This window comes from Dyella sp. 2RAB6 (assembly GCF_052115385.1).
Lineage (GTDB): Bacteria > Pseudomonadota > Gammaproteobacteria > Xanthomonadales > Rhodanobacteraceae > Dyella_D.
Genome location: NZ_JBFRGP010000008.1, coordinates 115344 through 197199 on the forward strand (window position 1 = coordinate 115344; position 81856 = coordinate 197199).

Sequence of the window (81856 nt, forward strand, 5' to 3'; positions counted from 1 at the left end):
GCACGAACAGGAAAACAGAGTGCAGAAGCTAAGCGCGCGCAGGCTCATGTCCGCCTCAGAACTTGAAGTGGGCATTGAGCATATAGCGCCGTCCGGTGGTGTAGGTGTTGAGCGGTTCGCGCTTGGTGTCCTGGTACTGGAAGTATTTCTCGTCCAGCAGGTTCATCGCGTCCAGTGTCACCGAGAAGTTGGGGTTGAAGGTCCAGCCGAAGCTGGCGTCCAGTTCGGTATAGGCGTCGACGGTGGCAGGCGCGGCGCCGGCGATAAAGCCGCCGGCCAGGTATTTGCTGCGCCAGCCGTAGATCAGGCGCGCCGACAGCGGGCCTTTCTCGTAGTACGGGCTGAGGTTCACCGCATTGTCCGAGCTGTACGGCAGCGATTCGCCCGCACTGTTGCGCGCATGGGTATAGGTGTAGTTGGCCGACAGGCCGAAACCGGAGCTGCCGAACGGCTGCTGGTAGTTCAGGGTGAAGCCACGGATCTTGCCGGCGCCGGCGTTGTAGGGGCGGATCACCGTGTAGTCGCAAAAGCCGGAAGTGTCGCAGTTGCCGAGCTGGCCGTTCACGTACTTCTGCACGAAGTTGTCGTGGTCGCTGTCGTTGAAGCTGTTGTACTGGCGCTCGATCTTGGCCACCTGGTCGATGTAGTTGAGCACGTGCTTGTAGAACACCGAGGCCGCGAGCACCGATTGGGTACTGAAATACCACTCCGCGGACGCGTTGAAGTTGTAGGACTTGTACGGCTGTAACCCGCTGTTGCCGCCCGTGCCGTTGAGGATGTCGTCGTTGAGAAAGGTATTGGGCACCAGCTGGTTGTACGGCGCCCACGAGATCACCTTGGCGGCGGAGAAGCGCAGCACCACGTCGTGCTGGGTGTCGTAGGCAAGGTTGAAGGCCGGCAGCCAGTCGTTATAGGTGGCCTTCGAACTGCGGTGCCAGTCGCCCGGCACCGGGTAGACCGGTGCGCCGATGGCCTGGATGTAGTTGCCGTCGATCTTGGTATGCACATAGCGCACGCCGAAGTTGCCGCGCAGCGAGTCGAAGGCGAAGTTGCCCTGGGCATACAGCGCCTCGGCTTCCTGGCGCACCTGCCAGGTGCCGTTGATGTAGTTGGCTGCGCTGACGTCCGAGTAGTCGACCGGGCTGTGATCGATCCAGGCCAGCTCAGCGCCATTGCTGGCCTGCACGTGGCGGCGCTGGTCGGCGGAGAAGCCGGAGAAGTTGCTGCTGTTGAGGAAGTCGGTGTAGCTGATGCTGCCGACGTCGGCCAGCGTGCCGTTGGTGATGCCCTGGGCATAGGAGCGATAGTCCGAGCCTTCGTTATGGCGCGTGTAGCGCGCACCGATCAGCAGCTGGTTCACCGCGCCGTCGAAGTCCTTGCTGAAATCGAGCTGCGCATACACGTCGCGCGAGGACAACGGATTGCGCAGCAGGCTGTCGCTGCCATTGGGCGAGATCCAGTTGGCCGGGTCGCGCGCCGCCGGCGGGTCGTCGAAATGGATGCCGCGCTTGATGTCCCAGGCGTAGGCGCCGCCGTACAGGAAGCCCAGGTAGTACTCCTGCAAGGTATTGCTGGCCTTGCTGGCGCCGGCCTGGCCGCTGAGGTTCCAGCCGTCGCCGCGGTAGCTTCCCTGCAGGTCCAGGCCCTTGGTGGTGACCACGGATTTGCGCGCGAACGAGTCGAGATAGATGGTCGGCGCACAGTTCACCGGGTCGTTGCCGCAGACGTGGCCGCCGCGGATCACGCCTTGCTGGGCTGGCGTCTGCAGGCCGTCGAGGTTCTGTTCGGGGCCCTGGAAGTACAGCGATTGCTCGAAGTTGCTGAAGTTCTCGCGCACGTACAGCGCGCTGGCGCGGAACTCCAGGCGATCGGTGGGCTTGTACTGCACGGTGGCGGTAACGGTGTCGCGCTTGCGGTGCTGCTGGAACCAGGCGGCGTTGAGCGAATCGGGCATCAGGTCGCTGCCCTGCACCTTGCCGTTGGCGAGCTGGCCGGCGACGTAGGGGCTGACCTGCGCGGCGTCGTTCATCGATTCGTAGTTGAAGATCTCGGTGCCCTGGCGGTCGGTCTGCTCCTCGTAGTGCGAGAGCGAGACCATCGCGCCGAAGGTCGACGAAGGGTTTTTCCAGCTATACAGCACCGAGGCATTCGGGCGGCCCTTGTCGGCCTGGTCGCCGTAGTTGTAGCCGACCGTGCCGGTGATGGTGTTGGCTTTGAGGTCCAGCGGTTCGCGCGTGTGCATGACCACCGTGCCGCCGATGCTGCCTTCGGGCAGGCGCGCTTCCGGCGACTTGTAGATCTCCAGGCGGCCGAGCACTTCCGGCGCCAGCAAGGTGTAGTCGAAGCCGCGGTTGGGCTGCTCGCCGACCAGCCATGGCGTCTGCGCCACCGGATGGCCGTCGAGGAAGGTGAGGTTGAGGCTGGGATCGGTGCCGTCGATGCTGACGCGCTCGCCCTGGCCGAAGCGGCGGTCGATGGTGACGCCAGGAATCTGCGCCATCGCCTCGGCCACGTTGGTGCTGGGGAACTTGCCGATGTCCTCGGCGGTGATCGCGTCGACGATGGCGTCGGCGTCGCGCTTGGTATCCAGCGACCTGGCCATGCTGGCGCGGATGCCGGTGACGGTGACGCCGGCCAGATCCTTGACGTTCTTCTGGTCGGTCGCGCTCTTGTCAGTAGCGTTCTTGCCGGTAGCGCTCTTGCCAGTAGCGTTCTGGCCGGTTTGCGCAGCGGGCGCCGGCGCAGACGCGGTGTCCTGCGCGCTGGCGCGCGGTGCGATGCAGAGCAGGCTGGCGGCGATGGCCGCCGTCAAGACAGATATCCGGTACGGCATGACAGGTTCTCCCCAACGTTCAAGCGTGTTCGGTTCCGGACGATCGCGGCGCGCACGGCTCCCCCCGCGCAACGCAGCCGTGCCGGGGCTAAGGCGGATGCGGCATAAGTCGTTGCAGCGTGCTGGCGGGCTCCGCCGCGCCCGTGGTGGTGTCTTCGAAAAGCGCGGCGGGCAGCGCTGGCAGGCCGGCGGCGCGGCGCGCCAGTTCCAGCGCGCCCCACAGCGGCGCGTCGTTGCCGAAGCGCGCGCGGGCGAGCATGGGCGGGAACGGCACCAGCCGATCCAGCAAGCCGGACAGCGTGGCCTCGAACAGTGCGAACTGCCGGTTGATGCCGCCGCCGATAGCGATGCGTTCCACATCCAGCGCGATGGCCAGGTTCACCAGTTGCGCGGCGAGCGCGTGGATGCGCCGCTGCAGTTCGTGGCGGATCTTCGGGTCGTCGCTGGCGAACAGGTCTTCCGCGCGGTGACCGTCGCCCAGTGCCTGGCGCGCCAGTGCGTCGAGCGACGCCCCGGAGAACGCGCTTTCCATCGGCGCGACGCCATCGCGCCAGCCGCGCCAATGTTCGGGCGGCAGCACGCTGGTGGCTGGTGTGAGCTGGTAACCGATCTCCAGCGCCGCGCCGTTGCGTCCGCGATAGACCTCGCCGCCGATCATCGCGGCGGCGGCGAGGCCGGTGCCGACATTGAGATATAGGCTCGGGTCGCTGCCGCGCAATGCGCCCCAGGCGTGTTCGGCCAGTGCGCCGGCTTTGACGTCGTTATCGAGCGTGATGCTTGTGCAGGCGAACGCCGCGGCCAGTTCCTCGAACAGGTTCATGCCTTCGAGGCCCGGCGTGTTCGGAGCCAGCAGCAGGTGCTGGCCGCGCATGACACCCGGGAACACGGCGGCGATGCCGAGCAAGGGTGTGCTTGCGTCGATGCCGAGTTCGCGCTGCACGCCATCGATCAGACGATGCAGCGCGGCAACGCCGCGCAGGTCCGGCGCATGCGTTTCCAGCCGGCAACGGCGTAGCGCACCGGTGGCGAGGTCGTAGCTCGCCGCCTGCGTCTTAGTGCCGCCGACATCGATCGCCAGCAAGGTGCGCGTGTGGTTCGCCGGCGCGATGGAGGACAGAGGGTTCATGCATGCTCCGTGCGCAGGCCGTGCGCGCGCGACCACAGCAGGTGCGCGACCGATCCCAGCAGCAGCCAGGCGAGCGACCACTGGATCGGATACGCACCCGGCGCATTGGCATTGGAGGAAACGTAGATGTAGCTCCAGCCCGCCAGCGCGATCAGCGCGGGCACCGGATACAGCCACATCCGATAGGGACGCTGCAGCGCAGGGCGCTGGCGGCGCAGCGCGAACAGCGCGGCGATCTGCGCGATCGACTGCACCAGGATCATCACGGTGGTCAGCAGCTGAATCAGCGTGGTCAGCGAGGTCGCGCGCCCGACGGCAAAGCCCAGCGACGTGAGTACGCCCATCGCCAGCAAGCCCCAGGTGGGGAAGCCCAGGCGCGGATGCAGACCCGCGAAGGCGCGGAAGAACACGCCGTCGCGCGCCGCTTCGTACGGCACGCGCGAACCGCCCAGCACGCCGGCGAATACCGAGGCCGCGCAGGCGATCAGGATCAGCACGGTGACGATGCGTGCAGCGGTGTTGCCCCAGGTTTCGGCCAGCACCACCGAGGCGATCGAGTTGTAGGCCGCGGAGCTGGTATCGAGCATGCGATGCCAGTCGACCACGCCGAGCATGCCGACCTGCATGGTGAAGTACACGACGAACATGCCGAGGATCGAGTAGATGATCGACGCAGGCAGCGTGCGGCCGGGATTCTTCAGCTCCGCGGCGATGTAAGCGGTGGTGTTGTAGCCGAGGTAGTCGTAGGTGCCGATGGTCAGGCTGCCGGCCAGGCCCAGCCAGAACGCCGCACCACCCAGATGGAACGCGCCGGGCGGCAGGGTGAATGCGCGCGCGGCATCGAAATGCGTAAGCGAGGCGACGATCAGGCAGCCGACGCTGGCCAGCATGATCGCCCACAGCACGATGCCCAGCCGGCCGATCGAACCCGTGTTGCGCCACAACGCCGCGACGGTGAGCCAGATCAACGCCAGCCCCAGCAGATGCCCCTGCATCGGCGTCATGCCCGGCCACAGCCAGTGGGTGTACTGCACGAAGCCGATTACGCCGGTGGCCATGGTCATCGGGATGAACAGCATCGCGGTCCACACGAACAGGAACGGCAGCAAGGTGCCGGTGCGCTTGCCGAAGGCCTCGCGCAGATAGACATAGGTGCCGCCCGAGCCGGGCAGGGCGGCGCCCAGTTCCGCCCAGACCAGGCCGTCGCACAGGGCGAGCAGGGCACCGAGCAGCCAGCCCAGGCAGGCCTGCGGGCCGCCCATCACCGCCACCATCGCCGGAATGGTGATGAACGGGCCGGCGCCGCACATCTGGCCCATGTTGAGCGCGATGGCGGCGGGCAGGCCCAGCAGGGGCTTGAGCCGGGGTGCGTCGGGCGTGGTGGAAGTCGGGTCTTGCATGTGCTCGGGAGGCTCCGGGTACAGCAAACGACGGCGATGGACGCCCGGTGGGCTGGGCGAGTCGGGGCCAAGCAGAGCACAGGATTTATATTAATTCAAGTTGAAGAAATTAATTGGCCCAGGTCTAGTCTCACTCCGGAATCGCGCCAGATCGGGCCTTCCCGGTCCGAAGCGCCCGTAAGATGTCCCGGCACCAGCCCTCCGTTCGGAAGAAGCCCCAGTCAGCGATGCATACCTCGTCACGGTCCAATCGGCCCACCACAGGCACCAACCTCGAGCACGCCCGCATGCACAACCGCCGGGTGGTGCTGGAGGCGATCCGGCAAGCGGGGCGGCTGACCCGGGCGGACCTCACGCGGCTCACCTCGCTCACCGCGCAGACCATCTCCAACATCGTGGCCGAGCTGATCGCCGAGTCGATGCTCACCAGCCATGCGCCGGAAAAAACCGCGCGCGGGCAGCCGCCGATTCCGCTGTCGATCAATCCGGACGGCGGCTTCTCGGTCGGCTTCCATGTGGAACAGCACCAGGTGCTGGCGGTCCTGCTGGACCTGAAGGGCCATACCCGCGGGCGCCGCGTACACGCAGTTAGCTATCCCAGCTTCGCCGAAGCGCTGCCGCTGCTGGCCGGCACCGTCGAGACCTTCCGCGCCAACCTGCCGCCGGACCGCCTGCTCGGCATCGGCATCGCCTTGCCCGGCCCGTTCGGCGTGGAAGGCATGAGCGCGGTCGGTCCCACCAGCATGCCGGGCTGGGACGACGCGGACAGCCTCGCCCGCCTGCGTGAACTCACGCGACTACCCGTGCTGCTGGAAAACGACGCCACCGCGGCGGCGATGGGCGAGCGCCTGTACGGCATCGCCGGCGCGCTGCGCGATTTCGCTTATCTGTTCTTCGGGCACGGCCTGGGCTCGGGTTTCTATCTCGACAACCGGCTGTACTCCGGTCATTGGCGCAATGCCGGCGAAATCGGCCACGTCATCGTCAGGCCCGACGGCAAGCCCTGCTATTGCGGCAAGCAGGGCTGCCTGGAGCGCTACGTTTCCGGCGCGTCGCTGCTCGAACACCTCGGCATCGGCGCGGACCAGAGCCTCAACGATGTCGATCTCGCCCATCCCGGGCATGCCGCCGGCATCGAACGCTGGCTCGCCGAAGCGGTGCCGGCGCTGCGCCACGCGGTGAACGTGCTCGAATCGATGCTCGATCCGGAAACGGTGCTGGTAGGCGGCACCTTGTCCGACGACATCCTGCGTCGGCTGATCGATGCCGCGTTCCCGCTGTATCCGTCGGTGAGCGCGCGCGCCGATCGCGGCCACGAACGCCTGCGGCTGGGCACCGCCGGCCCCGATTGCGTGGCGCTGGGCGCGGCGGCGCTGGTCGTGCTGGCGGAACTCAGTCCGGACTATCAGGCGCTGCTGAAGGCCTGACCCGGCGCGCCGGTGCGTGCTCGCTTTTCGATCGATCTGGGGGGAAATCTTCCGCCCAAGCGTTTGCGCGCTCGCCAAAACGGCGAGGAAATCGCAAGAACGTGCTGCAGCCGCCTCCCCGCGCCATTCGTGCAAATGCGCAAACAAGGGCACGCGAGCGCCGCTCCTTTCCCTCACCCTGCGACGTGCGCGCCATGCGCCATCACGCGTCTCATGGCCATTTTACCCCCGTGCCGTAAGTATCATTGACCGATAGGCTATTTCGGTTCAATAATGAGAATGATCGTTCACTCTTGTTCTGCCGCCCCTCCCCATCGGCAGGGACCGAGGTCTCTCATGTCTTCAAATCGTAGTTTCTTGCGCGGCTTGGCCCTCACGGCCCTGGCCGCTTCCGTCCTGACCCTCGCCGCCTGCAAGGGCGAGCAGGCTTCGCAGCAGCAGGGTGGCCCCGCTGAAGTCACGGTGGTGACGCTCAAGCCGCAGGCGGTCACCGTCACGCGCGAATTGCCAGGGCGCACCAGTGCGTTCCAGATCGCCGAAGTGCGGCCGCAGGTGAACGGCATCATCAAGCAGCGCCTGTTCGAGGAAGGCGCGCTGGTCAAGGCGGGCCAGCCGCTGTACCAGCTCGACGACGCGGTGTATCGCGCGGAAAACAACAACGCCAAGGCAGCGCTGGCGAAAGCGAAGGCCGCGCTGTATTCGGCCCAGCTCAACGCCAGGCGCACGACCGAGTTGGTGCGCATCGATGCAGTGAGCAAGCAGGACGACGAGACCGCCACCGCCGCATGGCGCCAGGCCGAAGCTGACGTGGCAGCGGGGCAGGCCCAGGTGGAAAGCACCGGCGTGACGCTAGCCTTCGCGCGCATCGTGTCGCCGATCACCGGGCGCATCGGCAAATCCGCGGTGACGCCGGGTGCGCTGGTCACTGCCAACCAGGCCGAGCCGATGGCTCGCGTGCAGCAGCTCGATCCGATCTTCATCGACGTCACCCAGTCCAGCGGCGAGCTGCTGGACCTGCGCAAGCGCATCGCTGCCGGTTCGCTGAAGGAAGCCGACGGCACGCCGGTGAAGATCGTGCTGGAGGACGGCAGCAGCTATGCGCACGCCGGCAAGCTGCAGTTCGCCGATGTCAGCGTCGATCCCACTACCGGCAGCTTCGCGCTGCGCGTGCTGGTGCCCAATCCGGAAGGCGTGCTGCTGCCCGGCATGTACGTGCGCGCGGTGCTCGACAAGGGCAGCAACCCGCGCGGGCTGCTGGTGCCGCAGGCGGGCATTTCGCGCGATCCCAAGGGCGGCGCCACCGCCATGGTCATCGGCAAGGACGGCAAGGCGGAACTGCGCGAAGTGCAGGTCGGCCGCACCGTCGGCGACCAATGGCTGGTCGAAGGCGGCCTGGCCGCCGGCGACAAGGTGATCGTCGAAGGCCTGCAGACGATCCAGCCCGGCATGCCGGTGCACGCCAGCGAAGCCGGCGCCACGGCCGCAGCCGCAGCCGCTGCCGGACACGCAGCCGCCGCGGCGCACTGAGGACTCATACCCATGGCACGCTTCTTTATCGATCGCCCCATCTTCGCCTGGGTGATCGCCATCATCGTGATGCTGGCCGGCGCGCTGTCCATGCTGCGCCTGCCGGTATCGCAGTATCCGGTGATCGCGCCGCCGCAGGTGACCATCAACGCCAACTACCCCGGCGCGTCGGCACAGGCCGCGGAAGACTCGGTGACGCAGATCATCGAGCAGAACATGAAGGGCCTGGACGGCCTGCTGTACATGTCCGCCACCAGCGATTCCGACGGTTCGGTGCAGGTGACGCTCACCTTCGAGAACGGCACCAACCCCGACATCGCCCAGGTGCAGGTGCAGAACAAACTGCAGCTCGCCACGCCGCTGTTGCCGCAGATCGTGCAGCAGCAGGGCATCAACGTGGTCAAGTCCAGCTCGGGCTTTCTGATGGTGGTGGGCTTCGTGTCGCAGGATGGCCGCCTGGACGGCGAAGACATCTCCGACTTCGTCAACGCCCATCTGGTGGACCCGCTCAGCCGCGTCGCCGGCGTCGGCAATATCGAGGTGTTCGGTTCGAAGTACGCCATGCGTATCTGGCTTGACCCGAACAAGCTCGACACCTACAAGCTGGCGCCGACCGAAGTGGTGGCTGCGCTGCGCGCGCAGAACCAGCAGGTGGCGGTCGGCCAGATCGGCGGCAACCCCGCGGTGAAGGGCCAGCAGATCAATGCCTCGGTGATCGCGCAGCAGCGCCTGCAGACGCCGGAGCAGTTCCGCCAGATCGTGATCCGCAGCAATACCGATGGCTCGGTGCTGACCCTGGGCGACGTGGCACGGGTGGAGCTGGGCCTGCAGGACTACGGCTCGGCCAGCAAGTACAACGGCAAGTCGGCTACCGGCATCGCCGTCTCGCTCACCTCCGGCGCCAATGCGCTGGCCACGGCCGAGCGCGTGAAAGCGGCACTCAAGCAGATGGAGCCGTCGTTTCCGCGCGGGGTGAAGTCGGTGATCGCGTTCGACACCACGCCGTTCGTGAAGGTGTCGATCGAGGGTGTGATCAAGACCCTGCTCGAAGCGATCGTGCTGGTGTTCCTGGTGATGTACCTGTTCCTGCAGAACTTCCGCGCCACGCTGATCCCGACCATCGCGGTGCCGGTGGTGCTGCTGGGCACGTTCGGCGTGCTCGGCGCGATGGGTTATTCGATCAACATGCTCACCATGTTCGCCATGGTGCTGGCGATCGGCCTGCTGGTGGACGACGCCATCGTGGTGGTGGAGAACGTCGAGCGCGTGATGAGCGAGGAGGGGCTTTCCCCGCTGGAAGCCACGCGCAAGTCGATGTCGCAGATCACCGGCGCGCTGGTCGGCATCGCCCTGGTGCTGTCGGCGGTGTTCGTGCCGATGGCGTTCCTCAGCGGTTCCACGGGTGTGATCTACCGGCAGTTCTCGGTGACCATCGTGTCCTCGATGGCCTTGTCGGTGATGGTGGCGATCGTGCTGACGCCGGCGCTGTGCGCGACCTTGCTCAAGCCGATCGCCAAGGGCCATCACGCGTCGGAGCGCGGCTTCTTCGGCTGGTTCAATCGCCGCTTCGACCAGGGCACGCGCAAGTACCAGGGCGTGGTGGGCGCGATCATCGCGCGTGGGCGCCGCTTCCTGCTGGTGTTCGTGGCGATGAGCGCGGCGATGGTGGTGGTGTTCCTGCGCCTGCCGACTTCATTCCTGCCGATGGAGGACCAGGGCTTCCTGTTCACCATGGTGCAGGCGCCGGTGGGTGCTACCACCGAGCGCACCGGCCGCGTGATGAGCCGCGTGGAGCAGCACTTCATGGCCGACCCGGCGGTGGATTCGGTGTTCTCCGTGCTCGGCTTCAGCTTCGCCGGCAACGGCCAGAACGCCGGCATGGCCTTCGTGCAGTTGAAGGACTGGAGCGAGCGTCATGGCCCCGGCGCGAGCTTGAACGACGTGGCCGGCAGTGCCATGGGCGCCTTCAGCCAGTACAAGGACGCGATGGTCTTCGCCTTCGCGCCTCCGGCGGTGCCGGAGCTGGGCAATTCGGCGGGTTTCGACTTCTATCTGAAGGACAACGCCGGCCTGGGCCATGAGGCCCTGGTGGCCGCGCGCAACCAGTTCCTGCAGGAAGCCGGGCAGAGCAAGCTGCTGGCGAACGTGCGGCCCAACGGCCAGGACGACACGCCGCAGTTCCGCATCGACGTGGACTACAAGAAAGCCGCCGCGCAGGGCCTGTCGATCGGCGACCTCAACGACACGCTGACCATGGCCTGGGGCGGCCAGTACATCGACGACTTCATGGACCGCGGCCGCGTCAAGCGCGTGTTCGTGCAGGCCGACGCGCCGTTCCGCATGGCGCCGGAGGATTTCGAGAAGTGGTCGGTGCGCAACGCCGCCGGTGCGATGGTGCCGTTCCGCGCCTTCGCCAGCACGCGCTGGGATTTCGGTTCGCCGCGCCTGGAACGCTACAACGGCGTCTCGGCCATGCAGATCAACGGCGAAGCCGCGCCGGGCGTGAGCTCGGGCGACGCCATGGCCGAAGTGGAAAAGCTGGTGGCCAAGCTGCCGGCCGGCGTCGGCCTGGAGTGGACCGGCCAGTCTTATCAGGAGCGCGAAGCCGGTGCGCAGGCGCCGATGCTGTACACGCTGTCGGTGCTGGTGGTGTTCCTGTGCCTGGCCGCGCTGTACGAGAGCTGGTCGATCCCGACCGCGGTGCTGCTGGTGGCGCCGCTGGGCATTCTCGGCACGGTACTGGCGGCGTACTTCCGTGGGCTGGATCGCGATGTGTACTTCCAGGTGGCGATGCTCACCACGGTTGGCTTGTCGAGCAAGAACGCGATCCTGATCGTGGAGTTCGCCAAGGAGAACGTGGAGAAGGGCATGGCCTTGCTCGACGCGACCTTGCTGGCGGTGCGCACGCGGCTGCGCCCGATCCTGATGACCTCGCTGGCGTTCGGCCTGGGCGTGCTGCCGCTGGCGCTGGCCGGTGGCGCGGGTTCCGGTGCGCAGCGCGCGATCGGTACCGGCGTGCTGGGCGGCATGGTCGCCGGCACGGCGCTGGGTCTGTTCTTCGTGCCGCTGTTCTTCGTGGTGGTGCAGCGCCTGTTCGCGCGGCGCAAGCGCGCCATAGGTGGCGCAGCTGTCGCTGGAGATACCTCGCATGACTAAGTCTTTCAATTTGATTTGCAGTGCGGCCCTCGTCTTGGCCTTGGGCGGCTGCGTGAGCCTGGCGCCGAAGGTGCCGGCCGCGCAGCCGGATGTCCCGGCGACGTGGCCGCTGCCCGAGAACACCGTCGCGCCGGACGCGGCGGCCTCGGGCGCCATGCAGGGCCGTGCAGCGGATATCGGCTGGCGCCAGTTCTATGTCGATCCGCGTCTCTCGACACTGATCGAACAGGCACTGCATAACAACCGCGACCTGCGCGTGGCCGTGCTTAATGTGGAGAAGGCGCGTGCGCAGTACCGCATCCAGCGCGCCGACCGCCTGCCGTCGATCGCCGCCACTGCTTCGCTGCAGCGCAGCCGCGACATCAATCAGCCGCAGCCGGTGACTCAACAGTACCGCGCTGAATTGGGCACCACCCAGTTCGAGCTGGATCTGTTCGGCCGCGTGAACTCGCTGAGCACCGGTGCGCTGGAGCGTTTCCAGGCCGAAGGCGAGGCCAGCCGCAGCGCCCAGCTGAGCCTGATCGCCGAAGTAGCCAACGCCTGGCTGACGCTGGCGGCGGATCGGGAGTCGCTGAAGGTGGCGCAGGCCACGCGCGATACGCAGGAGGCTTCATTCAAATTGACTGAACAACGCCATGCGCTCGGCGCGGCGTCGAGCCTGGACGTGAGCCAGGCGCAGACCACGGTGGAAACGGCGCGTGCGGACATGGCGCGTTACACCGGCCAGGTGGCGCAGGACATCAACGCGCTGCGCCTGCTGGCCGGCGGCGCGCTGGACGAATCGCTGCTGCCTGCCGGCCTGGGCGACGACGCCACCATGCTCGGCGCGCTGCCGGCGGAACTGCCCTCGGAGGTGCTGCTGCGCCGGCCGGACATCCTGCAGTCGGAGCATCTGCTGCGCGCGGCCAATGCCGATATCGGCGCGGCGCGGGCGGCGTTCTTCCCGACCATCCTGCTGACCGGCAGCGTGGGTACGGCGAGCGGGCAGCTCAACAACCTGTTCGACAGCGGCACGCGGGTGTGGAGCTTCGCGCCGCAGATCAGCCTGCCGATCTTCCAGGGCGGCCGCCTGCGCGCACAGCTCGCCGGCGCCAAGGCCGACCAGCAGATCGCCCTGGCGCAATATGAAAAGGCGATCCAGGCCGGCTTCCGCGAAGTGGCGGATGCGCTGGCCCTCACCACCACCCTGGCCGGACAGCGCCAGGCGCTGGAGTCCCTGGTAGGCGCGGCGGCGCGGGCCGACGAGCTGTCGCGGGCACGCTACAAGGCCGGCAAGGACAGCTACCTGGTGGCGCTGGATGCGCAGCGCGCGCTGTACGCCGCGCAGCAGCAGCTTATTGCGACGCGGCTGGCCGAGCAGACCAATCGGGTCACTTTGTATAAAGTGCTGGGCGGCGGTTGGAACGAACGCAGCCCTATCCCCGGTAGCCCATGACCCGCGACGAAAAAATCGACGAAGCATCCTTGAGCCCGCGCGCGCGCGAACAGCGCGAACGCATCCTGGTCGCCGCGCAGCACTGCTTCGTGAAGTACGGTTTCCACGCCGCGAGCATGGCCAATATCGCCGAAGCCGCGGCGATGAGCGCCGGCCTGATCTACCGCTACTTCCCGAACAAGAGCGCGATCGTGCTGGCCATCATCGAGCGCCAGAGTGAAATGGAGCTGGAAGACATCCGCGCGCTGAGTGCCTCGACCGATCCGGTCGAGGCACTGATGGAGTGTTTCGTCGAGTGGAGCCGGCCGCGCCCGGACATGCGCATCATGAATGCCGCGCTGTTCCTGGAAACCAGCGCCGAGGCCACCCGCGACAAGCAGGTGGCGAACGCGATCCACCACGCCGACGAACTGGCCTGCAGCGAATTCCGCCAATGGCTGGAGAAGCCCGTGGACGAGGGAGGCATCGGCATGTCGCCGGCGATCAGCGAGCGCCGCTCGCTGGCCATGATGTTGCTGATCGAGGGGCTGGCGGTGCGCGCGTCGAGGGATCCGAAGCTGGATACGCAATTGCTGCGCGAGGCCTTGGCCGAGGTGGTTCCGCGCTTGATGAGCAAGTGAGATGAAGAGCCCCTCTCCCATCGGCGACCCGAAGGTAGTCCCTGTGGGAGAGAGGGGTTGGGGTGAGGGTACGGGGCGGAGTCGGGCGCATCGCTCCGCCCGTACCCTCACCCGGCTGCCGCCACCCTCTCCTGGAGGGAGAAGGATTCGACCTTGAGGATTGAGGCGGTAATCGCCAAGCTTGGGCTTCCCCTTTGAGGAGCAACGCCGTGGACTGGGTCGACCTGCGCAGCGATACCGTGACCAAGCCCACCCGCGCCATGCGCGAGGCCATGCTGCTGGCCGAGGTGGGCGACGACGTCTACGGCGAAGATCCCACCGTCAACGCCTTGCAGGCGAAGCTGGCCGACGAACTGGGCTTCGAGGCGGCGTTGTTCGTGCCGACCGGTACGCAGTCGAACCTGCTGGCGCTGATGGCGCACTGCGAACGCGGCGACGAATACCTGGTCGGCGCCGACGCGCATACCTACAAGTTCGAAGGCGGTGGCGCGGCGGTGCTGGGTTCGATCCAGCCGCAGCCGATTGCGCACGATGCGGACGGTACGCTGCCGCTGGACAAGCTGGCCGCGGCGATCAAGCCGATCGACCCGCACTTCGCGCGCACCAGGCTGCTGGCCTTGGAAAACACCTGGCACGGACGCGCGTTGCCGCTCGACTACCTGTATGCCGCGCAGAAATTCGCACGCGAACACGGCCTGGGTTTCCATCTGGACGGCGCACGGCTGTTCAACGCGGCCGTGGCCAGCGGCGTGCATGCGCGCGACATCGCGAGCCTGTTCGATACGGTGTCGGTGTGCCTGTCCAAGGGCCTGGGCGCGCCGGTGGGTTCGGTACTGCTCGGCCCCGGTGCGCTGATCGAGAAAGCGCGGCGCTGGCGCAAGGTCGCCGGGGGCGGCTGGCGCCAGGCCGGCATGCTCGCGGCGGCGGCGATCCATGCGCTGGATCATCAGGTGGCGCGTCTGGCCGAGGATCATGCGCGCGCGGTGACCTTGGCGACGCGGCTGGGCCATCTGCCTGGCGTGAAGCTGCTGGGCCAGCACACCAACATGGTGTTCGTCGACGTGCCGGCCGCGCGTCTGCGCGAGCTGGATGCGCACCTGCGCGCGGCGCAGGTGCGCATCAGCATCGGCTATCTGCCGACCCTGCGGCTGGTGACGCACCTGGATGTGGACGACGACGGCATCGAGCGCACGGTGGACGCGTTCCAGGCGTTCTTCGCGCCTTGAGCTCAGCTGGGCGGCAGGTGTTCGCGAAACACCTGCAGCGCCGCCGGACGGCGCCCTGGTGGCAAGGGCTGTGCGGCCGCGTGGCCTAGCGATACCAGCAGCGCCACCGCGAGATCGTCGCGCTGCTCCGCGCCGATGGCGCGTTTCACCAGCGCCTCGTCCCAGCCGTTCATCGGCGAGGTGGCCAGGCCGCGGCTCTGCGCTGCGAGGATAAAGAAGCTGGCGGCGATCATCGCGTCCTTGATGGCGTACTCGCGCAGTGCGCCGCGCGCGGCCAGCGCTTCCTGGAAAGCCTGCGACTGGGCGGCGAAGAAGGCGATGAAGTCCTCGCTCCAGGCTTGGTTGGCGCGCGCCTGGGTCCAGATGTCGGAGCGGTCGCGCGTATGCGCCTGGCAGTCGGCCAGGAACACCACCATCACGGGTGCTTCCTGCGCTTGCGGCTGGCCGCCGGTGGCGTGCGTCAGCGCCTGGCGACCTTGCTCGCTGGTGACCACCACCAGCTGGCGATCCTGCAGGTTCCAGCTCGATGGCGCGGCGAGCGCGAGTTCGAGCAGTTCGTCCAGCACGGCGGGATCGACCGGATCGGGACGGTAGTGACGTACGGCGCGGCGCTGGCGGATGGCTTCGGGCACGCTCAGCGGCGCGGGCGGCAGCGTGGCGCGCTCTGCGTAACTGGCGAGCGACGGCGGCGCTTGCAGCAGTTGCGGGAAACGGTCGAGTGCTTCGCGCAGATAAGGCGCGGCCATGTGCTGCTCCCACGCGGCGCGGTCGCGGTAATGCTCGCTGACCTGGAAGCGCGCCGGTTCATCCAGATGCTGGCGCACGCTGTAGGCGAGCGCGCCGGGCTCGTCGGCGGTGGCGGCGGCGAGTGCGGCGAGCAGTTGGTGCAGCGCATCTTCCGCGCCTTCGCGGGCATGCAGATCGGCGACGAAAATCATGGACGGACTCCAACGGAAAGGAGTCCGCAGCGTGGTTCAGCGCGGCCAGGATGGATTGTAGAAATGCGCACTGGCCGGCCCGGCGCGACGCAGCTCGCCCGGTGTGAAGCCGGTGAGTTCGCGGAACTCGCGCACCTGTTGCGCCTGGTCGTGGTAGGCCGGGTCGAGCAGCGTGGTCAGCGTGGCCTCGGGCGGCGCGAGCAGCAGCATGCGGATCGAGCGGCGCAGGCGGGCCAGGCGGCGCAAGCGTGCGGGCGAAAGGCCGGTGGCGTGCTGGAAGCGATACTCCAGCTGCCGCGTGCCCAGGCCGGCTTCGTGCGCGGCATCGGCCACGCTGGTCTGGCCGTGCAGCAGGGCAGTGAGCGCAGGCGCCAGCTCGGCGCCATGCCGCTGCGCGTGCTGGTGCGCGAGGAAGAACTGATCGAGCAGGGCGGCGCGCTCATCCGCCGAAGCGGCTTCGGCCAGTCGTTCGAGCAGTTCGCCCGCGGCCGCACCCCAGATATCGCGGGCATCGACGAAGCGATCCGCCAGCTCGTCCACCGGCACGCCGGTCAGGTGCTCGCCCATGCCGGCGCGCACGCGCACGGCCACAAAACCGGTGTGTCCATGCTGGAACAACGCGACGGGGCGCGTACGCACGCAGACCAGGTGTGCACGCGGCAATGGCCGTGCCCCCGCGTCATCGAGCGCGAATGGCGCGCCATAGTGGAAGAACACTTCCAGCCCCCCGGGGCTGGGCATCAGCGGCAGCAGACGCAGCGGATCGGCGCCGTCCCAGCTCCAGTAGCGGTCGATCGCCGCGCGCAGCGGCGGAGCGGGAAGGCGGTGGACGGCGCGCATCGACGTCCGTGCCTGGCTCAGGCGATGGGCTGGTCGAAGCGCTTGATGAAATCCCGCACCTGCGGATACACCACGTCGCGCCAGCGACGGCCGCTGAAGATGCCGTAGTGGCCGGCGCCTTCGATCACCTTGTGCGCGCGCCGATCCGTCGGGATGCCGCTGCAAAGCGTGTGTGCCGCTTCGGTCTGGCCCAGGCCGGAGATATCGTCCAGCTCGCCTTCCACCGTGAGCAGCGCGCTCCTGGTGATGGCCGCTGGCGTGACGCGTTCGCCGCGCACGTCCCACAGCCCGCGCGGCAGCAGGAACTGCTGGAACACGGTGTGGATGGTGTCGAGGTAGTACTCGGCCGGCATGTCGAGCACGGCGTTGTACTCGTCGTAGAACTTGCGGTGCGCCTGGGCGTCGTCGAGGTCGCCGCGCAGCAGGTCGAGATAGAAATCCCAGTGCGAATTCAGATGCCGGCTGGGGTTCATCGCCACGAAGCCCGCATGCTGCAGGAAGCCGGGATACACCTCGCGGCCGTGGCCGGGGTAGTTCGGCGGCACGGTGTGGATCAGGTTGCCCTTGAACCAGCTCAGCGGCTGGGTGGTGGCGAGACTGTTGACCCCGGTCGGATTGCTGCGCGGCTCGATCGGGCCGCCCATCATGGTCAGGCTGAGCGGCGTGGCTTCGCCGCGCGCGGCCATCAGCGACACCGCGGCCAGCACCGGCACGGTCGGCTGGCATACCGAGATCACATGCAGGCGCTGCGCGCCGATATGGCGGATGAACTCCTGCACGTATTCGACGTAGTCATCCAGATGAAACGCGCCATCTTCCGTGGGCACCATGCGCGCGTCGACCCAGTCGGTGATGTACACCTTGTGGTCGCGCAGCAAGGTGCGCACGGTGTCGCGCAGCAGGGTGGCGTGATGGCCGGACAGCGGCGCTACCACCAGCACCGACGGCTCGTTCTTCAGCCGCTCGATGGTGTCCTGGTCGTCGCTGTAGCGCTTGAAGCGCTTGAGCTCGCAGAACGGCTTGGCCAGCACGGTACGTTCGACGATGGCGAGGTCCTGCCCATGCGACACCACCTGGTGGATGTCGAACGCAGGCTTCTCGTATTCCTTGCCCAACCTGTGCAGCAGCTCGTAGCCGGCGGCCATGCGCTGTGCACCGGGGACCTGAGCAAATGGGCTGGACGGATCGGTCAGCATCTTCGCGCTGGCATCGGCGTAGTGGCTGAGCGGGCCGAGGAAGGCGCGCTGCCATTCGTGGATCTGATAGAGCATGCGGGAAGCCGGGGGGCGGAAAAATCTCATTCTACCCGCTCGCGCGCCTGAGTGCTGCGATGCCGCAAGAATGTTATGTTAGCGTAATCAGTTAGTTGGATGGGGTGGCCTATCGCGGATGTCGGCGATGCACTAGCTCCGTATGACTTCACTGGTAAGAGAGGGTGAAGATGGCTTTTGCACTGACCGGACCTGGAGGAAATTTGGTTCCAGGGCTGTGTGCATAGGCGGCAAAGAAACGCAGCGCCGTGGTTCCATCGATGGTGCTTCCGATGTTTATCTGGCCATCTACGCCGGCGGCAGCCGATTCAGGACCTAAACTTACTGACTTCGGCCCGCCAGTCGGATCCAGATAGGTAAGGCCAATACCATAATCGGCAGAAGCTTCGGCCGCTTTGACTATGTTCGTCCGATTGCCGGGATTGTTTGCATCAGTGAAGGTCATCGAAAGCTTGCTGCCTCCGCTGCACTTCAGCGAAATGGTAAACGGCGTACTGCCCGCGCGCTGAGTAACGCCAGTCGCATCCAAAGAAGCGGTCGCGGAAGAAACCGTGGGAAGCGTTACCGTCTGCGTCGGATTGACCACTGAGCATGTATCGGCAGTGCTGCTTATGCTGTATTTGTAAGTGAACTTGCTGCTGGCTTCATTAATGTTGCCATAAGCTTGGCCCGCTACGCCGGTATAGAACCACAGGTTCCCTGTTCCCGTGGCGACGGTGGCATTGATTCTGACCAGTTCAATATAGCCATTCCATCGAAAGCTCGTTTGCTTCGCTGGTGCGTCGCCCATGACCACGTCGTTGGTGTAGACAGAGGTTGCATCGAACGATACGGGGGTGCCGGCGCTGTTGAGAAACCTGAAGCCTATTCCAGCAACCTCTGTCGCGCTGCCTTTGGTATCGAGTTGATAGACATTGATCAGGCCAGGTACGAGCTTTGCGGTCCAATTTTTATTATTCATGATGGACCAATGCCCGCCGCCGGTGATGCCACTTTCCTTGCATGAGAACGACCAGTTCAGTGCAACCCGGGTGCCTGGAATGGGCGAACCGACCGGCAGGTCGCTGGGAATTTTTATGGCGCCGACAGTTGCGGTCGATGGCGCCGCGGGATAACCGCTTTGCGTGCAATCGGTAGTTGCGGCGGTGGCAGCAGGTGCCTTCACCAGGGCGATGATAAATAAGACCGTCAGGCCCAAGCATTTATGCTTATTTGCAATCGACATGAGTTTTGGCCCCGGCTTTGGTGAGTCGCGAGATGGATCGACTGACCGCGATCTACAGAGCGGGAATTTAGCCAGCCATCAATGGTTGGGGCGACTGGACATTTCTTGAATTTGTACGAGACGGCCGCGTCGAGGTTCTCTGATTACGGCGTAATTCAGACTCAAGCGCTCCCGTCTCGGTGCTGCTCATGGCTCGCTGGAGTCCGCCAATCTCCCCTGTTGACCTTCGTCGCGGGATGCCTGGGCGCATTGTGTGGTGGAATAGTTCGGGAGCGGAAGCTGCTTATTAAGCACCCATGGATCGGATGATCCCGGCAAGCTTCGCGGCGACGGCACAGCTGCGAGACGCGGAGGGCTCGCCTGCGGCCTGGCCCCGAAGTTACGTCTTGCGGCAGACCAGCAGGATTTCGTCCACGCCCGCCGTGTCGTCGAGCCCCTCCCGCCACTGCAGCGGCTTCTGCATCCGCACCGCGATCGGCATGAACACGCGGTTGTACCACCACATCGCGCGCTCCCTTTTGTGGGTGAGGTACCACTGGCCGATTTCGAGCAGGCGCGAGGATTTCGGTTGCATGCCGTAGACCGCGCTCTGTTCGATGCGGAAGCCGTGCTGCGCCAGGCGCGTGCGGATGTCGTCCGGTTCGTAGCGGCGGCAATGCCCGACGAATTCGTCGAAGGGCGTCCACGCTGCGATGTGCAACGGCACGGACAGCAGCAGGGTGGCGCCGGGCGCGGCGACGCGGGCGAGTTCTTTCAACGCGCCGACGTCGTCCGCCACGTGTTCCAGGATGTCGAACGCGCAGACCAGGTCGAACTGTGCGTCGGTATAGGGCAGGGCGCCGATGGTGCCGTGCACGGCGTTGGCGCCGTGGCGGCGCAGCTTGCGCAAGGCTTCGGCGCTGAGGTCGACGAAGCAGGTGTCCTGCAGCGGCAGGCGCGGGCGCAGGCCGGGCGCGATCTCCAGGCGGCGGGTGGAGGCGGCAGCCAGTTCGCGCACCAGCGGCCAGGTGTTGAAGCGCTCCGGCGGCACCAGCCGGGCTTCGGCCCACAGCGGTTCGTAGAAGCGGCGATTGGCGGCGGCCAGGTCGGCGTCGCTGCGCGGCGTGGGCGCGAGGTGGGTAGGCATCGAATTAGTGTGGCGCTGGCCGGGCTGACAAGCGTGTGAATCCGGTCGCGAGTTCTTGCGTCAGGCGAGGCGGATGACTTCGGTGCCGGCGATCACGTCGTGCAACGCGCGGCGGCGGGGATTGGTCAACGCCCAGGCGAAGCAAATTGCCCAGGCAATAAGCACGGCCCACAGCGCCACCGCGGTGCTGAAGACGCGCCCCAGTTCCAGCAGCAGCAGCGGCGCCGCGCCGGCGAGCAGGCGGATCAGCGCCTGCACAAAACGCAGCTTGCCGCCGTCGACGCGCACCAGCCGCAGGCGCCACGGACGCATGCCCAGCGTCTGTCCGCCGCGCAGCCACGAGGCGATGAAGTAGGCCGACAGCACCAGCCCCTGCAGCGGCTGGTACCACCACACGGCTTCCACGTGGCCTGTGGTGGCGATCAGTTGCCCACCGGTGGCGCGCTGGCAGACATAGCCCACCGTGGCCACGATGGCGATCACCGCCCACAGGTCGTAGAACAGCGCCAGCAGGCGGCGCGGCAGCGTGGCGGGTACGAGAGCAGCGTTCGGGATGTTCGGGTTCATTCGTCGGCTTGCGTCCGGCGCGCGCTATGCCCAGCATCTCGCGCATGTCAGAGAAAGCCGCAAGTATCGCCGAAGCCGACCAGCGCAGCATCGCCGCCTTTCTGGAGCGGGTGTGGTCGGAGGACGGCCTGTCCGACCGCACGCTCGAAGCCTACCGCCGCGATCTCGAAGGACTGGCCCGCTGGCTGGCCGGGCGGGGCTTGAGCTTGAACCAGGCGCAGCGTCAGCATCTGTCCGAATACCACGGCGCGCAGCCGGTGGCGGTGCGCTCGATGGCGCGGCGGCAGTCCTCGTTCCGCCGCTACTACGGCTTCGTGGCGCGCAACGAACCGGGCTTCGAGGATCCCACCCTGCTGATTGAGCGCCCGCGCACGCCGCGCAGCCTGCCCAAGGCGCTGGCCGAGCGCGAGATCGAGGCGCTGCTGCAGGCGCCGGAGCTGGACACCACGCTGGGCCTGCGCGATCGCGCGATGCTGGAGCTGATGTACGCCTCGGGCCTGCGCGTGTCCGAACTGGTGGAACTGCCGCTGGCCGGGCTCAATCTGCGCCAGGGCGTGCTGCGCGTGACCGGCAAGGGCGGCAAGGACCGCCTGGTGCCGGTGGGCGAACTGGCGCTGGAGCGGATCGAGGCCTATCTCGCCGTGGCGCGCCCGGTGCTGGCCAAGGGGCGGCAGCCGGCTGCACTGTTCTTGAGCAAGCGCGGCGAGGGCATGACCCGGCAGATGTTCTGGACCCTGGTCAAGCGTTATGCGGTGCGCGTGGGCATCGTGGCCAAGCGCATCTCGCCGCACGTGCTGCGGCATTCCTTCGCCACCCACCTGCTCAACCACGGCGCCGACCTGCGCGCGCTGCAGATGCTGCTGGGCCACAGCGCGCTCAGTACTACGCAGATCTATACGCTGGTGGCGAAGGAAGGACTCAAGCGGCTGCATGCGCAGCACCATCCGCGCGGTTGAGACTCCGCTGACGAAGCCGTCAGCCGGCCTGTGCGAGAATCGGGCCATCCCCCCGATCATTCCGTGTACGAACGGAAGCCAGTGAGGTTTGCGATGTTCAAGAATGGATGGCTGGCCCTGTGCGCCAGCGTGGTTTGCGCGGTGGCGTTCGCCCAGCCGGCGCACGCCGCCGACGATGCGGCCAAGGCCGGCCCCGAGGACACCGTGCGCCAGGCCGTGCTCGGCCTCGCTTCCAAGGTGAAGATCGAGTCGATCACGCCCTCGCCGCTGCCGGGCTTCTATCAGGTGATCGCCTCCGGCCAGCTGGTCTACGTCAGCGCCGACGGCAAGTACATGCTGACCGGCAACCTGATCGACCTGGCCAGCAAGAAGGACATGAGCGACCTGGTCTGGTCCGGCTTCCGCAAGGCCGAGCTGGACAAGCTGCCGCAGTCCGACCGCATCGTGTTCGCCCCGGCCAAGCCGCGCTACAAGGTGACCGTGTTCACCGACGTCAACTGCGGCTACTGCCGCGCGCTGCACCAGCACGTGGACGACTTCAACAAGGCCGGCATCGCGCTGGAGTACGTCGCCTGGCCGCGCGAGGGCGTGACCAGCACGGCGGGCAACCCGACCCCGACCTATACCGAGATGGTCTCCGTATGGTGCGCGGCCGACCGCAAGACCGCCTTCAGCGCGGCCAAGGACGGCAAGCAGCCCAAGTCGGCCACCTGCGCCAACCCGGTGAAGGACGAGTTCGACCTGGGCGTGCGCTTAGGGGTCACCGGCACCCCGACCATCGTGGCCGAGGACGGCACCGTGATCGGCGGCTACATGACCCCGGACCAGCTGCTGCAGGCCCTGCAGAAGCGCGGTATCAAGCCGATCGGGGGTTGAAGTCTCCGTAGCGTAGAGCCCCTCTCCCCTCGGGAGAGGGGGTGGGGTGAGGGTTCGGGCGGAGTGGGGCGCTTGACTCCGCCCGTACCCTCATCTGCCTGCCGGCATCTTCTCCCGGTGGGAGAAGAAGGCGTTCTTGGAGACTGAGGGCCCCTCCCCCGATGTTGTCCTGCAGCATGGGGTAGAATGGACGGCTTCTCCGCATAGCTCCCGTTCCCGCCATGATCGCACTCGACGGGCAGGCCGCCCTTTCGCCGTTCCGCCTCGAACGCCTCAACACCCAGCTGGATGCCTTGCATCGAGGTGCCAGGGTGCAGGCTTCCTGGTTCGTCTACTTCATCGACGCCGATGCCGCCCCCGCGGGCGAGCAACGCCGGCGCCTGCTGGAAGTGCTGGAGGCCAAGGACAGCGCCGCCGAGACTGCTTCCCTGTGGGTGGTGCCCCGCCTGGGCACGATCTCGCCCTGGTCGAGCAAGGCCACCGACATCCTCCACGGCGCCGGTTTCGCGGTGCGCCGGGTGGAACGCGGCGTGGCCTACCAGATCGCCGGCCTGCCCGAGCCGGGCGCGCCGGAATACGAGCTGATGACGGCGCTGCTGTGCGATGCCATGACGCAGTCGGTGCTCCACCGCATCGACGAGGCCGCCGGCCTGTTCCTGGCCGGCAAGCCGGGCGACCTGGTGCATATCCCGCTGGGCGCCGACGCCCGCGCCGCGCTGGCCAAGGCCAATGCCGAGCTGGGCCTGGCGCTGGCCGAGGACGAGATCGACTACCTGGCCGAGCGCTACGCCGAGCTGGGCCGCGATCCGACCGACGCCGAACTCTTCATGTTCGCCCAGGCCAATTCCGAGCACTGCCGCCACAAGGTGTTCAACGCCAGTTGGACGCTGGACGGCCAGCCGCAGGACAACAGCCTGTTCGGCATGATCAAGAACACCCATCGGCACTCGCCCACGTACACGCTGTCGGCCTACAAGGACAACGCCGCGGTGATCGAGGGCAGCGACGGCAAGCGCTTCTTCACCGGCGCCGATGGCGTCTGGCGCCGCCGTGGCGAGCGCATCGACTACGCGATCAAGGTGGAGACGCACAACCATCCCACCGCCATCGCACCCTGGCCGGGCGCGGCCACCGGCGCCGGCGGCGAGATCCGCGACGAAGGCGCCACCGGCCGCGGCGCCAAGCCGAAGGCGGGGCTCACCGGCTTCTCCGTGTCGGACCTGCGCATCCCCGGCCATCCGCAGCCGTGGGAAGTGGAGCGGCCGCTGCCGCCGCGCATGGCCAGCGCGTTCGAGATCATGCGCGACGGCCCGCTCGGCGCCGCCGCGTTCAACAACGAATTCGGCCGCCCCTGCCTGGGCGGCTATTTCCGCACTTACGAGCACGAGACCGGCGAAGCCGGTGTGCGCCGCGGCTACGACAAGCCGATCATGATCGCCGGCGGCCTGGCCAATATCCGCTCCAGCGACGTGCAGAAGCAGGAGATCCAGCCCGGCCACAAGGTGATCGTGCTGGGCGGCCCGGCCATGCTGATCGGCCTGGGCGGCGGCGCTGCCTCGTCGGTTGCTTCCGGTACCTCCAGCGCGGAGCTGGATTTCGCCTCCGTGCAGCGCGACAACGCCGAGATGGAGCGCCGCTGCCAGCAGGTGATCGACAGCTGCTGGTCCATGGGCGACGACAACCCAATCGTCAGCGTCCACGACGTCGGCGCCGGTGGTCTTTCCAACGCCATTCCCGAGCTGCTCAACGACGCCGGTGTCGGCGGCACGATCGACCTCTCGAAGGTGCCGTGCGACGACCCGTCGCTGTCGCCGATGCAGGTGTGGAGCAACGAATCGCAGGAGCGCTACGTGCTCGGCATCGCGGCGGAGCGCCTGGCCGAGTTCGAGGCGTTCTGCGTGCGCGAGCGCTGCCCGTATGCGGTGGTCGGCGACGCCACCGCGGAGCGCCGCTTGCTGGTGACCGATCCGCGCCGCGAACTCACGGTGATCGATCTGCCGATGGACGTGCTGTTCGGCAAGGCGCCGCGCATGCACCGCGACGCCAGGCGCGTGAAGCCGCGCATCGACGTGGTGCCGGACCTGTCCGGCATCAGCATGGACGAGGCGCTGCGCCGCGTGCTGCGCCTGCCCACGGTGGGCAGCAAGAGCTTTCTGGTCACCATCGGCGACCGTACCGTCGGCGGCCTCAATCATCGCGACCCGATGGTCGGCCCGTGGCAGGTGCCGGTGGCCGACTGCGCCGTCACCATCGCCGATTTCGACGGCTACGCCGGCGAAGCGATGGCGATGGCCGAGCGCGCACCGGTGGCCCTGTTGAGCAGCGCCGACGCGGCGCGCCTGGCGGTGGGCGAGGCGATCACCAATCTCGCCGCCGCGCCGATCGCCTCGCTGGGCGAAGTGCGCCTGTCGGCCAACTGGATGGCTGCGGTCAATCATCCGGGCGAAGACGCTGCCTTGTTCGACGCGGTGAAGGCCGTCGGCATGGAGCTGTGCCCGGAGCTGGATATCTCGATCCCGGTGGGCAAGGACTCGCTGTCCATGCAGACCGTATGGACGGACGGCGACCAGCCGCAGCGCACGATTGCGCCGGTGTCGCTGGTGATCACCGGCTTCGCCCGCGTCAGCGACGTGCGCCGCACGCTCACCCCGCAGCTACGGCTGGACCGCGGCGATTCGGATCTGTGGCTGCTCGATCTGGGCGCCGGCCGCGACCGCCTCGGCGGTTCCGCGCTGACCCAGGTGTTCAACCGCGGCGGCGGCGTGCCGCCGGACCTGGACGACGCCAAGTATTTGAAGGGCCTGTTCGACCTGGTGCAGGAAGCCAATGCGGCCGGCCTGCTGCTGGCCTATCACGACCGCTCCGACGGCGGTGCCATCGTGACCCTGCTGGAAATGGCCTTCGCCGGCCACTGCGGCCTGGAGATCCAGCTCGAAGGCTGGGCCGAGGCGGCGCTGCGCGCGCTGTTCAACGAGGAACTGGGCGCGGTGGTGCAGGTGGCGCAGGCCAATCGCGAGGCGTTCGAAGCCTTGCTGGTCAAGCACGGCCTGGCCGGCATGAGCTATCGCATCGGCCATCCGAAGGAAAAGCTCGGCATCAAGCTGTTCCATGGCGGCGAGAAGCAGTTCGCCTGGAAGTGGACCGAGCTGTTCGCCGCCTGGAACGAAACCAGCCATCACATGCAGCGCCTGCGCGACAACCCGCTCGGCGCCGATGCCGAGCTGGAGTGGCGCCTGGACGATGCCGATCCGGGCATCAGCCCCAAGCTCGGCTTCGATCCGTCCGACGACGTGGCCGCGCCGCTGATCGCCAAGGGCGCGCGTCCGCGCGTGGCGATCCTGCGCGAGCAGGGCGTCAACGGCCAGGTGGAAATGGCCGCCGCGTTCGACCGCGCCGGCTTCGAGGCGGTGGACGTGCATATGTCCGACCTGGCCAGCGGCCGCATCAAGCTGGCGGATTTCCGCGGCATCGCGGCGTGCGGCGGTTTCTCGTACGGCGACGTGCTCGGTGCCGGCCGCGGCTGGGCCACCTCGATCATGTACAACGAGATGCTACGCGCGGAGTTCACCGCGTTCTTCGCCGATACGACGAAGTTCGCGCTCGGCGTGTGCAACGGCTGCCAGATGCTGTCGCAGCTGAAGGAGATCATCCCGGGCGCGCAGCATTGGCCGAAGTTCCTGCGCAATGCGTCCGAGCAGTACGAAGGCCGCGTGGCCACGCTGGAAGTACTCGATTCGCCGAGCATCTTCTTCAAGGGCATGGCCGGTTCGCGCATTCCGGTGGCGGTGGCGCATGGCGAAGGCCGGGTGAACTTCCCGCAGGTGTGCAGCCCGTCGAAGTCCGGCGGCGCTGTGCGTTTCGTCGACAACCGCGGCCGTCCGACCGAGCACTACCCGCTCAATCCGAACGGTTCGCCGGGCGGCCTGGCCGGCTTCACCGCGGCCGACGGCCGCGTGACCATCATGATGCCGCACCCCGAGCGCGTGTTCCGCAGCGCGCAGATGAGCTGGCATCCGGATCACTGGGGCGAGGATTCGCCGTGGATGCGCATGTTCCGCAACGCCAGGGTGTGGTGCGGCTGAGAGCCCGCCATGAGCTCGTGACCGGGCGCGCGGCGTGAGTCCGCTGCCCGGCCAGCGCTTCGCCAAAGGCTTGCTGTTCGCCGGATGGACGGTGCTGCTGGCGCTGTTGCCGTGGTGGCTGGGCCTGGCGTTGCTGTTGGCGTTGACGCTCGGCGCGGTGCTCTACACGCGGCGCGCGCATCGCTTCGGCGAGATCTGCCGCAACGGCCTGAAGTGGGGCCTGCCCGGGATGCTGTTCGCGCTGCAGCGTGCGCTCGGCGGCGCGGTGATCGGCTGGGGCGCCGCCTTGCTCGGCGCGCTGCTCGGGTTCTCCTTGATCGCGCTGCTCGAATCGCTGCTGCTGCATCGCGTGCGGCGCAGCGCAGCGCCTTCGCCCGAATGGAGCGAGCTGGCGATGGCACCGGTGGGGCCGTCGGCGCGGATCATCGAGCTGACGCCGGTGCAGTGGTGCGACGCGGCCGATGCCGGCGGCGTGCATTACGAAGCCACGGGCAAGGACGAGGGCAACTATCGCTTCGCCGACGGGCACACACTGCGGCGCCTCGGTCCGCGCTGCGCCTTCAGCCCGCTTGGCCATTGGTTCGCGGCGAATCAGGCCGGCGGCCAGGGCGACCTGCTGTTCGATCGCGTGCGCGGCAAGCCGCATCGCCTGCGCGGCTGGGAGCTGTGCGGCTGGGACGAGGACGACGGGCCGTGGCTGGCGCGCCACGCCGACGGCGTACCGGTGCCCTTGCACCAGGCGCTGGGCCAGGACGCGCCGCGCGATTGAGGCGTGCTTGAGCGGGATGTTGTGTCGCGGCTATGCCGTTTCCCGGCGGCTCCCCCATACTTGGCCATCATGAATTCAGCCTTCGAAACCACACCCCTCGTCAGCGTGATCGTGGTCGCCGCCGACAGCGGCCTGACGCTGCGAGAATGTGTAGGTCGCGTGATGGCATGCAGCGTGCCGCTGGAATTGATCCTGGTCGACAACGGGTCTGCCGACGGCATCCCGCAGGCAATCGAGCGCGCCATGCAGCACGAGTCGCGGCTGCGTCCGGTCTACAACCACGCCAACCTCGGCTTCGGTCCGGCGGTGAACCGCGGCGCCGCACAGGCGCGCGCCAACGTGCTGCTGATCCTCAATCCCGATTGCATGCTCGACGATGCCAGCCTGCGCCGCCTGCTGGATCTGCTGAAGGCGCACCCGAAGGCCGGCGTGATCGGCGCGGTGGTGTGCGACGAGCAGGGCCAGCCGGATCGCGCTTCGTATCGGCGCGATCCTTACCTCAAGCGCGCGCTGCGCAGCTTCCTGGGGCAGGGCAAGGGCGTGAACATCGGCGGCGAGATGCCGGGCGAGCCGGTGCAGGCCGAAGCGGTCTCCGGTGCGTTGATGGTGATGCCGCGCGTGGCGTTCGAGCATCTGAAGGGTTTCGACGAAGAGTACTTCCTGCATTGCGAAGACCTGGACCTGTGCCGCCGCGCGCGCGACGCCGGCTATCAGGTGTGGCTGGCCGGCGACGTGCGCGTGCTGCACGGCAAGGGCGGCTCCAGCCGGCACCGGCCGGTGTTCGTGAGCTGGCACAAGCATCGCGGCATGTGGCGCTGGTTCCGCAAGTTCGATCCGGCAGCGCGCAATCCCCTGGTGTCCGCCGTGGTGTGGCTGGGCGTGTGGGCGCATTTCCTGCTGAAGATCCCGGGCCAGTGGCTGCGCCTGCTGCGCCGCCGGCCGGCGCCCGCGGCCAGCGACGCATGAGCGTTGCGCAGGGACGCGTCGCCACGCTGGCGACGCTCGGGCTGGTGGCGGTCACCACCATCTGGGGTTCCACCTTTTTCCTGATCAAGGATCTGGTGGGGCGGATGGCGCCGGCGGATTTCCTCGCGGTGCGCTTTCTGATCGCGGCGGCTTCGATGCTGCTGCTGTTCCATCGCTCGCTGTTCCGGCTCGGCCGGCGCGAATGGCTGCAGGGCGTGGCGCTGGGCGTGGTCTACGGTGTCGCGCAGTTGCTGCAGACCAGCGGCCTGGAACATACCTCCGCCAGCATCAGCGGTTTCGCCACCGGCATGTATGTGGTGTTCACGCCGCTGCTCGGCATGGTGTTGCTGCGGCAGCGCCTGCCGTCGATCACCTGGGTCGCCGTGCTGTTGGCGGTGGGTGGCCTGGCATTACTGGCGCTGCGTGGTTTCAGCCTCGGCTATGGCGTGTGGATCACGCTGGCGTCCGCGTTGCTGTATGGCCTGCATATTGTGGGACTGGGCGTGTGGTCGCGGCCGGGACATGCATTTGCGTTGTCGACTTTGCAGATGCTGGTGATCGCCGCAGTGTGCCTGCTGGCCACGCTGCCGCATGGTCCTTCGTTGCCGCCGGATGCGAAGGCATGGGTGGCGGTGGTGTACATGGCGCTCGCTGCCGGCGCCGGCGCGATGCTGGTGCAGACCTGGGCGCAAGCGCATATCAGCGCGACGCGGGCAGCGATCGTGATGACGACGGAGCCGGTGTTCGCTGCCGGGTTTGCGGTGGCGTTCGGCGGAGAAGGGCTGACGTGGCGGATGCTGGCCGGCGGAGCCTTGGTACTCGGAGCGATGTATCTGGTGGAACTGGCGCCGCGGCGCTCGAACGCTTTATCTGCCGAGGCCGCGCATCACGAAGTGTAGGTTGGGGTGAGCCGCAGGCGAACCCCAACGTCGCGGTGCACATGAGCGTGACGATGTTGGGGTTCGCCTGTGGCTCACCCCAACCTACGGTGCTTTCTTCGGCCTGGGCTGCATCGCAATCCGCACCAGATAAACCACGATCGCGATATTCCCCAGCAGCACCACCAGCTTCAGCCAGCTGAAGTGCGCAATCGTCTCGTAGAACTCCACCGGCACCAGCGACCCGGTAGCGATCACCGTAAACCACTCCGCCCAATGCTTGCGCAACCACAGCCCCGTGCCCTCGGTGGCGAAGATCGCCGCATAAGCTAGCGCCACGATACCCACCGCCACGAACTTGCTCGGCCCCTGCTCCATCAGCAGGTTCACCAGCTGCCAGCGCAGATGGTTGCTGTCGGTCAACGACAGATGCTCCAGCCAGTGCACGAAGTGCTCGAAATGGACTTGCTGGTTGAGCCGGAACGCGGCCATCGCGACCAGGATCAGGCCGATCGTCTTGATCCCCTTGTAAACGGCGATCACGCGCAGGCCGACGCTGTGTTGCGCCTCGATTTCCGAGCTTGGCCGGGTGAGATGGTGGTCTGAGTGCGTCATGGTGGCCGGGGATCTGGCGATACCCCTATTGTCCCTGGAGCCGCCTGGGGCGGGAATAGCCCAGTCGTAAGTTGCCGATCACGGATCGGACTGAATGGCCAGCATGTTCATCACCAGCCGGATCATCGTGTCCTTGTGGGTGGGGTCGGACTCGGCAATCAACAAGGCCAGCGCGGCCAGGCCGATATCAATCAGGCTTGTCCGACCCGGCAATGTGCAGATTTTGCACATTGCCGGCTTCTATTGGAAAAATCCAGGCGCCCGCTCGCTATTGCGCTTGCGATATTCCGCGCTCTCCCAAAGCACATCAGGGACCGCACAACGTGGCTTTGCCCAGCAGTCATACCGGCAGCGCATCGATGCAAGCCGATGCCATTCGTCACCACGTTCCTTTCGCGCCTCTTCCCGATGACGATCCCGCCTACGCGCAATCCGGGTAGGCCAACGCCAAGTCCGCGCTGATCTCCGGTGCCGCATCCGGCACCCGCCGCGTGGCGTTCGATCCAGTCCTTCTTTCCAGCCGGCCATCGAGGCCGGCGATGCGTTCCGGTGCGCCATGGGATGGCTGCCGATAGCAGGGGATATCCATAGTGAGGCAGTCCAAAGTATGTCGAACGCGATCAATAAGCTTCCGTATCACCGCGAGCTGTGTGCTGTTTTTGCGCTGACCTTGCCGGTCAGTGCTTTTGCGGCGATCACGCCAGCGGCTGGCGGCGCGAGTGTCGCGCCGGGCAGCACGCCGGTGATCAATATCGTCGCGCCCAACAGTGCCGGCGTATCCCACAACAAGTTCGATGCTTTTAGCGTCGATGCGTCGGGTGCAGTGCTCAACAACAGCGTCAAAGCGGTGACGTCGCAGCTGGCCGGGCAGATCGACGGCAATGCGAATCTCGGCGGCCGCGCGGCCCGGGTGATCATCAGCGAAGTCACCGGCAAGACGGCGACGGCGTTGAACGGTGCTCTGGAAATCGCCGGCCAGAAGGCCGCGCTGGTGGTGGCCAATCCGAATGGCATCAGCACCGACGGCGCCAGCTTCATCAATGCCTCGCGCGTCACCCTGACCACCGGCACGCCCGAGCTGGACCGCTATGGCCGCCTGAGTGCGATCAACGTAGGCCAGGGCAAGATCAGTGTGACCGGCAAGGGGCTCGATGCCACCGGCGCCGAGCGGGCCGATCTGCTTGCGCGCAGCGTGGAGTTGAATGCCAAGCTTCAGGCCAAGCAGCTGCGCATGGTCACCGGCGCGAACAAGGTGGGCTACAACAGCAACTGGGTGAGCGCTGGCGAAGCTGCCGGAGACGCGCCGACCGTGGCGGTGGACGTGGCTCAGCTCGGCAGCATGTATGCCGATTCGATCCAGATGATCGGCACCGAGCAGGGCGTGGGCGTCAACGTGGCGGGCACGGTGCAGGCGTTGAAGGGCGGCCTTGCGCTCGATGCCGCGGGCACTGTGACGGTGGCCGAATCCGGCGTGCTGAAGGCGCAGAACGATCTGGCTGTGAGCTCCGGCTATGTACGCAGCTATGGCGCATCGCCCGACGGCGAGCAGGGCGTGAGCATCGCCGGCAAGTTGGAGGCCGCCACGGGTTCGATCGGCGTCGCCAGCACGGGCGCGGTGGATATCGCCGAATCCGGCGCGCTGAAGGCGCAGCGATATGTAAACCTGAGCGGCGGTTTCGGTCCGTGGGGTTATCCGGCGTCCGATACGGCAGGCGTGAACGTCGCCGGCAAGGTGGAAGCCGGCTCGCTGGCGGTCAATAGCGCCGGTGCGCTGAAGCTGGCCAAGTCCGGCACGCTGACCGCCAAGAACGATGTCTACCTGCGTGCGGGCGATCGCTACGGCTATGCGGCCGACAGCGGCATCGACGTGGCCGGCAAGGTGGAGGCCACGGCGGGCTCGCTCTATGCCAATGCTTCCGGCGCGCTCGATATCGCCGGCACCGGCGGCTTGAAGGCGCAGCGGGACCTGTACCTGTCCGCCTCGAACATGGACACCGCCGGCGAGCTGACCACGGTCAAGGGCAATCTCTACGCCCGTGGCCCGGGCTTGTGGTCGCGCGAGTCGAGCAAGTTCGTCAACAGCGGCACGATCTCGGCGGGTGGCCGGGCCTACGTCACCGGTTTCGACGACAAGGCAGTGAACGGCACCATCCACAGCGCCAAGGGCGACTTCCTGCTGGACGAATACGGCCACCAGCTGAAGTCGGGCAGCGAGGACCACACGGGTTCGGACTACAAGGCCAGGTGGGGCAGCTGGATGTGGTGAGTCGCGATCTGATTTAGCCGATCAGGTTCGCCAAGAAAAACGGCCGGGGCGCAAACCCCGGCCGTTCTGTTTATCAGGACGGAAAGCTCAGCAGCAGCGTCCACCCGTCCCCTTGTAGCGCGCCACCTGGCGCTCGCGGAAGAACTCCGCATAGGTGGGCACTTCGCGTTCCGGATGATGCTCGCGCAGATGCTTCACATAGACGTCGTAGTCCGGAACGCCGCAGCACAGGCGGGCGGTCTGTACCGCCCATTTCCGGAATGCGTGGAAACTGGCTTTCATGGCATGGCCCTCAGGGGGTGGGTGCGCTTGCCAGCGCCACGTACGGTTCCTCGTGCGCGGTCGGATGGTTGATGCGCCAGGCTTTCATGATGGCATTGATGGCGAAGCCGGCCATGGTCACCACCAGCAGCATGAAGATGCCGGTCAGCGCGGCGTCGACGTAGTTGTTGGTGACGATGCGCTGCATCTCCTCCGCGGTCTTGGCCGGCGCCAGCAACTTGCCGTCGGCGGCGGCCTGCGCGTACTTCTGCGCGGCGGCGCTGAAGCTGATCGAACCGACCAGCTTGTAATAGCCGGCGGTGAGCGTGCACACCACCAGCCAGATCGCCGGGATACCGGGCACCCACACGTAGCGTTCGCGCTTGAGCTTCACCGTCACCACCGTGGCCAGCATCAGCGCCACCGCGGCCAGCATCTGGTTGGCGATGCCGAACAACGGCCACAAGGTATTGATGCCGCCCAGTGGATCGACCGCGCCCTGGTACAGGAAATAACCCCACAGGCCCACGCAGATCGCGGTGGCGATCAGATTGCCCGCCCACGACTCGGTGTGCTTCAGCGGCTCGTGGATCAGGCCGGCGATCTCCTGGATCATGAAGCGGCCCACGCGCGTGCCGGCGTCCACCGTGGTGAGGATGAACAGCGCTTCGAACAGGATGGCGTAGTGGTACCAGAACGCCATCATGCCTTCGCCGGGGATGATCCCGTGCAGCAGCTGGGCCATGCCCACCGCCAGTGTCGGTGCACCGCCGGCGCGGCTGAGGATGCTGCTCTCGCCGATGTTCTTCGCCGTGTTCAACAGCTCGTCGGGCGAGACTACGAAGCCCCACTGGCTGATGGTGGTGGCGGCCTGCTGCGCGGTGGTGCCGATCAGCGCGCCGGGCGAGTTCATCGCGAAGTACACGCCGGGATGCAGCGACGCGGCGGCGATCAGCGCCATGATGGCGACGAAGGCTTCCATCAGCATGCCACCGTAGCCGACCATGCGCGCCTCGCCCTCATTGCTGAGCAGCTTGGGCGTGGTGCCGGAGGCGATGATCGAGTGCCAGCCGGACACCGCGCCGCAGGCGATGGTGATGAACAGGAACGGGAACAGGTTGCCCTGGAACACCGGGCCGCTGCCGTCGACGAACTTGGTCAGCGCGGGCATCTGCAAGGTCGGCGCGGCCAGGAAGATCGCCAGCGCGAGCAGGGCGATGGTGCCGATCTTGAGGAAGGTGCTGAGGTAGTCGCGCGGCGCCAGCAGCAGCCACACCGGCAGCACCGAGGCGCAGAAGCCGTAGGCGATCAGCAGCCAGGCCAGCGCCTTGGCGTCGAAGTCGAACGCGGCGGCCCAGGCCGGTGCGGCGGCGATGAAGGCGCCGGACCAGATCGCCAGCAACAGCAGGATCAGGCCGATGATCGATACTTCGAGAATCTTGCCCGGCCGGATATAGCGCAGGTAGATGCCCATCATCAGCGCGATCGGAATCGTGCAGGCCACCGTCCAGGTGCCCCAGGGACTGTGCGTGAGCGCCTTGACCACCACCAGCGCCAGCACCGCCAGCACGATCATCATCAGCACCAGCACGCCGAACATGGCGACGATGCCGGCCACCGGGCCGAGTTCGTCGCGCAGCATGTTGCCGAGCGAGCGGCCGTCGCGGCGTACCGAAAGGCCCAGGATCATGAAGTCCTGCACCGCGCCGGCGAACACCACGCCGAACAGGATCCACAGCGTGCCGGGCAGATAACCCATCTGCGCGGCAAGCACCGGGCCGACCAGCGGACCGGCGCCGGCGATCGCGGCGAAGTGGTGGCCGAATACCACCCACTTGTCGGTGGGCACGTAATCCAATCCATCGTTGCGCAGCACGGCCGGGGTGGCGCGGCTGGGATCCATGCGCAGCACGTAGGCGTTGATGAACTTGCTGTAGAAGCGGTAGCCGATCACGAACACGGAGATCGATGCGGCGACCAGCCAGATCGCATTGATCGGTTCGCCGCGGCGCAGGGCCACGACGCCAAGACACCACGCGCCGACGATGGCGATGGCGGCCCACAGGATCTTGCCTGCCGGGCTGGGTTTGCTGACAGCGGTATGCATGAACGGACTCCCACGGATGCTCATCCACAAGGGTCCGCTCCGCGCCGACAGGGGTCAATGCCGGCGGGTGGCTGCCGGCATTAGCCATTGGTCGAATGGCTCGCGCGCCGTGCCATGCGGCGCTGCCGCAAAGCTCAGCCGGTCGATTCCGCCGGCACGCGTGCTACCACCGCCGCCAGTGCCTGGCCCAGTTGTTCGCCGTCCAGCGGCTTGCGCAGGAAGCCATCCATGCCGGCGGTGTAGGCGCGGCTTTCCTCGTCGCCGCCGGAGCGCGCGGTGATGGCGATCATCGGCAGGCGCATGCCGTGTTCGCGCGAACGCACCAGGCCGGCCCACTGGAAGCCGTCCAGGCCGGGCAGGTCGAGGTCGACCAGGGCGGCGTCGAAGCGCTGGCGTTCCAGCGCTTCCATCGCGTGCAGCGCGTTCGGCACGTGTTCCACCGCGTGGCCTTGCGCTTCCAGCAGGCCGGCGATGACCGCGGCGACGGTCGGGTCGTCCTCCAGCAACAGCAGCTGCCAGCGCGGGCCCTCGCCATCGGGTGCGGCGCGCTCCACCGGCGAGTTCGTGGCCGGCAGCGGCAGGTGCACGCGGAAGCTGCTGCCGTGGCCGGGCGCGGATTCGAGTTCGATGCGCCCGCCCATCAGGCTGGCCAGCTCGCGGCAGATGGCCAGGCCCAGGCCGCTGCCGGAACCGCGCTGCGGGCCGTCGAGCTGCTGGTAGTGCTGGAACAGCTTGGCCTGGTCAGCGGGGGCGATGCCGGGGCCGGTGTCGCTGACCACGAACACCAGGCCGTCGCCGTCGGTGTTCAAGCTCAGGCACACCTCGCCGCGCTCGGTGAACTTCAGCGCATTGCCGCTCAGGTTGAGCAGGATCTGGCGCACCCGCACCGCATCGCCGCAGACATGCGCCGGCACGTCCGCGCCCACGTGTACGCGCAGGCCCAGGTTCTTGCTCACCGCCTTGCCGCGCTGCAGGTCGGCCACGCCGAGCAGCAGTGCATGGGGATCGAACGGCGCCGGATTGAGCTGCAGCCGGCCGGCCTCGATGCGCGCCAGGTCGAGCGCGTCGTTGACCAGGGTCAGCAGCACCTCGCCGGAGTTGCGGATGGTCTGCGCGTAGTGCCGTTCCGTGGTGCCCAGCGGACGGCTCAGCAGCAGCTCGGCCATGCCCAGCACGCCGGTCATCGGGGTGCGGATCTCGTGGCCCAGCTCGGCCAGGAACTGCGTCTTGGCGCGGCTGGCGGCCTGGGCCAGCTGGTGTTGCTGGGTGATCAGTTCCAGCCGGTGGCGTTGTGCCTGGCGCCGGCGCATGGCGGCGAGCAGGGCGGCGAACAGCAGCGCCAGCAGCAGCGCATAAGCCAGCCACGCCCACCAGCGCAGCCAGGGCGCGCTGTCGGCGTGGATCGGCAGCGCGGGCGTGTCGCCCCAGGCGCCATCGGGGCCGGCGGCCTGCACGTGCAGCACGTAGTCGCCGCCGGGCAGCTGGGTGAAGCTGCGGTCGCCGCGCGCGCCGGTCTCGACCCAGTCGCTGTCCAGGCCGTCCAGGCGGAAGCGGTAGCGCGTGCGTTCCGGCGCCAGGTAGGTCAGTGCGCGGGCGGTGACGGTGAGATCGCGGTCGCTCCAGCCGAGCTGCCACGATGGCGCATCCGCGGCCAGGCGCACGCTGTTGCCGCCGCGGCGCACGCTGCCGTCCTCAAGGCGCACACGCGGTTCGCGCGAGTGCTCGCCGATCGACGCCGGCATGAAGATCGCGATGCCTTCAGTGGTCGCCGCCGCCATGCGCCCGTCGGCCAGCCGGACCTGGCTGACATTGGTGAACTGCCCTTCCGGCAGGCCCTGTTCCAGGCCGGCCTCGCGCACGTTGCCGCTGGCCGGGTCGTAGCGCCACAGGCCGCTGCGCGAGAAGAACCAGACCCGGCCCAGCAGGTCGGCGTGCATGCCCAGCAGATCGCCCAGCGGATGCTGGCGATACAGCGGGTACTTGCCGGCCGGCACGGCGCGCAGCCCGTCGAGGCGGAACGCGCTGAGGTTTTCCTCGTCGAGCAGCCACAGCTGGTCGACACCCAGGTCGAGCAGGCTGAAGGCGGTGGTGGGTATGCCTTCGACGAAGGCGGCCTGCGCATCGCCCGGCGCCCAGCGCAGCACGCCGGCGCTGGTGGCGAACCACAGCGCGCCGCCGTACAGGCGCATGTCGTTGAGCGTGAGGCCCTTGGCGCGCGGGCCGAAGTCGAGCGGATGCCCCTTGAGCGTGTCCGGGTCGTAGGCGTAGACGCCGCCATCGACCTGCAGATACGCCGTGCCATCGGGGCCGAACACGATGCGTTCGGCCATCGGCGCCTCCAGCTCGGTGGCCTTGTCGCCGTCGAGCACGAAACTGCCGCTGGCCGAGGCGATCCAAAGCCGGCCGCGCGCATCTTCATGGATGGCGTTGGCGCTGCGCCCCTGCGGGAGATGGAAGGCCAGGTGGCGGACCTTGCCGGTGCCCAGGTCGAGGCGGTCGATCGCGCCGTTCGCGCCGGCGATCCACAGATGGTCGGCGCTGTTGCTGGCGATGGCGTTGTAGGCGCCGGGCACGATGCTGTCCGGGTTTTCCGGGATGTGCGTGACGTACTGGACATCGGCCCAGCGCGGCGACAGATACGCCAGGCCGTTATAGGTGCCGATCCACATGCCGCCTTCGTGGTCGCGCAGCAGCTGCGGGATGAAGCCGTTCGGCAGGCCGTGGCGCAGCAGCGGGCGCGGCTCGATGCGGCGATAGGCGCCGTCGGCTTCGCGCAGATAGATGCCGTCGTTGGTACCGACCCACAGCCGGTGCTGCCCGTCGCCGGCTACCGAATAGATCAGCTTGTGCGGCAACACCTCCGGCGCCACCGGCACCGCGCTGGCCGCGCCCGGCGCCAGCGCGAACAGGCCGCGGGTGCCGCCGATATAGAGCGTGCCGTCGACGCGGGCGAGCTGGTAGATCTTCAGCGGTTTGTCGCGGAAGGCATCGTCCGGGCGCTCGAACGCCAGGTGGGTGATGTGTCCGTCCGGCGCGCGCTGGTCCAGGCCCTTGCCGGTGCCGATCCACAGCGTGCCGTCCGCTTCGGCCAGCAGCGAGTACACCGTGTCCGAAGACAGGCTGTCGGGGTTGGACGGATCGTGGCGGTAATGATCGAAGCCGCGCCCGTCCGCGCGCAGGCGGTCCAGGCCCACGTCGAAATGGCCGACCCACAGCGGTCCCTGTTCCAGCCGCGCCAGCGCGGTGACGTCGTCGCTGCCGGCGGAGGCGGGATCGGCCGGGTCATGCCGCCAGTGCTCGAAGTTCTCGCGGGCCGGGTCGTAGCGCACCAGGCCGTCGCGGCTGCCGCCCCACAACTGCCCTTGCGCGTCCACCATCAGCGTGGCCAGCGGCGCCGCGGACAGCGAGCGTGGATCGCGCGGGTCGTGCCGCCACACGCGGAAGCGATTGCCGTCGTAGCGCGCCAGTCCCGATTCGGTGGCGACCCATACATAGCCGCGGCCGTCCTGCGCCAGCGCGTCGATATTGCTGCTGGGCAGCCCTTCGGCGGTGCCGTAGTTGCGGAAGCTCGGTGCGACCCAGGCCGGTGGCGGCGTGCCGGCGCCAGCGGCGGCCAGCAGCGTGTGCAGGATCAGGGCAGAAAACAACAGTCGCTCTCCTCGCCGGCCTGGCGCTGCTGCGCCGGAGCGGGTGGTGATTCAGGCGTTCGATGGCTTGGCCCCGGATGCGCCCGGCGCATCCTTCGCCAGCTTGCCGCACCGATGATGCCGCATCGGCCGCGGGCGTGCTGTTTTCGGATTCACAGCACGTGCACGGCGCGCGGCGCGCGCCTAAGCTGGCGGCCCTGCCGCGCCTTGCAAAGACGCTGCGCGGCCCTCAGTCAGAAAGCATCGCCAACGCATCGAGGCCAGCATGATCCGCGAGATTCTCAAGATGGGCGACCCGCGCCTGCTGCGCGTGGCGCCTCCGGTGCCCGACGCGATGATCGGCAGCGCCGAGCTGGACGAACTGATCCAGGATATGTTCGACACCATGCACCATGCCGGCGGCGTCGGGCTGGCCGCGCCGCAGATCGGCATCGACCTGCAGTTGGTGATCTTCGGCTTCGACAATTCCGAGCGCTACCCCGACGCGCCGCCGGTGCCGCGCACCATCCTGCTCAATCCGGTGATCCTGCCGCTGTCGCAGGACATGGAAGAAGGCTGGGAAGGCTGCCTGTCGGTACCTGGCCTGCGCGGCGCGGTGAACCGCTACACCATGATCCGCTACCAGGGCATCGACCCGAAGGGCGCGCAGATCGACCGCGACGCGCAGGGTTTCCACGCGCGCGTGGTGCAGCACGAATGCGATCACCTGATCGGCCGGCTGTATCCGTCGCGGATCACCGATTTCGGCAAGTTCGGTTTCACCGAGGTGCTGTTCCCGGGGCTGGATCCGGGCGCGGACGAATAAGCCACCCTCAGCCCGCGCGTCGCCACGCGCTCCACGGCCGCCCGCGGGGCGCTCGTCGTTCCGCCAGGGGGGCTTCCGGCAGGTCGAACCAGAAGGTGCTGCCGCGGCCCGGCGCCGAGCGCAGGCCGATGTGGGTGCCCAGCAGGCGGGCCAGGCGGTCGCCGATGGTGAGGCCCAGGCCGTAGCCGTCGCGGCGCGGATTCTCCGCGTCGGGCAACTGCACGAACTCTTCGAAGATCTGCTGCTGGTGGTTTTCCGCGATGCCGGCACCGTTGTCGCGCACTTCGATGCGCACCGCATGGTCGCGCCGCCGTGCGGCGATCAGCACGCGGCCCATCGGCGCGTTGGCGATCGCATTGCTGGCCAGTTGCAGCAGCAGGCCGGCGGCCAGCTCGGCGTCGCCGTGCAGGCGATGGTGGCTGCCGTGCCAGGTCAGCTTCACGCCGCGCCGGGCGGCTTCCTCGGCCAGCCAGGTGTGGTCGTGCAGGAACAGTTCGGCCGCGCTGAATTCGGCCGGCCGGACCACCACCACACCCGCATCCAGGCGTGAGATTTCCAGCAGGCCTTCGAGCAGGCGCGTCATCGAGGTCACGCTGGCGCGCATGTGCGCCAGCAGGGCCTGCTGGTCCTGGTCGGGGCCGGGATTGAAGTTGGCGGCGAACAGCTGCAGCGCCTGCAGCGGCTGGCGCAGATGGTGGTTGACCAGGGCGATGAAGCGCGACTTGCCGCGCGCCGCCGCGTGGCGCTGGCGCATCACGTCCTGCCGCGCCGAGCGCCAGGCGCGCGGCCAGCCGTCGGCCAGGCACAGTTCCAGCGCGCGCTCCAGCTCGCCGAATTCGCGGGTGGAGGCAGTCACCGCCAGTGGCGGCAGGCGGTCCTCGTCCAGCGCCCGGCGCAGTTCGGCCAGCGGCCGCAGCACGTGGCGGCGCAGCGACCAGCGCGCCAGCCAGGCCAGCAGCAGGATGCCGCAGCCGCACAGCGCGCCCAGCAGCCAGGTCACGGCCTGCGCGCGGCGCACCGGGGTGAGGTCGGCCTGCGCGGTCAGCAAGGGATGGTTGCCGGCGGTACCGGCCAGCTCGCGGCGGTAGTTGCCAGCCTCCTGCTCGGGCAGGGCGCTGCCGCTGGTCCACTCGGGGCCGTCCGGATAGCTCAGGCCGGCCTGGCGCAGCAGGCCGTCGCGGCGGGCTTCGTCGAGCACGCCCTGCGGTGCGGCCAGCGCCTGCTCGACGGCCAGCGCGCCGGCCAGCTGTTCCACCCGCAGCACCGCCCGCGCGTCGGCGCGTTCGCCCTGCATGCTGGCCACCTGGGCGGTCAGCGCGGTGACCAGCACCAGCGAGGCGAGGGTGGCGGGCAGTACCGCATCCAGGAGCAGCCGGCGCAGCAGGGACTCGCTGGCCATGGGCTCAACCTCCGCCGGCACGGCGCCGGCCGGAGATCCCGCCGGGCAGGGCTGGAGCGGGGCACTGCGGCAGGGGCACGGCTGGAGTCGTGGACATGAACGGTCGCGGCAGCGGTTGAAGGCGAGGCGCAATGGGCGCCTGGGGGCCGGTCCGTGGCATGCGACCACTCTAGGCGAGCCCGCCAGGCCATTCGATACGCTGTTCGAACTAGCTTCTCGGCGTATGGACGGGCGGGCTCGTGCATGACGGCGCCATGTTTTGCCGCTACCGTGCCCGGCCAAGGGGCCCGCCGGGCCCGCCCTCGAGGCTCTGGAGATCGCCATGTCGACCCGTTTCCGTCCGTTGTTCGCGCTGTCCCTGCTGTGCCTGGCCGCCTCCGCGGCCGCCGTCGAGCTCCCGGCCAACCTGCCCAAGCGCAAGGCCGGCCTGTGGGAGATGCAGATGGGCATGGCCGGCGGCCAGTCGCAGACCATGAAGGTGTGCCTGGACGAAGCCACCGACAAGGCGATGTACCAGATGGGCGCGCAGATGAGCGGCTCGATGTGCAGCAAGTTCTCGCTCGCCGTGAAGGACGGCGCCGTGGTCGCCGACGGCGTGTGCAGCCTGCCCGGCCCGCAGGGCAACGTGACCATGACCAGCCACAGCGAGACGCGCTTCCAGGGCAACAGCGCCTACAGCACCACCGGCCACGTGAAGTACGACCCGGCAGTGATGGGCCACAGCGAGGCGGACGTCAGCAGCAGCGGCAAGTGGGTCAGCGCCTGCACCGCGGGCCAGAAGCCGGGCGACATGCTGTTGCCGAACGGGCAGAAGGTGAATATCAACGACATGGCGGCGGCCAAGTAGGTCGGGGTGAGCCGCAGGCGAACCCCAACAGGAGCTTGGGGCTCGCCTCACCGGACATCATCGCCATCACTTGCGTTTGTTGGGGTTCGCCTGCGGCTCACCCCAACCTACGGCGACGAAATCGCCAATCGCTTCACCAGCGCCTGGTGATCGTCATCGAGCTTCTTCAACCGCGCATCCAGCGCCGCACTGTTCACCCACTGCGCGCCGAGCGCGCGCCGGCGCTCCAGCGTGTAGGCGATGTCCGCGAACGGCACCAGGGTGTCGTTGCCGGTGGGCGCGAAGCCGCTGATGTCGTGGATCAGCTTGAGCTTGGCCAGCTCCGCCGCGCCGTTCTTGCCCTTGGCGTAGCCGGTGAAGAACGCGGCGATGCGCTGGCGCAGGTCCGGCGGCAGGTCGGTGCGCACGATCACCACCGCATGCGGGATCAGGCTGGACTTCCACAGGATGCGCAGCCGGGCGTACTGCTCGGGAAAGCGCGTGGCGAAACGTTCCAGGTCGGCGGTGTTGTTGGTGGCGACGTCGGCTTCGCGGTTGGCCACCGCCAGCGCGTTGTTCTGGTGGTTGTCGACCGCGACGCTGGCAAAGAAGGTGTCCGAATCCAGCCCGCGGCTGGCGAACAGCTGCGTTTCCGGCACCACGTAGCCGGACACCGACAGCGCCTCGCCGCGCGCATAACGCCAGTGGCCGGGCTGGCGGAAGATGTCTTCGACGCTGTGGATCGGCGAATTCTTGTCCACCAGCAGCACCGAGTAATAGCCGCGCGAACCGTCGCCGCGGGTGAGCTGGGCGAACACGCGCATGCGGTCGCGCGCCACCGCGTCCAGGGCCAGCTTGCCGGAGACGAAGGCGAGGTCGATGCGGTCCTCGGCCAAGGCTTGCGCCAAACCTTCGTAGGTGCTGACCGACAGCGGCCGCACATTGCGGTGCAGGGCGCGCTCCATGTCGTCCAGCATCGGCCGCCAGGCTTCTAGCGACTCCGACGGGCCGCCGATGGGCAGGATGCCGAAGGTGAGCGGACGTTCGTCCGGGGCCGGCGCGGCCACTGCGCCGAAGCCGAGCAGCACACCGGCGAGCAGGCCCAGCGTGCGCAGGAAATAAATCACCTTGGCCGGTCGCAACCGGTCATGCCGTAAGCCTGCGGACCGTCCCTCGCGCAACGCTGTTCTCCCCCGGCGGTCGGCGAGACGAGTCGCCGTGTCGGGGCGGCTCCGCCACCCCGGATGGTGGCGAAGCATACGCCAAGGGCGGCGCGCCGGAAGCGGAGCGCCGCACGTCAGCCGCATGGACGATTCAAAGTCCGCTGATGCGCCGCGAGGCCACCACCGCCTCGACGCGGTTGCGCACGTTGAGCGCGCGGAAGATCGCCGCCAGGTGGATCTTTACGGTGCCCTCGCTGATGCCCAGGTCGCGCGCGATCAGCTTGTTCGGCTTGCCCTGGGACAACAGCCGCAGCACGTCGATCTGGCGTTCGGTGAGCAGCTTGCGCAGGCGCTCTTCCAGCGTGTCGATGCCGTTGGACGCACCGGGCGGCGGCTGCACCGCGACGTGCCGTTCGTCCAGCATCATCGGCGGCACATAGGTGCCGCCGGACAGCACCAGCCGCACGGCCGAAAGCATCACCTCGGGCGAATACGCCTTCGGGATGAAGCCGCGTGCGCCGGCCGACAGCAGTTCCTTCATCAGCCCGGGATCTTCCGAGCCGGACAGCACGATCACCGGCAGCCCCGGCAGGGCGCGGATCGCTTCGAGCAGATGCGCCGTGCCGTGCGCGCCGGGCATGGCCAGGTCGATCAGGGCCAGCTTGAGATTGCGCGCGTCCTCGCTGCGGATCAGGTCGCGCAGTTCGTCGACATCCTGCGCTACGGCGAAATCGGTTTCCGGCCCAAGCTCGGCGAGCTTGAGTTTGACTCCTTCGACGATCAGTCGATGGTCGTCTGCGATCAGTATCCGCATCTCGCTCCCCATGGCGCCGGCATCCTCCCGTCCCTCGCGGCGCGCGCATGCAACATAGTGCCAGCGCCGAGCTGTCGCAACCGCGTTCTGATTCGCCATATGGCCTAGACGCTAGGTGATAGGGGTGTGAACCCGCTGGTGGGGATCGGCACGCCCCGGCCGGTCACGCGCAAGGTCACCATCGCTTCGCGCAACTGCTCCGGCGAGACCGGCTTGTACAGCACCGGAATCCTGGCGGCCATGATGGTGCGCAGGCGGTCGCTGCGCGTCTCGCCGGTGATCAGCAGGCGCGGGAACGGTTCGAAGCCGAGTTCGGCGTAGCGCCGATCCAGCTCGGCCAGCACGTCCAGGCCGTTCTCGTTGTCGCGCAGGCGCAGGTCCGACATCACCAGGTCCGGCGGGGTGATCCAGGTTTCCATCGCTTCCAGCGCCTGCACGCGGTCCTCGGCCACCGCCACTTCGCAACCCCAGCTGCGCAACAGATAGCGGATGCCGGAAAGGATCGCCGGCTCGTCGTCGATCACCAGCACGCGCATGCCCGAGACATCCAGCGCCGCCTGGTCCACTTCCAGCCGCGTCGGATGCTGCGGCGGCACCTCCGGCAGATGGCAGCTGAAGACGCTGCCGCGTCCCGGCGCGGACTTCAGCTGCACGCGCGTGTCCAGCAGTTCGGCCAGGCGCTGCACGGTGGCGAGGCCCAGACCTAAACCGCGTCGCGGCCCGGAGTCGTGCTCGCCATTGCCCTGGTGGTCGACGCGGTAGAACTCGTCGAACACGCGTGCCTGGTGCTCCGGCTCGATGCCGCTGCCGGTGTCCCACACGTCCACGCGCACGGTGCCGTCCTGGCGCCGGCGCGCGACCACCAGCACGCCGCCTTCGTGCGTATAGCGCAGCGCGTTGCTGACCAGGTTGTTGAGGATGCGTGCCAGCATGGTGCGGTCGCTGCGCACCCACAGATGGGTGGTGCGCATCACCAGGCGCAGGCCGTGCTGCTCGGCGATCATGCGGAAGTTGCGGCTGACTTCCTCGAACACGTGGTCGAGCGGGAACTCGCTGATCTCGATCTGCATCGCGCCGGTTTCCAGGCGCGACAGGTCCAGCAGTTCGCTGAACAAATGATCCAGCGCTTCCACGCATTCCTGGATATGCGCGATGCGGTCCAGCCGCACCGGATCGCGTTCGTCCACCGACAGCGACGAAGAGAACAGGGTCAGCGCGTACAGCGGCTGGCGCAGGTCATGCGAGGCGGCAGCGAGAAAGCGCGCCTTGGCCACGCTGGCCGCTTCCAGCGCGGCGTTCTTGCGCGCCAGTTCCATGGTGGCGTGCTCGATCTCCTGTTCCATGCCGCGCTGCACGTCGAACAATGCCGCGGCAGCGCTGTTGAAGCCGCGCTGCAGTTCGCCGATTTCGTTTTCGTCGGTGACTTCCACTTCCACGCGGCGGTCGCCGCGGCCCAGCTTGTGCACCGCGCCGGCCAGGCGGCGCAGCGGCGCGCTGATCCAGCGCGCGGCCTGCCAGCCGATCACCCCGGCAATGAACAAGGCCAGCGCCAGCGCGATCAGCGCATTGCGCAAGCTGGCGCGCTGCGCGGCAATCGCTTCACCCAGGCTCAGGTCGATCAGCACCGAGCCGAGCGCGGGCTGCAAGGGTTGATCGCCGTCCTTGACGTCGCGCACCACGGTCAGCAGGTCGCGCGCGCGGGGAGCGTTGTCGTCGTGGCTGTCGGCCAGGATCTCGCCGTCGGCGGCGCGGATCTGCACGTGCACCACATGCGGCAGACGGCCGACCGATTCGGCGATGCGCTTGAGATCGCGCCGCTGCATGTTGCGGATCGCGTCGGTGGAGACCGAGGCGGCCTGCGTGGCGATCGCGTCGGCGGTGCTCTGCGCCATGCCGCGCAGCGTATTGAGCTGGTAGCGCGTAAGCATCACCACCAGCAAGGCGGCGGTGACCAGGGTGGGGACCAGCGCGATAAAGGCCATCCGCTGCATCAGCGACGTGCGCCGCCACAAGCGTACCGTCCAGTTCGCCCCCGCGACGACCATGTGGTCTTTCCCCGTGCGGCGCTCGGCGCCGGCGCGGTGAGCCTAGCGCGAAACGGGGGTGATGGAGCTAGTCGGCTTGAGGAGGTAGCCCGGATGCCTTTCGCGAAGCTGAGGCAGCCTTGTGCAGCCTGCCGCGCAACAGCCGTTCGAGCAGCAGCGGCAGCAGCGCGAGCAGGCCGATGCAGCCCAGCGAGAGCAGGATTTTCGGCTGCAGCAGCACCGAGCTGTCGAAGTGGCCATGCGTGCGCGCGAGCGCCTCGCCCAGGCCGGCGCCGATCGAGGTTTCGAAGATCAGCGACACCGTGCCACCCAGCCAGCTCGCGCCGAGAAACAGCCACAGCGGACAGCGCAGCCAGGCCAGGCACACCGTGATCAGCCCGAACGGCGCTACCGGCACGAAGCGCAAGAACATGGTGTACGCCACCGGATGGCGTTCGAAGCCGTGGTGGATGCGTTCGATCAGTGCCGGCGGATGGCGGCTGCCGTTGCCGAAGGCGTAGCGGCTGGCCAGGTACAGGATCAAGGTGCCCAGGGTCATCCCGATCGACGCGTAAGCCGTGCCTTCGAGCGTACCGAACACGAAGCCGCCGGCCAGGATGATCAGCAGCGTGCCGGGCACGCCGGTGGACATCGCCAGCGTCAGCACGCCGATAAAGACGATGCGGCTGAGCCAGGGGCTGTCCGCGACCTGGGCGCGCAACTGGTCCTGGTGCTGCACCAATTGTTCCGGATGCAGCTGGTCGAACGCGCCGGAGCAGAACAGCACCACGCCGGCGAGTACCAGCAACACCAGCGGCAGCGCGGCGCGCAGGCGGCTCACGAGGGGCTCAGTAACTCTGGCCGCGCGCGCCGTAGGCGGCCAGCACGGCGCGCGCTTCGTCGCGCAGCACGTCGCGGCGTACCGCGATGCCGCGGCGTTCCAGTTCGCCGACCCAGTCGGCGGGCAGCGGGCCTTCGTCGAACGCGGTCAGCTCCATCACGTCTTCGGCGCGCGCGCCGATCAGCAGCTCGTCCACACCGGCCCACACGGTGGCGCCGTAGCACTGGCAGCACGGCTGCGCGCTGGTGGCCAGGATGTAGCGGCCGCCGTCGGCGTTGAGGCGGAAGCTGGCCATGCGCTGCTGCGCGGCCATGTAGGCCATCATCTCGGCGTGTGCCACCGAGCAGGACTGCGGCACCACGCGGTTCACGCCGACCGAGATCACGCGGCCTTGCCCGTCGAACACCGCCGCGCCGAACGGGCCGCCGAGGCCGTGCTCGATGTTGTGGCTGGACAGCTGGATCGCCAGGTCCACGCGTTCCTCGTCGGTGAGGTAGCGCTTGCTGGTGTCGACCAGATCGCCCAGCCATGGCGGCAGGGTCAGGTGGATCTGCAGCGGTAGCATGCTCAGCCTCCCTGCTTGGCCCAGGTGTCGCGCAGCGTCACCGCGCGGTTGAACACCGGCTGCTCCGCGCGATGCTCGATGCGGTCAGCCACGAAATAGCCGATGCGCTCGAACTGGAAGCGCTGCTCCGGCGCGGCGGCGGCCGCGGACGGCTCCACCCAGGCCTGCACGATGCGCTTGGCGTCCGGATTGATGTGCTCGATCCAGCTCTTGCCGTCGCTGTCGTCATCCGGCGCGGCCACGTTGAACAGGCGGTCGTACACGCGCACCTCGGCGGCGACCGCATGGCGCGCGCTGACCCAGTGGATGGTGCCCTTCACCTTGCGCTCCGCGCCGGGCATGCCCTGGCGCGAGTCGAGGTCGAGCGTGCAGCGCAGTTCGATCACGTTGCCGGCGGCGTCCTTGACCAGTTCCTCGCACTTGACGATGCCCACGCCGCGCAGGCGCACCTCGCCCTCGGGCTTCAAACGATGGAAGCCCTTCGGCGGCACCTCGGCGAAGTCGTCGCGCTCGATCCACAGCTCGCGCGCGAACGGCACCTCGCGCGTGCCGAAGCTTTCGTCCTTCGGGTGATTGGAGAAAACCAGGGTTTCCTCGTGCGCTTCCGGCAGGTTGGTGATGGTCAGCTTGAGCGGGTCGAGCACGGCAAGGCGGCGCGGCGCGGCGCTGTCGAGGTCCTCGCGCACGCAGTTCTCGAAGATGGTGTAGTCGATCACGCTGTTCTGCTTGCTCACGCCCAGGCGCTCGATCAGCAGGCGGATGCTGGCCGGCGTGAAGCCGCGGCGGCGCAGGCCGCGCAAGGTGTTCATGCGCGGATCGTCCCAGCCGTCGACCAGGCCTTCGTTCACCAGCTGGGCGAGCTTGCGCTTGCTGGTGATGGAGTAGCTGAGGTTGAGGCGCGAGAACTCGATCTGGCGCGGCTTGGCCGGCTCGGTCTGGAAGCCGCCTTCGCGCAGGTGGGTCCATAGCTCCGGATGATGGGCCAGGTCGACCTTGTCGACGAACCAGTCGTACAGCGGGCGGTGGTCTTCGAATTCCAGCGTGCACAGCGAATGGGTGATGCCTTCCAGCGCGTCCGAAAGACAATGCGCGTAGTCGTACATCGGGTAGATCGGCCAGGCGTCGGCGGTGTTCTGGTGCGCGATGCGGCGGATGCGGTAGATCGCCGGGTCGCGCATGTTGATGTTGCCGGAGGCCATGTCGATCTTCGCGCGCAGGGTCTTGGCGCCATCCGCGAACTCGCCTTCGCGCATGCGGCGGAACAGCTCCAGGTTCTCGGCCACGCTGCGCTCGCGGTGCGGCGAATTGCGGCCCGGCGCGGTGAGCGTGCCGCGGTAGTCGCGCATCTCCTCTGCGTTGAGGTCGTCGACGTAGGCGTGGCCGTCCTCGATCAGCTTGACCGCGGCGCGGTAGAACACCTCGAAGTAATCGGAGGCATGGCGCAGGTCGTGCCACTCGTAGCCGAGCCAGCGCACGTCGTCCTTGATGCCCTCGACGAACTCGGGGTCTTCCTTGCCGGGGTTGGTGTCGTCCAGGCGCAGGTTGCACCAGCCGGCGAATTCGCGGGCGATGCCGAAGTTCAGGCAGATCGCCTTGGCGTGGCCGATATGCAGGTAGCCGTTGGGTTCGGGCGGGAAGCGCGTGCGGATGGCGTGGTGCTTGCCCGTCGCCAGGTCGTCGCGAATGATCTGGCGCACGAAGTCACGCTGGCCCTCCGCCGGGGCGGTGCTGGTGGACGTGGTTTCGGCGGCGGCGGGTTCGGTCGACATCGGGCGGGGCTCGCGGGTGATGGGCTGAAACAGCCGAGTTTACCCTGTCCCCGCCGGATGCCGCTGCAGCCGCCCCTCAGACCGTCGCGGGCGTCACCGGGCTGCCGCCGCCGCGGGCGGGCGCCACGCAGACGCGGTTGCGGCCCTGCGCCTTGGCCCGGTACAGGGCCAGGTCGGCCTGGCGCATCCAGGCGCCGACGTCGCGGGCGTCCTCGCCGACCGAGGCCACGCCCAGGCTGATCGTCCATGGAATGTGCGGGTCGCCGCGCTCGGGGCGGCTGTTCTCGGCCAGCAGGCGGATCCGCTCGGCCACCGCGCTGGCGCGCTCCAGGTCGGTTTCCGGCAGCACGATGCCGAACTCGTCGCCGCCGAGGCGGCCGGGCGTGTCCACGTCGCGCAGGCCGCGCTGCAGCAGGCGGGCGAGATCGCCCAGCAACTGGTCGCCGGCGGCGTGGCCGTGGCGGTCGTTGATCTGCTTGAAGCCGTCGACGTCCAGCAAGATCAGCGCGGCCGGCCGCTGGTTGCGCTGGTAGCGCAGCCATTCGACACCGACCGCTTCCAGCCAGTGGTTGCGGTTGCTGAGGCTGGTGAGGGCATCGGTGCGGCTGAGCTGGTCCAACTGGCGGTTCTGCTGGCGCACTCTTTGCGCCAGGGTGAAATTCACCATGCTCATCCACACCGGGTAGATCATCAGCATCGGGATGCTGGCGACGACATTCAGCGTGGTCGACACCGGTTGCAGGCGAAAGCCGTCCAGCCACCACACCGCCAGGCACACCGCGGCCTGCAGCGCGAGCGACTTCAGCACCAGCCGCAAGCCGCCGGCGCTGATCCGGTCCATCGCCATCATCGCTATCAGCAAGGCGCTCGGCAGCAGGTTGAACTGCATCAGCGCGACCCAGGCGCCGCCCATCGCGGCGTCCACCACCAGGTTGCCGTGTTCGGTTTCGATCGGGCGCGGCGAGCGCGAGGCCAGCAGATGGGCCAGATGCGGCCAGACCAGCGCGTTGACACCCAGCAGCGCCCACAGCCACCAGGCGGCGTGCAGCTGGTAGAGCACGCTGGCGACGGGCAGCGCGCCCAGGCCGAGGCCGAGCAGGCGGAGGCGGTAGACCCGCGTCACGAACCTGAGGTGTCCTTCACTCGCCGCCTTCGACATTCAGCCTCTTCCCCTAAAGAGCCGCCATCTTATCGATGACCTTAGTGCAGCCTACCCATGGTTGCCACTAGGCCGCACGGCCGGCCGGCAAGCTCTTGCGGCCCCGGCGGACGGGGGGTAGCGTGCCGGCCATGCGCATTGCCTACCGAGCCGAGACCCTGATCGACGCCCATCTCGTGAAGGACGCGCTCGAACGCGCGGAAATCCCCGCCTTCGTGGCAGGTGAATACCTCACCGGTGCGGTGGGCAATCTGCCGGCGCTCGACTACGTCGCGGTACTGGTGCCCGAAGCGAGCCTGCCCGCCGCCGTGCTGGTGGTGCGCGAGGTGGAGCGCGATCTGGCCGATGCGCGCCTTGCGCTGGACGAAGACTTCGCCGACGACGGGGCGCCTTCGTTCATGCCGGCCTGAGCGGCCTCCCGCGTTATGCTTGCGCGCTCCCTTTTGCACAGGCAGCGCGCGTTCCCATGGACTCGAGCATCCGACAGATCGAGGCGCTGATCCGCGCCGTTCCCGATTTTCCGCAAGCCGGCGTGGTGTTTCGCGACATCACGCCCCTGCTGGCCGACGCCGGCGGCTTCGCCCGCTGCATCGACGCGCTGGCCGAGCCCTGGCAGGGCAGCGGGGTGCAGGCGGTGTGCGGGATCGAATCGCGCGGCTTCATCTTCGGCGCGGCGCTGGCGCAGAAGCTACACGCCGGCTTCGTGCCGCTGCGCAAGCCGAACAAGCTGCCGCCGCCGGTGGTGTCGGTGGACTACGCGCTGGAATACGGCAAGGACCGGCTGGAGGCACGTAACGATGCGCTGCGTCCGGGCGAAAGGGTCTTGATCGTCGATGACGTGCTCGCCACCGGCGGCACCCTGGACGCGGCCTGCCGGCTGGTGGACATGCTTGGCGCGGTGCGCGTGGGCACCAGCGTGGTGATCGAGCTGGAAGCCTTGCAGGGCCGCCAGCGCCTGCCCGGAAATACGCCGCTGCACGCCTTGTTGCGCTACTGAACGGTGGCGCGGTGACGTTGAGAAGCACGCCGGTCGACGCCACTTAATCCACTCTCGAACGCAGGAGTCTCCACATGCTCGGTATCGGTGCCTGGAAACAACGCTTGCCCCGCCGCGAGGACGCGCTGCCCGGACGCGCGCAGCCGATCGCGCCGCCTTCCGCCCATCACGTGCACGGCCGGCCGCTGACGCCGGACGCCTTCCCCGGCAGCGAGGTGCTGCAGCTCGGCATGGGCTGCTTCTGGGGCGCGGAGCGCAAGTTCTGGCAGCTGCCCGGCGTGCTGACCACGGCGGTCGGCTATGCCGGCGGCTACACGCCCAACGCGACGTATCGCGAAGTCTGCTCGGGCGAGACCGGGCATACGGAAGCCGTGCAGGTGGTCTACGACCCGGCGCAGGTGAGCCTGGATACGCTGCTGCGCACGTTCTGGGAGAACCACGACCCGACCCAGGGCATGCAGCAGGGTAATGACGTGGGTACGCAGTACCGTTCGGCCATCTATACGTCCACGCCGGAGCAGCGCGAGGCGGCGGAGGCGTCGCTGCAGCGCTACCAGGCCGAGCTGGATCGTGCCGGGCACGGGCGGATCACCACCGAGATTGCCGATGCCGGTCCGTTCTATTACGCGGAGCCGGAGCATCAGCAGTATCTGTCGAAGAATCCGGCTGGTTATTGCGGGCTGGGTGGGACAGGGGTGTCCTGCCCGATTGGCCTAGCCCAGGCCTGACAACCTGCCCCCTCTCCCCGCCGGGGAGAGGGTTGGGGTGAGGGGTTGGGTGTGAGGGTCGCTACAAGCTCAAAAGCTTTTCCTCGCTCCGTTGCAGCGGTATCGCTAGAGCGCCCCCTCATCCGGCTGCCGCCACCTTCTCCCCGCAGGGGAGAAGGCTTTGTTTACCGAACCCCGCGCGAAAGCCTCGCTTTCCAATAACCCCACAACGTCGGGTGATACCACTGCTTCGACGTCCCTTCGCCCGCGTGCGGCGCGATCCGGCCTTCCGCCACATCACCCAGCGCCGCCTTCATCAACGGCAACGCCGCCGCCAACTGCAACACCGGATAGGTGGCAAAGCTGTCGCCTTCTTCCACCTCGATGCGCACCTGGTAAAGCACGCCGCCGGTATCGACACCCTCATCCACCAGATGCACGGTGACGCCGCAATGTTCCCGATCGTCGTTGACCAACGCCCAGTAACCGCCATGCACGCCGCGATAAGCCGGCGTAATGCCCATATGCGTATTGATAAACGGCGCATTCACCGCCGCCAGCAGCTTCTTCGAAAGGATGCGGGTGCCGTTTACCACCACGGCCTGCGGCGCGAGCTTCTTCAATAGTGATGCCACACGCTTATGGTTGGCACTGCCGACGCGGGTAACCGCGATCTCCGGTATCGGCGAATCCGACAAGCCATGCCGCTGCATCAACACCGCGATGCGCATGCCCGCGCCACGGGCGAGCAGACGGCTATACACGATGAAGCAGAATTGCCCGAAGGTTTCCAGCCAGCCCAGCGTGCGCGCCCGATGGCGCAGCATCTTCCATGCGGAAGGCTTGCGTTCGACGATCACGGCGACGATCTCGAACTCCTCGCGCAAGCCGTTGTACATCGCGCTGGTCGACCAGCCTTCGCCGGCGAGCAGGGCGATCCTAGGCCTGGGCGGCATGCAGGTTCTCCAGCAGCTCGGCCACCTCGCCCATATTGAGCGACTGCATGCCGTAGCGTTCGCGCAGGTAGCCGTAGTAGCCGAGCACTTCGGTGAGGCAGGCGAGATTGTGCGCGGTGTCCGCACCGAAGTTGTGCGGATGCCACCACAGATGGAACAGCCGTTTGCCGGTGGCCGCGTCGAGCATGGCGCGCTTGATGCGGCGCATGCGCAGGCTTTCCAGCAGCGCCAGTGTGCGCGAATAGGGGCGCAGGAATCGGCTCGATGGAATATTGAACGGGCGGCTGCGCGCGCAATCCTGCAGCGCGTAGGTGTGATAGCCGCTGAGATTGACGTAAGAGTCGAGCAGGCGCGAGGCGCGCACGATCAGGTTCTGCTCGCGCTGGTTGCGCGGCGTATAGAACGCAGCGTTCTCGTTGCCGCGGTAGCAAGCGATGCCAAGTTCGTCGAGCACGGCCAGGTATTGCGGATTGCTCTGGTTGCGCGGGAACACCAGGCTGGCGGTGGGGATGCCGTGCTTTTTGGCCGCGGCGAGCGCCGCCTTGAGATCGGCGCGGAAGGCTTCGAGCGTCTGCCCGTCTTCCAGGCAGTAGTAGTGCGAGAACGTATGCGTGCCGATTTCCTGCCCGTCGTAATCGCGGATCAGCTGGACCATCTCCGGCGCGAAGTGGAAACGGTCGTCGTCGGTACCCCAGGCGTGTTCCTGCAGGTAGCGATACGAAGACAACTGCTGGCGGCGATAGTCCGGCAGCACGTCCGGCAGGTTGCGCTGCAACTCCTCGGCATCCTTGTAGAACAGGAAGCCCAGGGTGGCCCAGGTGGCATGGATGTCGTGTTCTTCGAACAGCTCCAGCATGCCGCGGATGGCTTCGCGCTCGCCGCGCAGGTTGGATTCGTAGCTCTCGATGCTGCGCGCGTCGCGCACGCCCCAATAGAGCTCGAGATCCAGCGAGACGGTGAAGATGCCCGGCATTGTCTGCACTCAAACCTCGTGATCTGGTTCGCCGCCCAAGTCCTGCCGTGCAATCGGCTGCCGCGCCGCTTGCGGCGGCGTGTGACGATCCGGCAGTCCTTCTGCCCCCCTTTGTTCGGCCTCGAGGCGTGCATCGGGCGAACAAGCTCACGGATTGTTCGGGCCGAAATATGAAGGTTTGATGAGGGGGCGAGCTCGAGCGGATTCGCCGTTTAAGTGCCCGTTTGTGTGCGGCCGCACATCCTGCCTGGACAGGCTCTTACGCCGGTTTAAGAGGCTGCGCGCGCGCGGCTCGCCGGTTTCGATTCGTTAAGTTCCGGCCGCAGCAGCTCGGGCGGCATGCTGCGGATCACCTCGGCGAAGCGCTGGAGAAAGTTTCCGACCGAGGAACTCTTGCGCCAGACCAGCGCGATCCGCCGGCTCGGCGGCTGGCCGGCGAATTCCACCAGGTGCACGTTGTCGGTGCGCGCCACCGGCGGCTTGATCGCCAGCGTGGGCAACAGAGTGATGCCGACATTGGCGGCGACCATCTGGCGCAGCGTTTCCAGGCTGGTGGCGCGGAAACCCGAACGTTCGCCCGCGCCGGCCAGGTGGCAGACCTCCAGTGCCTGGTCGCGCATGCAATGGCCGTCTTCCAGCAACAGCAGGCTTTCGTCTTGCAGGTCGGCCAGCTTGAGGCGAGTTTTTTTATGCGCCAGCGGATGGCTTTCGGGCACTGCCAGCACGAACGGTTCCTCGAACAGGAACTCGCTATGCAGGCTGTCTTCGTGCAGCGGCAGCGCGAGCACGCCGACGTCCAGCGAACCTTCCCGCAGCATGCGGATGACCTGCTCGGTCTTTTCCTCCACCAGCAGCAATTCCAGCCGCGGAAAACGCTGGCGCACCAGCGGCACCAGGTGCGGCAACAGGTAGGGGCCGAGGGTAGGGAAGATCCCTAAGCGCAAGGTGCCGGATTCCGGGTCGCGCGTGCGCTGCGCGATGGCTTTGATCTCGTCGATCTCCGACAGCACGCCACGCGCGCGGCGGGCAATCTCGCGGCCGGTTTCGGTCAGCAGCACCTTGCGCGGCGTGCGCTCGACCAGCGACACGCCCAGTTCGTCCTCCAGCTTTTTGATCTGGGTCGACAAGGTGGGCTGGCTGACGAAGCTGGCCTCGGCCGCACGGCCGAAGTGGCGATGTTCGGCCAGGGCGACGAGGTACTGGAGATCGCGCAGATTCATGAGATCGGCCGGGCTGACGAGGCAATAGCCAGAATCTATCACGATCATGAGAACAATCAATTAGAACAATATGACGCAGATGCCTAATCTTCGCCTCAACACAGCTTGCTCCACCCGCGCGCCACTCTTGCCCTCCCCCCGCAGGCGCGCGGTTCTCCCACCGGCGGCGAAGACCCCTTCGCCGCCGGTTTTTTCATGTGCTTGTTCGTGCAGGCCAATGCTGCGCAGCAGCGGGAAAGCCATGTCTTCTGGCACTGTGTCCGAAGTCATGCCAGCTCCTAGCTTGCAAGGCTCTTTGTGTCCCCTGGGGAAATTCTCATGCGTCGTCTCGTCCGCCCGCTCGTACTGAGCGTCCTTGCCGCGTCCTGCGGTGCCGCTCTGGCCGCAACCCCCGCCGCCTCCGATCAGCCGCAAGGCAAGCTGCCGCGCTGGGCGATGCCGGAGTCCTATCAACTGGCGTTCAAGGTGGACCCGAAGCAGCAGGATTTCACCGGTACTACTTCCATCAAATTGAAGTTGGAACAGGCCTCCGACCATATCTGGATGCACGGCCGCGAGCTGAAGGTGAGCAAGGTCACCATCACCGATGCCAAGGGCAAGACGCACGCCGGCAAGTACGTGGAAGCGGCGCCGAAGGAAGGCGTGGTGCGCATCGACCTCGGCGGCACCATGCAGCCGCAGGAACTGAGCGTGGCGATCGAATACACCGCGCCGCTCAACCAGCAGCTGCAGGGCTTGTACAAGGTCAGTCACGAAGGCCAGCCGTACGCGATGACGCAGATGGAGCCGATCAGCGCGCGCTTCGCCTTCCCCGGTTTCGACGAGCCCTCGTTCAAGACCACCTTCGATCTGAAGCTGACCATTCCCACCGATGAAGTCGGCATCGCCAACACCAAGCAGCTGAAGGAAGAGAAGGCCGGCGCCGGCTGGAAGACCCTCACCTTCGCCACCACCCAGCCGCTGCCGACCTACCTGGTGGCGTTCGGCGTGGGCCCGTGGGATGTGGTCAATGGCCCGACCATCCCGGCCTCCGAATACCGCAAGCAGGCCACCGACCTGCGCGGCATCGCCGCCAAGGGCGAAGGCCACCGCATGCAGCATGTGCTGGGCGAGACGCCGAGCATCATCAAGGCGCTCGAAGACTATTACGGCTTCGGCTATCCGTTCGACAAGCTCGACCTGCTCGCCGCCCCGGACTTCTCCGCCGGCGCGATGGAGAACCCGGGCCTGGTCACTTTCCGCGACTGGCTGCTGTTGCTGGACAAGGATTCCGCCGCCCAATACGTGCGTGGCTCGTTCAACGTCACCGCGCACGAGCTGGCCCACCAGTGGACCGGCGACACCGTGACCATGGGCTGGTGGGACGACCTGTGGCTCAACGAGGCGTTCGCCACCTGGATGCAGCAGAAGGTCACGCAGAAGGTGCATCCGGAATACCGCGCCGATCTGGACCGCGTGCGCGGCGCACAGGGTGCGATGAACGGCGACAGCCTGGTCAGCACGCGCAAGATCCGCCAGCCGATCACCGGCAACGGCGATATCGAAACCGCCTTCGACGGCATCACCTACCAGAAGGGTGCCGCGGTGCTGGGCATGTTCGAGGGTTATGTCACCGAGCCGGTGTTCCAGAAGGGTATGCGCGGCTATATCCAGGAGCACAAGTTGGGCAACGCCACCGCCGAAGACCTGATCGACTCGATCGCCAAGGCCGCCGACAAGGGCGAGGACTTCAAGAACGCGTTCAAGAGCTTCCTCAACCAGCCGGGCGTGCCCTACGTGCAGACCAAACTGGCGCAGGAAGGCGGCAAGACCGTGCTGCACCTGAGCCAGAGCCGCTACCTGCCGCTGGGCAGCACCGGCGATGCCAACCATCTGTGGGGCGTACCGGTGTGCGTGCGCTACGCCACCACCGATGGCAGCAAGGTCGCCTGCGAACTGCTCGACAAGGCGCAGGGCACCATGGCGCTGCCGGGCGCCACCGCGCAGAGCTGGGTGATGCCCAATGCCAACGGCTCGGGCTACTACCGCTTCAGCATGGACAAGGGTGACCTGGCCAAGCTCGGCAAGCAGATCGGCAAGCTGGCCGATGCCGAGCAGCTGGCCTACGGCGATGCGGTGAATGCCGCCTTCCGTCGCGGCGATATCGACGCCGGCTCCGCGCTGGCCGCGCTCAAGCCGCTGACCGCGTCGAAGGTGCGCGAGGTATCCACCGCGCCGATGAACACCTTCGGCTGGATCTACGACCAGGTTGCGGTCACCGATGCGCAGCGCGCCAAGCTGGTGGCCTGGGCCAAGTCCTCGTATCTGCCGGAACTGCAGAACCTGGGCTACAAGCGCAAGGACGGCGAGCCGGACGGCGATTCCCTGCAGCGCGCCACCCTGGCCAACTTCCTCGGCCTGGACGTGAAGCTGCCGGAAGTGCGTGCCGAATTGCTCAAGCAGGGCGACGCCGTGCTCAAGGGCAAGGCCGATGGCAGCCTGGACTTTGCTGCCGCCGACTCCAACCTGCTCGGCAGCGCCCTGGGCGTGGCGGTGCAGGAACACGGCAAGAGCGCGGTCGATGCACTGATGGCGCAGTTGCCGAAGGTCAGCGATCCGGCACAGCGCAACGCGATCCTGGCGGGCCTGGCCGAAGCCGATGACGCCACGCAGGCCGAGCGCGTGCGCGACCTGTCGCTGGACAAGTCGGTGAAGGTGGGCGAGATGGCCGCGCTGCTGCGTGGCAACCGCGACACCCAGGCCGGCCGCGACGCGGTGTGGAAGTGGTCGGTGACCAACTACGACAAGATCGTGGCGCGCACCGGCAGCTTCGCCGGCGGTCGCCTGCCGGGCCTGATGGGCGGCGGCGGCTGCTCGAAGGCCGAGGCGGATCGCCTGCAGGAGTTCTTCAAGACCCGCGCCAAGGACGTCACCGGCGCCGAGCGCGGCCTGGCCCAGAACACCGAGGCCACGCTGCTGTGCTCCGCGCTGAAGGCCAAGCAGGATCCGGCCGCGATCCTGCGTTGATCGATCAGGGTTAAATGTCACGACAGAAGTGACCAACCGGGTGGCGCAAGCCGCCCGGTTTTTTTTCGCCCGGCGCCAACCCCGGCCCGCGCCTCCCCGCGTTGCACCCTGCACGGCGTTGTCACCGATGGCGCCGTTCCACCACACTGCGTCGCGGCCACTGACGGCCCAAGGGAGACAGGTATGCGTCGATGGGGATGGCTGTTGGGTCTGTGGGCGCTCGCGGCGCCTGTGCTGGCGCAGGATGTGCCGCCGCCGCTGCGCGATTGGCAGGCTTGGGTGCTGCACGACGTACCCCAGCATGGCTGTCCGTTCCTCGCCAACCAGGGGCCGGGCAATGTGCAATGCGCCTGGCCGGGGCGGCTGGGCATCGACGCCGGCAAGGACGGCGGCCGCTTCTCCCTCGATGTGCACGTGGATGCGCCCAGCTGGGTGACGCTCCCCGGTGACGCGCGCAACTGGCCGCAGCAGGTGACGGCGGGCGCGAAGGCGCTGGCGGTGCTCGATCGCGGCGGCACGCCGGCCGTGTGGCTGGAACCGGGCGACTACAACATGCATGGCACGCTGCCCTGGACGTCGCGGCCCGCGCGCCTGCGCGTGCCGGCATCGATCGGCCTGGTCGCATTGAACGTGGACGGCGCCGCGGTCACCCGCGTCGAACGCAACGGCGACCAGCTCACGCTGGGCGAGGCGGCGGAAGCACAGCGCGCGGCCGATGCACTGTCCCTGCGCGTCTATCGCCGGCTGGAAGATGGCCTGCCGTCGACGCTGGAAACGCATTTGCAGATCAATGTCACCGGCAGCGCGCGCGAGCAGTTGCTCGGCCCGGCGCTGCCGGAGGGTTTCGTCGCTACTGCCTTGAGCAGCGACCTGCCGGCACGGCTGGAGAGCGACGGCAAGTTGCGTATCCAGTTGCGGCCGGGCCAGTGGAACCTGGACCTGACCTCGCGCGGTACCGATGTGCTCAAGCAGGTGGCGTTGAAGCTGCCGGCCGAGCCGTGGCCGCGCCAGGAAGTCTGGAGCTACCAGGACAACACCGACCTGCGCAGCACGCGCGTGGAAGGCCAGGCCACCGACGCCGCACAAGCCGGCGTGCCGGATGACTGGCGCGAACTGCCGGCGTTTGCGCTGGATGACAACCAGGGCCTTACCGTCGAGCAGGGTACGCGCGGCAGCGAAGGCGGGCAGGGCGACCAGGTGCAGGTGCAGCGTCAGATCTGGCTGGACTTCGATGGGCGCGGACTCAACGTCAGCGACCATCTCAGCGGCACGTTGCGCAAGAGCCAGCGCCTGGACGTGGGTGCGCCTTGGCAGTTGCAGCGCGCCGCGCAGGGCGAGACGCCGCTGCTGGTCACCGGCGGCGAGGGCGGGCGCAGTGGCGTGGAACTGCGCGAATCGCAATTGAACCTGAGCGCGGGCCTGCGCCTGCCGCACGGCGGTGCGCTGCCCAGCGGCGGTTGGCAGTTGCCGTTGGAGAACATCGAGGCGACCTTGCATCTGCCGTACGGCTATCGCCTGCTCGGCGCGTCCGGCGTGGATCGTTCGCCGGATTCGTGGATCGCGCAGTGGAGTCTGCTCGATCTGTTCGTGGTGGCTTTGATTGCCTTGCTGGCGGGCCGGTTGATGGGTTGGCCGTGGGCGTTGCTGGCGATCGGTTTCCTTGCCTTGTCGCAGCACGAATCCGATGCGCCGCGCTGGACGCTCGGGGTTGCCTTGGCGCTGGCTTTGCTGGCGCGCGCCTTGCCGGAAGGCAAGCTGCGGCTCGGTTCGCGCATCGGCGCGGGTGCCGTGTTGGCATTGGCGGTGCTGTGGTCGCTGCCGTTCGCGGCGCGGCAGATGGATTACGTATTGCATCCGCAGTTGGAAGAGGGCAGTACGGGAACGGTTGCCTGGATCGCGCCGAAGCCGACCTCGGCGCAGGCGGAGATGGATCGGATGGATCAGGCGTCGATGGCGCGCCAGGCCGCCCCCGCCGCCGCCATCGAAGAGGAGTCCAGCCAAGCCGTGGCGGCGCCGCCACCGCCGCTGCCGGCGCCCGCGGCACCACCCTCTTACGATGCGAATGTCTCCGAGGGTTACGTTAGCAAGGCGAAAAGCCTGAGCAGCGTCACGGTGACTGCGGCGAGGATCCCTCCCGGCAATCGCTTCTCGCAACAGGCCGACACCCGCAACATCATCCAGGCTGGCCATGGCGAGCCCGGCTGGAACGTCGGCAACAACTATCACCTCGGCTGGTCCGGCCCCGTCACAGCGGAACAGACCACGCGGCTGGTGATCGCGCCGGCATGGCTGGTACGGCTGTTGCGTTTCGCGATGCTGGTGCTGCTGGCGGCCTTGCTCGCGCGCATCGTGCTGCGCGTGTTCCGTCCGGCGGATGGCGGCACGCCGCGCTGGCCGTTCGGCCGCGCCAGCGCAGCGCTGCTGCTGATCGCGCTGGTGCCGCAGATCACGCATGCGCAGGACGCGCTGCCGAATGACGCGCTGCTGCAGCAACTGCGCCAGCGCCTGACCGAGGCACCGAAGTGCGTGCCGAACTGCGCCGCGGTGGCGTCCGCGCAGATCCAGGCGAACGGCGATCAGATCGACGTCGATCTTGAGTTGCATGTGGGTGCGCCAGTGGCAGTGCCGCTGCCGCAGGCCGATGCGTCCCTGCAGTTGCAGAGCGTCGGCGTCGATGGCCATGCCGATGCGGCCCTGGCGCAGCGCGGCGAGCAGACGCTGGTGCGGATCGAGCGCGGCGTGCATCGCCTGTCGCTGCGCTACCGCGCGGTGGCAGCCGATACGGTAAGCCTGCGCTTCGCACTGCATCCGCAGCGCGTGGGTTTCGCCGGGCAAGGCTGGGCGATCGACGGTGTCGACGAAGGGCGCGCCCTGGGCGACAGCCTTTCGCTGCACCGCGTGCGCGCCGGCGCGGATGGCAAGGAGGTCAGCGCCAACAGCCAGACCTTCCCGCCGTACGTCACGGTGCAGCGCGTGCTGGCGCTGGGCGTGGACTGGACGGTGGAAACCACGGTGACGCGGGTTGCGCCACGCGACGGCGGCTTCAGCCTCGACCTGCCGCTGCTGCCTGGCGAGCATCCGCTGGGTGACGACATCCGCGTGCACGACGGCCGCATCGGCGTGACTTTCAACGGCAATCAGGGCGAGGTGAGCTGGACCAGCCGGCTCGATCACGCCGACAAGCTGGAACTGAAAGCTCCTGCATTGGGCGAGCGTGCGGAGTACTGGGAAGTACAGGCCGCGCCGATGTGGCATGTCGATGGCGAGGGCGTGCCGCCCAGCCAGAACGATGGTGCCTTGGCCTTCCGGCCGCTGCCGGGCGAGGTACTGCAGTTGGCGGTGAGCCAGCCCAAGGCGGTCGCGGGCGACAGTCTCGCGTTCGACTCGCTGGAGCTGGACAGTGCCGTGGGCGATCGCGCCACGGAAACCACCATCAAGTTGCTTGCGCGCAGCACGCGCGGCGGCGAGCACGTCATCGCGCTGCCGGCCGGGGCGGAGCTGCTGGAAGCGAAGCGCGACGATGAAGCGCTGAGCCTGGCGGTACGCAACGGCAAGCTGAGCCTGCCGCTGCTGCCCGGTCCGCACCGCTTCGAGCTGCGCCTGCGCGAACCGCGCGGCATCGCCGCCGCAACGCGCAGCGCGGAACTGGCGCTGGGCGCGCCCGCGGCGAACCTGTACCTGGGCGTGAACCTGCCGGAAGACCGCTGGGTGCTATGGACCTGGGGCCCGACCGCCGGACCGGCGGTGCTGTATTGGTCGCAACTGGTCGTACTGCTGCTGGTCGCCTGGCTGCTGGCGCGCTACGCGCCGACGCCGCTGCGCTTCCATCACTGGCTGCTGCTGGGCCTGGGCTTCTCGGCTTTCGCCTGGAGCGCGTATGCGCTGGTGGTGGTATGGCTGATCGCGCTGGGCCTGCGCGCACGCCGCGCACCGCCCGAGCGGCTCGGTGCGGTGGGCTTCAACCTGCTGCAGATCGCGCTGGCCTTCTTCACCGTGATCGCGCTGATCGTGCTGATCTCGGCGGTGCCGAAGGGACTGCTCGGCCTGCCGGACATGCACGTGGCCGGCAACGGTTCCAGCGCATGGCATTTGCGCTGGTTTGCCGACCAGACCACCGACGTGCTGCCGCGCGGCGGCGTGTTCAGCGTGTCGCTGTGGGCCTACAAGATCGCCATGCTGCTATGGGCGCTGTGGCTGGCCAATGCGCTGATCGGCTGGCTGCGCTGGGGCTTCGAGGCGTGGACGCGCGAAGGCTACTGGCGCAAGGGCGAACCGAAGGCGAAGAACCCGTCCGGGACGCCGCCCGAGCTGCCGCCGCAGCCGGAACGTCACGATGCTTGATGTGCGCGGCGCGCTTGCAGCGGCCACGCAGCGCCTCGGCGAACGGATCGATGCCGAGGCGCTGCTGCTGCACGCACTGGACAAGCCGCGCGCCTGGCTGATCGCGCACGATACCGATGTGCTGGACGACGCCACCCGCGCGGCCTTCGAGGCGATGGTCGCGCGGCGCGAGGCGGGCGAGCCGGTGGCTTACATCACCGGCCGCCGCGGCTTCTGGTCGCTGGAGCTGGAGGTCACCGCCGCCACGCTGATCCCGCGGCCGGAAACCGAATTGCTGGTCGAACTGGCGCTTGAGCGGTTACCGCCCGATCGTCCGTGTCGCGTGGTGGACCTGGGCACCGGCAGCGGCGCGATCGCACTTGCCATTGCCAAGGAACGCCCGCGAGCCGAAGTGAGCGCAGTGGACCTCAGCATGGAAGCGCTGGCCGTTGCGCGCGACAACGCGCAACGGCTTGGTCTTGAGCGCGTGCGCTTTGTGCACGGGACATGGATGACACCGTTGTCTGGCGAGCGCTTCGAGCTGGTGGTCTCCAACCCGCCGTATATCGAAGCCGCCGATCCGCACCTCGAGCAGGGCGACCTGCGCTTTGAACCCCCCGGCGCGCTGGCCTCGGGCGCGGATGGACTGGACGCGATCCGCGAGATCGTGGCGAACGCGCCGGCGCATCTCGACCCCGGCGGCTGGCTGCTGTTGGAACACGGCTGGAACCAGGGCGCGCCGGTGCGCGCACTGCTGCAGCAGGCCGGCTATGCCGAGGTTTTCACCGCTACCGACCTGGAAGGCCGCGAACGCGTCTCCGGCGGCCGCCGCTAGCGCTGCGCTTACTCCGTTTTCACTGCGCCACCACGCTATGGCGGGGTGGCTGCGGGCGTTGATCGCAAAAACGTGCTGCCCAACGCAATCTTGCACAGGACAGGATTGACAACGTTGTCAGACAGGAGTCCAGTGCTCCGGCTGGCGCCTGGGCGCCAGTGCTGATGGGGAGCCGGGGAGGGCGCCACATCGTCGGGAGGGAGGCGGGCATCCGGTGGGGGCCGGGCATCCGTTCTTCGGGCAGTGCGCATGAGCGCGTGCTGCGCCAGCGCATCCGGCGTTCCAGCGTCGTCAGATCCGGCGTTCGAATCCTTTCGATCACGGAGGCGTGTCATGCGCAAGCTGTTAAGGGGTCTTCTATTGCTGGCCATCTGGTCGGCGGCACTGTGGAGCGGAGCGGCCGCCGCGCAAAGCGCGAGCTGCGCGGGTGTGGCGGCGTGGACCGCTACCACTATCTACAACGCAGGCGACAAGATGGTTTACAACAACCATCTGTACCAGGCATCCACGCAGATCTGGAACACGCCGCCGGATTACTGTCCGAGCTGCGGCTGGTACCAGGATCTGGGCCAGTGCGGCTCCAGCAGCAACCAGCCGCCCACGGTCGGCCTCACTTCACCAACCAACGGCGCGACGTTCACCGCCGGCGCCAACATCACGTTGAGCGCCAATGCGAGCGACAGCGACGGCACGGTCAGCAAAGTCGAGTTCTTCAACGGTTCGACTTCGCTGGGCGCGAAGACCGCGACACCGTACTCGGTGACCTGGAGCAACGTGCCGGCCGGCAGCTATACGCTCAAAGCGGTGGCGACCGATAACGGTGGGCTGTCCACCACTTCGTCCACCGTCAGCATCACCGTCAATCCCGTCGGCGGCGGCGACACCACGCCGCCGAGCGTGCCGCAGGGCCTGGCTTCGCCGTCGCAGACGGCCAGCACCGTGTCGCTGAGCTGGAGTGCGTCTACCGACAACAGCGGCGGCAGCGGCGTGGCCGGCTACGACGTGTATCGCAATGGCACCTTGGTCGGCTCCACCTCGACCACCAGCTACACCGACACCGGCCTCGCCGCGAGCACCACCTACAGCTACGCCGTGCGTGCGCGCGACAACGCCGGCAACGCATCCGCGCAGGGTTCGGCGATCAACGCCAAGACCAGTGCGGGCGGCGGCGGTGGCGGCAAGCGGGTGATCGGCTACTTCACCCAGTGGGGCATTTACGGCCGCAACTACCAGGTGAAGAACATTGACACCAGCGGCTCGGCTGCGGTGCTCACGCACATCAATTACGCCTTCGGCAACGTGCGCAACAACAAGTGCGAAGTGGGCGTGACGCAGGCGTCCGATCCGAACACCGGCGTCGGCGGCGATGCGTATGCCGACTACACCAAGTCGTACGACGCCGGCAGCAGCGTCAGCGGCGTCGGCGATACCTGGAACCAGCCGCTGCGCGGCAACTGGAACCAGCTGAAAGAGCTGAAGGCGAAGTATCCCAACCTGAGGGTGCTGATCTCGCTGGGCGGCTGGACCTGGTCGCGCGGCTTCGCCAGCGCGGCGCAGCCGGCCAATCGCCAGGCCTTCGTGGCTTCGTGCGTCGACGCGTACATCAAGGGCAACCTGCCGATCACCGACAGTGCCGGTGGCACGGGCGCGGCGGCGGGCGTGTTCGACGGCATCGATATCGACTGGGAGTATCCGGCCGCGTGCGGCCTGAGCTGCGGCGGCAGCGAAGACACCGCGAACTTCACCGCGCTGTTGGCCGAGTTCCGCCGCCAGCTCGATGCGGTGCGCCCGGGTCTGCTGCTGACCATCGCCGGTGGTGCGGGCGTGGACAAGATCCGCGTCACCCAACCGAACCAGTACGCCGCGTCGATCGACTTCGTCAACCTGATGACGTACGACTTCCACGGCGCCTGGGAAAGCCCGACCAACTTCCATTCCGCGCTGTACAAGCCGGCGGGCGATCCTTCCACCGGCGACGCGGCCAAGTACAACACCAACGACGCCATCCAGGCGCTGATCGCCGCGGGTATGCCGGCCGCCAAGATCAACCTCGGCATCGGCTTCTACGGCCGCGGCTGGAGCAATGTGCCGAACAGCAACAACGGCCTGTTCCAGGCCAGCACCACGGCGGCGCCGGGCACCTACGAGGCGGGCATCGAGGACTACAAGGTGCTCAAGAACCTGGGCTATCCGGGCTACGACGACACCGCTGCCGGCGCGCACTGGATCTTCAACGGCAGCACGTTCTGGAGCTTCGACGATCCGGCCAACATCCAGCGCAAGATGAACTACGTGAAGGCGCAGTCGCTGGGCGGCGCGTTCTCGTGGGAATTCAGCGGCGACGATGCGAACGGCACGCTGATCAAAGCTATTTCAAATGGATTGAAGTAAGCGGGTCGTGCAGAAACGACAAGGCCACCCCGTATATCGGGGTGGCCTTTTTTCGTTCGTCATTCCGGCGCAGGCCGGAATCCAGTAGCGATATCACTGGATTGTCGCGTGGACGACCGTGTGCTGCCTTTTAGAGCGAACGCCGTGGCGATTTCGCCAAACCAAACCGCATCGCTACTGAATTCCGGCCTACGCCGGAATGACGGCAGAGATAGTGAGAAGTGGTTTAGGGGTCAGGCCGAAGCGGCAGCAGCAAACTGGGGAAATCGCGCGCGGATCGCATTGCGTATCCCCGGCAGGTCCAGCCCCGCCATGGTCAGCACTTCCTCGCGGCTGCCGTGCTCCAGATACACGTCGGGCAGGCCCAGGTGCAGGATCGGCAAGGTCACGCCGTGCGCGGCCAGGCACTCGGCCACGCCCGAACCGGCGCCGCCGGCGATGGCGTTGTCTTCCAGCGTGACGAAGGCTTCGTGGGTCTTGGCCAGATCCAGGATCATCGCCTCGTCCAGCGGTTTGACGAAGCGCATGTTGACCAGGGTGGCGTCCAGCTCCGCGGCGATCTCCACCGCCGGCGCCAGCATCGCGCCGAAGCTGAGCAGGGCCAGGCGGCGGCCGCGGCGGCGCAGTTCGGCCTTGCCCAGCGGCAGCGTTTCCAGCTCCTTGCGCAGCGCCACGCCGGGGCCGGAGCCACGCGGATAGCGCACCGCGGCCGGGCCGTCATAGGCGAAGCCGGTGCTGAGCATCATGCGGCATTCGTTCTCGTCCGCCGGCGCCATGATCACCATGTTCGGCAGGCAGCGCAGGAACGAAAGATCGAAGCTGCCCGCGTGGGTGGCGCCGTCCGGGCCGACCACGCCGGCGCGGTCGATCGCGAACGTCACGTCGAGATTCTGCAAGGCCACGTCGTGGATGGCCTGGTCGTAGGCGCGCTGCAGAAAAGTGGAATAGATCGCCACCACCGGCTTGGCGCCTTCGCAGGCCATGCCCGCGGCCAGGGTCACCGCGTGCTGCTCGGCGATCGCCACGTCGAAATAGCGCTGCGGGTACTCCTTGGAGAAGCGCACCAGGCCGGAGCCTTCGCGCATCGCCGGGGTGATGCCGAGCAGGCGCTCGTCGGCGGCGGCCTGGTCGCACAGCCAGTCGCTGAATACGTCGGTATAGCTCGGCTTGGCCGGGCCGGACTTCTTCACCAGGCCGGCCTGCGGATCGAACGGGCCGACTGCGTGGTACTCGATCTGCGCCTGCTCGGCCGGGGCATAGCCCTTGCCCTTGGTGGTGACCACGTGCAGCAGCTGCGGGCCGCGCAGGTCCTTGACCATGCGCAGCGCGTGCAGCAGCTGCGGGATGTTGTGGCCGTCGATCGGGCCGGTGTAGTGGAAGCCCAGTTCCTCGAACAGCGTGCTGGGCACGAACATGCCCTTGGCGTGTTCCTCCCAGCGCTTGAAGAAGCGGCCGAAGAAGGATTGCTTGGGGATCGCGCGCTTGGCCCGTTCGCGCCACGCGTTGAGCGTGTGGCTGGCCATCGCGCGGGCCATCATCTTGGTCAGCGCGCCGACGTTCTCGCTGATCGACATGCCGTTGTCGTTGAACACGACCAGCATGTTCGGCTCCACGTCGCCGCCGTGGTTGAGCGCCTCGAAGGCCATGCCGGCGGTCATCGCGCCGTCGCCGATCACCGCCACTACCTTGCGCGGGTCACCCTTGCGCTGCGCGGCGATAGCCATGCCCAGCGCGGCCGAGATCGAAGTGGAGGAATGGCCGACGCCGAAGGTGTCGTACTCGCTCTCTTCGCGGCGCGGGAACGGCGCCAGGCCGTCCTTCTTCTTGATCGTGGTGATGCGGTCGCGGCGGCCGGTCAGGATCTTGTGCGGATAGCACTGGTGGCCCACGTCCCAGACCAGGCGGTCGCGCGGCGTGTCGAACACGTGGTGCAGCGCCACGGTCAGCTCCACCACGCCCAGCCCGGCCCCGAAATGCCCGCCCGAGCTGGCCACGGACTCGATCAGGTACTGGCGCAGCTCATCGGCGATGACCGGCAGCTCCTCGTCGGACACGCGGCGCAGGTCGGCCGGGGTCTCGATAGGCGCCAGGTGGGGATAGCGGCTAAGAATATTCATAGACGCGTATTGTTGAACCAGCGGGGGGGCGGGGCAAGGGCAGGACGGTGAAGGAACGCTGTCCGAGCGGTTTGGACCCGGGCCGATCTCACGCGGCGCCCACGCCGCGGCGGCCAGTGTGGCTCCATTCAAGCTGAAGGAGCCGGTCATGACACGACAGACGGCGTTCCGCCGCTTCGCCGAGGCCACCGCGCGCTACGCCGGCCGGCCCGCGGCCTTCCTGCTGGCCGTGCTGCTGATCGTGGGCTGGGCGGCCACCGGGCCGATCTTCCACTTCAACGACACCTGGCAGCTGGTGATCAATACCGGCACCACCATCATCACCTTCCTGATGGTGTTCCTGATCCAGAGCACGCAGAACCGCGACACCGCCGCCCTGCAGATCAAGCTGGACGAGCTCATCTGCAGCAGCAAGGCGCACAACGCGCTGTTGAACCTGGAAAACCTGGACGACCAGCAGCTGGAGCGCATCCGCCGCCACTACGCCCGCCTGGCGGAAAGCGCCCGTGACGACCTGAGCCGGTTCGAGGAAGTGGAAGAGGCGGCCCGCGAGCAGGCGCGCCGATAGCAGCGGGGAGCGCCGCCAAGCCGGCGCCCGGCCGCTCAGCCCATCAGATGCCGCCGGTCGCGCGGCAGGTGGCTGACCAGGAATTCCATCTGGTCGGCCAGGATATTGCGGTTGGACAGGATCAGGTGCTCGACCCAGCTCGGCCGGTACGGCACGGCCAGCAGCGGCATATTGGCCTGCTGCGGGGTGCGGTTGCTCTTCTTCAGATTGCAGTGCAGGCAGGCGCTGACCACGTTCTCCCACTCGTCCTTGCCCTTCTTGGAGATCGGCAGCACGTGGTCGCGGGTCAGCTCGCCGCGGCTGAAGTGGTCGCCGCAGTACAGGCAGATATAGCGGTCGCGGGCGAACAGGGCGGTATTGGTGAGGGTCGGCGCCGGGTCCACCGCGTGCTCGCGGCAGTGGCCGGAGCTGGCCACGATCGGGTGCAGCTGCAGCGAGCTGCGCCGGCCCAGGTCGCGGTTATGGCCGCCGTAGACGGTCAGGCAGGGCTCGCCCAGGGTCCAGGCCACGGCGTCGCGGACATACAGGCAGACGGCGTCCTGCCAGCTGATCCAGTCGAGAATGCGGCCCGCCGCATCCAGCGAGAGGATGCGGGTCGAATGCAGATCGGCGACCTTTCCCGGCCCGTCGATCAGCCGCATGGGAACTTCCATCGGCATGTGTTCCGTCCTTCAAGGCGACTCGAGGAGCGTCCAGGCCATTGCAGCGGCGCTGGTTTGCCCGAGCATAAACCATGTTCCGTTGCAAATTGCGTGCAAATGCTTGTCACCGCTGAAAACTGGCCCGCTTGGATGGCCTATTTACGCTTCGCCACGGGCCTGCGATATAGTGGCTGTTCATCTGTAGACCCGACGCCGGGTTTGGGAGGGGAAGCCTGGGTGGCGACCCCGGCACGGCGGGGCAGAGGTAAACGACGTGGCTGAAGTTCTTTTCTACGAGCGCCCGGTGCCGCTCAACCGCACCGAACACAAGAATCTGCGCCTGAAGGGCATCCCCAGCCTGCGTTTCGCGGCCGGCGTGCATTCGGTGCCGCTGACCGGCGTGGAATTCCCCGCCGCGGCGCGTGACCTGCCGATCCTGTTCGCCGGCAGCAGCATGGAAGAAGCCGGCCCGATGGCCCTGCTGGGCCTGCGCCAGAACGAGAACCTGTTCGTCGACGCCAGCGGCCAGTGGGCGGCCAACACCTATGTGCCGGCCTTCGTGCGCCGCTATCCGTTCGTGCTGGCCGAAAAGCCGGCGGGCGAGGAAGGCGACGACTTCACCGTGTTCCTGGACGAGGCCTACGAAGGCTTCGGCAGCGACGAGGGCGAGCGCCTGTTCAAGGAAGACGGCACCGACAGCGAGATGCTGACCAATGCCGTGAACTTCCTCGGCGAGTTCCAGCAGCACGTGGGCCGCACGCAGTGGTTCATGGAGCAGGTCCGCAAGCACGACCTGCTCGAGCCGCGCAACATCCGCCTGGAGAAGGACGGCAAGGCGATCAACCTCAATGGCCTGTACGTGATCAGCGAGGAAAAGCTGCGCAAGCTCGACGCCAAGACCTCGCAGGAGTTCCTGCAGGAAGGCGTGTTCGGCTGGATCTATGCCCACCTGCTGTCGCTGTCCAACATCGACCGCGTGGCGCAGCGCCTGGACCTGCTCGAGCAGGTCGAGACCAAGGCCACCAAGAACTGAGCGCGCTTCGGCGCGAGCGAAGAAACGGCACCCTCGAGGTGCCGTTTTTTTTTGCGCGCGCGCTCAGGGCCTGACCGCGATCACCTCGATCTCGACCCGGTATCCCGGATTGCCCAGCGCCGCGACCTGGAATGCCGAGCGTGCCGGCAGCTTTGGCTGTTCCCTGGTGCCGAAGAACTGGCGGTAGCCGGCCATGAAGCCGGCGAAGTCCATGTGTCCGCCGTGAGCTTCATCGCCGACCAGGAACACCTGCATCTTCACCACGTCGCCCATGCCCATGCCCATGCCCTTGAGTTGTTTCTCGATGGCGGCGAGCACGCCGATCGTCTGCGTTTTCGTATCGCCGTACGCGGCCGCCGAATCCTTTGGCGCGTTCGGATCGGTTGCCGGTGGCACGTTGCCGCTCACGTACACGATGGCCTTGCCGGCCGGCACTTCGACCGCGGCGGAAATCGGGAAGTCGCTGTCCGGAATCTTGTAGCGCTTCACTTCCTGCGCCTGCGTGGCCGTGGCAGCAGCGAGCAGCAAGAGGGCGAAGGCGTGGCGGGATGCCTGGTGCATGGGGAAAGCTCCTGTGGGAGATGAAATCAACGGCGCATCGCGGCGATGTCGTCGGCGCCGATGCTATCGGTGTACTGGTTGCCGAAATGCGTGCGGATGTAGTTGATCACGCCGGCGATCTGCGCGTCGCTGAGTCCTGCATCGCGCACGAAGCGATCTTCGCCATCCGGCGGGGGCTTGAACGAAGGCATGTCACGCCGGCCATGCAGGATCACCGCTGCCATGTACTGCGGCGAGGCCAGGCGCGGATTGCCGGTCAGCGCCGGATACGTGCCTGCGCCCCGTGCACCCTTGGCGTCGGGCATATGGCAGCCCTGGCAGATGCCGCGGAACACGGCCTCGCCGTCGGCGGCGACCAGCCGCTCACGCGCATGCACGGCATGATCGGACGACTGCGCCCGCGCCGTACCCGCGGCGAGCAGCAGAACGGCGCCGCTCAAAGCGAGCCGAAGACATCGGTTGTTTCGTTGCATCAGGTGCCTCCTGTCGCGCGTCGATGGATACGTTCGATGGCGTCCAGCGCGGACGTCACCGCGCCTTCCTGCCAGGCCGGCAGATACGAAGCGTGCTCGCCGGCCAGCACGATGCGGCCGTCGAGCTGGCACAGGTTGTCGTAGTGGCGTTCGCGCGCCTGCTCGGACCACACGCCGAAACAGCCAAGGGTGAACGGCGAGCGATGCCAGCCCACGGCGACGCCGTGCTCGAATTCGTCGCGGTACTGCGGATGGATCCGGCTGCCGTAGTCCACCGCCTTGCGCACGCGTTCCTCCGGTGTCATCGCGGTGAACTGGTAGGCGTCGAGTCCCCACATATAGGCGCCCAGCAGCACGCCCTTGCCGCCGCCGTGGAAGCCGGTGCTGGGATAGCTGATATTGGCGATCGGCAGGTCGGTGTAGGTGATGCCGCCGTAGATGTGCTCGTCCTGTTCCCAGAAGCGCCGCTTGAACTGCAGGCCGATCTTTACCGAGGCGGCATAGGGTACCGCCGCGATCGCCTCGGCCATGGCCGATGACACCTTGAGCGGCAATTGCCCGAGGATCGACAGCGGAATGGTGCATACGCACCAGTCCGCGCTCGCCGTATGGGTGGTGCCGGGCGCGCCCGCGTCTTCATAGGCGACGGTGACGCCGCGTTCGTCCTGCTCGATGGCGGTGACCTTCGCGCCGTAGCGGACCACGCTCTTCAGCTCGCGGCCGAAGGCCTCGCCGATCCGCCCCATGCCGCCCACCGGCTGGAACAGCGTGGTCTGGAACTCGTAGATCTCGCCGGCCACCAGGTGGCTCCACAGGCGCGAACCCAGCACGTCCTTCAGCCCCAGTGGCGTGGATGGCACCGGCCTGGCGGAGAGGCCGCCGCCCGCATCGCGGTCGTAGCCGCGCCGGTTGCTGCTCGCTTCGCCGCGAGCGTAGGCGAACTGCTTGTCCAGCGCGCCCCAATCGCGCAGCGATTCCAGCAGCAGTTCCTGGTCCTCTTTCGTCACGGCCTGGTCCAGCTGCCCTTGCCGCGTGCACTTGGCGAGCAGCTCGGCCACGTGGCCGCGGTAGTCGGCGTTGATCTCGCGATAGCGTCGCGGCTTGCCGCCGAAGGCGTTCGTGCTGTGCAGGTAAGCGTTGTGGTTGACCTGCACGAACGGTTCCAGCGGCACCCCCAGTTTTCGGCAATAGGACAGGATGCCGTGGTGGTGATACGGCAGGCGCCATGGCCCTGGATTGAGATACAAGCCGTCGTCGAACTGGCAGTGCTGGGTGAAGCCGCCCAGCTCGGTGAAGCGGTCGCCGCCACGCAGCGACCAATTGCGGCCGCCGGGCCGCTGGTTGTACTCGAGCACCTGCACCTGGTAGCCGGCCTGGCGCAACTCGTAGGCCGCGACCATGCCGGCGATGCCGGCGCCGAGCACCAGTACGGACGCGCCACGCGGCGCGCCCTCCAGCGGCGGTGCGCCGCGAAAGGTTGACTCGGCCGCCAGGCCCAGGCTGCTCATCGCCTGGTACATCGCCGCGCTGCCGGCGGCGGTGCCGATCATGCGCAGCAGGTCGCGCCGCTTCATCGAGCGCGGGGCATCGCCCGCGCGGTAAGGCTGTTCATCGTGCATCGATCACCTCTGACCTTGGATACGGAATGCCGCGAGGGCAGCTCGTTGCACCCCTCCGCGCACGCCGGCGCGGAGGGGATACCGTCAGAAGCGATAGGCGACCTTGCCGTACCAGTAGCGGCCGTTGAAACCGAACGGCGACAGCGAGGAATACTGCAGGCCGTCGGCGCGGTCCTCGTATACGTTGGCCAGCGAAGCCTTGGTCGGGTACTGGTTGGTGAGGTTGTCCACACCAGCGGTGAAGGTCCATGCCTGCCATGCGTAGCTGGCACTCAGGTCCAGCAGCCAGCGCGAGGCGAACTTCTGGTCCTGGCTGCCGTCGTCGGCATCGCCGCGACGGATCACCGAGCCGTAGCGCGTCAGGTTGGCATGCAGGCCGAAGCCCTGGAGCTGCCAGTCGCCGCTGAACACGTACTTGGTGCGCGGCGTGGACGCGGTCAGCAGGCCTTCGCTGGCGCGGCCGAACGCTGGCGTGGAGACTTCCAGCACCTTGGTCTTGTTGTAGTTGCCGCTGGCGGTGAGGTTGAGCCGGCCCCAGCCGTCCAGGTCCATCCGATAGTTGGCGATCAGGTCCGCGCCGCGCGTGCGCGTGGTGGCGCCGTTGACGAAGAACTGCGCGCCGGTGACCTGGCTGTTGGGGATGCTCACGGCGATCTGGTCCGAATACAGGATCGCGTTGGCCACGCGCACCTGGTACAGATCCAGCGTCGCGCTGAAATCGTCCCACGGTTGCCATACCGCGCCGAGACCGTAGTTGGTCGACTTCTCCGGCTTCAGCGCCTTGGCCCCGAGTGCGATCGCCACCGGATCGGAAGTGCGGTAAGTACCGATCTGCGCGAGCGTGCCGTTCTGGATCAGGGTTACCACCGACTCGTAGTTCTGCTGCGCCAAGGACGGTGCACGGAAGCCGTTGGAAGCGGTGCCGCGCAGGGCGAACGTGTCGGTGAACTGGTAGCGCGCGGAGAGCTTGCCCGAACGGGTGGAACCGGCATCGCTGTAGTGCTCGTAGCGGCCGGCCAGGCCCGCGGAAAGCTTGCTGGTCAGGTCCGTTTCAAGATCCACATAAGCCGCCTCGCTGTGGCGGCCGAAGCTGCCGGCGACCTGCGGCGTCAGGCCCGGGAACACCTGCGAACCACCGGCGTATGGCGTGGTGCTGCCGGGAATCAGGGTAGTGGGTTCGAAGAAATAGGAATCCGGATCGCCCGCGTCGATCACGTAGGTTTCCTTGCGGTATTCCGCACCGAACGCCAGCGTCACCGGATTGGGCAGGAAGCCGACGTGCACATCCTTGCTCAGGTCCAGGTTCGCCACGCTCTGCTTGTTGCGGAAGGTGCCGGCGTTGAAATACGTCGGCGAGTAGCCGTGCGTGTAGTACAGGTTGGTGTTGACGCTGTTGGCGATGTCGAACGCCAGGTTGTTCTCACCGTGGTCGGCCGAGAAATCCCAGTGCCAACCGCTCGCGGTGGTGCCGCGCAGGCCCAGTACCGCGGCGATGTCGTTGCTGTGGTTGACGATCTGCGGCAGAAAGCCGTTCGGATAGAGCGCCGGCACGTTGCGGGCGGAGTTGTAGGCGCGGTAATAGCCGTTGGAGGTCACGTCGCGCTTGCTGCCGTTGATGTATCCGTACAGCTCGACGCCCGAGGTGATCTGGTAGCCGAAGTTGAGCAGCAGCTGGTAGGTCTTGACCGCCGGGTCGCCGTAGCGCTCGTACGGAATGCCGCTCGGATTCGGCGCGCCCGCCAGCGTGGTGGACTTGTCGCGATTCTCCGCGCGGTTGGTGTTCATGGCGTTCTGGTAGTTCCACGCCACCCGCATCCAACCCGGCGCGTTGCCGCCGGTGCCGCCGAGTGGAATGCCCATGCTGCCCTGCACACCGTTCTGCGCGCCGTCGCCCTTGTCCATGCGACCGCCGTTGGCGGTCACGCTGTTGCCGCCTTCGGCGCCGCCGCGCTTGAGCACCACGTTGATCACGCCGGCGATGGCGTCGGAGCCGTACTGCGCTGCCGCACCATCGCGCAGCACCTCGATGTGATCGATCGCGGCGATCGGAATCGAGTTCAGATCCACCGGCGCCGAACCGCGGCCGATCGCCGAGTTGTAGTTGACCAGGCTGGTGGTGTGATAGCGCTTGCCGTCGACCAGCACCAGCACCTGGTCCGGCGACATGCCGCGCAGGCTCGCCGGCCGGATCGCGTCGTTGCCGTCGTTGATGGCGGGGCGGGGGAAGTCCAGCGAAGGGAGCAGGCTGCTCAGGGCGCTGGCCAGGTCGGTACTGCCGGTGGCGTTGAGATCCGCGGGGGTCAGTACGTCGATCGGTGCGAGGGACTCGGAAGCGGTGCGGTCGGTGCTGCGCGTGCCGGTGACAACGACTTGCTGGAGCTGCTTGGCCTTCTCGGGCGATGCCGGATCGGCGGTGGGAGTTTCATCGGCCCAGGCCGTCGAGGCGGCGAGGGCGTTCATACAACAAAGAGGTACCAGCGCGGCCGCCGGCAGGCGCCGCTTGAGTCGTTTGGTCATTGCGAATTTCCCCGGTCAGGCAGTCAGTGGCGGGCTCCATGCCTGGATCTTGCGTCGCAGCAAATCCTCCCCAGCGCTGCGACGGTTTGAGGCTAAGCGCGATTGCTGCGGTGCGTCAACATCTGGTCATTCGCGTGTAAATGCGCTGTAATCATCGGCCCGGTCCGTTTTTTGCGGCGCAGCAGAATTTTACGTTTCCGCCAGACCTAAGCGCGGTCTAAGACGCGCCCTGGAAGATGCGGCAGATGCGATATCTCCCCTTGCATCGTCGGTGGCTCGATCGATGCCGCGCCATTCTTGCTGCCGCCTTCGTCGCGCTCACCGGTTGCGCGCACTACCAGGCACGGCCCATCGATCCCGCCGCCACCGCCGCGCAGTGGCAGGCCCGCCGCCTGGACGATCCGGCACTCGCCGCGCGCCTGGCGCCGGCGCTGCGGGAGGCTTGGCCGCCCGCACGCTACGGCCGCGGCGAACTGTTGCTGGCCGCGCTGGTGCTCAATCCCGATCTGGCCGAAGCACGCGCGCATCTGGCCGAAGCCGATGCCGCGGTACGCACGGCAAAAGCGTTGCCGAATCCCTCGGTGAACCTCGCGCTGGAGCGCTACACCCAGGACCAGGCCGGCAGCAGTCCGTGGCTGTGGGGCGTGAGCACCAACTGGCTGATCGATACCGCCGTGCGCCGCCGCCTGCGCGCGGACCTGGCCGATGCGGGCGTGCGCGCCGCGCGGCTCGATTACGCCGAGAAAGTGTGGGACGTGCGCCGCAACTTGCGCGCGGCCCTGGCCGACGTACTGCTGGGCGACCGCCAGCATGCGTTGGCCGACGATGCGGTGACCAAGGCGACCGCGCTGCAGGCAGCACAAGAGCACCGCCGCGCACTGGGCGAAGCGATGCCGGCGGACGTGCTGCAGGTGGCGCTCGTGCTGGCGCAGGCGCGCGATGCCTCCGCCGCTGCCGCGCAGCGCGTGGCCGATGCGCGTGCACGGCTGGCCCGCGCGGTGGGTGTGCCGGTGCACGCGCTGGATGGTGTCGCACTCGCCTGGGACGATCTCGAATCGCCACCGGACCCGCCGGCCGCCAGACTCGGCGAACTCGCCGCGCAGGCACGCCTCTCGCGCCCCGATCTGGAACGCGCGCTGGTCGACTACGCCAGCCGCGAAACCGAACTGCGCCAGCAGGTGCGCATGCAATACCCGCAGATCAGCATCGGCCCCGGCTACACGTACGACCACGGCGTGCGCAAACTGCAATTCAGTCTCGGCGCCACGCTGCCGCTGTTCGACCAGAACCAGGGGCCGATCGCCGAAGCCGAAGCGCGGCGCGAAGTCGCCGGCCGCCATATCGAAACGGTCCAGGCCAGCATCGACAGCGAGATCGATGGCGCCGCCGCCAGGCTTGCCGCCGCACGCCAGGCGCTGGACGCCGCGGCACATGGACACGCTGCCGCCGCCCGCCTGCAGCAGCAGACTGCCACCGGCTACGCGCACGGCGAGGACGACCGCATCGCCGTGCTCAATGCACAACTGGCCGCCGTCACCGCCGCACAGGCGCAACTCACCGCCGCCGGCCAGGCCCAGCAGGCGCTGGGCGCGCTGGAAGACGCCGTACGCACACCGCTGGAAGGCAACGAGGCCGAGTTGCTGCGCGCAGCGGGCCATGCTGGAGATTCGCCATGATCGCCGTTCGTCTATTGCTGCTTGCATCGCTCGCGCTGCCCATTGCCGACGCTGCGGCGACCGAGGTCGATGCCGCCACGCAGACGCGCCTCGGCCTCGCGCTGGTCGAGCTGCGCGCCGCGCAGGCGCCGGTCGAGCTGGCGGCCACCGTCGAAGTACTGGATCCGTCCACGCTGGCGAAAACGGCTGACGATATCGCCGCGCTGCAGGCGACCGCGGATGCCTCGAATGCAGAGGCGCGCCGCGTGCAGGCGCTGTTCGCGGCCGACGGCAATATGTCGCGCAAAGCGGTCGAGGCCGCGCGCGCTCAGGCAGCGGTCGATCAAGCGAAGTTGCAGCAGGTGCGCACCCAGTTGCGCATGGATTGGGGCAGCGCCATCGCCGCGCTGGATGCGCAGGCGCTGCATGCGCGCGCCGAAAGCCTGCTGGACGGGCGCATGGCGTGGCTCAAGGCCGAACCGCTGGCCGTACCCGCCGCCGGATTCCAGGCCGCCGGTGCACTGCTGCGGCCGGGCGATGTCACGGCGCGCGTGCTCGGACCGCTGCCACGCAGCACCTCGGGTCTGGCCGGCGGCTGGCTGCTCGAAGCGCCGGGCGCAGGCCTGATGCCGGGCATGACGCTCACCGCGCGGATGCGCGGCGCCGCTGCCGGCGCCACCGGCGTGCTGCTGCCGCGTAGTGCCGTGGTGCGCTGGAACGGCCTGGCCTGGGCCTACGTCGCCACCGACGCCACGCATTTCGAACGCCGCGCGGTAAACGCGCTGGCGATCACCGCCGAGGGCTGGATCGTCGGCGCGCCGTTCAAGCCCGGCGAGAAAGCCGTGGCGCGCGGCGCGGAAACGTTGATCGCGCTCGACGCGGCGCCGCCCGCGGCCGACAAGGCGGAAGAAGACTGAGCCATGCTGACCTTCATCGTCCGCAGCGCGCTGCGTCATCCGTGGTGGGTAGCCTTGCTGGCCGCGCTGTTGCTGGCGGTCGGCGTCGCGCACCTGCGCAGCGCGCGCTACGACGTGTTCCCCGATTTCGTACCGGCCCAGCTCACCATCCAGGTCGAAGCGCCCGGCTTCACCGCGCTGCAGGTGGAACAGCGCGTGACGCAGCCGGTCGAGAACGCCGTCAACGGCGGCACCGACGTCGAGGTGGTGCGCTCGCAGTCGATCCAGGGCCTGGCGGTGATCACCGCGGTGTTCAAGCAAGGCAGCGATCCGTTCCGCGATCGCCAGCTGCTGGCCGAGCGCATCACCGAAGCGGCCGCGCGGCTGCCGCAGGGCGTGCAGGCGCCGACCATCAGCCCGATGGTGTCCTCCACCATGGACCTGCTGAAGTTCGGCCTGCTCAGCGACAGGCTCGATCCGCTGGCGCTGCGTTCGCTGGCCGACTGGACGGTGAAGCCGCGCCTGCTCGCCGTAGCCGGCGTGGCCGACGTCACCGTGTTCGGCGGCGGCGTGCGCGAGTGGCAGGTGCGCGTGCATCCGGATCGGCTCGCCGCATTCGGCCTCACGCTGGAAGACGTGCGCGTAGCCGCCGCGGCGGCCAGCGGCGTGCGCGGCGCCGGCTATGTCGATACGCCCGCGCAGCGCGTGGTGCTGGAAGCGGACGGCGCGCTCGCCACCCCGGCGCAACTCGGCCAGGCGGTGATTACGCAGCACGCAGGGCGCAACGTCACGCTGGCCGACGTGGCGGATGTCGCCGCACAGCCGGCGCCCGCGTTCGGCGACTCGCGCATCATGGCCAAGCCCGGCGTGCTGATCGCGCTGAACAGCCAGTACGGCGCCAATACGCTGGAAGTCACGCGGGCGGTGGAAGCCGCGCTGGACGAGCTCAAGCCGATGCTCGCCGCGCAAGGCGTGACGATGATCTCCTCGTTGCACCGTCCGGCCACCTTCGTGGAAGTCGCGCTGGCGAACATGCGCGGTGCGCTGCTGCTCGGTGCGCTGCTGGTGCTGGCGGTGCTGGTGCTGTTCCTGCGCGACTGGCGCACCGCGCTGATCTCGTTCTTGAGCATTCCGTTGTCGCTCGCCGTCGCGGTGATGCTGTTCCCCTGGTTCGGCTGGACCATCAACACCATGACCCTGGGCGGTCTGGCGGTGGCGCTGGGCGTGGTGGTGGACGACGCCATCATCGACGTGGAGAACGTGATGCGCCGCCTGCGCCGCGCCGGCGCCGCGGCCGAGCGTGCGCAGGTGATCCTCGAAGCCTCGCTGGAAGTGCGCCGCCCGGTGGTGCTGGCCACCGTGGTGGTCGGCCTGGTGTTCCTGCCGATCCTGCTGCTGCCGGGCCTGCAGGGCAGTTTCTTCGCGCCCCTGGCCGGCGCCTTCCTGCTGGCCACGTTCGCTTCGCTGCTGGTGGCGCTGACGGTGACGCCGGCGCTATGCCTGCTGCTGCTGCGTGCCGACCGGCGCCATCGCGAGCCGCGCTGGCTCAAGCGCGCGAAGCTGGCGCAGCACCGGCTGCTGGAACGCGCCATGCCGCACGGCCGCGCGTGGCTGATCGGCGCGCTGCTGCTGGGCGCGGCGGCAGTGGCGGTGTTGCCGCTGTTCGGCGCGGCGCTGTTGCCGGAGTTTCGCGAAGGGCATTTCGTGATCCAGCTGCAGGGCCCGAGCGGCACCTCGCTGGAAGAGATGACGCGGATCGGCGAGCGCATGGGCAAGGACGTGCTGGCGATTAAAGGCGTCGCCACCGTGTCGCAGCAGGTCGGCCGCGCCGAGATGGTGCAGGACAGCTGGCCGCCCAACCAGAGCGAATTCCATGTCGAGCTGAAGCCGGGGCTGGGTGCCGCCGAGCAGATCCGCATCGAGACCGCGCTGAAGAACGTGGTCGATGGTTATCCGGGCTTCGGCGGCGAGGTGGTGACCTTCCTCGGCGACCGCATCGGCGAATCGCTGTCGGGCGAAACCGCGCCAGTGAGCATCAGCATCTACGGCAACGAGCTGGACACGCTCGACCAGCTCGCCACCAAGGTGAAGCAGGCCATGCAAACTGTGCCGGGCAACGGCAAGGTGCGCCTGTCGGACGCGCCGACCGTGCCGACCCTGCGCATCGCCCCGCAACCGGAACGCCTCGCGGCCTATGGCCTGCGCATGACCGACGTGCTCGACGCGGTGGCCGCCGCGCACCAGGGCGTGCTGGCCGGCGAAGTGTTCGACGGCGTGCAGCCGATCGCCATCCGCCTGCGCCTCGATCCGTCGGCGCAGCGCGATCCGGAGACCGTAGGCCAGTTGCTGCTGCGCAGCCCGGCCGGACGCAACGTGCCGCTGTCATCGGTGGCCGACACGGACCTGCTCGAAGGCCGTGCCAACGTGCTGCACGAAGGCGGCCGCCGCCGGCTGGTGCTGGCGGTGTATCCGGCCACGGCCGACGTGGTGGGCTTCGTCGAGCTGGCGCGTACCGCGCTGGCGAAGAGCGTGCCGTTGCCGGCCGGCTATTACCTGGAGTTCGGCGGCACCGCGGAAGGTGCCACCCAGGCGCGCCACGATCTGCTGCTGCATGGCGGGCTGGCCGGTGTCGGCATCGTCGCGCTGCTGCTGGCGGCGTTTCCGGATCGCCGCAGCGTGGCGCTGGTGCTGGCCAACGTGCCGTTCGCACTGGTGGGCGGGGTGATCGCCGCGGGCCTGACCGGCGCGGTGCTGTCGATCGGCGCGCTGGTGGGTTTCGTCACGCTGTTCGGCATCTCCGCGCGCAACAGCATCATGCTGGTGTCGCACTACGAGCATCTGGTGCGCGAGGAGGGTGCGCACTGGAATCGCTACACCGTGCTGCGCGGCGCGCGCGAGCGGCTGACGCCGATCCTGATGACCGCCCTGGTGACCGCGCTCGGCCTGCTGCCGCTGGCGCTGGGCAATGGCGAGCCGGGGCGCGAGGTGGAGGGGCCGATGGCGATCGTGATCCTCGGCGGCCTGGCCAGCTCGACGCTGCTGAACCTGCTGCTGCTGCCGGCGCTGGCCGGACGCTATCTGCGCCTGGTCAAGCCCTAGCGCGCCTCAGCGCACCGGTTTGGCCAGGCGCAGCAGGTCGGCGCCGTAGCCGGCTTCCTCGTAGATCTTGCGTGCACGTTCGTTGCCCGGGAACACGGCCAGCGTGATCAGGTGGCAGCGGTGTTCGCGGGCCCAGGTTTCGGCATGCTCGAGCAGGGCACGGCCCACGCCCTGGCCTTCGTGGGTGTGCGCGACGGCGAGGTCGGAGATGTGGCAGTTCACGCGCCCGGTGAAGTAGTCCTGGGTTTTCTGCAGGTGGACGAAGCCGACCGGGCTGCCGTCGTCGTCTTCGGCGACGAACAGGAAGCTGTTGGCCGGTTGTTCTTCGAGGTGGCGGCTGAGGTCTTTGCGGATGCCGTCGATGCATTCGTGGCGTTTGCGCCAGCCAGGCAGGTGGAAGTCGACGAAGCGGGGGACCAGGCCGAGGATGAATTCGTCGTCGTCGTCGGCTAGGCGGATCAGGAACGTCGGGTCGCTCATGCGCTTGGGCGTCTTGGGAACCGGGTTCCGGTTCTACACCTGTTGTGCGGGTCGGCGGAAGTCCCGCCTTTCCTCTTCTCCGCTCCGAGGAGGGCTGGCTGGGGTTTGGCTCGCCGCTCCCTACTCGTCATTCCGGCGTAGGCCGGACGAGCGCGTAGCGCGAAGAACGCCCGCAGGGCGGCCCCGAAGGGGTGAGCGAAGCGAATCATCCAGTAGCGGTGGCGCTCGATGTTGTGCTGTCGCACATGGGTCTCGCCTTTGGCGAGTGTTTCGCCCCGCTGCCGCGGGGCGAGTTACTTTCTCTTGCTTGCCCAAAGTCAAGTCTATATAAACTTTTCTCATAGGCGGTTTCAACTGGTCGATGCAACAACTTCCCGCAGCTTCTCGACCGGAGTCAAGAAACCCAGCGTCTTGCGTGGCCGTTCGTTGAGTTCACGCGCCACCTTGTTCAACTGCGCCTGAGTCAGCGACGTCAGATCCATGCCCTTGGGAAAGTATTGCCGCAGTAATCCATTGGTATTCTCGTTGCTTCCGCGCTGCCAAGGACTATGGGGATCACAAAAGTAGACCTGCATGTCGGTCGCCAGGCTGAAGTCCTTATGCCGCGACAGTTCCTTACCCCGGTCCCAGGTCAGCGATCGCCGCAGTTCGGCGGGCAGTTTGCCGATCATGCGCTTGAGCGCCCCCACCACTTCCTGCGTGTGTTTGCTGGACACCTTCGCCAGCATCACGTAGCGCGTCTGACGCTCCACCAGCGTGGCGATATGGCTGTTATGGCTCCCTGACAGCAGATCGCCCTCCCAGTGGCCGGGCACCGCGCGGTCCTGGGCTTCAGCCGGCCGTTCGCTGATCGATACCGCATCTAGGATCTTTCCGCGGCCATCTACACTTCTTGCCGCCTTGGATTGCCGCATCAGCCGCTCAAAGCGCAGATGCGACATCAGCTCCTTTTTCAGGGCGCCGCGCGATTGGACGTACAGGCTTCGGTAGATCGTTTCGTGCGACACACGCATCGTCTCGTCGTGGGGATACGTTCGTTTGAGCCATCGTGCAATCTGTTCGGGCGACCAGTTCCGCTTGAGCCTGGTGGCCACTATCCGCTGCAGCCTGGGCCGGCTCGCCAGCACGCAACGCTTGGGACGTTGTGCATTCTGCCAGGCTCGCCTATCCGCCGATTCGGCGCGGTAGTGCTCTCGCCCGCCATGGCGCTTGACCTCCCGGCTGATCGTCGACGCCGGCCGCTCTAACTCCCGAGCGATCTGTCGCAACGATTGGCCCCGGGCCAAT

62 protein-coding genes (1 of these 62 running past the window's edge) are annotated in these 81856 nt (G+C 67.6%); 27 read left to right on the forward strand and 35 right to left on the reverse strand.

The features are described from left to right. The 4 genes from AB4083_RS13800 to AB4083_RS13815 form a co-directional block, all read right to left on the reverse strand. Positions 1-48, reverse strand: partial view of a family 20 glycosylhydrolase gene (locus AB4083_RS13800; RefSeq protein WP_441608552.1) — the beginning only. Its footprint begins 2289 nt before the window's first position; the window shows 48 of its 2337 coding nt (coding positions 1-48); the start codon lies at positions 46-48; the stop codon falls past the left edge of the window. A 7-nt stretch (positions 49-55) separates the two neighbouring features. Further along, a complete protein-coding gene (locus AB4083_RS13805) occupies positions 56-2833 on the reverse strand; it encodes a TonB-dependent receptor (protein WP_441608553.1) in 2778 nt (925 codons plus the stop codon). An 88-nt stretch (positions 2834-2921) separates the two neighbouring features. After that, positions 2922-3959, reverse strand: a complete 1038-nt coding sequence (locus tag AB4083_RS13810; RefSeq protein WP_441608554.1) for an ROK family protein — start codon at positions 3957-3959, stop codon at positions 2922-2924. Next, positions 3956-5359, reverse strand: coding sequence for an APC family permease (locus tag AB4083_RS13815; protein WP_441608556.1), 1404 nt, complete (start codon positions 5357-5359; stop codon positions 3956-3958). The genes AB4083_RS13810 and AB4083_RS13815 overlap by 4 nt, the downstream gene beginning before the upstream one ends. Before the next feature lie 287 nt (positions 5360-5646). Between AB4083_RS13815 and AB4083_RS13820 the strand changes: the two genes are divergently transcribed. The 6 genes from AB4083_RS13820 (at position 5647) to ltaE (ending at position 14750) form a co-directional block, all read left to right on the forward strand. Continuing rightward, a complete protein-coding gene (locus tag AB4083_RS13820) occupies positions 5647-6786 on the forward strand; it encodes an ROK family protein (RefSeq protein WP_441608558.1) in 1140 nt (379 codons plus the stop codon). Between the two features lie 336 nt (positions 6787-7122). Next, entirely contained in the window at positions 7123-8313 is a 1191-nt protein-coding gene (locus AB4083_RS13825) for an efflux RND transporter periplasmic adaptor subunit (protein ID WP_441608560.1), read from the forward strand. Between the two features lie 12 nt (positions 8314-8325). Beyond that, on the forward strand, positions 8326-11469 hold the full coding sequence (locus AB4083_RS13830) for an efflux RND transporter permease subunit (RefSeq protein WP_441608562.1): 3144 nt from the start codon (positions 8326-8328) through the stop codon (positions 11467-11469). Further along, the gene (locus tag AB4083_RS13835; RefSeq protein WP_441608564.1) at positions 11462-12904 is read left to right on the forward strand and encodes an efflux transporter outer membrane subunit; all 1443 of its coding nucleotides are present in this window, start codon (positions 11462-11464) and stop codon (positions 12902-12904) included. The genes AB4083_RS13830 and AB4083_RS13835 overlap by 8 nt, the downstream gene beginning before the upstream one ends. Further along, positions 12901-13524 (forward strand): TetR/AcrR family transcriptional regulator, encoded by a 624-nt coding sequence (locus AB4083_RS13840; protein ID WP_441608566.1) that lies wholly within the window; start codon positions 12901-12903, stop codon positions 13522-13524. The genes AB4083_RS13835 and AB4083_RS13840 overlap by 4 nt, the downstream gene beginning before the upstream one ends. Before the next feature lie 209 nt (positions 13525-13733). Further along, entirely contained in the window at positions 13734-14750 is a 1017-nt protein-coding gene (gene ltaE / locus AB4083_RS13845) for a low-specificity L-threonine aldolase (RefSeq protein ID WP_441608567.1), read from the forward strand. 2 nt (positions 14751-14752) lie between these two features. Here ltaE and AB4083_RS13850 read toward each other — a convergent pair whose 3' ends face one another. The 6 genes from AB4083_RS13850 to AB4083_RS13875 all read right to left on the reverse strand — a co-directional run bounded on the left by AB4083_RS13850 (position 14753) and on the right by AB4083_RS13875 (position 20717). Next, a complete protein-coding gene (locus AB4083_RS13850; RefSeq protein ID WP_441608569.1) occupies positions 14753-15688 on the reverse strand; it encodes a nitroreductase family protein in 936 nt (311 codons plus the stop codon). Positions 15689-15724: 36 nt separating this feature from the next. Beyond that, positions 15725-16528, reverse strand: coding sequence for a helix-turn-helix domain-containing protein (locus tag AB4083_RS13855; RefSeq protein WP_441608571.1), 804 nt, complete (start codon positions 16526-16528; stop codon positions 15725-15727). A gap of 17 nt (positions 16529-16545) precedes the next feature. Further along, positions 16546-17799 (reverse strand): polyhydroxyalkanoate depolymerase, encoded by a 1254-nt coding sequence (locus AB4083_RS13860; protein ID WP_441608573.1) that lies wholly within the window; start codon positions 17797-17799, stop codon positions 16546-16548. Between the two features lie 148 nt (positions 17800-17947). Further along, a complete protein-coding gene (locus AB4083_RS13865) occupies positions 17948-18997 on the reverse strand; it encodes a fimbrial protein (RefSeq protein ID WP_441608574.1) in 1050 nt (349 codons plus the stop codon). A gap of 406 nt (positions 18998-19403) precedes the next feature. Then, positions 19404-20150 carry a class I SAM-dependent methyltransferase gene (locus AB4083_RS13870; RefSeq protein WP_441608576.1) on the reverse strand — a complete coding sequence of 249 codons (747 nt, stop codon included), beginning with the start codon at positions 20148-20150 and terminating at the stop codon, positions 19404-19406. A gap of 60 nt (positions 20151-20210) precedes the next feature. After that, positions 20211-20717 (reverse strand): RDD family protein, encoded by a 507-nt coding sequence (locus AB4083_RS13875; RefSeq protein ID WP_441608578.1) that lies wholly within the window; start codon positions 20715-20717, stop codon positions 20211-20213. A 44-nt stretch (positions 20718-20761) separates the two neighbouring features. Here AB4083_RS13875 and xerD point away from each other — a divergent pair, with 44 nt between their 5' ends. The 6 genes from xerD (at position 20762) to AB4083_RS13905 (ending at position 29265) form a co-directional block, all read left to right on the forward strand. Continuing rightward, on the forward strand, positions 20762-21673 hold the full coding sequence (gene xerD / locus AB4083_RS13880; RefSeq protein WP_441608580.1) for a site-specific tyrosine recombinase XerD: 912 nt from the start codon (positions 20762-20764) through the stop codon (positions 21671-21673). 93 nt (positions 21674-21766) lie between these two features. Beyond that, positions 21767-22549, forward strand: coding sequence for a DsbC family protein (locus AB4083_RS13885; protein WP_441608582.1), 783 nt, complete (start codon positions 21767-21769; stop codon positions 22547-22549). Positions 22550-22770: 221 nt separating this feature from the next. Further along, positions 22771-26631: a phosphoribosylformylglycinamidine synthase gene (gene purL / locus AB4083_RS13890; protein WP_441608584.1), complete on the forward strand. Its 3861-nt coding sequence runs from the start codon at positions 22771-22773 to the stop codon at positions 26629-26631. Positions 26632-26665: 34 nt separating this feature from the next. Next, positions 26666-27400 carry a hypothetical protein gene (locus AB4083_RS13895; RefSeq protein ID WP_441608586.1) on the forward strand — a complete coding sequence of 245 codons (735 nt, stop codon included), beginning with the start codon at positions 26666-26668 and terminating at the stop codon, positions 27398-27400. A 69-nt stretch (positions 27401-27469) separates the two neighbouring features. Continuing rightward, a complete protein-coding gene (locus tag AB4083_RS13900) occupies positions 27470-28366 on the forward strand; it encodes a glycosyltransferase family 2 protein (RefSeq protein ID WP_441608588.1) in 897 nt (298 codons plus the stop codon). Continuing rightward, positions 28363-29265, forward strand: a complete 903-nt coding sequence (locus AB4083_RS13905; RefSeq protein ID WP_441608590.1) for a DMT family transporter — start codon at positions 28363-28365, stop codon at positions 29263-29265. Before AB4083_RS13900 ends, AB4083_RS13905 begins: the two co-directional genes overlap by 4 nt. Before the next feature lie 84 nt (positions 29266-29349). Here the strand turns inward: AB4083_RS13905 and AB4083_RS13910 are convergent, their stop codons facing one another. After that, positions 29350-29859: a DUF2127 domain-containing protein gene (locus AB4083_RS13910; protein ID WP_441608592.1), complete on the reverse strand. Its 510-nt coding sequence runs from the start codon at positions 29857-29859 to the stop codon at positions 29350-29352. A gap of 78 nt (positions 29860-29937) precedes the next feature. Next, positions 29938-30090, reverse strand: a complete 153-nt coding sequence (locus tag AB4083_RS13915) for a hypothetical protein (RefSeq protein WP_441608594.1) — start codon at positions 30088-30090, stop codon at positions 29938-29940. 376 nt (positions 30091-30466) lie between these two features. Here AB4083_RS13915 and AB4083_RS13920 point away from each other — a divergent pair, with 376 nt between their 5' ends. Then, positions 30467-32125, forward strand: coding sequence for a filamentous hemagglutinin N-terminal domain-containing protein (locus tag AB4083_RS13920; protein WP_441608596.1), 1659 nt, complete (start codon positions 30467-30469; stop codon positions 32123-32125). An 87-nt stretch (positions 32126-32212) separates the two neighbouring features. On the opposite strand, the gene AB4083_RS13925 is transcribed toward AB4083_RS13920, so the two are convergent. From AB4083_RS13925 to AB4083_RS13935, 3 genes are all read right to left on the reverse strand, one after another. Then, positions 32213-32407: a YbdD/YjiX family protein gene (locus AB4083_RS13925; RefSeq protein WP_441608597.1), complete on the reverse strand. Its 195-nt coding sequence runs from the start codon at positions 32405-32407 to the stop codon at positions 32213-32215. A gap of 10 nt (positions 32408-32417) precedes the next feature. Further along, entirely contained in the window at positions 32418-34493 is a 2076-nt protein-coding gene (locus AB4083_RS13930; protein ID WP_441608599.1) for a carbon starvation CstA family protein, read from the reverse strand. A gap of 134 nt (positions 34494-34627) precedes the next feature. Next, positions 34628-38140, reverse strand: a complete 3513-nt coding sequence (locus AB4083_RS13935; RefSeq protein ID WP_441608601.1) for an ATP-binding protein — start codon at positions 38138-38140, stop codon at positions 34628-34630. A 265-nt stretch (positions 38141-38405) separates the two neighbouring features. On the opposite strand from AB4083_RS13935, the gene def reads away from it, so the two are divergent. After that, positions 38406-38945 carry a peptide deformylase gene (def, locus tag AB4083_RS13940; RefSeq protein WP_441608603.1) on the forward strand — a complete coding sequence of 180 codons (540 nt, stop codon included), beginning with the start codon at positions 38406-38408 and terminating at the stop codon, positions 38943-38945. A gap of 7 nt (positions 38946-38952) precedes the next feature. On the opposite strand, the gene AB4083_RS13945 is transcribed toward def, so the two are convergent. Then, positions 38953-40344, reverse strand: a complete 1392-nt coding sequence (locus AB4083_RS13945; protein WP_441608605.1) for a sensor histidine kinase — start codon at positions 40342-40344, stop codon at positions 38953-38955. 322 nt (positions 40345-40666) lie between these two features. Between AB4083_RS13945 and AB4083_RS13950 the strand changes: the two genes are divergently transcribed. Continuing rightward, on the forward strand, positions 40667-41191 hold the full coding sequence (locus tag AB4083_RS13950; RefSeq protein WP_441608607.1) for a DUF3617 domain-containing protein: 525 nt from the start codon (positions 40667-40669) through the stop codon (positions 41189-41191). A gap of 107 nt (positions 41192-41298) precedes the next feature. Here AB4083_RS13950 and phnD read toward each other — a convergent pair whose 3' ends face one another. From phnD to AB4083_RS13985, 7 genes are all read right to left on the reverse strand, one after another. Then, positions 41299-42312, reverse strand: coding sequence for a phosphate/phosphite/phosphonate ABC transporter substrate-binding protein (gene phnD, locus AB4083_RS13955; protein WP_441608609.1), 1014 nt, complete (start codon positions 42310-42312; stop codon positions 41299-41301). A gap of 172 nt (positions 42313-42484) precedes the next feature. Continuing rightward, a complete protein-coding gene (locus AB4083_RS13960) occupies positions 42485-43147 on the reverse strand; it encodes a LuxR C-terminal-related transcriptional regulator (RefSeq protein ID WP_441608611.1) in 663 nt (220 codons plus the stop codon). Between the two features lie 104 nt (positions 43148-43251). Beyond that, positions 43252-45192 carry an ATP-binding protein gene (locus AB4083_RS13965; protein ID WP_441608613.1) on the reverse strand — a complete coding sequence of 647 codons (1941 nt, stop codon included), beginning with the start codon at positions 45190-45192 and terminating at the stop codon, positions 43252-43254. A 67-nt stretch (positions 45193-45259) separates the two neighbouring features. Continuing rightward, complete coding sequence (locus AB4083_RS13970; protein ID WP_441608615.1) at positions 45260-46012, reverse strand: TVP38/TMEM64 family protein; 753 nt, start codon at positions 46010-46012, stop codon at positions 45260-45262. A gap of 7 nt (positions 46013-46019) precedes the next feature. Further along, positions 46020-46577, reverse strand: a complete 558-nt coding sequence (locus tag AB4083_RS13975; RefSeq protein ID WP_441608616.1) for a nucleoside deaminase — start codon at positions 46575-46577, stop codon at positions 46020-46022. A gap of 2 nt (positions 46578-46579) precedes the next feature. After that, positions 46580-48346 (reverse strand): glutamine--tRNA ligase/YqeY domain fusion protein, encoded by a 1767-nt coding sequence (locus tag AB4083_RS13980; protein ID WP_441608618.1) that lies wholly within the window; start codon positions 48344-48346, stop codon positions 46580-46582. 76 nt (positions 48347-48422) lie between these two features. Then, the gene (locus AB4083_RS13985; protein WP_441608619.1) at positions 48423-49469 is read right to left on the reverse strand and encodes a diguanylate cyclase; all 1047 of its coding nucleotides are present in this window, start codon (positions 49467-49469) and stop codon (positions 48423-48425) included. 167 nt (positions 49470-49636) lie between these two features. Here AB4083_RS13985 and AB4083_RS13990 point away from each other — a divergent pair, with 167 nt between their 5' ends. The 3 genes from AB4083_RS13990 to msrA all read left to right on the forward strand — a co-directional run bounded on the left by AB4083_RS13990 (position 49637) and on the right by msrA (position 51230). Beyond that, positions 49637-49915 (forward strand): putative signal transducing protein, encoded by a 279-nt coding sequence (locus tag AB4083_RS13990; protein ID WP_441608621.1) that lies wholly within the window; start codon positions 49637-49639, stop codon positions 49913-49915. Positions 49916-49971: 56 nt separating this feature from the next. Further along, entirely contained in the window at positions 49972-50502 is a 531-nt protein-coding gene (locus tag AB4083_RS13995; protein WP_441608623.1) for an adenine phosphoribosyltransferase, read from the forward strand. Between the two features lie 74 nt (positions 50503-50576). Continuing rightward, positions 50577-51230 carry a peptide-methionine (S)-S-oxide reductase MsrA gene (gene msrA, locus AB4083_RS14000; protein WP_441608625.1) on the forward strand — a complete coding sequence of 218 codons (654 nt, stop codon included), beginning with the start codon at positions 50577-50579 and terminating at the stop codon, positions 51228-51230. A 164-nt stretch (positions 51231-51394) separates the two neighbouring features. On the opposite strand, the gene AB4083_RS14005 is transcribed toward msrA, so the two are convergent. The 4 genes from AB4083_RS14005 to AB4083_RS14020 all read right to left on the reverse strand — a co-directional run bounded on the left by AB4083_RS14005 (position 51395) and on the right by AB4083_RS14020 (position 54628). After that, a complete protein-coding gene (locus AB4083_RS14005) occupies positions 51395-52165 on the reverse strand; it encodes a formyl transferase (RefSeq protein ID WP_441608627.1) in 771 nt (256 codons plus the stop codon). Continuing rightward, positions 52149-53138, reverse strand: a complete 990-nt coding sequence (locus AB4083_RS14010) for a polysaccharide deacetylase family protein (protein WP_441608664.1) — start codon at positions 53136-53138, stop codon at positions 52149-52151. Before AB4083_RS14010 ends, AB4083_RS14005 begins: the two co-directional genes overlap by 17 nt. Before the next feature lie 269 nt (positions 53139-53407). Beyond that, the gene (gene oxyR, locus AB4083_RS14015) at positions 53408-54358 is read right to left on the reverse strand and encodes a DNA-binding transcriptional regulator OxyR (RefSeq protein ID WP_441608629.1); all 951 of its coding nucleotides are present in this window, start codon (positions 54356-54358) and stop codon (positions 53408-53410) included. Between the two features lie 60 nt (positions 54359-54418). After that, on the reverse strand, positions 54419-54628 hold the full coding sequence (locus AB4083_RS14020; protein WP_441608631.1) for a hypothetical protein: 210 nt from the start codon (positions 54626-54628) through the stop codon (positions 54419-54421). Between the two features lie 48 nt (positions 54629-54676). On the opposite strand from AB4083_RS14020, the gene AB4083_RS14025 reads away from it, so the two are divergent. The 4 genes from AB4083_RS14025 to AB4083_RS14040 all read left to right on the forward strand — a co-directional run bounded on the left by AB4083_RS14025 (position 54677) and on the right by AB4083_RS14040 (position 64910). Beyond that, positions 54677-57364 (forward strand): M1 family metallopeptidase, encoded by a 2688-nt coding sequence (locus AB4083_RS14025; RefSeq protein ID WP_441608633.1) that lies wholly within the window; start codon positions 54677-54679, stop codon positions 57362-57364. A 183-nt stretch (positions 57365-57547) separates the two neighbouring features. Next, a complete protein-coding gene (locus AB4083_RS14030; RefSeq protein ID WP_441608635.1) occupies positions 57548-61705 on the forward strand; it encodes a hypothetical protein in 4158 nt (1385 codons plus the stop codon). After that, positions 61698-62519 carry a peptide chain release factor N(5)-glutamine methyltransferase gene (gene prmC / locus AB4083_RS14035; RefSeq protein ID WP_441608637.1) on the forward strand — a complete coding sequence of 274 codons (822 nt, stop codon included), beginning with the start codon at positions 61698-61700 and terminating at the stop codon, positions 62517-62519. The genes AB4083_RS14030 and prmC overlap by 8 nt, the downstream gene beginning before the upstream one ends. A gap of 333 nt (positions 62520-62852) precedes the next feature. Further along, positions 62853-64910, forward strand: coding sequence for a glycosyl hydrolase family 18 protein (locus AB4083_RS14040; RefSeq protein WP_441608638.1), 2058 nt, complete (start codon positions 62853-62855; stop codon positions 64908-64910). A gap of 233 nt (positions 64911-65143) precedes the next feature. Here AB4083_RS14040 and dxs read toward each other — a convergent pair whose 3' ends face one another. Continuing rightward, positions 65144-67027, reverse strand: a complete 1884-nt coding sequence (gene dxs, locus AB4083_RS14045) for a 1-deoxy-D-xylulose-5-phosphate synthase (protein ID WP_441608640.1) — start codon at positions 67025-67027, stop codon at positions 65144-65146. Between the two features lie 148 nt (positions 67028-67175). Between dxs and AB4083_RS14050 the strand changes: the two genes are divergently transcribed. Next, a complete protein-coding gene (locus AB4083_RS14050) occupies positions 67176-67595 on the forward strand; it encodes a low affinity iron permease family protein (protein ID WP_441608642.1) in 420 nt (139 codons plus the stop codon). A 35-nt stretch (positions 67596-67630) separates the two neighbouring features. Here the strand turns inward: AB4083_RS14050 and AB4083_RS14055 are convergent, their stop codons facing one another. Further along, the gene (locus tag AB4083_RS14055) at positions 67631-68254 is read right to left on the reverse strand and encodes an HNH endonuclease (protein ID WP_441608644.1); all 624 of its coding nucleotides are present in this window, start codon (positions 68252-68254) and stop codon (positions 67631-67633) included. A gap of 256 nt (positions 68255-68510) precedes the next feature. Here AB4083_RS14055 and AB4083_RS14060 point away from each other — a divergent pair, with 256 nt between their 5' ends. After that, positions 68511-69269, forward strand: coding sequence for a SapC family protein (locus AB4083_RS14060; protein ID WP_441608646.1), 759 nt, complete (start codon positions 68511-68513; stop codon positions 69267-69269). A 63-nt stretch (positions 69270-69332) separates the two neighbouring features. On the opposite strand, the gene AB4083_RS14065 is transcribed toward AB4083_RS14060, so the two are convergent. The 4 genes from AB4083_RS14065 to AB4083_RS14080 all read right to left on the reverse strand — a co-directional run bounded on the left by AB4083_RS14065 (position 69333) and on the right by AB4083_RS14080 (position 74382). Beyond that, positions 69333-69830 carry a RidA family protein gene (locus AB4083_RS14065; protein WP_441608648.1) on the reverse strand — a complete coding sequence of 166 codons (498 nt, stop codon included), beginning with the start codon at positions 69828-69830 and terminating at the stop codon, positions 69333-69335. A gap of 26 nt (positions 69831-69856) precedes the next feature. Then, positions 69857-70303 (reverse strand): c-type cytochrome, encoded by a 447-nt coding sequence (locus AB4083_RS14070; protein ID WP_441608650.1) that lies wholly within the window; start codon positions 70301-70303, stop codon positions 69857-69859. Beyond that, positions 70303-71877, reverse strand: a complete 1575-nt coding sequence (locus AB4083_RS14075) for a flavin monoamine oxidase family protein (RefSeq protein WP_441608666.1) — start codon at positions 71875-71877, stop codon at positions 70303-70305. Before AB4083_RS14075 ends, AB4083_RS14070 begins: the two co-directional genes overlap by 1 nt. Positions 71878-72006: 129 nt before the next feature. Further along, positions 72007-74382, reverse strand: coding sequence for a TonB-dependent receptor plug domain-containing protein (locus tag AB4083_RS14080; protein WP_441608668.1), 2376 nt, complete (start codon positions 74380-74382; stop codon positions 72007-72009). A gap of 302 nt (positions 74383-74684) precedes the next feature. Between AB4083_RS14080 and AB4083_RS14085 the strand changes: the two genes are divergently transcribed. From AB4083_RS14085 to AB4083_RS14095, 3 genes are read left to right on the forward strand one after another with little or no spacing between them, the layout of a single operon-like run. Continuing rightward, complete coding sequence (locus tag AB4083_RS14085; RefSeq protein ID WP_441608652.1) at positions 74685-76115, forward strand: TolC family protein; 1431 nt, start codon at positions 74685-74687, stop codon at positions 76113-76115. After that, positions 76112-77011: a hypothetical protein gene (locus AB4083_RS14090; protein ID WP_441608654.1), complete on the forward strand. Its 900-nt coding sequence runs from the start codon at positions 76112-76114 to the stop codon at positions 77009-77011. The genes AB4083_RS14085 and AB4083_RS14090 overlap by 4 nt, the downstream gene beginning before the upstream one ends. Positions 77012-77014: 3 nt before the next feature. Continuing rightward, positions 77015-80089: an efflux RND transporter permease subunit gene (locus AB4083_RS14095; RefSeq protein WP_441608656.1), complete on the forward strand. Its 3075-nt coding sequence runs from the start codon at positions 77015-77017 to the stop codon at positions 80087-80089. A 6-nt stretch (positions 80090-80095) separates the two neighbouring features. Here the strand turns inward: AB4083_RS14095 and AB4083_RS14100 are convergent, their stop codons facing one another. Beyond that, positions 80096-80569 carry a GNAT family N-acetyltransferase gene (locus AB4083_RS14100; protein ID WP_441608657.1) on the reverse strand — a complete coding sequence of 158 codons (474 nt, stop codon included), beginning with the start codon at positions 80567-80569 and terminating at the stop codon, positions 80096-80098. Between the two features lie 350 nt (positions 80570-80919). Then, positions 80920-81856 (reverse strand): IS30 family transposase (locus tag AB4083_RS14105; RefSeq protein ID WP_441608659.1); only part of this gene is annotated, 937 nt, incomplete at its 5' end.

Bases quoted from the DNA above. Each gene is read 5' to 3' on its own strand.
- AB4083_RS13805 (WP_441608553.1), bottom strand. From the start codon at position 2,833: ATGCCGTACCGGATATCTGTCTTGACGGCGGCCATCGCCGCCAGCCTG.
- AB4083_RS13810 (WP_441608554.1), bottom strand. From the start codon at position 3,959: ATGAACCCTCTGTCCTCCATCGCGCCGGCGAACCACACGCGCACCTTG.
- AB4083_RS13815 (WP_441608556.1), bottom strand. From the start codon at position 5,359: ATGCAAGACCCGACTTCCACCACGCCCGACGCACCCCGGCTCAAGCCC.
- AB4083_RS13820 (WP_441608558.1), top strand. From the start codon at position 5,647: ATGCACAACCGCCGGGTGGTGCTGGAGGCGATCCGGCAAGCGGGGCGG.
- AB4083_RS13825 (WP_441608560.1), top strand. From the start codon at position 7,123: ATGTCTTCAAATCGTAGTTTCTTGCGCGGCTTGGCCCTCACGGCCCTG.
- AB4083_RS13830 (WP_441608562.1), top strand. From the start codon at position 8,326: ATGGCACGCTTCTTTATCGATCGCCCCATCTTCGCCTGGGTGATCGCC.
- AB4083_RS13835 (WP_441608564.1), top strand. From the start codon at position 11,462: ATGACTAAGTCTTTCAATTTGATTTGCAGTGCGGCCCTCGTCTTGGCC.
- AB4083_RS13840 (WP_441608566.1), top strand. From the start codon at position 12,901: ATGACCCGCGACGAAAAAATCGACGAAGCATCCTTGAGCCCGCGCGCG.
- AB4083_RS13850 (WP_441608569.1), bottom strand. From the start codon at position 15,688: ATGATTTTCGTCGCCGATCTGCATGCCCGCGAAGGCGCGGAAGATGCG.
- AB4083_RS13855 (WP_441608571.1), bottom strand. From the start codon at position 16,528: ATGCGCGCCGTCCACCGCCTTCCCGCTCCGCCGCTGCGCGCGGCGATC.
- AB4083_RS13860 (WP_441608573.1), bottom strand. From the start codon at position 17,799: ATGCTCTATCAGATCCACGAATGGCAGCGCGCCTTCCTCGGCCCGCTC.
- AB4083_RS13870 (WP_441608576.1), bottom strand. From the start codon at position 20,150: ATGCCTACCCACCTCGCGCCCACGCCGCGCAGCGACGCCGACCTGGCC.
- AB4083_RS13875 (WP_441608578.1), bottom strand. From the start codon at position 20,717: ATGAACCCGAACATCCCGAACGCTGCTCTCGTACCCGCCACGCTGCCG.
- xerD (WP_441608580.1), top strand. From the start codon at position 20,762: ATGTCAGAGAAAGCCGCAAGTATCGCCGAAGCCGACCAGCGCAGCATC.
- AB4083_RS13885 (WP_441608582.1), top strand. From the start codon at position 21,767: ATGTTCAAGAATGGATGGCTGGCCCTGTGCGCCAGCGTGGTTTGCGCG.
- purL (WP_441608584.1), top strand. From the start codon at position 22,771: ATGATCGCACTCGACGGGCAGGCCGCCCTTTCGCCGTTCCGCCTCGAA.
- AB4083_RS13900 (WP_441608588.1), top strand. From the start codon at position 27,470: ATGAATTCAGCCTTCGAAACCACACCCCTCGTCAGCGTGATCGTGGTC.
- AB4083_RS13905 (WP_441608590.1), top strand. From the start codon at position 28,363: ATGAGCGTTGCGCAGGGACGCGTCGCCACGCTGGCGACGCTCGGGCTG.
- AB4083_RS13910 (WP_441608592.1), bottom strand. From the start codon at position 29,859: ATGACGCACTCAGACCACCATCTCACCCGGCCAAGCTCGGAAATCGAG.
- AB4083_RS13915 (WP_441608594.1), bottom strand. From the start codon at position 30,090: ATGTGCAAAATCTGCACATTGCCGGGTCGGACAAGCCTGATTGATATC.
- AB4083_RS13920 (WP_441608596.1), top strand. From the start codon at position 30,467: ATGTCGAACGCGATCAATAAGCTTCCGTATCACCGCGAGCTGTGTGCT.
- AB4083_RS13925 (WP_441608597.1), bottom strand. From the start codon at position 32,407: ATGAAAGCCAGTTTCCACGCATTCCGGAAATGGGCGGTACAGACCGCC.
- AB4083_RS13930 (WP_441608599.1), bottom strand. From the start codon at position 34,493: ATGCATACCGCTGTCAGCAAACCCAGCCCGGCAGGCAAGATCCTGTGG.
- def (WP_441608603.1), top strand. From the start codon at position 38,406: ATGATCCGCGAGATTCTCAAGATGGGCGACCCGCGCCTGCTGCGCGTG.
- AB4083_RS13945 (WP_441608605.1), bottom strand. From the start codon at position 40,344: ATGGCCAGCGAGTCCCTGCTGCGCCGGCTGCTCCTGGATGCGGTACTG.
- AB4083_RS13950 (WP_441608607.1), top strand. From the start codon at position 40,667: ATGTCGACCCGTTTCCGTCCGTTGTTCGCGCTGTCCCTGCTGTGCCTG.
- AB4083_RS13960 (WP_441608611.1), bottom strand. From the start codon at position 43,147: ATGCGGATACTGATCGCAGACGACCATCGACTGATCGTCGAAGGAGTC.
- AB4083_RS13965 (WP_441608613.1), bottom strand. From the start codon at position 45,192: ATGGTCGTCGCGGGGGCGAACTGGACGGTACGCTTGTGGCGGCGCACG.
- AB4083_RS13975 (WP_441608616.1), bottom strand. From the start codon at position 46,577: ATGCTACCGCTGCAGATCCACCTGACCCTGCCGCCATGGCTGGGCGAT.
- AB4083_RS13980 (WP_441608618.1), bottom strand. From the start codon at position 48,346: ATGTCGACCGAACCCGCCGCCGCCGAAACCACGTCCACCAGCACCGCC.
- AB4083_RS13990 (WP_441608621.1), top strand. From the start codon at position 49,637: ATGCGCATTGCCTACCGAGCCGAGACCCTGATCGACGCCCATCTCGTG.
- AB4083_RS13995 (WP_441608623.1), top strand. From the start codon at position 49,972: ATGGACTCGAGCATCCGACAGATCGAGGCGCTGATCCGCGCCGTTCCC.
- msrA (WP_441608625.1), top strand. From the start codon at position 50,577: ATGCTCGGTATCGGTGCCTGGAAACAACGCTTGCCCCGCCGCGAGGAC.
- AB4083_RS14005 (WP_441608627.1), bottom strand. From the start codon at position 52,165: ATGCCGCCCAGGCCTAGGATCGCCCTGCTCGCCGGCGAAGGCTGGTCG.
- AB4083_RS14010 (WP_441608664.1), bottom strand. From the start codon at position 53,138: ATGCCGGGCATCTTCACCGTCTCGCTGGATCTCGAGCTCTATTGGGGC.
- oxyR (WP_441608629.1), bottom strand. From the start codon at position 54,358: ATGAATCTGCGCGATCTCCAGTACCTCGTCGCCCTGGCCGAACATCGC.
- AB4083_RS14020 (WP_441608631.1), bottom strand. From the start codon at position 54,628: ATGACTTCGGACACAGTGCCAGAAGACATGGCTTTCCCGCTGCTGCGC.
- AB4083_RS14025 (WP_441608633.1), top strand. From the start codon at position 54,677: ATGCGTCGTCTCGTCCGCCCGCTCGTACTGAGCGTCCTTGCCGCGTCC.
- AB4083_RS14030 (WP_441608635.1), top strand. From the start codon at position 57,548: ATGCGTCGATGGGGATGGCTGTTGGGTCTGTGGGCGCTCGCGGCGCCT.
- prmC (WP_441608637.1), top strand. From the start codon at position 61,698: ATGCTTGATGTGCGCGGCGCGCTTGCAGCGGCCACGCAGCGCCTCGGC.
- AB4083_RS14040 (WP_441608638.1), top strand. From the start codon at position 62,853: ATGCGCAAGCTGTTAAGGGGTCTTCTATTGCTGGCCATCTGGTCGGCG.
- dxs (WP_441608640.1), bottom strand. From the start codon at position 67,027: ATGAATATTCTTAGCCGCTATCCCCACCTGGCGCCTATCGAGACCCCG.
- AB4083_RS14050 (WP_441608642.1), top strand. From the start codon at position 67,176: ATGACACGACAGACGGCGTTCCGCCGCTTCGCCGAGGCCACCGCGCGC.
- AB4083_RS14055 (WP_441608644.1), bottom strand. From the start codon at position 68,254: ATGCCGATGGAAGTTCCCATGCGGCTGATCGACGGGCCGGGAAAGGTC.
- AB4083_RS14065 (WP_441608648.1), bottom strand. From the start codon at position 69,830: ATGCACCAGGCATCCCGCCACGCCTTCGCCCTCTTGCTGCTCGCTGCT.
- AB4083_RS14070 (WP_441608650.1), bottom strand. From the start codon at position 70,303: ATGCAACGAAACAACCGATGTCTTCGGCTCGCTTTGAGCGGCGCCGTT.
- AB4083_RS14075 (WP_441608666.1), bottom strand. From the start codon at position 71,877: ATGAAGCGGCGCGACCTGCTGCGCATGATCGGCACCGCCGCCGGCAGC.
- AB4083_RS14080 (WP_441608668.1), bottom strand. From the start codon at position 74,382: ATGAACGCCCTCGCCGCCTCGACGGCCTGGGCCGATGAAACTCCCACC.
- AB4083_RS14085 (WP_441608652.1), top strand. From the start codon at position 74,685: ATGCGATATCTCCCCTTGCATCGTCGGTGGCTCGATCGATGCCGCGCC.
- AB4083_RS14090 (WP_441608654.1), top strand. From the start codon at position 76,112: ATGATCGCCGTTCGTCTATTGCTGCTTGCATCGCTCGCGCTGCCCATT.
- AB4083_RS14095 (WP_441608656.1), top strand. From the start codon at position 77,015: ATGCTGACCTTCATCGTCCGCAGCGCGCTGCGTCATCCGTGGTGGGTA.
- AB4083_RS14100 (WP_441608657.1), bottom strand. From the start codon at position 80,569: ATGAGCGACCCGACGTTCCTGATCCGCCTAGCCGACGACGACGACGAA.